The organism is Paenibacillus sp. BT-177, from assembly GCF_025846815.2.
Lineage (GTDB): Bacteria > Bacillota > Bacilli > Paenibacillales > Paenibacillaceae > Paenibacillus > Paenibacillus polymyxa_C.
The window spans coordinates 1-85,964 of sequence record NZ_JAOYTP010000015.1; the positions used below are offsets into that span (position 1 = coordinate 1).

An 85,964-nucleotide genomic window follows, 5' to 3' on the forward strand; every position below is an offset into this window, starting at 1 on the left:
GATAGCGGAGGGGTTCCACACGTACCCATCCCGAACACGACCGTTAAGCCCTCCAGCGCCGATGGTACTTGGACCGCAGGGTCCTGGGAGAGTAGGACGTTGCCAAGCACAAAAAAAGAGCACAGCCTTAATGGCTGTGTTCTTTTTGTATATCCGATTCATTTATCATTCATATGAAAGGCTCATGGCATGCCCTTAGTTAAAAGCACTACAATATTCTGGTTGTTCCTTGTATAGTGCTGCTGCTGGAGGACACTTAAGGCTTGAAGTTTACGGTAATCTCCTTTTGCCACTTTGTATCTCCGACTTGTACGGCAAGATTAGAAGATCCAAATTCGGTTTTGTTTTAGAAAAAATCATGTTAAACTTTTCTCATAAAATAAACAGACTTTCAGAGGTGAGTTGTAGTGCTGGAACGATCTATGGAGAATACAAGGGATTTAAACAACGGAAAGGGAGTGATTTAAAGAAGAAAAGGAGACGATGAAGATGAGCACTTATCAAACAGTTATTAGTGATGGATTTGAGCTGAAATATACTATAAGAGGTAACGGAAAGCCGATATTGGTGATCGGCAGTAGTGTATATTATCCTCGCTTATTTTCAGACCATTTATATAAAAAGTTTCAGTTTATTTTCTTAGATCATAGAGGGTTTGCAAAACCGACTCGTGCTTTAAAACCAGAAGACTATACTTTGGATAAAGTCATTAATGATATAGAAACAGCAAGACAATGCCTCTATATAGATACATTTATTATATTAGGACATTCCGGGCATGCTTTTATGGCTTTGGAATATGCTAAACAATTCCCAGGCTATGTTGAAAAAGTGGTGCTATTAAATTCAGCACCTACGAACAGCCAAGAAAGACAGCGGCAAAGCTTTTCATTCTTTTATGAAACGGCCAGTCCAGAAAGAAAGGACCGTTTTGAAAAGGAAATTGCTTTATTAGAGAATGATATCAAAAGAGAGCCCGATAGAAGATTTGTTCACATGTGTATACGTATGGGAGCCCAAAGCTTTTATGATTATACCTATGATGCAGCTTATATGTGGAATGATGTACACACGAACATGCCTATCATAGATTATTTATGGGGAGAAGCCTTCGGAAAGATGAATTTGATACAGTCTTTGGAGGATGTCGATAAGCCCGTGTTTATTGGTCTTGGGAGATCTGATTACTTAGTCGCGCCTGTTTCATTATGGGATCGGGTCGATGATAGCTATACGAACGTAAAAAAGGTGGTTTTTGAACATAGTGGGCATAATCCGATGTTTGAAGAACCTCATTATTTTGATCAAACATTAACCGAATGGATTAATGAAAATCACTAGGATTTTAAAACGGTCGATTCCTATTATAAGGAGTCGACTTTTTTGATATTTGGAGCACAATAGCAAGGATCAGCAAGTTTAATTCAATTATGGCGTGTTCCATGACTTGACGAATCAATGAGGTTCTGTATAATTACCGGGAGATCATACTGTATTGATAGTCTATTTCCGTTTTTCTATATCCTATTTGGGACAAGTCTATAGTTCATGGAACTTAACCATATAGCAAAGTTATGACATGGAGGTTGGGGGTCGTTATGAAATACGAAATTATTTTATTTGATGTTGACGATACGCTGTTTGATTTTAAAATGGCAGAGAGTCATGCGCTACATAATACGTTTGCCCAATTTGGATTGCCGCAAGGGGCCACTGAGTATAAATCTAGCTATGATGAGATCAACAGCTCGTTGTGGCGAGAGGCAGAGGAAGGACTTATTACCTCGGCACAGCTGCGGGTGGAAAGATTTAAACGATTGTTTACTGTTCATAAGCTAGACTTCAATCCAGACGACTTTAGTGCTGCTTATTTACGTTATTTGGGTGAAGGAGCTTTTTTGATGGACGGAGCTGTTGAATTATGTGACGTACTATCTGAGTGTCGATTGGCGATCATTACGAATGGAATAAAAGAGGTCCAAACCTCCAGAATTCAGCTTTCCCCGTTGCGTCATGTGTTTGAGCAGATAATTATTTCAGAAGAAGTGGGTTACCAAAAGCCGCAGGCCGAAATTTTTGATTACGCATTTACCAAGCTAGCTATTTCAGATAAAAGTAAGGTCCTTATGGTGGGCGATTCTTTAACCTCTGATATTCAAGGAGGGAATAAGTACGGAATTGATACCTGCTGGTTCAACCCTGCGAGAAAAACAAATACATCCGGCATTCAACCCACTTATGAAATAGCAAGTTTGATGGAACTACCGAGTAGTGTACTTTCATTGCCTCCCGTACTGAACCATACATCTTTAGAATACTAGATAATAAGAAATTGAAGTCAGACTCTAGCAGGTTAAAATTGCATAGTATGATATGGAAAAGGAAAATCAAGGACTGTTATGAACTGAGATGTCTGAATAAAGAGAAACGGATTCGTTGTAGAACGAATCCGTTTTTCCTTTTATTTCCTATTGCGATATTGAAGCAAATCCCTTCATTTTGATTAGCAGGAGATCGCTTTAAGGCGGAAGGTAGAACTGGCAAAATCCCCAGTAAGATCCGAGACAACAAGCCCAATTTTCATTAAGCGGTCACCTCCAAAAATTTCGCCGTCAAACGCTACACGGAAAGGGGAAACGCCATCTTCAGCCGAGGTATTAATAGGATCTGAAGTATTGCCGGTCGCACCGGTTTCGATTATATACTTTTTGGCTGGGTCAAGTCCTTTTAGAGTTAGTCGCCGGATAGGTCCATTTGGCTCAGCCAGCACACGGAAGTAAGCGACAAAAGCTTCGGACTGGTCCTCGCTAACAAACATCCAGGCAGTATCGCCTCGGCCTTCAAACGGACTAAGAAGTCGATACATATCTCCCTGCTGTACAAGGGAACGGATTTCTTTATACTGGGCAATTTGTCTGGCAGCGAGCTCTTTTTCTTCATTTGTAAATGCAGTAAGGTCAAGTTCGTAGCCAAAATTCCCGCTCATTGCCACGTCGCCACGTATGGCGAGGGAAGTGTTTCGTCCCACCTGGTGGTTCGGCACGTTCGATACGTGGGCCCCCATAGTACTGGTCGGATACACGATGCTGGTGCCGTACTGGATCGCCAATCTTTCAATAGCATCAGTGTCATCACTGGTCCATGTCTGCGGCATATAGTAGAGCATCCCTGGATCGAATCGTCCGCCTCCGCCGGAACAGCTTTCAAACAAGATATCCGGGAACCGTGAGGTCAGGCGTTCCAGCAGATCATATAGTCCGAGCATATAACGGTGCGCAGTTTCCTTTTGACGTTCGCTAGTAGCGGTAGCCGAAGCGATCTCCGTCATATTACGATTCATGTCCCACTTGACATAAGTAATTGGAGCGATCGAGAATACTGAGCTAAGCGTCTCGTACAAGTAATCGCATACTTCTTTGCGGGAGAGATCAAGCACCAATTGGGATCGACCTTCCGTCCGCCGCCGACCTTCTGCATGCAGGCACCAGTCGGGATGGGTGCGGTACAGTTCACTATCAGGTGATACCATTTCCGGCTCAACCCATAAGCCAAACTGTAATCCTTGTTCATTAACTCGTTTGGCCAAGTCGGTAAGACCACCAGGTAGCTTGCGGCGGTCTTCGAACCAGTCTCCAAGCGAACTGTTATCGTTGTCACGATTGCCAAACCAACCGTCATCAAGGACAAATAGCTCAATTCCAAGAGGTCCCGCTTCTTTGGCAATCGCCTCAATTTTATCGGCGTCGAAGTCAAAATATGTGGCTTCCCAATTGTTCACGAGAATCGGGCGTTCCTTGTCGCGATAAGTTCCCCGGCACAGACGTGTGCGGTAGAGTCGGTGATAGGTGCGCGACATGCCCCCAAGACCTTCTTCGGAAAAGACCAGCACGGCTTCAGGGGTCTGGAATAACTGACCCGGTTCAAGCCGCCAGGAGAAGTCAAAAGGATTGATTCCGATACTTACACGAGTCTGATTAAATTGCTCTACTTCCGCCTGTGCGACGAAGTTGCTGCTGTAAATTAGACTGAAGCCGTACACATCCCCACGATCTTCAGTTGCATCAGGACGAAGCAGTGCCAGAAAAGGATTCATTTGGTGACTGCTGGAGCCCCGTCGGCTTTCCAAGCGAATGGCGCCGGGCCCAAGATCGCGGCGCTGGATATGTCTCTCCCGAACCCAGGCACCAGATAAATAGAGAGCTTGGTAATTGGAATCGGCGAAGTCGACAGAGGCGCTCATCGCATGCTCAATATTCATGACAGCGCTTCCCTTATGTTCAAAAAGAGTAGACCTAGCAATTGCGCTGTGGTTCGCAAACACAGTATAAAGCAGTGTAGTCTTAAGGCCTGAATGTTGATCCTCGAGGAACAACAAGAGAGTTGTTGCTTCATCATCCGATTCGGTATAAACGGAAGGAAGTCCTTCGAGCTTGGGTTTACCCGGTTCAATACGGTAACCACTATATTTTAGCTCCGTAGTCCGAGTTCCATCCGCAAGCGTAACTTGATAAGCCGGCTGACGGAAGTCGCTTGTTCCATACTGTGGATATTCCTGTGGAAGCGTATCCAAAGAAAGCGTACGACTGGAAGAATCGGGAGTGGGGGAGAAGGAACAGCGCTCTCTAAGCTCCAATATACTTGCAAGACTTTGGTCATGATGAAGTTGAGCTCCCCAATAGACATGTGCAGGATATCCTTCTGCAAGTTGGATAATATAGCTGCAATCCTTGGACTGCAGGTGAAACAAACCAAGCGCCTCGTTAACATGAATGTTCATGATATTCACTCCTTAGGGGTTATCATCTCGATTGTTTTACGTAAGGATACTTATCAATGACAAATGACTCTTAAGAATTGATTTTACTGTTTAAGCATGAGCTTTCCCGTATGACAAGCTTAGTCCCGATCACGTTGTACGCAGGTGGTTCACGTCCCTCAAACCGTTCAGAGAGCAGCTGCACAGCAGCCTTTCCCATCTGTTCGGGATAGGCACGCACTGTAGTTAGCGGAGGCTGAACGAAGGCCGCCATCTCAATGTCGTCAAAGCCGACAACAGCCATATCTTCTGGTACCTTGACTCCATGTCCATGAAGGGCGCGGAGAGCACCGATGGCGAGCGGATCACTTGCAGCGAAGCAGGCTGTTGGTCGTTCCTGCTCGGCTAGGAGCTCATTCATCATGAGATATCCATCCGCTGTACTCCAGGCACCTACCCGGACGAATTGAGGATTGTACAATCCTCGTTCCCGCATGAATCGTTCAAAATAATGCGCCCTTCGCTCTCCATCGCTCTTGCCGCCGATAAATCCGATTTGTCGGTGGCCAAGGTCGAGCAGATGTCCGAGTGCCTGATCAACCGCTTGCCGGAAATGGAGTCGTACGGAATCGTATTCCAGCTGCTCATGGTACTGGTCAACAAGGACAATGGTGTTCTTGTCCGGATACAGCTTGGACACCTCTTCAGGATCAACGCCTCCTACGACAATCAGACCGTCCGCCTTCTGCAAGGTGCCCAGAGATGAGCGGCCTCTCAGCGTCTGCCCCAATGTCAGGCCAAGCTCTTCACAGCGCAGTTCGATTCCACGGCGGATTGAGGCGTAATACGGATCGTCCCTTTCCTCCTCAATGGAACACCACAGCAGGAGGGCGACCGTTTTCCCGGCACGTTCCGTATTCCGCTTTAACTGCCTCAGCCGGGAAGGCTTATACCCAAGCTGTTCAGCAATTAAAAAAACTCTGTTTTTGGTGTCTGGACTCACGGACAGTGACAGATCGTTATTTAAAACCCTTGAAACGGTTGCGGCAGACACACCCGCTTCGCGGGCAATGTCTTTAATGGTTGCCAAAGAGCTCACACCTTTTTAGTTAATAATTTTACTAAAAATCGACTTTATCCTAACATATCCTTTTGCCACTTTCAAGATGGAGCGTTGAATTTTTTTAACATTATTTTAGTTCTACTACTGTTCAGATTAGTTGTGTTAACATGATGAATATTCTTTGATGACGGAGGGGGTTTATTTGAATATTCTGTCCCTAGCTCGTAAGTGGTTTGGTCGCCTTCGCTTTAAAAGCAAGGTTATAGCGGTATTTCTCCCGCTAATCATTATTTCTCTGCTCATTCTTGGACTTGTGTCCAATCAACTTTTCAGCCGTTCATTGATAGAGCAAACTACCAGCAACGTAGTGGACGAATCGCAGCTTATCCTGTCCCGGACCGACTACATATTCAGTAGTGTGGAAACAGCGGCCAATATTATGGTCACGAATATTAACCGCATGTATGATTCATACGGCGCTAGACCTGATACTGCTATGGATCGTGTTCAATTTGGAAACCTGATGCAAAGCCGCCTATCTATTGACTTGTCTATCTTTCGCGAGGTGGATGCGGCGGTATTTATTGATACTGAAGGAACAATTTTCGCTTCTTATACCGAAAGTGGGGATGATAGCAAAGTCGATAGCATGCTCAAACGGGTAAGGGAATCTGAAAGTTATGGACAGGCACTTTGGTTTGATATGGAGAAAAGAGATTTCCTAACACCAGATCCAAACTCTCCGGTTTTGACGCTGGGAAAGATGGTCATTAATATAGACACCGGCGACCCCTATGGAACGCTTTTTCTTTTGGTAAAGGAAGAAGGTTTGTCTGATTATTTTCGTTCCAGCGATCCCGATACGAACAAATCTTATTATTTTTTAGATAACGAGATGCGTGTGGCTGTGGCAGAAGACAATGGGATGCTGATGAAGCCAGTGAGTTCACAGTTGGCGGAGGCCATCCAAGGTTGTGGATCTAATGTGTCCCCAAAAACATGCTCATTTGAGGACGGCGGCAATCTCGTAACGGTCAATGATTATAACCGAATGGGTTGGAAGCTAGTCAATATTGTTTCTCTTAGCCTGCTTACAGCTGATGTCCGGCAAAATGTAAGGCTTTCACTCTTAATCGGCGTATTCTGTCTTGCTTTTTCCTGGCTCGGTGCTAGCTTTCTGTCCAAAATGGTCGTTAGCCCGCTCGAACAACTGACTAGAGCCATGCGAAAAGTAGTAACCGGCGATTTACAATCGGTTGCGACAGTCCGAACAGAAGATGAAATCGGTACCATTGCTGAAGCTTTTAACTTTATGATAAGACGGATTAGGGAGTTACTGGATGAAGTTAGGCAGGAACAAAACCGCAAGCGTGAATATGAACTTGCACTGATGTCCGCTCAAATAAAACCGCATTTTCTGTACAACACTTTAGATACCATTTATGCACTGAATGAGTTGGATCGTAATGATGAGGCTAGAGATACTACGAAGGCGCTGGCAGATTTTTATCGAATGGTGCTGAATAAGGGACGGGAACTCATTATTTTAGAGAAGGAAGCTCAGATTACGGATGATTACCTGACAATTCTGCAAATCCGTTATCCCGATGTGTTCCGCTATGAAGTGGATATCCCTTCAGAGCTTGCGGGTACACCGATTCCGAAACTCTCGCTCCAACCACTTGTCGAGAATTCGATTTACCATGGTCTTAAAAAGAAAGGAACCAAAGGTTTTATCCGTATTTTCGCTTTTAAACAGAACGATAGGGTGATCGTCCGGGTAGAGGACAACGGTGTGGGAATGAACGAAGTTCAAGTTCAGAACATTATGTCCAGACATTTACCGAAAGAAGGAATACGATCAATCGGTACCTACAGTGTTCAGCAACGGCTGAGCCTGTATTTTGGCGAGGAGTACGGGATATCCGTGCAGAGTGTTCTCGGAGAGGGAACCATTGTTGACCTGTCGCTACCAACGCTGCCAAAGGGGAGTGAACACCAAGATGTATAAAGTGATGATTGTTGATGATGAGCCGCTGTTCCGAGACTTTCTGCGAATTAAGATAGACTGGGAAAGTCACGGCTTTCGAGTTTGCTGCGAAGCAAGGAACGGGCGGGAAGCGCTTCAGGAAGCCGAGCGGCATCAGCCGCATCTTGCCCTCGTTGATATCAATATGCCATTTATTGACGGAATTGAATTAGCCCAGAGATTGAAAGTCAAGTTCGAACGAATCGTAATTGTATTCATATCCGGGCATAACGAGTTTGAGTATCTACAGAAGGCCGTTCGAACTGGAGTGCAGGATTATTTGCTGAAACCGTTCAATGCCGAAGAAATGCTTTCAATGTTGGAGCGTATTAAGCCGAAATTACCAGTGCTTCCACAGGAGAGCGAAAGCGCAGAGTTAAGGGGACAGGGCGGCGAAGCGTTGCATAGCAGAGCAGGTATGCCTGATTTGGGCCATCTACGCGATGCGGTTGTGCTTGACCTCCGAATGAAAGACAGTGAAACGCTAGAGGAGGTCCGCAAGGCAATCCGTCAGCTTAGTAAATATAACTGGGGAGACGAATATGCAGATGCGATGCTTATGGGAATCGTATCTTTAGCCCTTTCCTTTGCCAGTGAACGAGGCATTCCTTATGACCAGCTATGGGAAAACGGAGGAGACAATTCTCCTTACGAACGGCTGCGGGAGTTAGATTCCTGGGAGGCTGCTGAAGGTTGGATGCTCACCCTATACCGCAAGCTGATCCAACTGATGGAGAATATGCGTCCGACGAAGGCTTCCAATTTATTTGCGGCGGCGATCAACTATATTGAGGAACATTATGCAGACTCAGAGCTGTCTGCTGAGCAGGTTTCGTGCGGAGTATTCGTCGATCCCAGCTACCTGCGCCGCGTATTTCGCAAGGAGTCTGGCTTTTCCATAGTGGATCATATTACACACATCCGAATGAAGAAGGCTAAGGAGCTTTTGCTGAAAGGAAATCGGAAGCTGTCAGAAATCGCCGAAAGTGTAGGATACAGTGACCCTAATTATTTCAGCAAATGTTTCAAGAAACGCTTTGGTATGACACCCACAGAATATGAACAACTCAAAAAGAGGTAGCATCTGCCTTGTGAGGCAGAACACATCGATTTAAGCCTGGCGGTTTTCCTATATGGAGGACCGCTGCTCTATTTGTCCCGTTTTTTACTGATAATACCCGTTTTATTCCTTAAAGAAGAAAAGAGGCAGCGGTATACTGTAGTCAAGCAAATGAAAGCGTAATCATCAAAGACTCTTCATGAGGGGGAAAAACAAATGAAAAAAAATCTCAGAATTTGGAGTGCAGCCTTGCTAGTGCTCACCATGTCCGTCGGATTGGTCGCTTGTGGTGAAGACAACTCAGCCTCTTCCAATAACGGATCAGGGGACGGAACGATTAAATTGAAGGTGTATGCGCAGCATTTCGATGACGATACCATAAAGCCGTTCGATTATGCGGTGGAAGAGCTCAAGAAGAAGATGCCAGACGTAGAAATTGAACTAGATCCTGCCGTGCAGGACGGGGGACAGAAGCTTAAAACTTATGCAGCAACGGGCAACATGCCAGATATCTATTTAGCGGATTGGCCTGTCCTGCAAACTTTTGCAAAATCGAAAAATGTCGAGGTGCTGGACAACTATGACACAACTGCCGAATTCAAAAAGAATCTTAACCCAGGTGTGGAATCGCGTTTGGTAGCTCCTGATAATCATGTGTATGCTTATCCCGAGACTGGTATTGAATTCCAAATGATCTATTACAACAAGTCAATTTTTGAGAAGGTAGGAATCAAGACACCACTTAAGACGATTGACCAGATGGCCGATGCAGCTAAGAAGTTGAAAGCTGCTGGTTATGTACCGATGTCAATCTTTGCTAAAGAAAAATGGATTACGACCGCTTTTTATAATGGGCTGGTTACAAGAGAGCAACCACGTGGATTCGGAGCACTTGAGGAGAAGGGTGTAAAAGCATTGCCAGAAGCATTCGTAACAGCGGCACAGCAGATGAAGCAACTGCAAAGAGCCGGATTGTTCGATGCCAACGCCACGAACACCAATTATGATCAGGCATCGTCCCTATTTTATCAGGGCAAAGCTGCCATGTTCGTAAATGGACAATGGGAAATCTACAGCTCCCAGGAAAAGCTGGGCGATCAAGTCGACTGGATGTACTGGCCTGCAAAGGATGAAGCAACCTACGAGAATTCCAAATATTTTATTGACGGCTCAGGTTCTCCACAAGGTTACGCAGTATCAGCGAATAGCAAAAATAAGGAAACAGCCGTAAAGGTAGCGGCATTCCTTGCCTCAAAATCAGCAGAGTACAGATACTCCCAGCTTGGAAGTCCAATTGTTCCAGTGAAAGTTGATAAACCAATGGCCTCCAATGTTCCAGCAATGATGCAGCGAGTTGTTAAAGAGTTGTTACCAAATGCGCAGGAATATGCTCAACTTCTGAGTAATACAAAAATTCAGAACACGATTAATGACAATACTCAGAATATGATGGTAGACAACTTTTCAGAAAACGATTTTGTAAGCAATCTGAATAACACATTGAATAAAGAAAACTGAGAATTCAGGGAATGGCAACCCTTGGCGCATAAGGCGCTGGGGGGGCTGTTTCAAAGATAAGGGGTGGAAGCAAGACATGAATAAATATTTGGGGAACAAATCAGCGCTCGCACTGTTTCTCCTCCCTGCTTTGATACTGTATAGCGTGATACTGATATATCCCGTTCTGCAAACCGTTCTTCGCAGCTTTTATGATTGGGATGGCCTGAGTACGTTGACTTTTTCAGGATTGAATAATTACCGGGAGTTGTTCTCTGATCCTCTACTTGCTACTTCGCTTAAGAACGGATTGATCTTTGCAATTGTACTGGCAGTCTTTCAAATCGGACTGGGAACGATATTGGCACTAATCTGTGCGGACCCACGTACACGCGGGCGGAAAATACTGAAAACCGCTTATTTTATCCCAGTTGTCCTATCGGTAACCGTGGTATGCCAGCTGTGGATTGCAATTTATGATCCAACCAACGGATTAATCAACCGACTGTTTGATCTCTTGAACATTCCGTATCAGCAAAATTGGTTGAGCTCCCCAACAACATCCATTATTGCCATCGCCTTTGTTAATGCTTGGCAGTTTATGGGATACCAATTCTCGTTGTTATATGCGGGAGTTAAGTCAATACCCGAAGACTACTTTGAGGCTGCCACGATTGACGGTTGCAGCAAATGGAAAGCGCATCTGCATGTTACGCTTCCTTTAATGAGAGAAACGTACAAATTTTGCTTCATTATCGCGATAACCTCTGGAATAGGGGCGTTTGTGCAGATGCTGATTATGACAAATGGTGGGCCCGGTACTACAAACTATACACTGACATTCATGATTTATCGCTATGCTTTTATGGAGAGCAACTATGGTTATGCGTGTGCTGTATCCGTGCTACTTGTATTAATCTCGCTCTTGGCAACTGTAGTTATCAATAAGCTGTTCGACCGCGGACAAACCGCCTGATAAGGCGTGTATTGAAAAGGAGAACGAAATGAGTAAAACCGCTTTGAGCAAGTTCAGACATGCTGCCCTGCAGATACCACTGTGGTTGTATCTAATTGTTTCGGTCTACCCGTTGTTTTGGATGGTATCCTATTCGTTAAAGAACAACGATGAGATCTTCGTCTCTAACCCATTTGGACTGCCAACGCATTTTCGATACGAAAATTACATCAATGCCTGGACACAATTTAATATTCCCCGTTACTTTCTAAACAGTCTGGTCGTATCAACGATTTCGACTCTATTTATCCTTTTACTGGCTCTGATGTTTGCCTTTGCAGTGGCTCGTATGAGGTGGAGATTTCGTTCTACCGTTCGGACTTATATGACCATAGGAATGTTTATGCCACTTCAGGTTATCATGATACCGCTGGCGATTCTGGTTCGCGATTTTAATCTAACGAATACGTATGGAGCTCTTATTCTTCCTTATATCGCAATTGGCCTTCCTTTCTCGTCCATGATTTTCTATGGGTTCCTTACGGGAATCCCTAAGGAGATTGAAGAGGCTGCATGCATGGATGGAGCTAATATTTATAGACTGTTCCTGAAAATCATTGTACCCCTTGCATTACCTGCAATTGCGACTGTAGCCATTTTTCAGTTTTTGAACAACTGGAATGAATTCACTTTGGCCTATATTCTCATTTCTGATGAAAATATGAAGACATTGCCGCTAGGCTTGCTTTTCTTCCAAGGCTCTTATAGTACAGATTGGGGAGCGATGGGTGCTGTTATGACTATTGCCTCCTTACCGATGGTACTCGTCTATCTGTTCTTGAGTGAACAAGTAGAGCGGGCGATGACGGTAGGTTCCGCTGTAAAAGGATAAAAATAGACTTTCAAGCAAACTGCCTGGGTTAAGGATCACCAACAGATCCTCTAACCCAGGCTGTTTGTTCGATAACGACATCAAACAATAAAATCGATATTTTCCACTATAATAGATAATAATATCCCCTTTTTTTGGGTGGTTTTTCTTTATAATGAAGGCGCACCCATAACAATTAAAGGAGCTGATATGTTTTGACTCGTAACCAACGCTTAAGAAAATGGTCCACGATCCTGTTAACGGTGCCTATGCTCACGATGTTCACCTCAGGTGCAATGGCCGAGCAGGATATGAACGGGCATAAGCCTCCGAATTCTGCTGGAAGCGGCGTGTTTTACGAAATTTATATTAATTCTTTTTATGATTCGAATGGGGACGGACATGGTGATTTAAAGGGTATTACACAGAAGCTAGATTACTTAAACGATGGCAATCCCCGTTCGGGCAAGGATTTGCAGGTCAGCGGTCTCTGGCTCATGCCACTGAATCCGTCTCCAAGCTACCATAAATATGATGTAACTGATTACTATCAGGTGGACCCGCAGTACGGGAATCTGAATGATTTCCGCACCTTGACGAAAGAAGCGAAAAGAAAGGGTGTCAAGGTGATCATCGACCTTGTTATCAATCATTCGAGCAGCGAGCACCCTTGGTTCAAGGAGGCCAGCGCCAACCCGCAAAGCAAATACCATGACTATTACGTATGGGCAGATGAGAATACAAATCTGGATGAGAAGGGATCATGGGGCCAGCAGGTATGGCATAAAAATCCGAATGGCGAAGGATATTTCTACGGTACCTTCTGGTCGGGGATGCCGGATCTGAACTTTGACAATCCCGAAGTCCGCAAGGAAATGATCAAAGTCGGCAAGTATTGGCTACAGCAGGGTGCAGACGGATTCCGGCTTGATGCGGCGATGCATATTTTTAAAGGGCAAACGAAGGATGGCGCAGATAAAAACATTGCGTGGTGGAATGAGTTCCGTTCCGAGATGGAAAAGATAAATCCAAATGTATATCTGGCAGGAGAAGTATGGGATAAACCGGAGACAATAGCTCCTTATTACGAATCGCTCCACTCTCTGTTTAATTTTGATCTGGGCGGAACGATTTTGAACTCCGTGAAAAACGGCCAGGATCAGGGTATCGCAACATTCGCAGAGAAAACGCTGAAGCTGTACAAATCATACAATAAGGTGGCACTCGATGCTCCGTTCCTAAGCAATCATGACCAGACCCGTGTTATGAGCGAGCTGGGCGGGGATGTGCAAAAAGCCAAACTGGCTGCATCCATTCTTTTGACGCTGCCGGGTCAGCCATTTCTCTATTACGGGGAGGAGATCGGCATGAAGGGAGAGAAGCCCGATGAGTTTCTTCGGGAGCCTATGCGCTGGTACAAGGGAGAAGGTCTCGGTCAAACGAAGTGGGAGGAGCCCAAATACAACAAAGGCGAAGTATCGGTGGAAGCGCAGTTGCGGGACAATGATTCCCTGCTGGCAAGCTACCGTACGCTTATCCACCTGAGGGAAGAACATGAGGCTCTTCGCAGCGACAATCTAGAACCGTTCCAAGCAGGTTCTGCCAACGTGGCAGCATACAAACGTTCCTCAGGCAAAGAAACATTGTATGTATATCATAACCTGTCAGGAGAGTCGGTTACCCTCCAGATGAAAGATCGGGATAAGCAGAAGAGGAAAGTAGTCTTCTCCAGCTCAAAGGATTTGAAAGTAAAGAAAGATACGGTGAAGATTCCCGCCTACAGCTCTTTGATTACCAAAGAAGATAGAAAGAGCTGAGCTACGCAAACTTACAGCCACAATAAGGATGGACATTTATTGGTAAACCCATGTGGGGGTGTGAAAAACACCCCTCGTAAGGAGGAAGCAACATTCAAAAAACGAATTACTGATTCATGATTTCAAATTAAAGTCTTCGGGAGACATTTTCGAACTGCCATAATATCTTTGAAGGATCAAGAGTCATATGAGGAAGCTTGTGAAAAGCAAAATTTGCAGCAAGGATGGCCGGTTCCATGCGAGACAACTTAATAAATATGCTCTAAGAAATAGGATTGCAGATTTTTTGAAGGTGTCGCATGTACGTAATTAATTGATTCAGACTGCTCGTTGTTACATACAACTTCTTTAAACCACCTAGATCATAATAACCCCTTTTTTTGGGGAAAGATTTCCTTTATAATGAAAGCGTATGCAATAACATCTTACGGATAGTTGCTTGGCAATAACCTATTTACAATTGAATTCGATCCGTGAGCAACCGTTTGATAGGTGGTGGCTCAATTTAGGAGTGGAAGGAAAATGAAAATGGACAATCGGAAATACAATGTAGTTATTATTGGTTATGGAGGTATGGGAAGCTACCATGTTCAATTAATTGAACCTATTGAGCAGCTTGCCATTGGCGGTGTATATGATATTGTTGATTATCGGATGGAATTGGCTGCAGCAGCCAGCTATAAAACATATGCCAGTCTAGAGGCTGTTCTCGGCGATCAGGACGTAGATATTGTATTAATAGCAACGCCTAATGACGTTCATAAAGAAATCGCGATCCAAGCACTGCAAGCTGGCAAACATGTCATTTGTGAAAAGCCAGTTACGATAACAAGCGCAGATTTCTTAGATATTGTCGAGGTGGCCAAGCAAGAAAATCGTCTGTTTACAGTACATCAGAATCGCAGATGGGATGAAGACTTCCGGATTGTCAAAGATATAATCAGCAAGAAGACCGTTGGCGATCTTTTCCACCTGGAATCGCGGGTTCAGGGAGCTAACGGCATTCCAGGAGACTGGCGGCAATTAAAGGCGTATGGTGGAGGAATGCTGTTGGATTGGGGAGTGCATCTGTTGGACCAGCTTCTTCAGATTACGGACAGCCAAATCGAAAGCGTGACTGCTACCTTAAGTTATATTCTGGGGACAGAAGTGGATGACGGCTTTACCAGCTTGATTGAGTTCAAGGACGGTCTTACAGCGGTCATTGAAGTAGGTACAACGAATTACGTAAAGTTGCCGCGTTGGTATATTAAAGGAACTGAAGGAACCGCAGTGATCAAGGATTGGGATTTGAGCGGAGAGATTGTCACCCGAAATCCAGATGTCGCTCACGTGGAACCCAAACCGATTCAAGCAGGTCAAGGGTTGACGAAAACGATGGCACCGCCATCTGAGGAATCTACCCTTAAGTTCCCGATTGAGAAAATACCTGCTGCAGCAGAAAGCTTTTACGAAAATTTTGTCTCCACCATCGAAGGAAAAGCCGAGCTTGCGATCAAAAGCGAAGAAGTGCACCGTGTACTGGTGCTGATCGAAACCATTTTTGAAGCAGCAGCGACCAAAAGCGTGATTCGAAGATCGATTTAAAAGAAACGCAGAGTCTTTCACAGATTCTGGAATGAAATAATTTGAGAGCATGGGCAGGCGGATATGGCTCGTGAAAGAACCCCCTTTATCCTCATAGTGAGGACAAAGGGGGTTCTTGTTTAATCTACCCTGAATATAGTCAGCAGAAATTTTAGTCTGTTTTACACTTCAACAGCTTCGGGTCTTTTCACTTGGAGAGGAGGTGGAATTAACCATCCTTTTTCTTTAGACATTTGAAGAATCTTAACGCCTAAAGCAGTGTTGGTAGCATGATATTTTGCAAACAAAGCCCCTATATCCTCTCTGATGGATTGACCCATCACTTGACTACAAGCCACCAGTCCCAATGATGTATCAGACGCAATTTTAGCGGCGATCTCCGGGTCAGTAAACCGCGCACCAACAGGAATATCTTCAAGTTTCACTGGAGGTCTTTCTGGTAAGGCTGGCGCTGGGGCAATCCCATTGTCAGTAAGGAGCATATCACACTCCTTAATTTCAAGTTTTGCTTGATCAATGAGTGCGTCCAATATTTTTTTCAAATCCTTATCACCTGCATGATTCAGGAACGCTTGGTAGAAAGACAGAGCTCCTTTCGCGGCCAATGAAAATTGCCAAACACCGGAAATTTCACCATAGTGCATAGGTTCATCTTTTGGATTCCCACTTAATATTCCCATCATAACCGCTCCTTTAATATTTTTTACACCAATCTTATAGTTCCAATTAATGATTAAAAGTATCCAAATAAATTTGTAAATACACAATAGAATAAGGAGCGGATTTTTGGAGAAATTATATGCATCACACTTTCAGGGAGGATTCCTTTTTATGAAGAAACAAATAGTCACAGCGGTAACTTCCATTTGCTTGTTTGCAGCTTTAGCCACCCCTTCTTTAGCACAAAGTCCAAATGTAAATGCAGCCAATGACCCAGCTCAAAACCCTTATCAAAGTAACAATTCAACTTATAACGCTAACAATGTACGAGCAAACGCCGTAGATAATGACAACGATATAGATTGGGGTTGGCTTGGCTTGCTTGGTTTGATAGGACTGGCTGGAATGCGCAGAAAAGTATCTGACCATAAATAATTTGCAAATTAAAATCAATTTCAAAACAAAACACCTTCAGAAAATGCATTCCTAAGCATGGAAGCTGATTTGAAAGGTGTTTTTGTGTTGTTTTGACCATTTCCAGTAACCCTGATAGAATTAATTATTCCCTATGGTGACTCCTATAATGTGTGTAATTTATACTTCAGAATAGAACGGATGAGTCGAAATGCATAACAACAATACTATCGAACTTTTAAATATTTGGCTGTCCCTTACTAAACTCCAATCGAACATAAACGATGAATTGGAACGTGCACTTCAAGAAAACTATAGTTTATCCTTAAATGAATTTTTGGTTCTGTATTTCTTATCTCAAACTGAGGAAAAGAAATTGAGATTGCAGCATTTACAAGAGATGGTTGGGTTAAGCCAAAGTGCATTATCTAGACTGGTAGTCAGAATGGAAGCAAAAAGCTGCGGAGCTTTGCAAAGACATATATGCGAAGATGATCGTCGGGGAATCTATACAAGCATGACCGATTTTGGTGAAAAGAAATTTGATAGAGCGCTCGAAACCTTCAACCAGATTCTGGAGTCAGTCCTTTCAAAAGATGAGTTGAAGCAAAAATTACAATCACTTATTGAAAAAATATAATCCTTTCATATAAATTAAAACTTAATACGAAAGTTAATGCTTGAATAGAGCAAGATTTAATCCTAGGTCTAGAGAATACAATCTCTGGGCCTTTATTACGTAAACGCATAGTTTAAACGATAGTTGACAAATAAAAAATGCATGCTATATTATATGCATGTGCATGCATTTAATATAGTGTTCACTATAAAACCTAGAAAGGGGTCTTTCTTAATGAAAGATTTATTTAGTGCTTATAAATTTAAAGGCTTGGAATTAAAGAACCGGGTCGTCATGCCTCCAATGTGTCAATATTCTGTTGAAAAAAAAGATGGTATAGCTACCGATTGGCATTTCATGCACTACGTAAGTCGTGCAATTGGTGGAACTGGATTTATTATAATTGAAATGACTGATGTAGAACCGGATGGACGGATTTCTGATTTCGACCTGGGATTGTGGTCTGATGAGCAAATTCCTGCATTGAAAAGAATTGTAGATGCCTGCCATAGTTATGGAGCAAAAGTAGGTATCCAAATTGCTCATGCTGGACGTAAAGCAGAAGATGCTGAGGTGCCTGTTGCTCCGTCCGCTATTCCATTTGATGAGAAATCTAAATTACCTAGAGCTCTTTCAACACAAGAAGTTAAAGAAATGGTGGAGAAGTTCCGCGGTGCTGTAGCACGTGCTGTGAAGGCCGGAGTTGATGCCATTGAATTACATGGAGCTCACGGATACTTAATCCATCAATTTCACTCTCCTCTGACAAACCAAAGAGATGATGAATACGGGAAAGATCTCACAAAATTTGGTCGGGAAATTATTCAGGCAGCCAAGGCAGAGATGCCGGAAGACATGCCGCTTATCATGCGCATTTCCGCTAAAGAATACGTAGAAGGAGGATACGACATTCAAGAAAGCATTTCTTTTGCCAAAGAATATCAACAAGCAGGAGTAGATATTTTTGATATTTCTTCAGGCGGGGAAGGACCTATCGCTGCGTGGGGTAGACCAGGCAGTCACGCAGCATACCAAGTGACACTTGCTCGAGAAATCAGACAAGCACTCGAGGTTCCAGTCATTGCAGTCGGAAGACTCGATGATCCGATCCTGGCAAACGCTATAGTAGGAAATGAGGACGCAGATCTTGTGGCTGTCGGGAGAGGAATGTTAAGAAACCCTTATTGGGCTCTTGAGGCGGCAACAAACTTGAAAAAAGAAACAACGATCCCGAAACAGTATACTACAGGTTTTTAGATACAGTTTCTGCTGGTAGAAATATAGGAAACTGCAATTATCGAAATAAAAATGACTCAAAAGCAACCGATATATCGGTTGCTTTTTTATTTATTGTGGTCAAACATTTAGTAAGCATATGTTAACAAAATTCACTATACTGGAATGGTTATAGAGCTTGAATAATGTAAGTAAATAAAGGAGGTCTATATGTATGAAGAAGACTCATACCTCTGACCATATTAAAATTCCGCCAGGATTTTGGACGGGATTACACGAATTGGGAATTTCTGCTCACGACGTAGCTCATAAAGCACGGCTGCCGCTTAACATTATGACAGAACCAGTAGTCACCCCAGCCCAATATTTCGCGATCTGGCAGGCTTATTCCGATCTCATTGGTGACACTGCCAAAGGAATCATCAAGCTTGCAACCGTCTTTGAAACAGCGAAGTACCCACCGACCGTCTTAGCGACTTACCACGCTCGTAACTATCGCGATGCTCTAAACCGAATGGCTCGGTACAAACAATTATGCCCCCCCGAAATCTTACGTATCACCGAGGAGAGCGAGCACTGTACAATCGAACTGGAATGGTTGTACACCGAGCAGCCTGGTCCACCGATGCTGATCGGTATTACGCTCGCATGTCTTCTAGAGCTTGGGCGCCGGGGCACTGGTCAACCTTTGACGGCACAGCTTGTGGAATTTTCGCAATCAATGGGCGATGTACAAGCTCTTGAAGCTTACTTCGGTTGCCGTATTCGGATTGATGCAAAATGTAATCGAATGACGCTACATCGAAGAGATCTGGACCTCCCTTTTGTTTCGTACAACGAAGAATTGCTGGAGATTCTCACTCCCGTCCTAGACCGATCTCTGGCTGAACAGCAGCGCAACTGCTCCATTACCGAAATGGTCAAATGGATTATAAAACGGAGCCTCACAGGAGGACGCCCTGATATTGAGGCTATCGCGAAGGAACTTAACATGAGCGATCGCACGTTGCAGCGCCGGCTCACTGACCAAAACACGAACTTTAAGCATCTGCTGACACAAGCTAGACATGAGCAGGCACGAAAGTACTTGGCAGACCCATCGCTTGATATTAAAGAAGTGGCTTTCTTGATTGGATATGAAGACCAGAACTCATTCTATCGGGCTTTCCGCCTTTGGGAAGGTGACACTCCTTTAAATTGGCGTACTAAACATTTAGCTGCAAACTCAATATCAGAAGGACAGCTCGGAAGACCGTCTATTCATTAATAGATTCCAGACTAGCCAATTGTTCAGAGAGCTAGTTTTATTGAGTTTTATCAATTGGCGTGTGAAACAAGAATTTTGGCGCAATATGCTAGTTACTGAACAATCCTGGCAAGGTAATATAATCAGGACTCTTTAAAAGGCTGATCTTAACATAGTTTGGAAGTAGAGAAAAAGGAGAAATGTATGATGGATATGGGTTTAAACAATAAAACTGCTTTAATTACAGGATCAACGAAAGGTATAGGTAAAGCAATAGCGATTGAACTTGCCAAAGAAGGTGTGAATGTACTAATTAATGGACGGAATTATGATGAGGTAGAACAAACAGTAAATGAAATAAAGTCAAAGTTCCCAACTACCTCTCCCCAAAATGCTACGGCCGATATTGTGGATAAAGAGCAAAGAAAAGCATTATTTGAAAAATACCCCGAAGTTGATATTTTGGTTAACAATATGGGTATTTACGAAATTATGCAGTATGAGGACGTTGACGATGAAGTGTGGGAAAAATACTTCCGTACTAATGTTCTTGCTGCAAATGGATTAGCTAAATTTTACTTATCTAAAATGTTGAAAAACGATTATGGACGCATTGTTTTCATTGCGAGTGAAGAAGCAATTATGCCTTCAGGACAAATGCCTCAATATTGTATGACCAAATCCATGCTGCTATCATTGTCAAAAAGCTTGTCTAAATTAACAAGAGATACAGAAGTTACCGTTAATACGATCATGCCTGGACCAACACTTTCTGAAAAAGTACATCAAATCATTGAGGGGATTTACACCAATGAAAATATGACTTTTTCAGAAAAAGAGAAACAATTTATGGCCGCAAACCTGCCTCAATCCGAAATACAGCGATTTATTAGACCTATTGAAATTGGTAGATTAGCCGCATTTGTATGTAGCCCATATGCGTCTGCATTTAAGGGTTCTCCAATCCGTATGGATGGGGGAGTGGTGCCAACTATTTTTTAATATTTTTACTACGAACAGGGCTTCGCTGCGTTTTACCATAATGCATCAAGCACACCATCGAGCACAAATGACTATCCTGATGAGACAAGCTAATTTACCTTTGCATAAAGGGATTTGAGAGCTGGATTAGGGCTGTGAACTGGAATTATTGTCACCTACCAATCGCTACCAAAAACAGCCGATTGCTCGGCTGTTTTTTAACTAAATTCCTTTCTCTTTCATTGAAAAATTAACGTTAAATAAAGAGTAGAGGGGTTTATTTGAAGAAACGGTGAACCTATGACTCTCGCAATTGTCCTGAATCCAGGCGTCGCCGACTCATGAATACCAAAGTCAATGCAATTACAGTAAGGACAATCCCAAGCACTTGAAATCCCTCGAAGCTGAACTTACCTCCCATTACGATACCTATCAACAATGAAGAGGAAATGGTTCCCAGATATCTTGATGTATTAAATAATCCGGATGCTACACCGATTATTTCTTTTGGAGAACTTTGGAACAAGGCTGCTTGCATACCTACATTGTTCAGTCCGTTGCTAATACCGAATGCAGCCAAAGCCAAACACACGCTGATCACCGGAGAAGTTGGATTTAATGTTACAAGCCACACAGATCCCAATGTCATCAGGATTGCCGATACCAGTAATGCCGGTCTGGGTCCTGATTTATCAATCCATCGTCCTGCTATTGGAGAAGCAGCTAGCGAGCACAAGCCTAAGCTTAGCATGAGAATCCCTGTTTGGAACTCGCTTACATGCCTTACCACTTGCAAGTAGGACGGAAGCCCGAAAAAAAGCGAGTAATAGAGTACGTTAACAAACATGAATTCGACATTAACCCAAGTCAACGCAGGATATTTGGCGAACGTGCGTAAAGGAATAAAGGGTGACGTCGCTTTTAACTCATATCGTACGAATGCCCCCAGCGCAACGAGGCCTATTAACCCGACAATGACGTTTTCTAACGAGATATGCCCCGATGATTTTGCCGAGAGTAATCCGACGAGCAGGGCAACCAGCCCTAATGTGAAGAGTAGGATCCCTCTTGCATCAATTAAATCAAACCATTTACGAAAGGACATGTTGCGTGCAACAGATGTTGGCGATTCGTCCTTAGGAATAGTCCTCCAAGCCAATAGAAAGCTGGCTACCACAAACGGAATATTGATGAAAAAGATGGCAGGCCAATTCCACCAATGAACCAAAACCCCGCCAATAAAGGGTCCAATTGCTGCCGCTCCTGATAGGAAAATGGACAAAACAGACAGCGCAGTCGCTTGTTTCTCTGTAATATGAATTCGAACAATGGCCATTCCAACCCCAACCATCATACTTGTTCCGATGGATTGTACAATGCGGAACACGATGAGCCATCCAAAGGTTGGTGACAACGGAGCTAATAATGATGCAATGAAGGCTACAACAAGTCCAATAAGAAACATCTTCCTACGGCCGAATAAATCGCTGGCCTTTCCCATGATAGGTTGAGCTATGCTACTTGCAATGTAGAAAGAAAAAATAATCCAGGAAACACCTGTAAAGTCAAGTTGGAACACATTTTGCAGACTTGGAATTGCAACAGAAACCATCGAAGAATTTAATGGGTTCAATAATATCCCTAGACCAACTGAAATCATTAACCACCAGCTGCGAACACTCATTTCTGGCCCCCCCATAGCGAATTAATGTCATCGTACTTGAAATCGATTATTTATTCCAATGCATTTGATGATATAATCTCATTGATTTGAGGGAATGAATGGGGGATGCGAAATGGAACTTCTTCAACTGCAATATTTTCTCACGGTAGCTCGTTTGGAACATGTAACCGAAGCTGCACGAAGTCTGCACGTTACTCAATCGTCGCTCAGCAAAACGATTCAACGCTTGGAGGAAGATTTGGGAGTCCCTTTATTCGATCGAACAGGGAGGAAACTGCGATTGAATGAGTTCGGAAGCAGATTCCTTTACCGTGCAGAAAGGGCTTTATTTGAATTAGAACAGGGGAAGCAGGAGCTTAGCGACTTATCCAGCCCAGAACACGGAACTCTCGAATTGGCAGTGACCACCGCAAGCACATTACCAGGTATTCTTCGAGAGTTTCGGAGAAAACGGCCCTATATTCAATTTCATGTACAAATGCTGACCACACAGGAAATGGTTACACTTCTTCATAGAGGAGAAGTTGATTTTTGCTTGTCTTCACCTCCTGTTGAAGGGGATGACATCGAATGTAAAATCGTATGTATCGACCCCATTCTTGTAGCTGTTCCAAAGGGGCATCGGCTTGCGGATCGAAATAGCGTATCCTTGACAGAGCTAAGGGAAGAATGGTTTGTCGGCGTAAAAAGAGGCTATGGTACTCGTGATTTAGTGGACTCTGTATGCATGTCGGAAGGATTTGTGCCTAACTATGTGTACGAGGGGGATGAACCTGCAAGGCTTAGTACTCTTGTGGAAGCCGAAATTGGGATAGCTTTCATACCGAGCACGGCACGAAATTCGCAGGAACATCTCAAATATCTCCAGGTAGAGAATCACGAATTGATACGTGAGATTGCTTTATTATGGAACAGGAATCGGTATATTTCGCGGGCTGCTCAGGAATTCCGCGAGATAGTTGTAGAATATTTTGCGACGAATTCCAAATAGACAACTTAACTCCATATATGTTTTTGATGATCTACCATTGAAAATAAATAAGTAGGAGATTGCGTTAATAAGATAGCGCAGAGGCTAAACATTGTTATCCAACGAGCAGGAACTAACCGTTTTTGCTTTACCTCGTCATGAAATGATTATCGTCAAAAATAACAGGTGATATTTTTATTATTTTAATGATAATATGGTTAGGTAATTGCAATTAAACAGATTTTTACTTTTATTTTGTGGAGGCGTTAGAATGAAGTACATAGTGAAAAGAAGGGCACAAATTAAAGGGGATAACGCATCACTGGCCCTATAAACTGCGTAATCCCTGGCATTTTTAAGGGGTTTGCATAATGGAAAAATCGATTGAGAAACGTATTCCTAAATCTTTGATTTGGCTGTGCGTGCTTGCATTTTTCAGCGTATTGAATGAGACGGTGTTCAACGTATCGTTGCCCGACATTGCCGCTCAATTTGGGATTAAGCCATCCGCTGCAAATTATGTTAATTCCAGCTTCATTCTTTCTTTTGCCGTAGGAACGGCCGTTTACGGAAAAATATCGGACATTTACAGCGTAAAAAAACTGGTTCTCATCAGTATGATGATATATAGCGGGGGATCGCTGTTTGGCTTGCTTTTTCATGCCTGGTTTCCGATTTTGCTTACCGCACGATTTATCCAAGGAGCGGGTGCTTCTGCCGTTCCCGGACTGATTATGGTCATCGTTACCAAAAGTATCGAAAAGCAGCATCAAGGAAAAGCTTTTGGAATGATTGGATCGACCGTTGCTCTGGGAGAAGGTTTTGGTCCTATACTTGGAGGCTGGATCGCGGACTATGTACATTGGTCCTATCTGTTTTTCCTGCCAATGATGACGCTAGTCACACTACCTTTTTTCTTACGGACGCTGCCTGACGAACCTATGAAAAAAGGTGGGCTTGATGTTCTGGGAGGCCTGCTCTTTGTTCTTGGAATTGTTTCGTTCACTTTATTTACGACACATTACGAGTGGTGGTATTTGACCAACAGTGTCATTCTTTTCATAGGATTTGTGCTGAGAATTCGAAGAGCTAAGGAACCTTTCGTAGAACCAGCTTTATTCAAGAGGAGAAGGTTTATTGTCGGCGTATTTGTAGGGGGAATACTTCTAGGGACCGTTGCAGGATTTATGTCTATGATCCCTTACATGATGAGAGAAGTACACCAGATGCCGACAAGCCTTATTGGAGGCGGTGTTCTGTTTCCAGGAACGCTTAGCGTGATTCTTTTTGGGATCGTTGGCGGTTCTGTGGTCGATAGGCAGGGAGCTCGTTTTGTCATGGTTGCAGGGTTATTGCTTCTCGTGATGGGGCTTTTCATTGTTTCACTTTTTGCCGATCGTAGCCTCTGGATCATATCAGGAGCATTGGTTTTGATTTTTGGTGGGCTATCCTTTGTCAAAACGGTCATCTCAACCATTGTGGCAGGCTCGCTAAGTGCTGACGAATCAGGCTCAGGTATGGGTTTTTTAAATTTTTCCTGCTTTTTGGCGGAAGGGATTGGTATCGCAATTGTAGGCGGGCTACTTACACAGCTTAGGTGCAACTTTCCTATTCTCCCGATCGTTACTGACGTTGCAGCGTATTTGTACAGCAATTTGACGTTACTACTTCTAGCTGTAGTAATTACAGACGGTGCCATTTTTATGATCGTATTTAAGGGAGAAAAGGCTTCCTTGGATCATTAATAGAAAATAATAATTTTATAGAGCTGACATTGATATGTAATGATGTCAGCTTTTTTGTACAAAAAACTAAACTTTTTAAAGGGTGCATACATTGATTATTTGGACATCAACTAGATGTTTTTTGGTATTACTAAACGTTTCCTATGAGGCTGAGCATCGCGTATAATATATAGTAAATTGTTATGTACCGAGTGTGAGATTCGTTTATTTTGGTTTGGGGTGAGTGTAGTGGCATCTATTCATGAGGTGGCGAAACAAGCAGGGGTATCGGTGGCAACGGTATCCAAAGTGATTAATAATTATTCTGATGTCAGCAGCAAAACGAGGAATAAGGTGAACAAGGCGATTGAATTGCTGAACTACCAGCCGAATGTGGTTGCCCGAAGCCTCGTGAAAAAGCGTTCCTGGACGGTCGGGATGTTCCTGCTGGATTTCTTCACGAATCCTTTTATTTCGGAGCTTCTTGATGGGTTAAGAAAGTCCCTTGAAGATAGCGGTTATGACCTGCTCTTTCTATCACCGAATCTTAGCAATCCCGATTATACCTTCACTAAGCATTGCATCAGCCGCAATGTAGATGGAGTTGTCATGTTTGGTGTCGATCGAACTAATCAAAATTTTTTGGATCTACTTCAGGCTGAGATGCCGACGATGATGATCGATACCGATCTGCTGGGACCTAGAACCGGATATGTAACAGCCGACAATCGCAGAGGTGCTTACTTAGGTGTTCAGCATTTGGTGGAACTCGGACATAAACGCATCGCTTTTATTTCAGGGGATTTGGGATGTCTGGTTGGTCAAACGAGATTTTCCGGGTATCAGGAGGGGCTGCGCTCGAACGATCTTCCTTACTACGACCAATATGTGGAGGTAGAGAAATACAGCATTGAAGGTGGATATAAGGCGATGAAGCGCCTGCTACAGCTTCCGGAAGCACCGTCCGGCGTAATCTGCTCTTCAGACTATATGGCGACCGGTGCGATCGAAGCAATTCGCGAAATCGGAATGCGAGTACCTGATCATATTTCCGTTGTTGGGTTTGACAACACATTCTATGCGGAACTGTCCATGCCCAAGCTTACAACAATCAATCAGAACATTACGCTAATGGGAATGAAAGCAGGAGAGCATCTCATCCGAATGATTGAGAATCCCGATTATTCACCGCCAACGGAGATTGTCCCGGCAAATCTGATTGTACGAGACTCGACAGGAGAGTATAAGGAATAGTTTTTTAAGAATTGACAAACACAAAAACAAATTGTATTTTAATTATGGTGTAAGCGCTTAACATAAGGTCCCTTGAATCACTTCTGCTCGTTCTTGTTTCATTCCCGAGTTATGGACAAAAGTGAAAGCCTCATATTGCGTCAGAGGGGAGGAGACTGGAATAGATATGATTTTAAAAGAAGGTGGTGACCCGGAAGACGTAGGGCGATATGTTGTTAACCTGAGGAAAGCGTGGAGATGTTAATGGTTGAATCTAATTGAATCTATTGGAACAGGAGGTTTAACTAAAATTTTTATTTCATTTTCGAAAACGTTTTCGAGGATAAGTCTGAATGCTGTCACTGTTCTTGAATCCAGCCGATATGCAGATGAATATCGGGGCTACTTACCGAAATTAATCATGCCATATTAAAGGGAGAAGAGAATTATGAAAATGTCGTTCAATTCATTCACTAAGCCATTAATCTTGATCCTACTGTTCAGTTTATTAACGCTACTTTTTCAAGCGGCCATACCTGCAACGCCCGCTTCTGCAGCTGCCTGCGCAAACCCTGTAAGTTATTTCGGTGAAATGAAAGCAAGTGGAAACAAGATTAACGGCTCCAAAGCGAGTCGGCCTATGATGGTCAAAGGGTCGAGCTTCTTCTGGAGCAACTGGTCCGGTCCATTTTGGAATACCGCCACGGTGAATCGGATGGTGGATGAATTCCAAGTAGAGATCGTAAGAGCGGCATATGGCGTGGACCCCAGCGGAAATCCGTATAACACGGCCGATGAATCCAAAGTTCGTGACGTGGTCAATGCGGCAATTGCAAAGGGGATCTATGTTATTATCGATTGGCACTCACATGACGCACACAACAACGTTAACGCCGCCAAAAGTTTCTTCAGCCGCATGGCGCAGGAATACGGAAGCTATGATAACGTCATTTTCGAGATCTATAACGAACCTACGCAAGTCTCGTGGGGGACAATCAAAAGTTACGCTGAGCAAGTTATTCCAGCCATTCGTCAACATTCTGACAATCTAATTGTCGTTGGTACGCCATTCTGGTCTCAGAATGTAGACCAGGCAGCGAACGATCCCATTACATCCTCTAGTAATATCGCCTATACATTGCACTTTTACGCTGGAACTCATTTTCAGTCGCTCCGGGACAAAGCCAACTACGCAATGAGTAAGGGCATCCCGCTATTTGTTACCGAGATGGGCTTTGTTAACGCGGATGGCGACGGCGGCATTAATTACGATTCCACGAACCAATGGCTTGACTGGATGAACCAGAATAACCTGTCATGGGCCAACTGGGCGATTAATGACAAGACAGAAGGCGCCAGTATTTTCAATACGAACGGGAGTCTCACAGCAGGAGGTAACTATCTGAAAAGCATTCTAGCCGGGCACGCTCCGTATGCCGAGTGGAGGCAGAATGCGGCTTGCGGTGGCAGTAGCACAAACACATTATATGACTTCGAGGGTAGTACGCAGGGCTGGACCGGTTCGAATATATCCGATGGTCCATGGAGCGTAAACGAGTGGTCATCCAAGGGCAGTAATTCTCTTAAAGCGGATATCATCATGTCTGCTAATTCCCAGCACTACCTGCTTCTCTCACAAAGCCGCAACCTTAGTGGTAAGGCAACGCTAAGCGCGACCGTCAAACATGCATCTTGGGACTCTACAGGTGACGGACTCAATGCCAAGATTTATGCCAAGACAGGATCAGGTTGGGCTTGGTATGCTGGCAAAGCCGTCAAGATTAATTCTTCTGGAGGTACGACGCTGTCGTTCAACCTTGCATCTGTACCCAATCTTGACGATGTTAGGGAAATCGGCGTACAATTTCTTGCCTCGGCGAACAGCAGCGGTAAGTCAGCCGTTTACGTTGACAACGTTACACTTCAATAATACATTCCTAACCTTTCCTGCTAAGGGACTTCATCGCTATATTGTGAGATTGTCCTTTCGACCAAGTTATTTGCGAATAGTGGAGAAATGATGCTAGTGATAGTTGATTGATCCATAAAACAGTGTCAAATTAAAGAGGCAAGAGGCAAGAGGCAAGAGGCAAGAGGAAAGACGCAAGATAAAGCTCTTGCCCAAACCAAGTGACAAGAGCTTTATCGCATTACCGATTGTGTCAATAATATGATCTCATTACTCATGGTCTTCATGAAGTACCTGTGTTTTGTAGTTGGGAAATACAAAGATTACAAAAGCTGGTACATATACCGAATTACAAACCAAACACCTCAGTAATTAAATAAAATCAATAAGCCTCTTTTTAAGTACAACCTTATCTTAGTCTTCGGACTGGAGGAAGGTTGTTTTTCTTTGTTATAAAATAGGCATCCTTTGTTGTGTCACACAATTATTCCCTAACTAATCATTCACATTATGATATCGCGGATTTACGAGAGAAGACGGGGATTATGATGAATAAAGCAAAATTCTCATTATTGAAGATTTAGTAGCTGTCCTATTATCAAATAACATTATGACATGTACTTTTATCACAGTGACATTCCAATACATAAGAATTGTTAGATATACTTGAGCTGCCTAAGGTTAGGTCCTCAACTTTATGACATGTCTTGAGGGAGGCGTGAAATGAGAAATAAGAAGAGGGCACGTCAGAGGCCAGTATTTTGCTAGGAATGAGAAAGGATGAAATCAGGTGACTTATATTGCACAAGAGAATCGATACGAACAAATGAAATATCGGCGGATTGGACGGAGCGGTGTCAGGCTCCCGGCCATTTCGCTCGGCTTGTGGCAAAATTTCGGCGGGGACAAACCGTTTGAGGATAGTCGTGCAATGATATTACGTGCCTTCGATCTTGGTGTCTCGCACTTTGATTTGGCAAACAATTACGGACCACCTCCCGGATCGGCCGAGGAAACCTTTGGACACGTTTTAAAAAAGGACCTCGCACCTTATCGGGATGAGCTGTTTATTTCAACAAAAGCTGGCTACTATATGTGGCCTGGCCCTTACGGTGAGTGGGGATCGAGAAAAAACCTGCTTGCAAGCCTGGATCGCAGCCTTCAGCGAATGGGACTCGACTATGTCGATGTCTTTTACCATCATCGTCCCGATGGTGATACCCCCTTAGAGGAATCGATGGGAGCGCTTGCTCATGCTGTGAAAACAGGCAAAGCACTGTATGTCGGTTTATCCAATTACGGACCGGAGGAGACGAAGCAAGCAGCTGTGATCCTTAAAAACCTCGGTACACCGCTGCTCGTCCACCAGCCTATGTATTCGATGCTGAACCGGTGGATTGAGAACGGACTGCAGGACGTACTGGCTGACGTGGGAGCTGGCTCAGTGGCTTTCTGCCCGCTTGGTCGCGGACAGTTGACGGGAAAATACATCGATAAGCTGGAAGCTGAGTTTAAAACAGGCCTGCGCACGTTGAAACCAGAGGCCATATCTCAGGAGCGGATTAACAAATTCCGTGCGCTGGAGGCGATCGCGAAGCGCCGCGGTCAAACGTTGCCGCAAATGGCGTTGACATGGGCGCTGCGCGAGGGCGGTGTGGATTCGGTGCTAATCGGTGCAAGCCGTGTAGGTCAAATCGAGGAAAACGTGCAAGCAGTACACGCGGAACCGCTATCGGCAGCGGATCTTCAAGAGATCGACCAAGTTATGCATAATATCGGGGATGTCCCCTGGTAATGTCATGGCAACAACACGATTCATTAAACGAAACAAATCAGTCGAGGCTTGAAAGACCCATTGAGCTGTCTCTTTTAAGCCTTGCGCGAAAGTATGATGGAGAAAGTCCTTTCACTTTTTTAAACATTTTGGAGAACAGTAGCGGGTCGCTATAACCAACAGAATAGGAGACTTCCGTGATGGACAGCTGCGAATTGTCCAGCAGATCGCCTGCTTTGTCCATCCGGAGGTTCAACAGGTATTGTTGTGGGGAAACATTAAGAATCTCCTTGAAAAGGACGGATAGATAGACACGATCAATCCCAACTATGTGTGCGACCTCGGAAATGGAAACTCTTTGGTTATAGTTCATTCGAATAAACTCGACCGCTTTACGAATGTAGGCGTCTTTGGGCCGTACCTCGGGCAGTAGTTGACTCGTAGCAACCAACATATCAATCCAATCGGCGAGTGACCTGAACAAAATGCTCTGTCTTCGTAGTTCACTGGTGCTGTGGTTCACGTCGCAGGCAGAAAATTCATCCAAATAAGAATCAAACCAAAACAATGGGGAGTACCTGAATACGGGATGAAGGGGAGAAATGTGCGCCTGCTCGAATAGAGGTATAACCCCGTTACCCGAAAAGGCTATCCAAGAATAAATCCAAGGATCAGTTGGGTCCGCTTCCATGTAACAAAGAATGTTGTCGTATACGATAAAGCCTTCGCCTTGCTGAAGATGAAAGGTCTTTCCGTCAATCTGGTAAACGCCTCTACCCGCATGGATAAACATGATTTTGTATTGTCCTTTGATGCCGGGCCCCCAAGAATAGCTGGGTTCACAAACTTGTTTGCCGTGATAACAGTAACAAATATCCATCTGGTTGCTTTCCTCCTATAATAGTACATCATGACATATAAGATCCTGAAAGTCACTTGCGAAATGAGTTCACTTATAAAGAGTATAATGCTTGATCAGTTCCTTACGGACTATACGAATCGTCAAACAGATGAATACGGTGGATCTATTGAAAACCGGATACCAGTTATTGCGAATGGCCAGCTTGATAATCCTGATAAGGCTGCCACAATCATTGGGCAAGGGTTTGCTGACGTAATTGCGTTGGAGAAAGGCGTACTTGCAAATTATGATTGGATAAAGAAGGCTAGAAATGGTAAACCGTTATCTGAGCTGGATCAAAATAAAGTTTTAAGACCGGATGCAACCATTAAGGATTTCGAGATTAGTCAATAAGATGATCATTGCGTAACCAACCATTTGGAGGTACGGATATGATGAGGACGTAGCTGGGATAAAATCGGAAGAACCATCGAAGGATGAAAAGTCCAGAGCGGTGGTTCTTTTTTTCTTTTGTTACCTATGCCATCATTATAGATGGAGGGCGATGAACAATGTTCCAAGATTTTAAGCTCGTTGGTGACCGTCCGGTCGCGATACAAGTAAAAGAATATATTAAACGTTTAATTATAAAAGGGACGTTTCATAAGGATCAGAAGCTACCCTCCACACGAGAAATGAGCAGTGTGCTCAAGGTGAGTCGCAATACAGTTATTACAGCCTATGAAGGCCTGGAGGACGATGGATTTACGTATACAATACCGAGTAGAGGCAGCTATGTGGCCGCTATGGTGGACCTTTTGGTTGCGGATAACGGAGGGGCTGACGCCTCCTTCGCCTGGCAGATTGATTGGAAGACAAGAATGAGCAAGTACGCTGTAACGGCTGCAGAGCTTGATATGATGAAGCAGGGCATTCGCGCCCCAAGAGGAATCATCTCGTTTACAAGCATCGCACCGGATGAGCAGCTGTTTGATCTGGGAGATGTAAGGCGAGCCTTTATGGATCGGATGGCAATCGAAGGGCAGGTGCTGCTCAACTACGGCTATGCCAAGGGTTACAAACCACTGATCGATTACCTGATGAGATATATGGAGAATAAGGGCGTCGATATAAGCGGCAAGGATCTACTGATTACAAGCGGTTTTACAGAAGGCTTCGATATTGTGCTGTCGGCACTTCGCCCTTCAGCGCGCCGCGGTACAGTAATTTGTGAAAATCCGACCCATCACACAGCGATCAAAAATTTAAAGCTACAAGGCTTTGAGATTACCGGCATTCCAATGGAGCGGGATGGTATTAATGTGGAGCAGCTTGAAGCGGTATTGCAGAAGCAGACAAATAGCTTCGATCTCGCCTATTTGACTCCTTCCTATCACAATCCTACAGGCATTGTCATGTCGCCGGCAAAGCGCAGCGCTGTAATGAATTTAATGATGCGCTATCAGATTCCGGTGATTGAAGATGGTTTTAATGAGGAGCTGCGCTATTCAGGAGCGCATATTGCGCCACTAATAGCAACAGCAGGGCGAGGGAACGGAGTCATCTATATTGGCAGCTTCTCCAAGGTGCTGTTTCCTGGCTTGCGAGTAGGCTGGGTGCTTGGAGATCGAGCGCTGATTGACACTCTGGAAAGCATTAAGCGTGCGCGCACCATTCATACCTCAACAATCGACCAATCGATATTATATCAATATTTGCTCAATGGAAATTTTGAGAAATATGTAAAAAGAGCACGTATGGAATATAAGCGCAAATACGAGCTTACGAAGGCATGCTGTGAGACCCATCTCTCTGAGGCGCAACTATCTGGCGATGGGGGCTTGCATGTGTTTCTTACCTTCCCGGCAGGTGTAAATACGCGCCAGTTGCTTGAAGCATGCATAGATCAAGGTGTTATATATACACCTGGAGACAAGTTTTTTATACATGAAGGTGAAGGGACGAATACTTTGCGGCTTGGCTTTTCCCGAGTAACGGATGAACAGATCGAGCGGGGTATTCAGATTATAGGCCAACAGGTGCGTAACTTTCATAAGGCATGTGGTCATAAGAACAATCCGTAACTGCACTATGATTTTTTAAGAAAATGGGGTGTCATGATGAAGATTGGCGTTACTATGGGGGGTACTTCCACTGAGCGTGAGGTTTCTCTGCAGACAGGTCAAGAGATGCTGAATCATTTGGATCGCAGCCGCTATGAGGTGGTTCCAATTGTGATCGATCAGCCAGCAGATTTAATCGCACAGGTTCAGAACACAGGCATCGATTTTGCGTTGTTGGCGCTGCATGGTCAATATGGCGAAGACGGCACGGTGCAGGGAGCGCTGGAGACACTGGGCATTCCCTATACAGGGAGTGGTGTTCTGGCAAGCAGCCTGTGCATGAATAAGCAGCTGTCCAAGATGCTGCTGAAGTCGGCAGGGGTGCTTACGCCTGCAGGCCTCTGCTGGCAGGGAATGGGCGATTATGATCAGCAAGCGGTAGAGCAGTTGGGTTATCCCGTTATTGTGAAGCCGAATATGGGAGGATCCAGCATCGGCATCCAGCTTGTGCATAATGGGAAGGAGCTTCACTCGGCTATTCAGAAGGCTTGTGCTTTGGATCAGACGATTTTGGTTGAGCCTTTTATTCAAGGGACGGAGCTTACCTGCTCAATTGTGGATGGCGAGGTATTACCGATTATCAGGATTCGCTCTGCCCATTCTGAATGGTTCGACTATAAAGCGAAATATGAGACCGGCGGTGCTGAGGAGAAGGTGATCCAGCTTCCTCCCGTTATTGAGCAGCGTGTGCGCGAGACGGCGCTTGCCAGCTATCGGCTGCTGCAGTGCAAGGTGTATGCAAGGATCGATATGATTTTGTGCCAGGATGTACCTTACGTTTTGGAGGTAAACACCTTACCCGGAATGACCGCTAACAGCCTACTTCCGAAGAGTGCAGCTGCAGTAGGCATAACCTTTACGCAGCTGCTGGACCGTATTATTACTAGCTCACTTCATGAGCGAAAACGGGAATGGGAGAAGGTTTAACATGTTTGATGGATTAGACCAGCTAGAATACCTTGATACGGAAGCTTTCATCTGAGAGAACATCGGAAGACTTTTTGTTCATCCTAAAGAGAATTTAATGGTCTATAAAGTAAAGGGATTAGACAGAAAATGGCGAAATATTGTTATAATGGTTAGAACGGAACAGCGTTAAACTGATGTAGATTTGAAGGATGTTGCAGCATTAATGCAACTTGATTTTGCTTCAAGATGGGGAGGTGTTCACATCTCTATTCGCACCTTATAAAACTGTAGGAGAACGAATACGAAAATGAATATTTTAATCAGAGAAGTGAAGGCTGAGGACGGTGAGTGTAGCACTAACATTGATGGTAGATTTATCGTGGATTCTACCCTTGTTTTGCAATTAACGGGACAGCAAATCGAATATACGGTGAAGGAGAGGCCTATTAGTAAAAAAAGCTACGATGATGATCAGTTTGAGGAAGACACAGTTGAGGATTATTCGAATTATATCGACAATCCCGATCAGATCATATATTTAGCGCTCGTAAATAATCAAGTCGTAGGTCAAATTGTTCTGAAAAGGAATTGGAATAAGTATGCATATGTGGAAGATATCAAAGTCGACAAGCTATATAGAAGCTTCGGTATCGGTAAGGAACTAATCGAACAGGCTAAACGCTGGGGGAAGGATGGCGGAATGCCAGGAATCATGCTGGAGACACAAAGTAATAATGTTCGCGCTTGTAAATTCTATGAAAGTTGCGGTTTTGTGATCGGTGGATTCGACTCCTACGTCTACAGAGGCCTAGATAAAGAAAGTGACGAGATCGCGATCTATTGGTATCTGATGTTTGATTAGAACGACAAATTTATTTGAATAAAGGAGGACAAAAAGATGACTAAAAAGAGAATGGAATGGGAGGAAGGGAATTGGATCAATTCACCTCTATATGCCCGGAAAGAAGGAGATTTCCTTAAGGTTGCGCCTGAAAAGGGAAGAGATTTTTGGAAAAAGACATTATATGGTTTTGAATTTGAAGATGGGTCCGCTTTATTATCGGATTGGAATAACAACACGGCGGTGGAAGTATCGTTTCAACTCGCCTCCTTTACGGAGCTTTATGATCAGGCAGGTATTTTGTTATACCATGGCCCCGAGCAATGGATTAAAGCGGGGATAGAAATCAATGATGGCATTCCTCAGCTTTCCACAGTCGTAACCGCTGGGTATTCTGACTGGTCGCTTGCGGCTGTGCCGGAGTGGGTTGGTGAAGAAGTCACCCTCCGCGCTTCCATAATCAAGGATGCTGTGGTCATTCGCGCACGGACGGAGAATCATGGATGGCGAACGATTCGTGTGGCGCGTTTTCCCTACACCACTGGAAATCAGGCAGGTCCATATACCTGTTCGCCAACCCGTGAGGGCTTTGAGGTTACCTTTACTCGCTGGCACTTTACAGAGCGGGACCAAGACCTTCATAGTGATCCTCCTGTAGAACATCATTGAAGAACGAATGCACAGCTGAGCACAGCAATATGAGATACGATAAACTAGCTTATATGCACATAAAATAATGATTAAGAGTAAGTGTCTCATAATAAAATATATTGTAATGGACCCAAAAGGGAAGATGTGTATTTTGGTGTGAAATCCGGGACTGATAAGGAAGACCAAAGCGGAAAACTACTACTTGACACAATAAAATACATACTCTAAAAACTCCGATTTTGTCTTTCCTAAGTTCAGTTTTTTACGCAACAGACATGAGGTTGAAAAATATTTGATGTAAAGCACGCCCCATAGAGTACACACAGGGTAGTCTAAATGACATACTCTACTGTGTATTCTATGGGGCATAATTATATCTCTTCTCATCCATTTTAAAGATCAGCGGTTTAATATATTTATAGAGGAGTTATGCCTACCAGCATCTTACGGTCCTTCTCTTGGCAGATAACTATTCCCCGAATGGCAAGCTCTCTTTAAGCGCCCACAGGTCATCATAGCTGGAAATACGGTGATCTGCCTTGGATAAATCCTGCTGGCCCGAGCCTGGGTTGTGTAAACCAATGCAGCGCATACCAGCACTCTTGGCTGCATGAACACCATTTCGTGAATCCTCAATAACAATACAATGGTCCGGGGCTATGCCAAGTAGTTCGGCGGCATATAGGAAGATGTCTGGTGCCGGTTTACCCTGGGATACCTCTTCTCCAGTGATTCGAATATCAAAGTAACGGCCAAGTCCCGTTTTTTCCATAATGAGATCAATCAGCGACCGCGGAGAGGAAGAGGCTACTGCAATCGGAATTCCTTTTTCCTGTAGCCAGTCCAGCCACCGTTCCAATCCGTCGATCGCCATCAGGCCCTCATATGCTGTTATGGTCTGCATCACATTTTTTCGGTGATAGGCAAGTGCCTCTTCCAATGTATTAGTAAGTTGATGCCTGTCCAGCACTTGACGCCACATGGATTCGAGTGTCACTCCAACATAGGTGTGATGCTCTTCTTCCGTCATGGGTGCACCGAAATGGGCAAAGGAGCTGCGTTCAACCTCAAAATAAATCGGTTCGCTGTCTACCAACACCCCATCCATGTCGAAAATGACCGCTTTGACCGGAACGGACGCTGATAGGTCTCCTGTGCATTCATGATTCGTCGGTGTAACATGATGAATGCTCGTCATGTCCATTCTCCCCCTTGTTAGTAGCTAATTTAGTTGCCGGAGCCATTCGATTGCAGCACAATCTTGATCGCCTGAGACGAAGGCTGAAGGGTCCGCTCGCTGATATTACATCCAAGTGTCTTAAAGGCTTCATGGTAATCATCAAGCGGATACGAGTGGGTAATGATTTTTTTTGCGGGAATGATTTGCTGCTCAATTAGATAATGCGCCGTGGAGAACGTGCCCAGAGAATCAATCGAGCCGATGATTTTAAGGCTACGGTCAACGACCTCCTTCGGATTAAACGAGCTTATCCCATCTCTCAGCCCCACCAGCATCAAATACCCGCCGCTCGCAAGCTGGCTTAATACCTCAGTGCCGACCACGCCTGTGGTATCCACAATCATGTCCACCTGATTCTTTAACGGTGCTAGCTCATGAATGGCCGACTCCAGTGTGGCGTGCGCGGACCATCGCTCAGGGGCAATGGAATCCGCTATGGCGAGCCGCTCCTCCGAGATGTCAACGAGGCAACCAGTTACTCCTTTCGAAGCAAGAGCATAGCTGTACAGAATCCCGATTGGACCTGCGCCTATAATAACAGTGGTGAAGTTCGGCAGCAGGTTAATCTGGTTGATCCCGGTTAGCATACAGCTCAGCGGTTCGGTCAGCGTCGCTTCTTCGTAGCTGATATGATCCTTCAGCTTGTACAAAAAACGGTCCTCAGTCACATAATAATCGGTGAACGTACCGTCGGCGCTGACTCCGGTCTCTGTTACGGCTTTATGTGTGCAATGATTCTGTCTTCCTGTCCGGCACATTTCGCATTGACCGCAGTAATATGTTGGATCAATCACCACACGGTCCCCAGGCTGCAGTGAACTGACGGCTGATCCTACAGCGATCACATCCCCCGCTGATTCGTGGCCCAAGATCGTGGACGGCACGGCATGATATTTGCCGCTAATGATACCTAGATCCGTACCGCATACGCCTGTCGCCCGAATCCGGACAAGTACATCGTTATCTTTTTTAATCTCCGGGATAGGTCTTTCTTCAAGTGCGACATCCCAAGCTGATTTGTATACCAGTGCAAGCATGAATAATTCCTCCTTTTGTCTATTGGGCAGATCGTTAGTGAAGGGTAGCAAGAACGGTGTCAAGCCGTTTAACAATTTCGACAATCTCATCTTCTGTAGCCGTGAGGGAAGGTCTCACTTTGACCACGTTGCCATAACCGTAACGGGAACCTCTGAGAATTAATTGCTGTTCCTCAAATGCACGATCGATAATTCCATTGCTTTTCACTGCATCCGGGGCATCGTCCTCGTCTACAATTTCCAGTCCCCACATCAGTCCGACACCGCGAGCCTCACCAATGCAATCATGCTTGTCGGCCATCTCGGTCAGCAGGGATCCGAGCAGGCTACCTTTGGACCGGACGGCTTCCAGAAAACCGGGTTCGGTTACAACCTCCAGCGTGGATTTGGCCGCCGTGACCGAGATCAGATTGCTACCCGAGGTAAAGGAATGCTCGTGCTTCTCCAGGACATCGAGACGAGACTGCATCAAAACCGCCGCAACCGGGACACCAATACCGCCCAGACCCTTGGCGAGAGTAATAATATCCGGCTGGATGTCAAAAAGTTCACTTGCGAACATGTAGCCTGTCCGCCCAATACCAGTCTGCACTTCGTCAGCAATCAGAATCATCCCGTGCTCGTCGCATAACTGACGGAGGCGCTTGAAATACCCTGCAGGCGGGATGATATTACCTCCGTTGCCCAGAATGGGTTCAATAATCATGCAGGCCACAGAGCCTGAGCTTGCATATTCAATCGCGTCCGATATGGCTTCAATACAATGATGACCACACTTGTCTGGTGAAGAATTAAAGGGACAACGATAGCAGTAGGGGGCAGGTACATGCAGAGAATATGCCGCAGTTGAATTGGGAAAATTCTTGCGGCGAAAGGCGTTACCGGAAATGCCTGTTGCGAACTGGGTCTGTCCATGATGTGACAGATGCAAGCTGATGATATCAGTTGCTCCGGTATATTTCTGGGCCAGTTTCACAGCACATTCATTCGCCGTGGAGCCGGTAATATCTCTCATCCATCCGGCGTCGATGCCGTTCGGGGCATATTGGATTAGATGGTCTAGGACTTCTTCGACGTAAGGCTCGGTAAAGGATGAAGACATGTGGGCAAGATTGGCGACTTGCTCCTGTACTTTGGTAACGACATGAGGGTGATTATAACCGAGCGACAGATTGAAGGTGCCAGATACGCCATCCAAATACTCCTTACCTGAATCGTCAATCAAAGTAATGCCTTTTCCGTATCTGAAACGTTCTTTGGTCAAGGTATGCACGATATTTCCCCTCCATATCAGAATATACATTTCATTAAGTCATCCTTAAAAAGAGTAACGCCCTATTACAGCATAACGAGGCTGAACTCACCTCCTACAAATAAGAAATTCACCTTCCTTATCCTAATGGACAAAGAAGCTACAATTTGACTGTTCCTGCGATTTCACAGATATGAGAGATAATCGCAACAACAGAATCTGCCCGAAAAGCAAAAACGCGATAGGCCTCACCTCCCCTAAGAACTAAAACAATATCATCCTTCCTTGCCCTGATGGACAAGCGAGTCAATTACTCGGCTGCCCCGATTATTCCACAGATGCGTGAGTATAAGTGCCAGCAGCAAAATCAGAGTAAATCCTCCTAAAATCCAGAGGCTAGCCGCCACTGGCCATTCGCTCATGCTCCAGCCTATTACATATTGAAGCACTGATCCGCCAATTCCGCCCGACGCAATCAGAATGCTGGTTGTTCGCTCGGTCATTCCCGGAATGAGTACGTTGGCGTAGACAAGCGCGATACAGAAGAGACCAGACATGAATATCCCTGCGCAAAAAATGAGAAGGTATGTAGCCCATTGGCTGGATATAAACACCATAGCGACTAAGAAACAGAAAGTTCCAATTGCACTCCATAGCAGATAAGGAATATATCCTGCTGATTCTGCAATCCTTCCTGAGAACATACGACCAATGATCATTGCAATCCAAAGAACGCTGACACCTAGCGAGGCAACAGATCCCTGAAGTTGTAGCGTTTCTGTCAGAATAGAAGGTAGGAAGTTCATGAGCCCCAGTTCAAGACCCATATAAACAAAGAAGAAAATAATGAAGATTCCTAGCAATACACGGTGCTGTCCTGAGTAATGGGCTTGTTCAACTGAACGCTCAGTAGTTCGGATGTCTGCTTGGGTGAGGTGAGTGGAGGCGGAAACAGGCATGGTAAGCCAAAATAGCAATAGGATAAAAGTGAGAAGGGAGATGGTGTAAAAGGTTAGATTCCATATTCCAAACCAGATATACAGGCTAACGATCGCAGGCATAAGCAGTGCACCAAGTGCAAAATAGACATCCAGCTTGGACATGGCTACGGCTTTTTGTTCTTCCGTGAACTCAATTGTAAACGCTCCGATAGATGATTCAATAATGCCTGAGCCGAAGCCAATCCAGATGGCCATTGCGATGACCCAATTCCATGAGGGCAGTACACCCAAGATAGTACATGCGATGACAATACTCCCCAAGGCAATAGCAAGCATGGACTTGCGGCCCATATGTAGAGCCATGAAGGGAGTGAGCAGAACGCCGACAAGAAAGCCGAAAAACTGCAAGAACAGCAGTAATCCACCATCGCTGTACCCCCGTCCATAGTGAGGCAGCAAAGTCGGCAGTAATGCCCCCAGCACAACGCTGGTGACACCGATTAACAGATAGAAAGCACAACTTAAAGCGAAAAGTCTCTTCAAGGCCTGTCCCTCCATAAGGTCATATTTTTTTATATGAGCATTGTTTTTACTAGAATATACCATTACTCTGGAAAAGTATATATACAATTCCACAGAAATTGTAAAAATAAATCGATAGACTCTTAATAATATGCGTCATGCTCCTTATCAACGTGATACACATCAGTTTTATCTTGAAGGCACTATATACTTTCGTACAATTGACTTTGATTTAGAAGTTGATCCATCCTTCAAATGAACGGTTGATTAAAAACATTAAAAGGATCTTTCATGCGTTTGGGAGGAAAAGTTGCGGTCGTTATAAGAATTACAAATCCCCCTGACCAAAGTTTCGTGGCAGGGGGATTGCTTTAATATAAGTTCTAGTTCACATACTTCTCTATCGTACTTCGGACTGCTCCGGGACCTGCCAGCATTTCATGAAACATGGCTTCAATCTTGTCGCCCAGACCAATCTCATATAATCGGACGCCGAACAGTTTTTCATCCTCAAGGAGGCAGCGAACCTTGGAGGTCTGATCGCCTAGCTTCGTATTCTGTAAATATCCCTGCAATGTATTCAGTAACGGGTCGGGACTGAGTGTGAAGGGTGCTCCTTGATCATCCAGCCCCAGCAAATAGCGACACCAAATCGCAATGGTCAGGGGGATGGCAGTCAAGTTCGCAGGATCAAGACCTGCTGTGCTAACATAAGACTTTATGGTTTCACCAAAACGGATGCTCATCTTTTGAGAGGTATCTGTTGCAATCCGCTGTGGTGCATCCGGAATATAGGGATTGGCGAAGCGTTCCTGCAATACCTCGTCAATGAATGCTTTCGGTTGGATAATTCCGGGATCAACCACAACAGGCAAGCCTTCCTTGTAGCCGATGGTTTCCACCAGACGACGCAAGGTGTGATCCTTCATTTCATCTGCAATGAGTTGATACCCGAGTAGACACCCGGAGAGGGCCAGCGCTGTATGTAGCGGATTGAGACAGGTAGTCACTTTCATCTTCTCCACTTTGTCCACCGTATCCCGATCCGTGAAGATGATGCCAGCTTCCTCCAGGGCAGGTCTCCCGTTTGTAAACTTGTCTTCAATGACCAAATACTCGCTAACCTCAGCATTGACAAAGGGAGCCGTATACGTATGTCTGGTGGTAACGATCATCTCCATGTCGGCCAACCCCAGCTCCCGAAGAGCAGACTGTACCTGTAAGGAAGGGCGGGGGGTGATTTTATCAATCATAGTCAGCGGGAAGGTTATTTTCTCCTCATTCTGCAGATAGTCTACAAACCCTTTCTCAACTAGACCTCTGTGATTCCACTCCTTGGCGATAGTAAACATACTATCCTTTAACAGATCGCCGTTATGGGAGCAATTATCCATGCTTACAAAGGTCATTGGAAGCTGCCCCTTCAGATAACGCTGATAGACAAGCGAAGTAGCTATGCTCATCACATGCACCGGCTGTTCAGGACCATTCGCTAAATCCCTCTCTACAACAGCCAGATACTTACCGTCGGGCCCGGTGAGGACGTATCCTTTTTCCGTGACAGTAAAGCTGGCCATCTGCAGAGTCGGATTTTCAAATATTTCAATCAGACGGAGGTAGTCGACCGGACGATTCTTTTCTGCTACGAGGCTCTCAACGACGCTTGCGATCATACTTTTGTGAAATTTTCCGTCTGCACTCATCAACACCAGTAAGGTTAGACTGTCGTAAGGCTTATAAGCTTTGTCGATCATTTCAAAATCAAAGGCTTCGGCCGCAATTATACCTGTATCCGCTTTCAAACTATTCAGCAGCTGTTGCTGTGCATTGGCTACGAACCCCCGAAAAATATTGCCTGCGCCAAAATGCACCCATTGCGGTCTAACTCGGGTATTATGGGCTACAAGCTCCAAATCATATTTTGGCAGTTCAATACCTGCTGCTTCCCAGACCGTCCTGTCTAAAAGGCTTTTCCGGTTAAGCTGGAGCATCTATTTCACTCCCTTGTTGTTTTGAGCCAGACTATCCCAGACACCAAGCAAGTACATAACTCCCAGTGCACGGTCATACAAACCGTAGCCTGGCCGACAATTCTTTTCTTCTCCCCATAGATGTCTGCCATGGTCTGGGCGCACATATCCCTGATAGCCGTTCTCGTGATAAGCTCTAACTACTTCCGGTACATCGACGCTTCCGTCCTTTCCACGGTGTGACACTTCAATAAAGTCGCCATTTTCGAACACCTTAACATTACGAATATGCGCAAAATGAATACGATCATGGAACTCCCGAATCATAGCTGGCAAATCATTCTCAAGATTAGTCCCCAGTGAGCCTGTGCAGAAGGTTAGACCGTTATAAGAACTGTTCACTGCATTTAAGATACGCCGGATGGTCTCACGACTCCGAACAATTCTCGGTAACCCGAAGATGGGCCATGCCGGATCATCAGGATGAATGGCCATCTTGATGTCAACCTCCTCGCAGACGGGGATAATGCGCTCAAGAAAATACTTTAGATTGTCAAACAGCTTGTCTTCAGTGACTTCCGCATAAGCAGCAAACAGTTCATCCAGTCTCGCCAACCGCTCCGGTTCCCAGCCTGGCATCGTGAACTTCCCTGCTCCCTTGAGAATCCGATCCACCATTTGGCGGGGATTATCGGTAATGGCAGCCTTTTCATAAAACAGAGCGTTAGATCCATCAGGTAGTTCTTTATACAACTCTGTTCTGGTCCAGTCAAAGATAGGCATAAAGTTATAGCAAATCACCTTGACTCCCACCTTGGCTAATTTGCGAATGGTGTCAATATAAATGTCAATGTATTGATCGCGGGATGGGAGGCCGATTTTGATATCATCGTGGACATTTACACTTTCTACGACCGCCGTACTAAAGCCCTTGCTTGTAATCTGCTCAGCTACCTTCTCAATTCGTTCCATTTCCCATACTTCACCCGCTACCTTATCATGTAAAGACCAGACAATACCCATAACTCCCGGAATTTGCCGGATATGATCCAGTGTAATATTGTCGTTGCCTTCTCCATACCATCTCCAGGTCATGTTCATAAAGATACCCTCCCTGATTTTATTGGCAATCTTGTATACAAGATCGGTTTGATCATAAAGTACAAAGTTTGCTCTTGTCAATGACAATTTTAGAGGGGTTCAACACATCAAAATGTTTTATAATAAGTCTAGATTTATAAAGTGAAGGCAGGAATGATATGTTTACAAAGGAAGAAATCAAGCAGCTTTTGAAAAATGATATTTTGTCGATGACTTTAAAGCCTGGTACTCTGCTCAGCGAGACGACCTTGTCAGAACGCTTCCAGTTGTCCAGAACTCCGCTGCGCGATGTATTGAAGCAGCTTGCACTGGAATCTTATATTGATATTTATCCCAAGAAGGGGAACATTGTCTCTTATATCGATCTGGAGTCCGTAGAACAAATGAGCTACTTGAGAAGCGCAGTGGAAAAAGAGATTATGAAGGAGCTTTCTACGCAATTTGCATTAAGCGATATACAGAAGCTGAGCGAAATTCTGGACAGACAGAGGGCTGTCATTGATGAAGATCATGCTACGGATCAATTTCTCATTTTGGACGATCGGTTCCACCAAACTATGTTCCAATTGGTAGGCCGAGAATTTCTTTGGCAGCTAATTCAGCAATCAAATGTTCACTATATCAGATATCGCAAGCTGCATATGCTGCAAGCAGGGAAGCTGATGGAAATCTGGCATGAGCACCAAACCATGCTTGAATATATGTTGAATCAGGAAACGAGCAAAATGGATGATCTGGTTCACCATCATCTCAGAAAGGATATACATTCTCTCGAATTTCTCCGGCAGTTCGCTGACTATATCAAGAAATAATGCTGGTGTGCGTTATTCATATTTTGCTAATGAGTTTAGTTGTTTGCCGTCAAGTGGTGGTTGGAATTAAAGGATTTTGATAGGAATTCGAGATCTTGTATACAAGATAGGGCGTTGTTGACACACTAAGCCTCTTGCCGCTTCGCAATTGTAAAATAGAAGGGCAAGGGCTGGAAAATGAAGATTCTACACCCCCGAATAGGCCATGAAACCACCATCGATAGGAATGACTGCACCTGTCACAAAACCGGAAGCGGTTTCATCGACCAGCCAAAGTAGCGTTCCGAGGAGGTCTTCAGGTTCACCGAAACGGCGCATTGGGGTGTGGGCAATAATCTTGGCCGAGCGCTCGGTAAGCGAGCCGTCCTCGTTGGTGAGCAATTGTCGGTTCTGCTCTGTCAGGAAAAATCCGGGGGCAATGGCATTCACCCGAATGCCGGATTCGGCTAGATGTACGGCCAGCCACTGGGTGAAGTTGTTGATGGCGGCTTTGGCAGCGCTGTAGGCGGGAACCTTGGTCATCGGGCTGGGAGCGCTCATGGAGGATATGTTAAGGACCACAGCGCCAGGTCGCCCGATCATGCTTTTGGAAAAAATCTGTGTTGGGATTAAAGTCCCGATAAAATTTAAATCAAGTACATTGCGGAAGCCAGGCACACTGAGATCGAAAAAGGTAGTGATTCCAGGCTGGTTCAGATCTTCAGGATGAAACGTCTCCAGACTCGTATTCGCACTGGGGTGGTTGCCACCTGCCCCATTGATTAGAATATCGCACGGACCGAGCAGGCGGCGGACCGTCTCCTCAGCCTGCTTCACGCTTTCGACATCGGTCACATCGCAGGCAACCGCGATGGATTCTCCGCCGCTTACACAAATTTCCTTTGCTATCAATTCGCCCTTATCAGCAGTACGGTTCAAAATGGCGACCTTGGCACCCTGACGGGCAAGCTCCTTGGCCATGGAGCTGCACAACACGCCGGAACCGCCGGTTACCACAACTGTTTTTCCGGACAAAGCCGGATGCAGGGGAAGACTAGTCAATTTACATTCCTCTTTTCGTTGGAAGATAAGCCCGTATTACGCTTATTCGCGTCCCACAAGCTGTCATGAATTTTAGTCTAAAACGATAACAGATGATCTTATCTAGCTTTCTTTCTAAATTCGCTAGGTGTCATGAATATCGTTTGTTTAAAGATCTTACAAAAATACATGGACGAGTTGAAGCCACATTCGTTACCAATCTCGAGTATCGTTAACTTTGTATTGATCAGTAAGTTGCAAGCATGTTGAATCTTAATATTATTTAAATATTGAATAACCGTAAGTCCCGTGACTTCTTTAAAACGATGACACAAATAATATTTGGACATGTAAAACGACTTTGCGATTTCTTCGATTTTGGTGATTTTGTTATAGTTTTGGTTGATATACGACAGAATAGGTCCAAAGTTAGCGTACTTGGAAGACTGCTGCTCCACGGTTTGGGAATCCTTATTATTATTTAATAGAGATAACAGTTCAGCTAAAAGTATAAAAATACGATCACTCTCACCCGAGACGTTTTCTTTCTCCAGGGAATTCAATAGCCTTTTCACTTTCGCAACCACTTCTTGGTTCAAAGAGATGATGATTTCTGTATCAAAGCAGCCTAATAAAGATTTTATCGCCCGCTCCGTAAAATATAATCGCAAGAAACGCTCCGTAAAATAGACACATGTTCTGGCACAGCCTTGATTTTGGTAGCTTCTATGGAACAAATTTGGTTTGAACAGTGCAACATCATGCAGCTCAATGTCATAGATGGAGTCCTGGATCAAAATCTGATGGTACCCTTGTTCTAGAAAATAAAGTTCATATGCATCGTGATAATGAAAATTGGTCATGTTGTGGTCTGCATCATGGACGACATACTCGATTGAAAATAGGGGATGTATACGACTTACATCAGCAATCATCGCTCAACCTCCATCCTATAGCAATATAATATAACAAATCGATAATTCGGCAACATATTAAAAGATTATTGCTTGGTATTCAGGTATAGTTTAGCTACCAGATTTTCTTCCGAATGGACCACATGAGGAGGTTAGACACTTGAAATCACACCAAGGAACCCAGAATGAATTTGAACTGTTGAAAAGAAATCACACGGTGCCTGTTTTTGTTTCCGAAACGGAAAACAGCGCGGTGCATCTTTCCTTTTGCAATCTTATGCGAGATATTGATTGGGTTTGCGGTTGTAAGCTATTGCGAGCAAAAGAAATGGATCAAAGCAGCATCGTGATCGGCACGATCACAGACAATGAGCCGTTACTCGCTTATCTGCAAGAAAAAGGGGTATCGCTGAAAAAACTAGCGCTGGAGGATGGCTCGTATCGGTGGGAAGCGTTTCTTCAGGAAGTCATTGACGGTGTCTTATATATCATAGGAACCGACAGGCGCGGTACCATCTTCGGAATCTATGACTTGTGCGAGGCAATGGGTGTGTCTCCGTGGTATTACTGGGCGGATGTACCGGTGAAAACCTACGATGTATTTTGTCTGCCTTTGGACTACTCCAAAGCAGATTGGCCAGCGGTTCAGTACCGGGGGATTTTCCTGAATGATGAGGAAGAGCATGATGACTGGGCCAAGATTCATACGCAAGATGGCACGATCGGGCCTGCCGCGTATCAATCCATTTTCGAACTTTTACTTCGACTGAAGGCCAATTTCATCTGGCCTGCCATGCATGTGAATTATTTTAATGAGAATCCCGAAAATGGAGCACTCGCTGAAAAAATGGGGATTGTTGTAGGCACGTCGCATTGCGATATGTTGCTTCGCAGCAACCAGAATGAATGGGAGCCATGGCTTGCAGCCAAGGGTTATGACGACGCCTCATACGATTATTCCATCGAAGGCCGAAATCGCGAGATTCTACAGGAGTATTGGCGGGAAAGTGTCGAGAAGAATAAAAATTACGAAGTGTGTTATACGGTTGGCATGCGTGGAATCCATGATTCGGGATTTCATACGCAGGCCATTGATGAGGACAATTCCATGACTAAGGAAGAACGGGCAGAAGCCAAGTGTTCTCTGCTAGGAAAGGTCATACAAGATCAAAAGCAAATTCTCAAGGACGTGATCGGCGAATCAAAAGAAAATGCTTCATTACAGACATTTATCCCGTACAAAGAAGTACTAGAGCTATATGACCGAGGTCTTGATATACCTGAAGGTGTGACTCTCATTTGGGCAAACGACAACTTTGGGCATATGCGCCGATACCCGAATGAGAAGGAACGGCAACGCAGTGGAGGCAACGGTTTGTATTATCACAACTCTTACTGGGCAGCTCCAGGAACGGCGATGAGCTATCTCTTTATCAATTCAATTCCATTGGCCCATACAGGGAATGAATTGAAAAAATCTTATGAATCCGGAATCCGAAAATTGTGGATTCTGAATGTTGGTGGGTTGAAGCCCCTTGAACAGGATATGGAATTCTTTTTGCGATCTGGCTGGGAAGCCGGCAAAGAGGTAGGAATGACCAAGAATGCATCCCAATTCGTCGAATCTTGGATAAACGCCAATTTTTCCGGCAACCACGGACCTGAAGCTGCGGAATTATATGAAACATTTGCACAGGTCACTAATGTACGAAAGATCGAACATATGCAATCCAATGTGTTTTCACAAACTGTATTAGGTGATGAAGCAGGGCGCAGATTAATGCGGCTGGAGGATATTTTTCGTCGAGGCAATGCCATAATGTACAGCCTTCCGGTCCAGGAGCGGGCTGCATTTTTCCAGATGTTTCTCATGAAAATTCACACGTCATATTATACCAACCATGAGTTTTATTTTGCCGACAGAAGCACGCTTTCTTACGAGCGCGGAAACATGCAGGCTGCTGACCGATATGTGGAGCTTTCGATAAAAATGGCGGACTACAAGCGAAGAATGCTTCATTTCTATAATGCAAAAATGAGTGAAGGCAAGTGGAATGGAATCCTCACACCGGAAAACTTTCCACCACCGCCTACCGCCTTGTATCCTGCGCGAAAGCCCGCATTGAAAATTGCTCAGGGTGGAATGAGAATCGACTTTTGGAATGAAGAAACAACACTGCGCTTTTCCATCCATGGTCAAAAACAAAAATGGTTTGAGATTGGTAACCAGGGGAACGGGACTATTCCATTCACGATTGAGATAATGGAAGGCGAAGATTGGATCATTCTTTCCGAAAGTGAAGGATTGATCCAAACGGAGAAAAGAATTCTTGTCTCGGTCATTGATCCGCATCAGCATGCTGGAAAGACTGGACAACTGACCGTCCGAAACCATAAAGATATGACTTCTGTTCTAATAAAGGTGCAAGTTGAGGAAGGTGTAAATGTTCCTGAAACGTTTTACGGACATATAGAGGCAGACGGGTATGTGTCTATCCCAGCAGCCTCCTACGACCATAATGTTCCCGGTGCAGATTCGACCGATAAGTCTGGTTGGGTAGTCATACCGGGGATGGGAAGATATGAGGGAGCCGCGATGATGGCCTGGAACGGTGAACTACGACCCCTTGGAGGAGAGTTTAAGAATCATCCATATTTAGGATACGATATTTTTTTGAAAGAGGCTGGGCAGTTTACCTTAGAGATTCACCGTTTTCTTACTTTAAATTCGACAGGCAACATTCGTTTCGGTATCGGAGTCGATGATACAGCACCTATTCTGGTAGAATCAGAGACTCGTGACGAGTGGCTGGGCACCTGGCAGGAATCCGTTTTTAATAACGGTGAGAAGATAAGAGTGGAGCTGCCCTACCTAGCTTCCGGTATACATGCCTTAAGAATTTATATGGTAGATCCTTATGTCACTATCAACAAGTTCGTGATATATACGAAAGAGCAAAAAACGAGCAATTTAGGACCGATTTCCAGTGAGCATCATCATAGGCTGGTAGCCGATCATGGACTGGAAAGTCCTACTGTGAATTGGAATGAAGTCGAACAATTATGTAATCAATTTTACGAAGCGGGAGAGCATGAAGTACCTCTTCCCGTCGTCCTTTATGCCACAAGAGATTTTTACGCCACCATCGATGAAATCTTCTTGAAATGTTTTGATGTTCCGCAGACCACGTTAGGGGATAAACGCTATGTAGACATTTGTGATGCTGATGGTACAAAGGATGTTATAAAAGTATTTGGTGCGGGTATGTTTATCGAATCGAACGGCATCGTTGCAATCGAAGCCGAATATGCGTTGGAAAACTCCGAAAATGCATATCTCACCTCCAGTAAAGACGGTACTGCTATTCATTGGAGCCACTTACAAGCAGAAACCAATGGAAGGACAGGTTTCGCCATGCATGTTTCTGAGCCTGGAAGACAGTGGGAGAACCCGGAGATTGCTCCAGCCATGCATTACAAAATAAATATCACAAATCCAGGTATTTACCATATTTGGATTTTGGTTCGACATCATAACGACCAATCCGATTCATGCTACTTATCGCTGGACGGCGTAGTAAGACCTTTATCCGAACAACAGGGAAAGGGTACACTGCATACGTATAACACCGCTCAAGTGTACTATTGGTGTTTACTGTCGGATTTGGAATTGCCCCGTGGTGATCATCTGTTTTCGATCTTAGCTCGAAAGTCGCAACTCAGAGTCGACCGGATATATATGACACAAGGGAGCGAATTACCGCCTGTGGATGCTCTCTGGACGGATTCGATAAGAAAACAGTCCTAAGCTAAAGCAGCGTCTCCATGCTGAAAGAGCGGAATTTAGATACATGTTGAGGTTCCGCTCTTTTTTAATAAATAGTAAAAGAAACAATTCAGTCCTGAAGATTGTTTAATATGAGTTTCAAGTATTCTCTAGCTGATGGATTCAATGGTTGTAAGGGCAAAGGAAGGTTGGGACTTGAGATCAAGCCACTTATTTCTGCTGCTGCTGAAACAACACGAAGGCTACCATACTGATGAAATAACGTCCAAATAGGTTCAAGTAGCGCCGAGATCCGTTCTGCTTCGTCAGCAACACCGTCCTGGGCCAATCGGGTTATTTTTAGACACGTCTTTGGAAACAAACCGCCGAGAACGGAGTACCATGCTTCACAACCTGCATTCAAGCCAGTGACTGCAAATGAATCTCCACTTACTCCTATAGTTACATGGGGAGGAATCGACTCTCGTAGTTTTTTGATGCGTGTCTTGGCTGCTTCGGGATCAGTAGGTACTCCGGGAATCTTAATAGAACCAACATGAGGTAACTCAGCAATTCGGCCGTGCAATTCGTCACTGAAATGAAAATGGGAGGTACCTGGATTATCATAGACACAAAGTGGAATGGAGAGTGAACGGGTTACCTGTTCATAGAGTGAAAATACTTCTTCATTCGTTAGTGTTTGATAGGAGATAGGGGCTAGTAGAACTGCACTTGCTCCTGCTCTTTGTGCATCTTCCGCTAATCGAAGTACTTCTAAGGTACGAATCGCACTTATACTTGTCATCACGGGAATCCCCTCGGCTGAGTGGACAGCAAGTTGAAGAACACGTAAACGTTCTTCTCGATTAAGATATGCATAATTTCCAGTTGAACCTAATGCACCAATTGAGTCTACACCAGCTGCAACTAATCGTTGAATCAGCGTCACAAATGCTTTTTCGTCAATGCCTGTCTCATTAACCGGTGTGAGTGGAAAAGCAGATAATCCGTGGAACATAAAGTTACACTCCTTTATGAATTGACCTTCAAAATACAAACACATTATAAAAATGAATAAGACACAATTAAAGTACCAATTAAGAGACAAATAACTGTACCAATTCTTCTAGAGAAACTTAAAATTGAAAATAAAGATTCTATATCGAAATTAATGTAATGATATTACGTCTTCAGATCAGGTTAGTTGAATTAGAAAGACAAAAAGCATTCTATATTGAATGCTTTTTGTCTTTATCATGATTTGGTGATGTACCAGAGTGTGTTAAGATGCGATCTAATACTTTTCCAGTGAGGGGCATGAAATAATTGAGTATTAACCCTCCTAGACAAACAGTTAACAAAGTTCCGATGCCAATGGGTCCATTTAAAATGAACGCTATGACCAAGAATATGAGGTAAATGAATGTTCTTGAAAAAAATAGATTTGTTCTAGTTAATTCCTGTACGATTATTGTTAATCGGTCAACTGGAATGGGCGCAAAGTTTGTCTGTAAATAGGTTGCAGTTCCTAATCCAACAACAATTAAACCAATTCCAAAACAAACAACTTTGCTGTACCATAGTTCAGGCGTTAACACATCCTGCAATAAAAAAAGCCACATATCAATACCAATCCCCGTTATAAATGCTGTTAACAACCCCAAAACTTCTGGTCTTTGTCTATTTAAAAGTGAATTACAACAGATCAAAATCAAAGCCATTATGATTTCCCAACTTCCTACAGTAAGCCCCACATTTGTGGATAGTCCTACCAAAAGCGCATCAAAAGGTGATGTCCCAAGGTCTGATTGTATAGTGAAAGAAATACCAAGGGATAATATAAAAATACCTATTACAAAAAAAACATATTTCACTTTACTCGACCTCTTTAATATAATTTTATATTGCAAATGCAACAAAGTTAGGGTAGATTAAATATATACCATGTTTATTGCATTTGCAACAAAATAGGGGCAAAGGAGTTCATTATGAAGGAAGTACTTCGTGAAATTGGGATGATAGCCAGAGCATTAGATTCGATAAGTAATATTGAATTTAAAGAATATGACCTTACAAAAGGACAGTATTTATACCTTGTACGAATATGTGAAAACCCAGGAATCATTCAAGAAAAGTTAGCTGAGATGATAAAAGTAGATCGAACAACCGCATCTCGTGCTATCCAAAAACTTGTAATTAATGGGTTTATTGAAAAGAAAGAGGATCAGCATAACAAAAAAATTAATAAACTCTTTCCAACAGAAAAGGGAAATAATGTCTATCCTTTCATAAAAAGAGAACATGATTATTCGGATAATGTTGCCTTAGCGGGATTTTCGGAAAGTGAAGTAAACACCATTTTTAATCTACTTCAAAGAGTAAGAAAAAATATAAGCGATGAATGGGAATTTGTGAAAAAAGGGAACAAAAGAAATTACTAATTGATTTATATGAAGGAGCATAAATTTATAATGAATGCGAAAATTATCAAATGCAGCCGTGCAGATTTACAAACACTCCAAGAAATAAGCATTGAAACATTCAACGATACTTTTAAAGAACAAAATTCACCTGAAAATATGCAAGCCTATCTGGAAAGAGCATTTAACTCGAAACAGTTAGAGAAGGAATTGTCCAATGTCTCTTCAGAATTCTTTTTCGTTTATTTTAATGAAGAACTTGCTGGATTTTTAAAAGTAAATATAAATGATGCCCAATCCGAAAAAATGGGTGATGAGTCACTCGAAGTTGAGAGGATTTATATCAAAAACAAATTTCAAAAACATGGGCTTGGTAAATATCTGTTAAATAAAGCTATGGAAATTGCACTGGGACATAATAAAAAGAAGGTCTGGCTCGGGGTATGGGAAAAAAATGAAAATGCCATTGCTTTTTATAAGAAAATGGGGTTTGTTCAAACGGGTGCACACTCTTTTTATATGGGGGATGAAGAACAAATTGATTTCATAATGACCAAATCAATGATACTATAATTGAATTTAAAAATGTTTTCTAGGGTTCCGCGATGTCATATCGGCTGGTCCGAGAGAAAACTCACAGTCGTTGTACTGTGTCACGGAGGGATAAAAGCCTGGGAGAAAAACTGCTGTATGCAGTATGATCTCGGGCTTTTTTTAATTGCTGCTTTGATCCATATTACATTTGCAGCGTTATCAAAAAGGAGGAAGTACAAAATGAACAAGACATGGTTATCTGTTGTAATTGCGGCATTATTTGAAGTTGCATGGGTTATCGGGCTGAAACATGCCAGTGGATGGTTAGAGTGGGGAGGGACTTTGGTTGCTATTTTTGTAAGTTTCATACTCATGATTATGGCTTCCCGCACGCTTCCGGTTGGAACCGTATATGCAGTGTTTGTCGGTTTGGGAACAGCCGGAACTGTATTGGCAGAAATATTGTTGTTTGGTGCTGAGGTGCAGGGATCTAAATTCATGCTGATTGGGTTGCTTCTGCTCGGAGTTGTAGGACTCAAAAAACAGAATAAAGAGAAGAAACAAGGAAAAGAGGTGCACTAACGGATGAACTGGGTATTTCTGATTTTGGCAGGCGTATTTGAAATGATTGGAGTTCTCATGATTAATAAGCTTCATAAGGACCGGAATTTCTTTTCCATTTTCTGCTTGCTTGGAGGCTTTGGATTGAGTTTTTTCTTTTTAAACCTGGCCATGGAAGCACTACCCATGGGAACAGCCTATGCCGTCTGGACTGGTATTGGAGCTTCGGGTGGGGCCATACTGGGTATGATCTTTTATGGTGAACCGCGTAATACCACGAGAATTTTGTTTATTGTGATGGTACTCAGCTCAGCGGTTGGACTAAAGCTTGTAGGCTGAACAATGATGGGATTTGAAGACAAACTCCCTATACTGGGAAAGCAGCTAGGGAGTTTGCTAATTTATGTTCTATGATGTCCTTCGTCATTGGGGTAATGTGACAGATTTGATTTGAGCAGAGGTATTTCCGTAAATATCCTTTGCAAGCACAAGAATATGCAGTGTATCGGCTTGGGAGGCACCACTCTGTTTGTATATCGTAGTTGGAAGTGTTGCTGACCAATTAGCTTTATTTTCTGTAATAGCGACACGCATGCCATTGACATAAACTTTGAGCTGAGCGATTTCACTTTGATCTGTGACTGAACCTTTCAAAGCGAGAATATCGCCCTTGAGCAAAGCATTCAACTTAAGTGCAGGAGCTTCTGTTTCCTTGCGTTTAGAGGGTGGGAGAGCAGTTTGCGGGTTATAGGAAAAGGTTTCATCCTCAAGCGCTGGCGTGCGTGTTGCAATAGGACGGTTTTTGGTTGCCTGCTCATAGGAATAAGCGTATCGAAGCAGGTCATTATCGCTATATGCGGCACCTGCCATCGTCAGATTGACGGGCATACCGGTATCCTTCATAGCGCCCATACTCACAGAGACACTCGGGATTCCGTACTCGCGTAGAAGGAAATTCGTATTGGAGAAATAGTTGCCATTCTCCCAAGCCTCCTCATAGGATGTTTCATTCACATCGGAGTCCGCTTTGCCGATATTCGAATTGGCCGGGAAAACTATAAAATCAAGGTTATTTTGCTTCATCCAATTTTCAAAATCAATCTTTCGTACATTTTCAAGCCCCCGTAGCCCTTCTTGAAACTGAGGAATTTGTTCGTAAGGGGTGACGCCTTTCTTTATGGTGTCAATGAATACGTCATAGTGACCAAGGTCTCTGCCACGTTTGGCATCAACCGAACCGGGCGGATTTGGAAAGACGGTTGCAGGGTCGATATTAGCCCATGACGGGAAATTCGGATCGCCCACATTTTTAAGGAATTCCTCAGCTGCATAGGGATTAAGCAGTCCGAATTCCTTTTCAGCCCATTTTGCTGGCATCAACCCACGCTTTTCAGGTGTTTTCGCTGTTGGCCGATCCTTCTCGCTGTTTATCTGCAAGGGGAAGTCAACTTCCACAACCTCAGCTCCAAGAGCAGTTAAATCTTTTACGGCTTTTTCCCATAATGCCTGTATTGAAGGTCTGAATTTAATCGGAGTTGTGGTTTCAGGGTCCTTACCGATATAGATTTTTGGAACACCAATACGTTTGCCTTTCAAAGCTTGAGTATCTCGCAACTCCAGATAGGAATTGGGACGGACACTGTTGACAGAAGGGAGCCGAACGGCTTTCTGTTCTCGCCAGAAATCACCCTTGGTGATTTTGTCTTCTACAACGATCACGTCAAGCAAACGGAGCATGTCCTCGACAGTCCTCGTATGTGGGACGACGACATCCCGTATAGGGAAGAGCGGCCAATTCCCCCGAATGGAGATTAGGCCCCGAGATGGGGTGTAGGCAATTAAACCATTGTTCGAAGCTGGTGATCTTCCAGAGGATACCGTTTCTTCCCCCATACCGAAGGCAGCGAGGTTGGCGGCTGTTGACACGCCAGATCCGTTAGAGGAGCCAGAGTACCAGGCTGCAGCCAAATAATCTGGATTGTACGGACTTTCGGCACGACCATAAACGCCTCTTTGCATTCCACCGGCTGCCATTGGCGGCATATTGGTTTTACCAATGAGCACCCCACCGGATTTGCGTATCTTCTCTACTGTAAAGGCATCATCTTTTGCCATCAGGTTTTTGAAAGCCGGAGATCCAGAAGCAACAGTGAGTCCCTTAACCTTGTAACTGTCTTTAACCGTGTAGGGGATGCCTTGCAGAGGCCCGGTATTAATCCCCTGAGCCCTTTGCTGATCAGCCTGAGCGGCTTCTTTTAGTACGTCAGGATTCAGAACAGGGATGGAATTCAGCCGAATGCCACTAGAATCATAGGCATATACCCGGTTAAGGTACATGGCTGTGAGCTCGACACTCGATAGTGCTCCTGACTTCATCGCGTCCTGCATCTGAGCAATCGTAGCCTCTTGCAACTGAAATGTAACCAGGGAGGAGGTAGGTTCACTAGTTTTACTTGAGGATGAGAGTGAGGGTGAAGGAGCGGCGGATGCAAGCGAGCATCCCGTGAGAGTTACAATCATACCAGCTGCGATCCATTTGTAATAGCTACCGATTACATTCCTTGTACTCGCTTTTAACGTTCGTGCGCGCATAGCATTTTCACTCCTTAAAATAAGATAGGTAGGATCAAGAATTTGAATAGAGGGGAATGAGGTAGGGTCTCTTTTTTGTATAAATCTTTCTATTTATACTACTTATTTTCATTGGAAATGTCAATTTTTGTAATGTTGAAAGCAAGAAGTACAGCTAATGAGTTGCATTACAATCCTTGATACGTAAAGATACTTTCATGACTGATATATTTTGGTTCCAATCAAGTAATCTATGAGAACAAATTAATATGAAGAATAAACAACTCAGTAATCAGATTTCTACAGGAGGCGGGTTAGTATATTAAATAAAAGATACATTGATAGAAATCCACTATGAAGCATTAAAAGAAAAAAGACAACTTAATTACGCCACTTTTTCTTTTTAATCAGCGTAGGGGAGTATATAGGATCGAGCTTTTTGGAATGATTTACAATTTAAGTTTTCCTCTATTTACGTTTCTTTAACTGTAATATAAGGCAAAAAAGAAAATCCAAGCCCACTCATAACGGTTTGTGTAATCGCCTCTACACTCCATAACTCCATGGTTTGAAAATGAAACTGGAGCCGATAAACATAATAGCGCAGAAAAAACAGGTATATATACCAACTCAAAGGAGAATTACATAAAGGGATCGAGGATAAAATAGCGGAGGATTTATTTTAAACACACTAATAAGGGGAATGTAAATGTTGAAAAGAATACTATTAGTATCCATTATTTTTTGCCTAGTAATAAGTACGTTTGAATTCACTGAGAAAACATTGCCTAAAGCTGCAGCATCCACTGGATTTGCTCATCCTGGCCTATTACATACGAAAGAAGATTTTGACCGAATTAAGCAAATGATTAATGAAGGCAGACAACCCTATTTGGATGGTTGGAATCAATTGCTGTCCAGTCCACTATCACAGGCTGGATGGAAACCACGCGCTACTTCTACCATTATCCGGGGAGGAAGTGGGCAAAATGTAGCTGTGTTTTACAATGATATAGCTCGTGATATTTTGAATGCCTGGTCCTCTAATCTTAAAACGATTTCCGGCAATGCTGATCGCTACTTAGCGGCGGGAATTTATGGATATGAGTTGGCTAATGCAGCAGAACTTATGAGAGATTATCCGGGGTTTAATGTGGAACAAATGCAGAACATGCTTCTTACCGTATTTTACAAACCATTGAACGAGAGATTCCTTATTGGCAATGAATATGGCAATAGTCATAATGATTCATATATACAGAATTACTGGGCGAACTGGGATCTAAGCAATATGGCTGCCACCATTGCAATCGGAATATTCTGTGACCGCCGGGATATTTATGATATCGGTGTTGAATATTTTAAAAATGGTGCAGGAAACGGGTCCATTTATAATGCGATCCCATTCCTTCATCCTGATGGTCTTGCCCAATGGCAAGAGTCTGGAAGGGACCAAGCGCATACTCAATTAGGTATTGGTTTAATGGCCACAATTGCTGAAATGGCGTGGAATCAGGGAGATGACCTTTATGGATGGGCGGACAATCGTTTCCTGCGTGCTGCTGAATATGTTGCCAAGTACAACAATGGCGAGGATGTGCCATTTACAACTTATGAATGGGGATCAGGTAGAAACGGCGCGATAAATAGTCAATCCGGAATATCGCCTGCCAGTCGTAATGAAATGCGGCCCATCTGGGCAATGATTTATAACCACTATGTCAATCGAAAAGGTCTGTCTGCACCCAATATTGCTGCCCGGATGGCCCTGGAAGGTACCGAAGGTGGTCCGAATTTGAAATATCCATCAACGTTTGACCAACTTGGTTTCGGAACTCTTCTCTACACCCGGCCTGCTGGCAGCGGAGATAAAGTAAGCATTCCTGATGGAAATGTTTCTAATGGTATTTATCGTTTCAACGTGGGTTTGGACGGCAAGGTCATGGAAGCCGATAATACGATAGAAGGTGCAAATGTAATTAAATCAACCTATGCAGGTAAAGAAAATCAGCAATGGAGTGTTACGCATCTAGGTGGCGGTCAATACAGTATCAAGAATGTGCAGAGTGGACGTTCACTCGAGGTAACAAATGGCTCTCTGGATCATGGTGCTAAATTCCAACTGGCTGCTAGTACTGACCAAGATCAACAAAAATTTGCTTTTATCTCTACAGGAGATGGTTACTATCGCATCACTCCTGTAATTTCCAATAAGCCAGCTGATGTCACAGGCCTATCAACTGCAGAGGGAGTTCCTATCCAGCAATGGCGGTATACATCCAATTATAATCAACAATGGAAGCTTGAATCTATTGAATAGCACTGATCAGTAATTTGCCTAAAAGCATCAATCTAACATCGTTTATTCAATCGGTTGAATCTCATTCAGCATTTCCTTAGTCAAGCCACTGTATTGGGAAAAGCTGTGCGGCAAAAACTGGTGTCGATATTCCGTCGGCGCCAGTTTTTTATTTTGGTACTTGAAAGATATATTACTCCAAGACAATAGTCCGTCTGGTCATAAGCGCCTCCTCTTTAACCAACCTCTTTATTGTAAACAACATAAGTTGTATAGTTGATTTTGAATGAAACTCGAGTATTATTTAATCGGCAATAATGCTCCATTTTTGCCTAGACAACATGTATAAAAAATTGTTGAAAATAAGGAGAGCAGCCTATCGCGTCTTCTTGCCACTTTGTTGCTTGTTGAACTACCAATAGATCTTCAAATTTTTAACTAAAAGGAGGATTTAAAAGTGTTTGAGACTGAATTGACGCGTACTCTAAAAATTCGATACCCGATTTTTCAAGCGCCGATGGCAGGTGGCGTTTCGACGTCTGAATTAGTAGCGGCTGTTTCAAACGCTGGTGGGCTAGGTAACCTAGGAGGCGGATACTTAACGCCGGAACAACTCCGCAGGGAGATCCAAAAAATCAAGCAACAAACGGATCAGCCATTCGGAGTAAACTTGTTTGTGCCTGAGCAATCTGAAGAGTCGGAAGAAGCTATCTACCGGATGACAGATTATCTCAATAAATATCGCATCAAACTTGGCACTGCTCAAAACCCATTGATTTTGAGGTCTGCAGAATCGTTTGAGGAACAGGTACAGGTATTATTGGAGGAACGTGTGCCCATATTTAGTTTCACGTTTGGCATACCATCTCCAAACGTGATTCAAACCACGAAACAGCATGGAATATTCGTCATTGGAACTGCAACAACCGTTGATGAAGCCAAGCAATTGGAAGCAGGGGGTGTAGATGCTATTGTGGCTCAAGGGAGTGAAGCAGGAGGGCATAGAGGGACCTTTCTGAAAGACGCCTCCCATGATGCTTTGATAGGCACCATGGCTATTGTTCCGCAGATCGTTGACCATGTGTCGATCCCGGTCATCGCAGCGGGGGGAATCATGGATGGGCGGGGACTTGCAGCAAGCCTTTTATTAGGAGCTTCTGCAGTACAGATGGGCACTGCGTTTTTAGCCTGTCCTGAGAGCGGTGCCCACGAAAAGTACAAGCAGAAAATCCTCTCGACAAATGAAGACTCCACTCAAATTACACGTGCTTACTCCGGCAAAGCTGCAAGAGGCATTCAAACAAAATTTATGATTGACATGCATCAGTACTCCAGTACAATCCCTGCTTACCCTATTCAAAACGCGATGACCCGGGACATTCGTCAGGCGGCTGCAAAAGCAAACAACCCTGAGTATATGTCACTTTGGGCTGGCCAGGGGCTTCGGTTAGCCAACGACCAACCTGCTGCTTCAATTGTAAAACAAACCATTGATGAAGCCAGTATTCTTGTCCAAAGACTTTTGGTGTCGAGATAATTTTAGATACCAGCATACTTGAGAAAATAAATGCGTGAAGACAAAGTCTATGGACTTCTGGAGAGAGAAGCAAAATAGAATTATTTACTCTCCCATGAGTACGAAATAGATGGTACCTAGTCACTTGGCTGGGTATTTTTTTATTGAATAATAGAAAAAACATTCTAGATAATGAAAGGATAAACATACCAGCAAACTATTTGAACTGTTTGGTGGAAATCATAACCTGATTTTGATACACTTCTAATCGTAAAGATTACTATTTAAGGGGGCAGGTAAAGACCGTGAACAATAAAAACAAAAGCAATGCTGCTGTGCGGCTCCCGCGTGCCAAAGGCATTGATATGGCGACCATATATACACCAAAGGAGTGCGCCCGCAAGGTCAAACGAATCGTACTAGCCGAGAAAAACCAGACAATTGTGGATGAGTTTATTACGATTTTGGGAATGAAAGAAAAGTTTGAGGAGCAGGATGTGCCCATGCCTAACAAGATCGTAATGTTTGGTCCACCAGGAACTGGAAAAACACTAACGGCTTTTTATTTGGCGCAGCGCTTGGATCTGCCGCTTATATTAGTGAGGCTTGACGCGATTATCCATAGTCATTTGGGGGAAACAGCGAGCAATGTGCGCAAGATCTTTGACTATGCAAATGGGACACCTTGTGTTCTGTTTCTTGATGAATTTGATGCCCTGGGGCGTATGAGGGATTCAAATGATGAGGTGAAAGAGATGGCACGAGTGGTGAACACGCTGCTACAATGTCTAGACGAGTTCGGCGGAGAGAGTGTTTTTGTCGCAGCCACCAACCTTGAGGAAGAACTGGATACAGCGATATGGCGCCGTTTTGACACGAAAATGACGTATACATTGCCAACGCATGCGGATCGGATTCAATACATTGAACTGCTGATCGGGGAGAGCCTTGCTGGACAGGCTGCAGATTTGCTTGCCGGATGCAGCTTTGCTGATATTGAGCAGATTGTGTTAAAAGCAAAACGAAAAGCGATTATAGAGAACCGAGCACTTAATTTTGAAAACATAGAAAATGCACTGTCGGAGTATAATCCTCGCATGAAGGTATAGAAAGAGAAAAATTCAAAAATACCCAGACGCCTATTAGCTGATTTGGGTACTCACTGGGTATTGTCATTATGGAGCCAATTTTTGATTGGGTCTCATATGTATTTATGTATATGCTATGTGAAACAAATGTGGGAAGTAGATTTATAAACGACATGTTGTATTGACATGTGGACAAAACAGGATTATAGTTTTTGTTAATCGTAATTATTACTATTTAAATCATCCTACAATCATGCAGGGTGAATACAATGATGTAAAAAAGGTTCATGAGAAACGACACCCCATATCTTGATCTATGAAACCTATTCTAGAAGGAGTGCATGAAGTGATTTTATCTGACCGCACGCTGCGAACCCTGATCAGGCAAAAAAGGATGACCGTATCTCCGCTGACAGAGGAACAGATTCAGCCTGCTTCCATTGATAGTGAAGAGATCTTGATTCCACCGTTATCCTTTATGCTCGCAACCACGATTGAAACAATTCGGCTGCCGGGTTATATTACGGCTTTTGTCGAAGGGCGGATTTCAATTGGACGTATGGGCTTATTTATGAAGCGTTCCGATCCGACATGCATTTAATCTAATCACTAAAAGGAGCTAGAAAAATCAATGGCCAAAAAATCAAAAGTAGTACGTGAGAAGAAACGTCAGGAGACCGTAGCCAAATATGCAGAGCTGCGCCGTCAGCTGAAAGAAAGAGGGGACTATGAAGCATTGCAGAAGTTACCACGTAATGCATCCCCTACTAGACTGAAAAACCGTTGTGAACTGACGGGGCGCCCGAGAGGATATTTGCGTAAGTTTAAAGTATCACGGATTGTTTTCCGTGAACTGGCTCATAAAGGACAAATTCCTGGTGTTACCAAGTCGAGTTGGTGAACAGAACAGAAGTCCAAGATGAAGCAATTGCTATTTTGATCGCATGTCTTGTTGCATTACCTACCGTGCATAAGGAAATGGCGAACATTCGCCGCACAGCTCACGAGCAGACAACTGCTAACCTCTGTGGGGGAGATTTTTCATGGCCTGCTTCATAGAAGATGTATAAAAAATCTGCATTGAAGGGTTTTATCCGGTGAGGGGTATTTTTGCTTTTTATTAATCGTAACTGTTACGGACGAAGAAGAACCGTTCGAGAAACGGCATCAATAGGACAAGTTGGATATTGCGCGATTTCACTGGGGAGAGAATCCATGGAATATTTTATGCCAGAGACGAGCAGTGAAGGGGTTTGAGCATGGAATAAACATGTGAAAAGTTTGATTGGGAGTTTGCAAGGAATGTACAGTTTAGAATTAGGACCTTAAGGGGGGGACTTACATGGAAACGGAACAAGATCCACGCATTCCGGTAACGATAATTACAGGATTTTTGGGAGCTGGTAAAACGACGCTGCTTAATCATATATTGAGGGCAGATCATGGTTATAAAATTGCTGTTATTGTGAATGAATTTGGAGAAGTGGGCATCGATAATGAACTAATTGTGGAATCTGGCGAAGAAATTATTGAAATGAACAATGGCTGCATCTGCTGCACAGTACGAAGTGATCTGGTGGATATTATGAAAAATTTGTTGCATCGCAAATTTGCAGAGACTCCAACACCTGTCGAATATGATCGGGTCGTTGTCGAAACTACGGGTTTGGCTGATCCGGGACCGGTCATTCAGACTTTTCTTGCGGAGCCACTGATTTCAAACTTTTTCAAAATTGATGCTGTTATAACCGTAGTAGACGCTAAACATGCTGAACATCATCTTGATAACGGACATGAGGCAAAGGAACAAGTCGCTTTTGCCGATGTCATATTATTAAACAAAATAGATCTTGTCGAAAAGGAAGATATTGCTCGTTTGGAATCCCGGTTGAAAAAGATGAACTCACATGCCCGATTGACGCGTACACATCAATCCTTAATTAATTTGGATCAGATTCTTGGAGTTAATACATTTGATCTTGATCACAAACTCGAAGTCGATCCACATTTTCTGGAAGAACATCATCACCATCACCATCATCATGATGACGATGTTTTCTCCATTGTTCTCACTGAAACGAGACCTTTGGATCTGGATAAAGTGAATAAGTTTATAAACGATTGGTTGGTGGAGCATTCAGCTGATACGTATCGATACAAAGGAATTCTTAATGTACAGAAAACAAATAAAAGGGTCGTATTTCAGGGAGTTCACATGATATTTGGGGTGGATACTGATAGGGAATGGAATGTGGATGAAGACAGAACAAGCCGCATCGTTGTAATTGGAAAAGATTTGGATGAGGACTGGTTCAGAGCACGATTTAGCGAATGTGCGGTTGCCGAAGCAAGCGTCTGACAAGGAGCAGGATAACATGAGTAAGAGTACCCATAACAGGTTTATTCGGGTTAAACCATTCATTGGCTTCGATTACTGTGACATGGGAGGCAGGTAAGTCTCCTATTATTAAAGTAGGTCTAAATATACAGATTACAACGTTATGTCCTTGTTCTAAAGAAATAAGTGAATATAGTGCACACAATCAGCGTGGCATGCTACGAATTCAGGTACAGGGCAACCCTGGAGAATTATTGCCAAGTGATTGGAAGGAAAATCTGTTGGATGCCGCTGAATCCAATGCAAGCAGTTGCCTTCATCCCGTATTAAAAAGGCCTGACGAGAAACAGGTTACAGAACGTGCGTACGAGAATCCTCGATTTGTTGAAGACGTAGTGCGGTTGGTGGCTGCTGATTTGTATGAAAAGCATTGGGTAAGTAAATTCAAGGTGGACTGCAGTAATGAAGAGTCCATTCATCAGCATGATGCGATTGCACGCATTGTGTATGATAAGTCCAGAGGGCATGAATGTGCTGATGATTACTTTACTTTAATCTAGATCATCAGAAGATGATAAACATCAGAGTGAACTGCACCCCAATTTTTAGACGCGATCTAACTTTGGAGGTGCAGTTTTTTGTGTCAAGTTGCAATGAAGTATTCCTCTTCGCATTCAGGTCGTGAGTGGTCATGAAACTTCAACCATTACATATTTTCCCGAATTGACTTTATGTCCGGATATCATTATTATCTTACAGTATAAGATAAATGCAGAAGGTGGTACTGCCAATGGACTATAAAGCGTCAGCAACAGAACTATTCGAGTGTATCGTCAAATCGCGCAAACCGGTGTTAGAGGAACGAGCGCATTTCTCTCGTGGTGAAATGGGGATTCTCATCGCTTTGAGTCATCAGGATGGGGTTACTTCGGGCCATTTGAGCGAATACTTGTCCGTCAGTACGGGACGGATCGCAACGGCACTGAAAAGTTTGGAGAAGAAAGGGTTGGTTGTACGACGTACGGATGCTAACGACAAACGTAAGGTGATTGTATTCATTACGGATTCAGGCAAGCAATTTATGATGGACAGGTATAACGAAGGAGTCGCATGGAGCGAGAAAATTCTTCGAAAGCTGGACGAACAGGATGCCAAAGAGTTTATCCGACTCATCAAGCTTATTGTCTCTAAAAGCTGAATTCCTATGTAGAGGACGTATGCAGGATACGTTAATTGCACCAAACACCTAAGATTTTCAGATAAAGGAGAAGAACAGAATGCTGAAGATATTCAAATATCTCAAGAAAAATGAATGGATGTTCGTGCTTTGCAGCTTGGCCTTCATCGTTGTGCAAGTGTGGCTGGATTTGAAGCTGCCTGATTATATGGCCGAGATTACAACCAAGCTGCAAACCGTAGGAACGCCGATGTCGGAACTGCTGATTCCCGGTATTTATATGCTGTTATGTGCTGTCGGCAGTATGATTGCATCTATTATTGTCGGCTATTTTGCGGCAAAGGTCGCGGCAGGGCTGGCCATGCGTCTGCGTGCGATGGTCTTTGACAAGGCCTTATCTTTTTCCATGGAAGAGATGAACAGCTTTTCAACAGCCAGCCTTATCACCCGCTCCACGAACGATGTTACCCAAATTCAAACGGTGGTTGCGCTGGGGCTGCAGGTGATCATCAAGGCGCCGATTCTGGCCGTGTGGGCCATTGCAAAGATTGCGGATAAAAACTGGCAGTGGACCGCCTCTACAGGAGTGGCTGTGGCTGTCCTGATCCTGATGCTGAGTGTCATTGTTATTTTCGCTCTTCCGAGTTTCCAAAAAATCCAACGTCTCACCGATAATCTGAACAGGGTAACACGTGAGCATCTGACCGGGCTTCGGGTGGTGCGCGCTTATAATGCAGATCAGTATCAGGAGGAGAAGTTTGGACAGGCCAATGCAGAATTGACAAATACAAACCTGTTTGCGAACCGGTTAATGGCAATGGTTGGTCCGGGGATGACCTTTATTATGTCGGGTCTGAGTGTCTCGATCTATTGGATTGGCACATACCTGATTAACGGAGCGGCCGTGCCGGACCGCATTACGCTATTCTCTAATATGGTCGTATTCTCCTCATATGCGGTGCAGGTGGTCATGGCCTTTATGATGGTAAGTATGATATTCTTCCTGATGCCTCGAGCTTCGATTTCTGCCAAACGGATTATGGAGGTATTGAATACCGAATCTCGCATCATCGACGGACATGAGACAGCTGGAGAAGAGGGCGTTATGGGTCAGGTGGAATTTCGTAATGTCAGCTTCAAATATCCGGATGCCGAGGAGCCTGTGCTTCGCAACATTAGCTTCACGGCAAAACAGGGCGAGACGGTTGCCTTTATTGGTGCAACAGGCAGCGGCAAAACCAGTGTGATCAATCTGATTTCCCGTTTCTACGATGTGACTGAGGGTGAGGTACTTGTGGATGGCGTGAATGTCAGAAACTATAAGCAGCAGACACTCCATAACAAAATCGGGTATGTCCCACAGAGAGCCGTACTTTTCAGCGGTACAGTGGCTTCCAACGTTTCGTATGGCGATAACGGAAGAGGAGAAGTTTCGGAGAAACTCGTCAAAGCCGCTGTGGAGATTGCTCAGGGTACGGAGTTTGTCGAAAAAATGGACGGTCAATATCAAGGACGGATTTCACAAGGTGGAGCGAACGTGTCGGGTGGTCAAAAGCAGCGTCTGTCCATTGCGCGTGCCATCTACCGTCAGCCAGAGATTTACATCTTCGATGATTCCTTCTCGGCACTCGACTACAGAACAGACCGGGTCCTGCGCTCTGCGCTTAAACAAGAAACCGGCCATGCTACGACACTCATTGTGGCTCAGCGCATAGGCACCATTAAGGACGCTGACCGGATTATTGTTCTCGACCAGGGCGAGATTGTAGGGAACGGCACACATGAAGAGCTGATGGCGAATTGCAGCACCTATCAGGAAATCGCTTATTCGCAGCTTTCGAAGGAGGAACTCGTACATGGACAAGAATGAACAAACCGTCGGCAGTAAGCATATCAAAATGAAACAGCAAGGTCCCATGGGTAGAGGTCCTACGAAGGGGATGGGGACTGGTAAAAAAGCGAATGATTTTAGAAAAAACTTACGCCAGCTCTTATCCTACATCAAGGCCTATGCGCCTATGATTATCCTCTCTATGGTGCTGGCACTGGCCGGTTCCGTCTTCAATGTGATTGGTCCGGATAAGCTCAGCGATATTGCCAACCTGATCCAGGAAGGAATTGTAACAGGGATTGATATAAATGCTATTCAGAAGATTGTTCTTGTACTGGTAGTTTTGTATGGTCTCGGCCTTATCTTTAATTATTTCCAAGGATTCATTACGGTAACCGTGTCACAGCGCCTTACAAAGAAGATGCGGACAGAACTGTCCCAAAAAATCAATCATATGCCTTTGAAGTATTTTGATGCTACGAGCTATGGTAATGTGCTCAGCCGTGTGACTAACGATGTCGATACCATCGGACAAACGTTAAACAACAGTCTCGGCACACTTGTCAGCGCACTGGCAACCTTTGTGGGTGCATTGATTATGATGCTGTATACGAACTGGATCATGACCATTACCGGGATTGTAGCTACCCTGATTGGTTTTTCACTGATGACCGTAATTATGAAGCATTCACAAAAATATTTTGTAGCACAGCAAGCGGAGCTTGGCCAGATCAACGGTCATATTGAAGAAACCTATGCTGGTCATAACGTAGTCAAGGTATATAACGGAGAAAAAGCAGCCAAGGAAGTGTTCCATGGCATTAATGGCCGATTGTATACAAATGCATGGAAATCCCAGTTCATGTCTGGCCTGATGATGCCGGTTATGATGTTCATCGGGAATTTCGGTTATGTAGCGGTCTGTATCGTGGGCGCTTTGCTGGTGAACCAACATGTTATAACGATCGGAACTATTGTGGCCTTTATGGTGTATATTCGTCTATTTACACAGCCCTTGTCACAGTTGGCGCAGGCTGCAACCAATTTGCAATCGGCGGCTGCTGCCAGTGAACGTGTATTCGAATTTTTGGGTGAAGAAGAATTGGCGGATGAAAGTGACAAGACTATGAAGCTGGATAACGCCAAAGGGGATGTTGAATTCAAACATGTTCGTTTCGGTTATAACGAAGACCATATGATTATCAAAGACTTCTCTATGAAAGCTGAAGCTGGTCAGAAAGTCGCCATTGTTGGCCCGACAGGTGCTGGTAAGACGACGCTCGTGAATTTGCTCATGCGGTTCTATGAGCTGAACGGAGGGGGAATTTATATTGATGGAACTCCGATCAGCCAATTAACACGTGAGAATGTTCATAAATTATTCTGTATGGTACTGCAGGATACATGGCTGTTTGAAGGAACGATTCGTGAGAATATCGTCTTTTCCCAAGACCATGTTACCGATGAACAGGTAGAAGCCGCATGTAGAGCAGTGGGTCTGCACAGCTTCCTTAAAACTCTGCCGCAGGGCTATGATACAGTACTAGACGACAAAGCCAATCTCTCTGCTGGCCAAAAGCAATTGATTACCATTGCAAGAGCCATGATTGAAGATGCGCCTATGCTCATACTGGACGAGGCCACAAGTTCGGTCGATACGCGTACGGAGTTGCTGATTCAACAAGCGATGGACCGACTTACTGTAGGGAAAACCTCTTTTGTGATTGCCCACCGTCTCTCAACGATTAAGAACGCCGATCTGATTCTGGTCATGAAGGACGGTAACATTATCGAAACGGGTAATCATGAGGAATTGCTGGGTAAAGGCGGATTCTATGCCGATTTATATAACAGCCAGTTTGAACATGCATCCTGAAAAATACAATTTTAGGGGAAAAACGATAGGAACACATGAAACTGGACAAATGTCTAGGGACAAGAACGTTGAAGCAAAAAAAGTCGCTACTAGCGGCTTTTTTGTTTATTGAACAAGCTTTTGTGTCGTGTCAAGGACAAATGCTTGTTCCAATTATGAAGTTTATAAACATCTATGCAGATGAGGCGACTATTGATAATCTATAACGAAAATTCTCTTAATCGAGACCTTGTAGACTTCTTTCCATACCGAAGCAAAGCCAGTAACAAAAAAAGACATGGAGCTTATGCTGAAAACTTATTTGCCTCAACTCAAAAGGGACGTTTTATCAGGGGGAAAAAAATATTTTTCAGAAGATCATACGGATTCCCATCATTACGAAGTTCCTACACAACTTCAATGATTTTAAATTAGAAGAAGACGACCCAAAACTACATCTGAGCCTAAAAGGGATTATTTATTACATGGAAACCTGGCGATGATGCTCATGAGTAACCAAACTGATGAATATAAGATACTTCAAAAGTCGGTGAGGCATATATAAAAAATTGATTCGCATCAAAAGAACAATGTTCTTGTCCTGTACAGTTGAAAGCACTTAAATAAGATTTACTAGTATCCCGGTAGAGAAAGAAATCAATTAGGCAGCCTATCGGTAAACAATGTAACGGTAATGTCCCCTGGTATTTTATTATTCAATTTTTTAATTGAATAATAAAATGTGCTTGTTTATACTAAAATAAGTTCGAAAACTGAATCTCAGGGGATAAAGAGGTGAAATATATGAAAGCAATTCAAGTTCCTGCTAAAGGTGAACCGATGAAATTAGTTGAAATCCCTATACCTGTTCCAGCCCAAGGGCAAGTACTTCTTCGGATTGAAGCATGCGGGGTGTGTAGTGGGGACGCAAGCACGATTAGTGGAGCTGCCCCAGAGTATCCAAGAATACCCGGTCATGAAGTAATTGGAATAGTTGAACAACTAGGAGATGAATTCACAAAATGGGAGATCGGGCAACGTGTAGGAATGGGATATCATAGTGGAGACGATCATGTAACGGGCTTGACTATGGATGGTGGTTACGCGGAGTATATGGTCGCTTTTGAAGAAGCCCTGATTCTTATTCCCGATGAAGTTTCTTCTGAAGAAGCAGCACCTTTAATGTGTGCTGGTGAAACAACATTTAGTGCGCTGCGAAACAGCTCTGCACGTCCAGGCGACTTGGTTGCCATTTCCGGCATTGGTGGATTGGGCCATCTTGCTGTGCAATACGCCAAGAAAGCTGGATATCAGACAGTTGCTATATCCCGAGGAGTGCATAAAGAAAATCTAGCAAAAGAACTCGGGGCACATTTTTACATCGATTCCGAAAAAGAGGATCCTGCTAAAGCTTTGAAAGCATTAGGTGGAGCTAAAGTCATTCTTGCCACAGCGCCAAACGCCGGAGTGATATCTTCTTTGGTTAATGGACTAGCGACAGAAGGTGAGCTTATTATCGTAGCTGGATCCAGAGAACGTTTAGAATTGTCAGCTATGGATTTCTTGAAAGGTCCCCATACAGTGAAGGGATCATTTACTGGGAAAGCCAAAGAAATTGAAGCTGCGGTCCGGTTTAGCGTCTTGACTGATGTCCGACCTATAATTGAAGTTTTTCCTTTAGAACGGGCAAGCGAAGCGTATGAAAAAATGATGGCAGCAAAAACACGGTTTCGGGCAGTTTTAAGTATGTCTGCTGAAAACAAAGCCAAATAAAAGCTCGCCAAGGAAAAATGAACTTGAATCTTTACTTGACAGTAATTATTGTTCAATTTATAATTCAATTATTCAATTGAACAATTTATTGGTTGGAATATATTGGAGGTAATCCTTATGAGTGCAACTGCATTAACTAATCAGACTTTCAACAACCAAATTCAGTCTGGAATAACCCTGGTTGATTTTTGGGCACCTTGGTGTGGTCCTTGTCAAATTCAACTTCCTATCATTCATCAATTGGCCGATGATCTGAAGGGAAAAGCGACTATTGCTACTATTAATGTGGATGAACAGACGGAGTTAGCCACGCGTTTTGGAATTAGAAGCATTCCGGCGTTGCTTTTGTTCCAAGATGGTAAACTGATGGATACAATGATTGGGATTAACCAAAGAGATGTTCTCGAGGCAAAAATTCTTAAACTTATGAATTAACGAATCAGATAATCGGTAACAACTCTAAACATGTTGCCGATTATTTTTAAACGATGTAGAAAAATCAATATTTTTGTCAATCAACTACCAACTAGTAGGTAAAAAAACAAGGAGATGTTAAAATGAAATTTGAAAACAAAACAGTGATTGTAACTGGCGGAGGAACAGGAATTGGAAAGACTACAGCACAACGCTTTTATGAAGAAGGAGCGAACGTAGTCATAAATGGCCGTCGAGAGGATGTATTAAAGAAGACCGCTTTGGAAATTGACCCATCCGGTAAAAAAGTGATTGTTGTATCAGGTGATATTAGTTTGCCAGAAACGTCGAAAAAACTGGTCCAAGCTGCTGTAGAAGCGTTTGGTGGAGTAGATATACTGGTGAATAACACAGGAAAATTCAATCCAACCCCTTTCATGGACCACACTGCGGATGATCTGCAATCATATCTGGATACCATCGTTAAAGGGACGTTTTATCCTTCGCAAGCTGTGATTCCGGAAATGAAAAAAAGAGGCGGGGGAGCGATCGTGAATACCGGGTCAATGTGGGCGATTCAAGCGGTTGAATCGACGCCATCGTCTGCATATTCAGCAGCCATGGCAGGAAGACACGCACTGACTAGAAATTTAGCTGTGGAATTGGCTGGGGATCACATTCGAGTGAATGCAGTGGCTCCCGCTGTCGTCGAAACTCCGATTTACAATACATTTATGAGTGAAGAACAAGTGGCAGAAGTACTACCAAGTTTTAATGCCTTTCACCCCATCGGACGAAATGGCACAACGAAGGATGTCGCAGAAGCGATCTTGTTTTTGGCTAGTGATTCGGCATCTTGGATTACTGGTGTAGTCATGCCTTTGGATGGCGGTGTTACTGCACGTCTTCGATAATTCTTTGGGGCCGGCCTTAATTAGGTTAGCCTTTCTCTCATTCACTATTAGGGTTAGACCTTCGAAAGAAGAACTTTTATCTATCTAAAGGAGCAAAGTATGGAAACTCAATTGAATAGGGATGCCCCTGTAATAATAGTTGGTGCAGGTTTATGTGGACTTCGTGCAGCTACCTTGCTCAATACACAGGGAATAAAATACATCGTCTTGGAAGCACGAAATCGTATTGGAGGAAGAGGCTTGAGTGTAGAGATTGAGGGTAAGCCTGAGCTTGGGAAATTCGATCTTGGGCCAACGTGGTACTGGCCTCGTTATGAGATAGCAATGAACCAACTAGTCGAGGAACTCAGCTTGCAGACGTTTGAGCAGTATAATGGAGGAAGAATGCTAGTAGAACGATCCAGAAACACACCACCGCAACAGCATGATTTGCCCGCAGAAGCGATGGAATATTCACTTCGGTTTATAGGCGGAGTTCAGTCTGTAATTGATGCACTGGCTGCCCAAATACCATCAGAAGCAATCTATCTGAATACCAAAGTAACTTCTATTCATCAGGAGGACGATAGCAGGGTGAAGATTCAAACTGATGCAGGGAACTTTCATGCAAGTTCGGTTATAGTTGCTCTACCCCCACGGATCGTTGAACGAAATATTATGTTCTTCCCCAAACTTTCTGCTGAACTAAAATCGAATTTAATGAATAAGCCAACTTGGATGGCCAGTCAAGCTAAGGTTATTGCTGTTTATGACACCCCCTTCTGGCGTGACCAAGGTCTCTCTGGATTCGTATCGAGTTGGGTTGGACCTTTGAGGGAAATTCATGATGCCTCGCCTTCTACAGGTTCTGGCGCACTTTTTGGTTTCTTTGGTCTTCCTGCAAAAACTCGTTTGAATATGGGTAAAGAACAATTACTTGAGCTTGTGTTGGAACAATTGACACGCCTTTTCGGCCCAGCAGCAAAACATGTAAAAGGGACTTTATTTAAAGATTGGTCCTTTGATGAGTATACAGCTGTAGAGGAAGATACAGATCCACTTCTTGATTATCCGAGTTACGGACCTATCATCGACGGAAAGGGCTCAGTGCAAAATATTTATTTTGCTGGAACTGAAACAGCTTATAGGCAAGGCGGTCATCTTGAAGGTGCCCTTCGATCAGCCGAAAGAGTTGTCAATGAAGTCATCAAACAATTATCATAAGAAAAATATTCGATTGAAAGGGGTTATAAATTGAATTTTATTGAAAAAAGGGTTTGGTATAAAAGAACAACCTGAAAGGATAATTTAATAAATGAATAAAGAATTATTATCAATAGAAGAGATAGATGCTTTTATTCAAAACAACCAACTAAGTATGTTGTATTTTTCTCAGGAGAATTGCAATGTATGTCACTCTGTTTATCCCAAATTAAAAGATTTGCTTACTAAATTTCCTTCTATAAAACTTGCTCATGTTGACACAAGTAATGTAGAAGAGGTTGTAGGCAAATTTTTAATCTTCTCAGTACCTACAATAATTATGTTCATTGATCAAAGAGAGTCGTTCCGTGAAGGTAGATTTGTTCAGTTGGGACCTCTTGCAGCTCGTTTACAACAATTAAACGATTTTTGGTTGAAGAGCAACTCGGGGTTGTAATAGGGAGAGGAACAGGGAGTGGAAAGACTAGCGCATAACGTTTTTTGAAAAAGGAGCGAACGTAGTCATACATGACCGTCGAGGTGATTCTTTGAGGGGAGGAGGATACCTTGACAGTATACTTACTGAATGGTAGATTTCATTTATGAATATCAAGAAAAACACTGTACAAGAAATTATGGACATAGGCCTCACCTTGGTTCAAGAGCGAGGATACAATGGCTTTAGCTATGCTGACATTGCTGAAGCGATAGGCATTCGGAAAGCAAGTATACATTACCACTTTCCGTCTAAACAGGATCTGGTGCAAGCTGTTCTGAATCGATACCGTCGAGAGTTCATGGACAAGCTTCAACAAATTAACGATCAACCTCTGAGTTGGCGACAAAAGATACAATCTTTTTTTTTGTTATATCGTGAACCTTTGGACAAAAATACCAAGCTTTGTTTATGTTCAATGATGGCTGCTGAGTTGAACTCTTTTCCAATTGAAATTCGAGATGAGTTAAACTTATTTTTTGACGCCAACACACTATGGGTTGAGAATGTGCTTGATCAAGGCAAATCGGCTGGCGAATTTACATTTTCTAACGCTGCTTTGGAACAAGCGAAGATCCTAATTGCATTTGTACAAGGTGCCCAGTTGTTATCCAGAACTTCAAGTGAAAAAGGATATTTTGATTCGCTTGTCTTAAACTACATGGCGACTTTGACTCAATAAAAAAGTTTAAGATGTGAATCTACCGTTGCAAAACCACTTATTCATTAAAAGATGGATAGGTGGTTTTTGCTATGTTGAATATCTTTATGACAAGGTATTGTATTCAAAACCGTTCCATCTATTTTGCTCATAAAAAAAGATCTCAAGCCAAGTGATGGCTTGGAGATCTATAGTTAAAACATAGGAAGCAGGATTAGTGGGTCAGAAAATGTCCTTGCCATTCATTGATCCCTTCATCCATGCGGTACGCTTTATAACCTTCTTGTTGCAATTTTTGAACTGCCAGTGCGGAGTATACACAAAGTGGTCCCTGACAGTAAGCGATGACTTCTGCATCTTTGGGGAGTTCTTGCATCAATGTATCAAGCTCGGTCATTGGCATTGAAATTGCTCCGGATATATGACCCATTTCAAAGTCTTCTTTAGAACGTAGATCCACCAATAGTATGGAATCGTTATTCACTTTCTCCATAACCTCATCCATAGTCAAGGTTTGAATGCCGTCAAGGTTGTTCAGAAAATCCTCTTTCAATTTTGCGATATCAGGAAGTTGTTTTTCGCTTATGCGCCAAAGGGATGCCATGAAATCAATAATCTCCGGATCTGCTAGTGAGTAAATGGCATAAGTCCCTCTTTTAGCGAATTTAACAAGTTTTGCATCAAGTAAAATTTGAAGATGACGTGATACATTGGCCATATTCATACCTGTACATGCCGCCAATTTCTCTACAGTTTTTGGACTTTGGGACAATACATTTAAAATCTCCAGTCGCTTGTCACTCGACAGACATTTTCCGATTCTTGCAAGTTGTTTATACAGATCTTCTTTTAATACATTTGCTGAACTCAATGGTTCTTTCATGATGGTCAACCTCTATTCTGAGCTTTTTTAGCGTTATCATACGACTACAACTATCTTCAATCATTTATTACAAAAATGAATCAATTAAATACTCAAATTGTATCATGTTCTTAAATGTAATCAAAGTCTAGGTAGGGAATGTATACTTGACGAAAGAAATAAGCATGACATATAATTCAATTAATTGATTGATTGATTGATTATTTGATTTATTAATAATCGATACATTAATTAATGGAGGTTCGAAATCATGGCAAAGGCATATCTTCAAATCACATTAAAAATCAATGCACCAGAACGCGAGGCGGCTACAAAGGTTTATACAGCATATAAGGAGCCTTTTCTTTCAGGCATCTCTGGTGCTGTATCTAAAGAATTGTTAGTGCGTGACGAGGATGTTCAGGTTCTGCATGGCTTTACTAGCGAGGCAGATGCTAAGGCCTACCTAGAAAGTGATCTTTCACGAATGACGTTGTTGTTGGACTCAAAGACTTGCTTCAAGCTGAACCGGAAATCCGCATTTATAGTACATTCTAGAAACCCTGTTGTGCGAACTAACTCTTTTGAAGAAATAAAAGCTAATACTTAAAAATTGTAAACCGACATTGCAGTCTCGCTATCTCGGTTTATTTTAATCAATCATCAGATTAAAACTGTTCAGATCAAGTGATCAGTTTACTATGTTGAGGAGTAGCATATATAAACTTAAAGGAGAACATCAATATGGCAAATCAAAAACTTAGTTTGAATACAGTTTGGTACGGAAATGCAAAAGGCAATGGCATCATTAAAAGCGAAAATTTCCAAACTCAAATTGCTATCCCAGTCTCAAAAGGAGGAAGTGGGGAAGGTGTTGAACCTAAAAAGCTTCTTATGTCTTCTGCAGCAGCCTGTTATCTAATGACTTTGACATATATGTTGGAACAAAATCGTATTCCCGTATCAGGATTATCCATGGATACAGAAGGAAACACTGCTCCAAATGGTCAATTGAGCATTACTCATCGTCCACATATTGTTTTAAAGAAATCAGAAGCAACCAATCAAGATGTTAGCATGGCAGAAACCCTAATGCGAAACGCCGAAGAAAATTGCCAAATTGACCAACTTCTAGTAAAAGCAGATGTTCAAATAACAATTGAAGGTCATGTTTCCTTCGAAGCTGAATAGGGTTTCAACTGTATACAAAGTGGCTTTTCGTAATTTAGGAAAAAATAATGGTAGAAACGATTCCAGAAAACAAGCAAACATCTGTACAAATTCCACTGAAGCAACGTCAGTGCATGCCAGAACAATGAAAGTTGTAGTTGCTTCACAAATTTGCGGTGGAGCTGGCCTAGCTGCAGGCATCCCGTAGGTCGTTGCTTGCACAAGATATGCTAGGGATTGACAGTTTCTCGGGAGTTCCCACAGGCCTTTTTACATTAGGTTCTGCTGGTGCAGCGCTCATGGTAGGACGACTGTCGCAACGATTGGGGAGGCGGACTGGACTTGCTGCCGGATTCTTAACAGGAGATTTTGGGGCTATTGGTGTTGTCCTCGCAGCATTAATCAACAGCATTCCTTTGCTCTTTATTTCAATGTTGGTTTATGGAGCGGGTACGGCAACCAATTTGCAGGCACGCTACGCAGGTACGGATCTTGCTTTACCCACGCAACGTGCAAAAACAATGAGTATGGCAATGGTATTCACAACCTTTGGTACTGTTGCAGACCCTAATCTTGTAGAGCTCACCGGGAAACTAGCTATTTCACTTGGTGCTCCTGCATTAAAAGGCCCCTTCATACTTGCTTCTATAGCATATATTTTAGCTGGCGTTATACTTCTTGTTTTCTTGAAACCAGGTCCTTTGATTGTGGCCAAGGCTAAGGAGCAAGCAGTAGCAATTCAAATGAAGAAGGAACCAGTATTCAAAAAAAGGAATTATGATCGGTGCCTCAGTTATGGTGCTAACACAAATTGTTATATTGCGATCATGACAATGGCTCCCGTTCATATGCAACATCATGGTCATGATTTAAGTGAAATCGGCCTTGTTATTGGAATCCACGTGGCTTCTATGTATTTACAGTCTGTAATCACAGGAGTACTCGTTGATAAATTTGGATACATTTTTATGGCTTATGCTTCTGGCTTTACCTTGATGTTGTCTGGTTTGTTGGCTGCCTTCGTACTGGTGATTCGATGGGTTTATTTACTCTTGCGCTGGCTCTTGTGGGATGAGGTTGGAACTTTGGTTTGATTAGTGGGACTGCGGCGATTGTCGAGGCAACCCCATCCAATGTTCGTGCAAAAACTCAAGGAACAGTGGATGTACTGATTGCATTATCAAGAGCATCTGGAGGAGCACTATCTGGTATGGTTGTGGCACACTCCAGTTATCATATACTGTCTTTAATTGGATCAGTTTTGTCACTGTTCCTTATTCCTGTTGTGGTTTGATTTCGTAACAAGCAATCTTTCACATAATATTCAGTAATACAATCAACAAAAACCGTTCTTCTAGTTCATAGTGTGGCTCGCTACGAACTAGAAGAACGGTTTCTTAGCACCACGGGAGTACGAACGAGCTGGATATTTTATCAAACACGATGATTTGGAAGAGGAAGGATATTGGGTTTTCAATTTTGCTAGATTTATTGCTGGCATAGCCGATATCATACTTACCTCGCTAATCAAACTACTTGGTTTGCACTGGCGGCTAGTCGTTATAGAGAATGCTTGCATTCTTACTGTGAAATATGTGAATGAAAAAGCGGTAACACAACCCCAACACCATCTTCTTCTACGAAATCACATATGAGATTCATTCCACTACGGTAGTTTCACATATTAGTCCATATAAAATAAGAAAATTTTCGGGCTGTATACACTTAAATAGATATTTACAACCTCATACATGCTAGATTACTTCGAATTAGTTATATGAATATAACTAATTGAAACCCTAATCTCAATGTGAAGGAGTATAGATTAGCGAGAGTCGGCTTTGTGTAGTGGGAAAGGATAGTGGTATCTACCATATTAAACGGTTTCTATATAGGACCGTATTTTATACATTTTGTTTAAAAGAGAAATTTTTTTAATTTCTTGTGAACCAAATCAAATCCTTGATGATCTAATTTATAGCTAAACTTTAAAAGGAAAGGGGGAACCATTGCATGGATTTAACAGAGAAAGCAGAGCTTGCAACACAAGGAGACAAGGAAGCTTTTGTGGATGTTATACGAGCTGTCCAACAAAGCCTATATGTAATAGCAAGATCAATCGTTAAAAACGAAGAAGATTGTGCAGATGCTATACAGGAGACCATTGCCAAAGCTTTTTCAAATGTACATAGACTGAAAGAGCCTGCTTATTTTAAAACATGGATCATTCGGATTTTGATCAACGAGTGTAATCGGAGTATCAGGAAAAAGAAGAGAGTATCCCCTGTCCCTTATGATATAAGAAAGTCATCATATAAGGGTGATTATGAACAAATCGAGCTGTTTGAGGTAATTGATGGACTGGATGAACAACTTCAAACTACGGTGACGCTTTTTTATATTGAGGATTTATCGGTCAAAGAGATATCCAAAGTGCTTAATGTATCCGAAGGGACAGTAAAATCACGCTTATTTAGGGCCAGACAGCAATTATCCGAGTTAGCCCTTGGGGAGGGAGAAGCCAAGTATGAACTATCATGATCCGGTTGACCCTATGCTTAAACAATTTCTAAAGTCCAGAGCACAAGACCTGGTCATTCCTAATACAGTAGAGAACGCGTTGGGATACGCCCTTTCATCACTTTCTGATCAGAATATGAAAAAGAGATCCTTCCTTAAAAGATGGAGATGGGCAGCAGCGGCCGTTGCTTTCTTTTTCGTTCTGGGTGCAGTTTCTATCTTTACCGTTCCTACATTTGCCGAAGTATTCAGGTCTTTATTTGCCAAGGACAACCCGGATATCGGACTTATGCGTGCACAGGAATTGGGATTGGTGATTAATCCTCATATTAAGGTGAAGGACAAAGGTTACACGTTGGTGATTAATGAAGCTGTTGCTGATCCTACCCGAGTGACCATTGCACTTCAACTTTTTGATGAAAATGGAAAGCATGATCGCCACAAACTGGCCATTGGCGAAGCGAATAAAATTACGATCAAAGATGATAAAGGAAACGTAGTGGGCAGTATGTACGATATGGGGTACACGAGTGATTTTTATTATATGGTTGATTTCTTTAGTGAACCGCTGAAAACAGACAAGATTACGATAGAAGGGAGTATTGGATCGCTTGGACAAAGGAGCGAAACCTTAATAAAAGGAAATTGGGACTTTAGCTTTGACATTGATATGAAAAAGGCAAACAAGCAGAACAAAATAGAGGAGCTGGAAGGTAGTTACACAACGTCGCACGGAATGACGGTTACATTAAAAAGAATAACGAGAATGGTGCAAGGAGTACGTTTCGAACTGGAGACCGAACTTGATGATGCGGCAATGACAAGATCCCCCGGTGATTTATGGAAAAAGCAGATGTTGAGCTTTCATTTCGAAACTACGGATGGGCAAGAGATTCACTCGGTGAATCCAAGAAAAAAGAATTACAGGGACAGCTTAATGACATCTGATAGTAGAGTTATTGGAAACGGAAAAATGCATTGGAGTTATACCTTCAAGTACCTGCCTGAGGATAAACCATACCGCTTTGTTCTGGATGCATATTCGGTTGCAGAAATGGACGGAAATAAGATTTCCTTTAGACCATCGGAGCTGACTAAGCCCAAAACTTTTAAAATAATGAATGATAGACTGGAGTTGGTTAGGGCTTCACTTGAGAAATCGCAAGTCAACAAAGGCGCATATGAAACTGTCATCTCATTCTACGGGAAGATGGATAATGAAATAATGCATGAGGAGTGGAGAGTATATGATTCAGCAGGTAAGCAGTATGACGTAAGTGCGGTGGGGGGATCATCGTTTGAAAATACGCTGACTGATCATTGGAGAGAGGGATATATCAGTATGGGGGATCGTAGGGCAAAGCAGCCTTACGAATTCCGGATTATGAAGCTAGATCCAATTCCAGAGGAGCTTACCCTGGTAAGGGAAGTAGTGGATAAACGATACAATGACCCTAACTGGTCATTATTGCTAGGAAAATAGAATAAACGAACTACTTAAATCTTCAATACCCTATGGATCCAAGTCTTCCATATTCCTCATCATGGGTGTCTCCATTAATTCCTTCCCAGAGAGGGTATATAATTATTTGCTAATCCCATATAGCGATTGTTCTGATCAATATAAGGGCTTCGGGGGTTGTGAACAAGACTGCTTTTTCATGAAAATCTGTGCACTTAACTTTAAGAAAAAAAGGACATTTGGACGTTGATGTAACTTTCTAAAATTTATCATGCACTAAAATTTTTATCAAAATGTCTTCTTCACCAATATAGTCAATCTTTTGGACCGCATCCTTATCCATTATGATAATGTGGTCTTTTTTTAGTTCGATTTTTCATTATTAATATACTGGGAACACAGCTGCCTGTATACATATAGTTAATTTCCACAAAATCATGCGTATGCAGGTTTTATCCCTTCTGATCACAGCGCAGAAGGTTTACTCGGTCGTGATGCGCTCATCACAAAAACGATTCGATTTGTATAAAGTAATCATCACAACGACAAATATGTTCAGTACTTTTGCTGTGTCAATCTTCACTTCATTATTAAAGGATTAACTCGTCAAAACTTAAAAAATAGCAAGTTTCTTGCCACATGGAGACTTGCTATTTTATGTTTTTGGGTCAATAAGTTTCACAAAAGAAATGGTCCAAAAGTTATAAATTTTCTGAAAATCTAAACTTTTAATGAAAAATCCAAACGTTTCTATTAATAAAAAAATAGAGTTTATAGCTCAAATGAGAGAATATTTAACCTAAACCGAAATTCTGAGAGAAATTTAAAGAAAATTTTGCTCGGTAATTAGTTCAAAAGATCTAAAAAAATCACTATCTATTTAAAAAGTGAAGAGTTATTAATTTTGAATTAATTCAGCTTGAGTAAATAAATCCCATGATTTAGGTAGTTAAAGAATATTGCTGAAAAAGTTGAGATTTGTCGAATGGTGTCATGATCGGCTTGTTATATTTGTGTTAATGATATGTAACGTAAAATGTGTTTTGGTACAAGGGTTTTGGACTTCATGCAAGCACACAGCATTTTTATTTTATCGATTATAAAATCAAAAAATTTGTTCTAAATCACATTAACTTGTCGTAGTTAGTATTCAATTTAATAAAAAAGTGGAATTCTTGCATTTAAATATATAAAAATAATAGAATAATATGGGCTGTTTATTAATTTTATGAAATCTATCAAATTAGAACTTATGTCCCATGTTAATCGGTTTTAAAGTTTGTATATTTAAAATAGCTAGAAAGTATTGGGAGAAAAGAAGATATATAAGGATTTATTGTTATATTGTGGACGGAAAGAGGATGTGAGAAATTTGTATGGCAACTCGGTCGTCTCTTGTTTGGTTTTTAAAAATTTCCGGTAAATCCGTCCACGTCTTCCGTATTCCAAAGACAACTCCAATTTTATTCAGATTAATCTTTCACCAAAGAGCTTCGTTTGATGCAGAGAACACCGGAAGAAGTACTGTAATTCATCCATGTACAAAATCAGGAAGTCATAAGCGCAGTCGTGAGTATTTTTAGCTCCTTTCAGCCTAGAATTACGCTCCTAATCACGCTGCAGCAGTTCATGCGTCTCGTAGCATCGATACCCTCAAGCCAAGATTCAGACAGCACACATCACGACATACTACGTTGTTAACATTGCGGCAACCATTCTACAACCCACCACCAAGATGCACTCACAGCATAATTCGAAAATGTTCCCATTCCATGCACATATTCATACATCCAGAGTCAGAGTTTTTTCACCATGACCGCCCAACTAAAAAAAGCTTGCACTGCGAAAGTGTGAGCGATGAAAAAGAAGATGTGCTTATTTCGATTAAAATCAGCTCTTCGAAGCTCCGGGGGGCTGAAGGAAACCAGCTTTCAGATAGGAGAAGGAGAAACGGTAACGATTGTCGTCGCGTGCCGTGGCGGCAAAAGCACGATCATCAAACTGCTACAACAAGTATGCGAACTCAGATCTCAATGGTATATCAGGAGTGGTCGCTTTTGCCGACTTCCATTGGTAATTCAATGCCGGAAAAAAGGATCGCATGACCGTTTCTTGCCAAGGGCGGTCATTTTAGCAGAGTTACTTTTACACATATCTATTTTGCGAGGAGAGGTACGTATGACTCAGCACGATGTTCAATTGTTTGCATTAAGCCAGCCACAGCAACGTATTTGGTACACGGAGCTTGTGTATCCCAATCGCAACACGTCTACGATTATTACTACTGTTAAAATCAAGGGAACGGTTCGCATAGATGCATTGCAGCAGGCAATGAACCGGGTTATTGCACGAAATGATTCTTTTCGTATCAAAATCACGGTTCGGGACGGCATTCCCTATCAATATGTTGAGCCGTTTGCTACTCAAAGCATAGAAACCCTTCAGGTAACCCAGGAGGAAGCTGAGCTATGGGTGAGCCATCATAACGCACAGCCGTTCCCCTTACTGGATTCGCAGCTGTATCGGTTTGTTATTTTGCAGCTGGGGGCAGAAGATACCTGGTTTAGTTTCAAGATGCATCATATTATTTCTGACGGCGTTACCATGGAGCAGGCCATTAATGAAATTACGGGAAATTATATGAATATTGTGCATGGTACAGGTTCAGATGCGCCGGTCCCAGCGAACTCATATCTCGATTTTATTCAGACAGAGCAAAGCTATGAGCAATCAGAACGCTATCAAAAGGATAAGATGCACTGGACGGAGAAATTTGCCAATTTGCCGGAGGTTACAGGTTTAAAATCGTACAATCCGCTCACAGTAAGCACGGCTGCACGCCGGGAGACCTATACACTGGAGCACGAATTATATCGTGGTGTCACGGCTTTTTGCGAGGCGCACAACATCAGTATTTTTACATTTTTTCTGGCTGCTCTGTATATTTATTTACATAAAACGACAGGTGAACAAGATTTAACGGTTGGTACATTGTATGCTAACCGTACGTTGAAGAAGGAAAAAAATACAATGGGCATGTTCGTTAGCACTGTGGCTACACGTTTGCAAGTTGAGCCGGAATCCGAGCTGCTTACTTTCCTACAGGGTGTTGGCAAGGAGCAGTCGTCCATTTTGCGGCATCAGCGTTATCCGTATAACAAAATCATACAGGATTTGCGTGAACAACAAAGCGGCACGGATATTGGCCGCCTGTTTGGCGTTACCATTCAGTACCGTACGCTGAGCTTCTCTCGTTTTGATGAAGCTGTTCAGCAGGTGCATACCGATTTCTGCGGAGATACGGTGAGTGACTTTGATATTGCCATGATTGACATGCTGGATGACGATAAACTTGTATTGCAACTGGATTATCGGACCGAGCTGTTCAGCGAGCAGGAAATCGCCCGAATGATTCACCAATTTTTGAGTGTGGTAGAGCATATGGTGAAAGGGCCACAGCAGCGGATTCAGGAGTTGTCACTGATGAGTGACAAAGAGCGGGCACAAATTATGAATGTATTTAATGCGACCACAGTTCCCTTTCCAGACGATGTGGGGATTCATGAGCTATTCGAGAAACAGGCAGAATGTACACCAGATCAGACAGCGGTTATGTTTGGAAGTCAGAGTCTGACTTATCGGGAACTGAATGAACGGTCGAATTCATTGGCCCGAATGCTTCAAGCACAGGGAGTAGGACCTGACAAGCTGGTCGGCCTGATGATGCAGCGCTCAGTGGAAATGATCGTAGGCCTGCTGGCTGTTCTAAAAGCAGGCGGTGCTTATGTGCCGATTGATCCCGAATTTCCGTCATCTCGTATTGAATACATGCTGGAAGACAGCAAGGCTGCAGTGCTTCTGACCAGTCGTGATTTGGCAGAAGAGCACCATTGTCAGGCCAATACCATGTTTCTTGAGGATGCAGAATTGTATCAGGGAGACAGCTGCAACCTGGAGGTGATTTCTCACCCAGAGCATTTGGCTTACGTCATCTATACCTCTGGATCGACTGGTAATCCGAAAGGAGTTATGCTCCAGCATCGTTCGGTACTCAACTTTATTACCGGGATGCGTGAAATCATTGACTTTGAAGCTGGTAAAACCATTTTGTCACTCACGACCATTTCATTCGATATTTTCGTCTTGGAAACTATCTTACCGCTATTGGCTGGAATGACGGTTGTGCTTGGCGATCACCAGCATCAAGTGGATCCTCAGGCGCTTGGTGAGTTGATTACCCATCATTCTATTGAGATGTTGCAAATGACACCATCCCGGCTGCAGATGCTGCTGGATCATGAAGCTGGTTCCCGCGCGCTGCGGGGCGTAAAGGAAATCATGGTGGGAGGTGAAGCCCTTCCTTCCAAGCTGCTCGCAGCACTGCAAGAAATAAATGGTCCCCGTATTTATAACATGTATGGACCTACAGAAACGACGGTTTGGTCGACCGTACAGGAACTGACTCATGCTCAAGAAATTAATATCGGACGTCCTATTGCGAATACCCAAATATTTATCATGAATGCGAATGGGGAATTACAGCCAATTGGTATGCCAGGTGAGTTATGTATTGCAGGGGAAGGTTTGGCCCGTGGGTATTGGAATCGCGAAGATCTGACGGCAGAGAAATTTGTGAAAAATCCGTTTGCCGGAGATAAAGCAGGTTATGAACGGATGTACCGTACAGGCGATTTGGCGAGATGGACACTGGACGGCAATATTGAATATTTGGGACGGATGGATCACCAGGTGAAAATTCGGGGCTACCGGATCGAACTGGGCGAGATCGAATCGCAGCTAATGCAGGTGGAGTCGGTACGAGAAGCGGCCGTCGTGGCTCGTGTGGACGAAACAACGGGCCAAAAACAAATGGTGGCATACTATGTGGCCAGTCAAGCAATGGAAGCCAGTGAACTGAGAAATGAGCTGGGGCGGGAGCTACCAAGCTATATGGTGCCGTCGTATTTCATTCAGTTGGAGCAGATGCCGTTGACACCGAACGGTAAAATCGACCGCAAGTCCCTGCCAGCACCGGAAGGCAGTCAGCAAAGCGGATCGGATTATGAAGCGCCCCATACTGCGCGGGAACAGGCACTCGTAACGATCTGGCAGTCCGTCCTGGGCGTGCCAACCGTCGGTATTTTGGACAATTTCTTTGACCTGGGCGGCGATTCGATCAAGGCGATTCAAATCGTATCCCGTGCGTTCCAGGCAGGCTACAAGCTGGATATGAAGGATCTGCTTCGGTGTCCAACCATCGCAGCATTGGCACCACTTATGACAAGTCGTATGGCAGATCAGGGAGAAGTGAGCGGGGAAACGGCATTGCTTCCGATCCATCATTGGTTCTTTGAACAGGAGCAAGTGGACGCGCATCATTTTAATCAGGCGGTTATGCTGCACCGGGAGCAGGGCTTTGACGAAGCTGCTTTGCATCAAGCGCTAATCCAGTTGACGGAGCACCACGATGCACTGCGGATGGTGTTCAGGAAGACCGAGCAAGGCTACCAAGCGTGGAATCGCGGAATACAGGAAGGCGAGCCGTATCATCTGGACGTGCTGGACTTTAGGGATTTGACGGATGAAGTCACCCTGAGCACGAAGATTGAAACGAAAGCAACTGAAATTCAAAACAACATAAACTTGTCTGAAGGACCGCTGGTAAAGCTCGCTCTGTTCCGTTGTACTGATGGAGACCATTTGTTGGTGACAATCCACCATTTGGTGGTCGACAGCGTATCATGGCGTATTTTGCTGGAGGATCTGGCATCCGGCTATGAGCAGGCTTTACGGGACGAGTCTGTCCGCTTGCCGAATAAGACGGATTCCTTCCGCCTGTGGGCAGATCAACTGGCAGCTTATGCGAACAGCACCGCGTTGGAGAAGGAACGTGCGTATTGGGAGCAGGTGGAGCGAGCTGGTGCTGCTCAAGAGGCATTGCCTAAGGATTACACTCGTAAATCTCAGGCCAAGCCACAGCTTCGTGATGATCGAACACTGACCGTAGCGTGGACGGTCGAAGAAACGGAACAATTCTTGAAACAAGCTCATCGGGCCTACAGTACAGAAGCAAACGACCTACTGCTGACAGCTTTGGGCATCGCCATTCAGGAGTGGGCAGGCATCCGTCAGGTGCTTGTAAACTTGGAGGGTCACGGACGGGAAGCCATTTTGCTGGATATGGATATTACGCGCACGGTCGGTTGGTTTACCAGCCAATTCCCAGTTGTCCTGGATATGGGCGAGGACCGGAATGTGGGACAGCGTGTCAAGAACGTCAAGGAAGGACTACGCC

General features: G+C 43.5%; 73 protein-coding genes, 1 rRNA gene, 1 pseudogene and 1 riboswitch. Of the genes and pseudogenes, 56 read left to right on the top strand and 19 right to left on the bottom strand.

Going from position 1 to position 85,964, the window contains the following annotated elements:
* The 3 genes from rrf to OIU26_RS24260 all read left to right on the top strand — a co-directional run.
* Positions 1–108 (top strand): 5S ribosomal RNA (gene rrf, locus OIU26_RS24250); the annotation flags it as partial.
* 381 nt (positions 109–489) lie between these two features.
* Positions 490–1,341, top strand: a complete 852-nt coding sequence (locus OIU26_RS24255; RefSeq protein WP_264218279.1) for an alpha/beta fold hydrolase — start codon at positions 490–492, stop codon at positions 1,339–1,341.
* 257 nt (positions 1,342–1,598) lie between these two features.
* Complete coding sequence (locus tag OIU26_RS24260) at positions 1,599–2,321, top strand: YjjG family noncanonical pyrimidine nucleotidase (protein WP_264218280.1); 723 nt, start codon at positions 1,599–1,601, stop codon at positions 2,319–2,321.
* 182 nt (positions 2,322–2,503) lie between these two features.
* On the opposite strand, the gene OIU26_RS24265 is transcribed toward OIU26_RS24260, so the two are convergent.
* Together OIU26_RS24265 and OIU26_RS24270 are read right to left on the bottom strand one after the other, a co-directional pair.
* Complete coding sequence (locus tag OIU26_RS24265) at positions 2,504–4,777, bottom strand: alpha-galactosidase (protein WP_264218281.1); 2,274 nt, start codon at positions 4,775–4,777, stop codon at positions 2,504–2,506.
* A gap of 70 nt (positions 4,778–4,847) precedes the next feature.
* Positions 4,848–5,846 (bottom strand): LacI family DNA-binding transcriptional regulator, encoded by a 999-nt coding sequence (locus tag OIU26_RS24270; RefSeq protein ID WP_090739222.1) that lies wholly within the window; start codon positions 5,844–5,846, stop codon positions 4,848–4,850.
* Between the two features lie 175 nt (positions 5,847–6,021).
* On the opposite strand from OIU26_RS24270, the gene OIU26_RS24275 reads away from it, so the two are divergent.
* From OIU26_RS24275 to OIU26_RS24305, 7 genes are all read left to right on the top strand, one after another.
* Positions 6,022–7,830 carry a sensor histidine kinase gene (locus OIU26_RS24275; RefSeq protein ID WP_025678396.1) on the top strand — a complete coding sequence of 603 codons (1,809 nt, stop codon included), beginning with the start codon at positions 6,022–6,024 and terminating at the stop codon, positions 7,828–7,830.
* Positions 7,823–8,929 (top strand): response regulator transcription factor, encoded by a 1,107-nt coding sequence (locus OIU26_RS24280; protein ID WP_025678391.1) that lies wholly within the window; start codon positions 7,823–7,825, stop codon positions 8,927–8,929. The genes OIU26_RS24275 and OIU26_RS24280 overlap by 8 nt, the downstream gene beginning before the upstream one ends.
* Positions 8,930–9,124: 195 nt before the next feature.
* Positions 9,125–10,426 carry an ABC transporter substrate-binding protein gene (locus tag OIU26_RS24285; protein WP_025678389.1) on the top strand — a complete coding sequence of 434 codons (1,302 nt, stop codon included), beginning with the start codon at positions 9,125–9,127 and terminating at the stop codon, positions 10,424–10,426.
* A gap of 76 nt (positions 10,427–10,502) precedes the next feature.
* Positions 10,503–11,381 carry a carbohydrate ABC transporter permease gene (locus OIU26_RS24290; protein WP_025678388.1) on the top strand — a complete coding sequence of 293 codons (879 nt, stop codon included), beginning with the start codon at positions 10,503–10,505 and terminating at the stop codon, positions 11,379–11,381.
* A gap of 28 nt (positions 11,382–11,409) precedes the next feature.
* Positions 11,410–12,252: a carbohydrate ABC transporter permease gene (locus tag OIU26_RS24295; RefSeq protein ID WP_013371135.1), complete on the top strand. Its 843-nt coding sequence runs from the start codon at positions 11,410–11,412 to the stop codon at positions 12,250–12,252.
* A gap of 194 nt (positions 12,253–12,446) precedes the next feature.
* Positions 12,447–14,048 carry an alpha-amylase family glycosyl hydrolase gene (locus OIU26_RS24300; RefSeq protein ID WP_264218282.1) on the top strand — a complete coding sequence of 534 codons (1,602 nt, stop codon included), beginning with the start codon at positions 12,447–12,449 and terminating at the stop codon, positions 14,046–14,048.
* Between the two features lie 522 nt (positions 14,049–14,570).
* The gene (locus OIU26_RS24305) at positions 14,571–15,635 is read left to right on the top strand and encodes a Gfo/Idh/MocA family protein (RefSeq protein ID WP_264218283.1); all 1,065 of its coding nucleotides are present in this window, start codon (positions 14,571–14,573) and stop codon (positions 15,633–15,635) included.
* Between the two features lie 161 nt (positions 15,636–15,796).
* On the opposite strand, the gene OIU26_RS24310 is transcribed toward OIU26_RS24305, so the two are convergent.
* Entirely contained in the window at positions 15,797–16,315 is a 519-nt protein-coding gene (locus tag OIU26_RS24310; protein ID WP_264218328.1) for a DUF3231 family protein, read from the bottom strand.
* Positions 16,316–16,466: 151 nt separating this feature from the next.
* Between OIU26_RS24310 and OIU26_RS24315 the strand changes: the two genes are divergently transcribed.
* From OIU26_RS24315 to OIU26_RS24340, 6 genes are all read left to right on the top strand, one after another.
* Positions 16,467–16,730 carry a WGxxGxxG family protein gene (locus OIU26_RS24315; RefSeq protein ID WP_264218284.1) on the top strand — a complete coding sequence of 88 codons (264 nt, stop codon included), beginning with the start codon at positions 16,467–16,469 and terminating at the stop codon, positions 16,728–16,730.
* 190 nt (positions 16,731–16,920) lie between these two features.
* Positions 16,921–17,349, top strand: a complete 429-nt coding sequence (locus OIU26_RS24320; RefSeq protein WP_025678381.1) for a MarR family winged helix-turn-helix transcriptional regulator — start codon at positions 16,921–16,923, stop codon at positions 17,347–17,349.
* A 213-nt stretch (positions 17,350–17,562) separates the two neighbouring features.
* Positions 17,563–18,585 carry an NADH:flavin oxidoreductase/NADH oxidase gene (locus tag OIU26_RS24325; protein ID WP_264218285.1) on the top strand — a complete coding sequence of 341 codons (1,023 nt, stop codon included), beginning with the start codon at positions 17,563–17,565 and terminating at the stop codon, positions 18,583–18,585.
* A 193-nt stretch (positions 18,586–18,778) separates the two neighbouring features.
* Positions 18,779–19,831 carry an AraC family transcriptional regulator gene (locus tag OIU26_RS24330; RefSeq protein WP_264218286.1) on the top strand — a complete coding sequence of 351 codons (1,053 nt, stop codon included), beginning with the start codon at positions 18,779–18,781 and terminating at the stop codon, positions 19,829–19,831.
* A gap of 186 nt (positions 19,832–20,017) precedes the next feature.
* Entirely contained in the window at positions 20,018–20,812 is a 795-nt protein-coding gene (locus OIU26_RS24335; RefSeq protein ID WP_264218329.1) for an SDR family oxidoreductase, read from the top strand.
* The gene (locus OIU26_RS24340; RefSeq protein WP_264218287.1) at positions 20,784–20,930 is read left to right on the top strand and encodes a DinB family protein; all 147 of its coding nucleotides are present in this window, start codon (positions 20,784–20,786) and stop codon (positions 20,928–20,930) included. Before OIU26_RS24335 ends, OIU26_RS24340 begins: the two co-directional genes overlap by 29 nt.
* 159 nt (positions 20,931–21,089) lie before the next feature.
* Here OIU26_RS24340 and OIU26_RS24345 read toward each other — a convergent pair whose 3' ends face one another.
* Positions 21,090–22,475, bottom strand: a complete 1,386-nt coding sequence (locus OIU26_RS24345; RefSeq protein ID WP_264218288.1) for an MFS transporter — start codon at positions 22,473–22,475, stop codon at positions 21,090–21,092.
* A 112-nt stretch (positions 22,476–22,587) separates the two neighbouring features.
* Between OIU26_RS24345 and OIU26_RS24350 the strand changes: the two genes are divergently transcribed.
* The 5 genes from OIU26_RS24350 (at position 22,588) to OIU26_RS24370 (ending at position 30,106) form a co-directional block, all read left to right on the top strand.
* Complete coding sequence (locus OIU26_RS24350; RefSeq protein ID WP_025678371.1) at positions 22,588–23,466, top strand: LysR family transcriptional regulator; 879 nt, start codon at positions 22,588–22,590, stop codon at positions 23,464–23,466.
* A 350-nt stretch (positions 23,467–23,816) separates the two neighbouring features.
* Positions 23,817–25,190, top strand: a complete 1,374-nt coding sequence (locus OIU26_RS24355) for an MFS transporter (RefSeq protein ID WP_264218289.1) — start codon at positions 23,817–23,819, stop codon at positions 25,188–25,190.
* 228 nt (positions 25,191–25,418) lie between these two features.
* Positions 25,419–26,423 carry a LacI family DNA-binding transcriptional regulator gene (locus OIU26_RS24360; RefSeq protein ID WP_264218290.1) on the top strand — a complete coding sequence of 335 codons (1,005 nt, stop codon included), beginning with the start codon at positions 25,419–25,421 and terminating at the stop codon, positions 26,421–26,423.
* 466 nt (positions 26,424–26,889) lie between these two features.
* Positions 26,890–28,332 carry a glycoside hydrolase family 5 protein gene (locus OIU26_RS24365; protein ID WP_264218291.1) on the top strand — a complete coding sequence of 481 codons (1,443 nt, stop codon included), beginning with the start codon at positions 26,890–26,892 and terminating at the stop codon, positions 28,330–28,332.
* A gap of 769 nt (positions 28,333–29,101) precedes the next feature.
* A complete protein-coding gene (locus OIU26_RS24370) occupies positions 29,102–30,106 on the top strand; it encodes an aldo/keto reductase (RefSeq protein WP_264218292.1) in 1,005 nt (334 codons plus the stop codon).
* A 37-nt stretch (positions 30,107–30,143) separates the two neighbouring features.
* Here OIU26_RS24370 and OIU26_RS24375 read toward each other — a convergent pair whose 3' ends face one another.
* Positions 30,144–30,965 carry a helix-turn-helix domain-containing protein gene (locus OIU26_RS24375; RefSeq protein ID WP_058831418.1) on the bottom strand — a complete coding sequence of 274 codons (822 nt, stop codon included), beginning with the start codon at positions 30,963–30,965 and terminating at the stop codon, positions 30,144–30,146.
* 87 nt (positions 30,966–31,052) lie between these two features.
* Between OIU26_RS24375 and OIU26_RS24380 the strand changes: the two genes are divergently transcribed.
* The 5 genes from OIU26_RS24380 (at position 31,053) to OIU26_RS24400 (ending at position 35,468) form a co-directional block, all read left to right on the top strand.
* Positions 31,053–31,340, top strand: a complete 288-nt coding sequence (locus tag OIU26_RS24380) for a xenobiotic reductase b (protein WP_264218293.1) — start codon at positions 31,053–31,055, stop codon at positions 31,338–31,340.
* Positions 31,341–31,498: 158 nt separating this feature from the next.
* Entirely contained in the window at positions 31,499–33,010 is a 1,512-nt protein-coding gene (locus OIU26_RS24385; RefSeq protein WP_264218294.1) for a PLP-dependent aminotransferase family protein, read from the top strand.
* 36 nt (positions 33,011–33,046) lie between these two features.
* Positions 33,047–33,976, top strand: a complete 930-nt coding sequence (locus OIU26_RS24390; protein WP_264218330.1) for a D-alanine--D-alanine ligase — start codon at positions 33,047–33,049, stop codon at positions 33,974–33,976.
* 289 nt (positions 33,977–34,265) lie between these two features.
* Positions 34,266–34,820 (top strand): GNAT family N-acetyltransferase, encoded by a 555-nt coding sequence (locus OIU26_RS24395; RefSeq protein ID WP_264218295.1) that lies wholly within the window; start codon positions 34,266–34,268, stop codon positions 34,818–34,820.
* 36 nt (positions 34,821–34,856) lie between these two features.
* Positions 34,857–35,468 carry a DUF1349 domain-containing protein gene (locus OIU26_RS24400; RefSeq protein WP_013371156.1) on the top strand — a complete coding sequence of 204 codons (612 nt, stop codon included), beginning with the start codon at positions 34,857–34,859 and terminating at the stop codon, positions 35,466–35,468.
* Between the two features lie 451 nt (positions 35,469–35,919).
* Here OIU26_RS24400 and OIU26_RS24405 read toward each other — a convergent pair whose 3' ends face one another.
* The 6 genes from OIU26_RS24405 to uxuA form a co-directional block, all read right to left on the bottom strand.
* The gene (locus tag OIU26_RS24405) at positions 35,920–36,648 is read right to left on the bottom strand and encodes an HAD family hydrolase (RefSeq protein ID WP_165084025.1); all 729 of its coding nucleotides are present in this window, start codon (positions 36,646–36,648) and stop codon (positions 35,920–35,922) included.
* 29 nt (positions 36,649–36,677) lie between these two features.
* Positions 36,678–37,727 (bottom strand): 2-amino-2-deoxy-D-mannitol dehydrogenase GutB1, encoded by a 1,050-nt coding sequence (gene gutB1 / locus OIU26_RS24410; RefSeq protein ID WP_058831424.1) that lies wholly within the window; start codon positions 37,725–37,727, stop codon positions 36,678–36,680.
* A 34-nt stretch (positions 37,728–37,761) separates the two neighbouring features.
* Complete coding sequence (locus OIU26_RS24415) at positions 37,762–39,030, bottom strand: aspartate aminotransferase family protein (RefSeq protein WP_436449212.1); 1,269 nt, start codon at positions 39,028–39,030, stop codon at positions 37,762–37,764.
* A gap of 224 nt (positions 39,031–39,254) precedes the next feature.
* On the bottom strand, positions 39,255–40,463 hold the full coding sequence (locus OIU26_RS24420) for an MFS transporter (RefSeq protein ID WP_264218297.1): 1,209 nt from the start codon (positions 40,461–40,463) through the stop codon (positions 39,255–39,257).
* Between the two features lie 362 nt (positions 40,464–40,825).
* The gene (locus OIU26_RS24425) at positions 40,826–42,433 is read right to left on the bottom strand and encodes a mannitol dehydrogenase family protein (protein ID WP_264218298.1); all 1,608 of its coding nucleotides are present in this window, start codon (positions 42,431–42,433) and stop codon (positions 40,826–40,828) included.
* Entirely contained in the window at positions 42,434–43,513 is a 1,080-nt protein-coding gene (gene uxuA, locus OIU26_RS24430; protein ID WP_264218299.1) for a mannonate dehydratase, read from the bottom strand. It abuts the gene before it with no gap.
* Between the two features lie 158 nt (positions 43,514–43,671).
* Between uxuA and OIU26_RS24435 the strand changes: the two genes are divergently transcribed.
* Positions 43,672–44,325 (top strand): GntR family transcriptional regulator, encoded by a 654-nt coding sequence (locus OIU26_RS24435; RefSeq protein ID WP_264218300.1) that lies wholly within the window; start codon positions 43,672–43,674, stop codon positions 44,323–44,325.
* A gap of 186 nt (positions 44,326–44,511) precedes the next feature.
* Here OIU26_RS24435 and OIU26_RS24440 read toward each other — a convergent pair whose 3' ends face one another.
* Complete coding sequence (locus OIU26_RS24440) at positions 44,512–45,366, bottom strand: SDR family oxidoreductase (RefSeq protein WP_264218301.1); 855 nt, start codon at positions 45,364–45,366, stop codon at positions 44,512–44,514.
* 98 nt (positions 45,367–45,464) lie between these two features.
* Positions 45,465–46,280 carry an AraC family transcriptional regulator gene (locus tag OIU26_RS24445; RefSeq protein WP_264218302.1) on the bottom strand — a complete coding sequence of 272 codons (816 nt, stop codon included), beginning with the start codon at positions 46,278–46,280 and terminating at the stop codon, positions 45,465–45,467.
* Positions 46,281–46,419: 139 nt separating this feature from the next.
* Here OIU26_RS24445 and OIU26_RS24450 point away from each other — a divergent pair, with 139 nt between their 5' ends.
* On the top strand, positions 46,420–50,067 hold the full coding sequence (locus OIU26_RS24450) for a glycosyl hydrolase 115 family protein (protein WP_264218303.1): 3,648 nt from the start codon (positions 46,420–46,422) through the stop codon (positions 50,065–50,067).
* A gap of 88 nt (positions 50,068–50,155) precedes the next feature.
* Here OIU26_RS24450 and OIU26_RS24455 read toward each other — a convergent pair whose 3' ends face one another.
* Both OIU26_RS24455 and OIU26_RS24460 read right to left on the bottom strand, forming a co-directional pair.
* Entirely contained in the window at positions 50,156–51,043 is an 888-nt protein-coding gene (locus OIU26_RS24455) for a dihydrodipicolinate synthase family protein (RefSeq protein ID WP_264218304.1), read from the bottom strand.
* A gap of 211 nt (positions 51,044–51,254) precedes the next feature.
* Positions 51,255–51,899, bottom strand: a complete 645-nt coding sequence (locus tag OIU26_RS24460) for a YczE/YyaS/YitT family protein (RefSeq protein ID WP_264218305.1) — start codon at positions 51,897–51,899, stop codon at positions 51,255–51,257.
* A gap of 114 nt (positions 51,900–52,013) precedes the next feature.
* On the opposite strand from OIU26_RS24460, the gene OIU26_RS24465 reads away from it, so the two are divergent.
* The 4 genes from OIU26_RS24465 to OIU26_RS24480 all read left to right on the top strand — a co-directional run bounded on the left by OIU26_RS24465 (position 52,014) and on the right by OIU26_RS24480 (position 53,879).
* A complete protein-coding gene (locus OIU26_RS24465) occupies positions 52,014–52,466 on the top strand; it encodes a MarR family winged helix-turn-helix transcriptional regulator (RefSeq protein ID WP_058831435.1) in 453 nt (150 codons plus the stop codon).
* A 30-nt stretch (positions 52,467–52,496) separates the two neighbouring features.
* On the top strand, positions 52,497–53,018 hold the full coding sequence (locus OIU26_RS24470; RefSeq protein WP_102163756.1) for a GNAT family N-acetyltransferase: 522 nt from the start codon (positions 52,497–52,499) through the stop codon (positions 53,016–53,018).
* Positions 53,019–53,026: 8 nt separating this feature from the next.
* Positions 53,027–53,125: riboswitch (guanidine-I (ykkC/yxkD leader) on the top strand.
* A 94-nt stretch (positions 53,126–53,219) separates the two neighbouring features.
* Positions 53,220–53,561: an SMR family transporter gene (locus tag OIU26_RS24475; RefSeq protein ID WP_264218306.1), complete on the top strand. Its 342-nt coding sequence runs from the start codon at positions 53,220–53,222 to the stop codon at positions 53,559–53,561.
* Positions 53,562–53,564: 3 nt separating this feature from the next.
* On the top strand, positions 53,565–53,879 hold the full coding sequence (locus OIU26_RS24480; protein WP_264218307.1) for a DMT family transporter: 315 nt from the start codon (positions 53,565–53,567) through the stop codon (positions 53,877–53,879).
* An 84-nt stretch (positions 53,880–53,963) separates the two neighbouring features.
* On the opposite strand, the gene OIU26_RS24485 is transcribed toward OIU26_RS24480, so the two are convergent.
* Together OIU26_RS24485 and OIU26_RS24490 are read right to left on the bottom strand one after the other, a co-directional pair.
* Positions 53,964–56,132 (bottom strand): amidase, encoded by a 2,169-nt coding sequence (locus tag OIU26_RS24485; RefSeq protein WP_264218308.1) that lies wholly within the window; start codon positions 56,130–56,132, stop codon positions 53,964–53,966.
* A gap of 360 nt (positions 56,133–56,492) precedes the next feature.
* A pseudogene (locus OIU26_RS24490) lies at positions 56,493–56,685 on the bottom strand (LysR family transcriptional regulator); the annotation flags it as partial.
* A gap of 135 nt (positions 56,686–56,820) precedes the next feature.
* On the opposite strand from OIU26_RS24490, the gene OIU26_RS24495 reads away from it, so the two are divergent.
* Complete coding sequence (locus OIU26_RS24495) at positions 56,821–58,431, top strand: RICIN domain-containing protein (RefSeq protein ID WP_264218309.1); 1,611 nt, start codon at positions 56,821–56,823, stop codon at positions 58,429–58,431.
* A 42-nt stretch (positions 58,432–58,473) separates the two neighbouring features.
* Here OIU26_RS24495 and OIU26_RS24500 read toward each other — a convergent pair whose 3' ends face one another.
* Positions 58,474–58,617, bottom strand: coding sequence for a hypothetical protein (locus OIU26_RS24500; protein WP_013371184.1), 144 nt, complete (start codon positions 58,615–58,617; stop codon positions 58,474–58,476).
* Between the two features lie 250 nt (positions 58,618–58,867).
* On the opposite strand from OIU26_RS24500, the gene OIU26_RS24505 reads away from it, so the two are divergent.
* The 16 genes from OIU26_RS24505 (at position 58,868) to OIU26_RS24580 (ending at position 73,676) form a co-directional block, all read left to right on the top strand.
* Complete coding sequence (locus OIU26_RS24505) at positions 58,868–59,947, top strand: nitronate monooxygenase (RefSeq protein ID WP_264218310.1); 1,080 nt, start codon at positions 58,868–58,870, stop codon at positions 59,945–59,947.
* Positions 59,948–60,231: 284 nt separating this feature from the next.
* Positions 60,232–61,035: an AAA family ATPase gene (locus OIU26_RS24510; protein WP_090739200.1), complete on the top strand. Its 804-nt coding sequence runs from the start codon at positions 60,232–60,234 to the stop codon at positions 61,033–61,035.
* 295 nt (positions 61,036–61,330) lie between these two features.
* Positions 61,331–61,615 carry a dCTP deaminase domain-containing protein gene (locus OIU26_RS24515; RefSeq protein WP_264218311.1) on the top strand — a complete coding sequence of 95 codons (285 nt, stop codon included), beginning with the start codon at positions 61,331–61,333 and terminating at the stop codon, positions 61,613–61,615.
* 30 nt (positions 61,616–61,645) lie between these two features.
* Entirely contained in the window at positions 61,646–61,915 is a 270-nt protein-coding gene (gene rpsN, locus OIU26_RS24520) for a 30S ribosomal protein S14 (protein ID WP_025678316.1), read from the top strand.
* A complete protein-coding gene (locus OIU26_RS24525; protein ID WP_264218312.1) occupies positions 61,912–62,073 on the top strand; it encodes a hypothetical protein in 162 nt (53 codons plus the stop codon). Before rpsN ends, OIU26_RS24525 begins: the two co-directional genes overlap by 4 nt.
* 283 nt (positions 62,074–62,356) lie before the next feature.
* On the top strand, positions 62,357–63,373 hold the full coding sequence (locus OIU26_RS24530; protein ID WP_264218313.1) for a CobW family GTP-binding protein: 1,017 nt from the start codon (positions 62,357–62,359) through the stop codon (positions 63,371–63,373).
* A gap of 32 nt (positions 63,374–63,405) precedes the next feature.
* Positions 63,406–63,912, top strand: a complete 507-nt coding sequence (locus OIU26_RS24535; RefSeq protein WP_436449213.1) for a GTP cyclohydrolase, FolE2/MptA family — start codon at positions 63,406–63,408, stop codon at positions 63,910–63,912.
* A gap of 230 nt (positions 63,913–64,142) precedes the next feature.
* Positions 64,143–64,550, top strand: coding sequence for a MarR family winged helix-turn-helix transcriptional regulator (locus OIU26_RS24540; RefSeq protein ID WP_013371190.1), 408 nt, complete (start codon positions 64,143–64,145; stop codon positions 64,548–64,550).
* 79 nt (positions 64,551–64,629) lie between these two features.
* Positions 64,630–66,399 (top strand): ABC transporter ATP-binding protein, encoded by a 1,770-nt coding sequence (locus OIU26_RS24545; protein ID WP_264218314.1) that lies wholly within the window; start codon positions 64,630–64,632, stop codon positions 66,397–66,399.
* On the top strand, positions 66,386–68,236 hold the full coding sequence (locus tag OIU26_RS24550; RefSeq protein ID WP_264218315.1) for an ABC transporter ATP-binding protein: 1,851 nt from the start codon (positions 66,386–66,388) through the stop codon (positions 68,234–68,236). The genes OIU26_RS24545 and OIU26_RS24550 overlap by 14 nt, the downstream gene beginning before the upstream one ends.
* Before the next feature lie 783 nt (positions 68,237–69,019).
* Entirely contained in the window at positions 69,020–69,988 is a 969-nt protein-coding gene (locus OIU26_RS24555) for a zinc-binding dehydrogenase (protein WP_264218316.1), read from the top strand.
* A gap of 117 nt (positions 69,989–70,105) precedes the next feature.
* On the top strand, positions 70,106–70,423 hold the full coding sequence (gene trxA / locus OIU26_RS24560) for a thioredoxin (RefSeq protein ID WP_058831444.1): 318 nt from the start codon (positions 70,106–70,108) through the stop codon (positions 70,421–70,423).
* A 122-nt stretch (positions 70,424–70,545) separates the two neighbouring features.
* Positions 70,546–71,316: a glucose 1-dehydrogenase gene (locus OIU26_RS24565; RefSeq protein ID WP_264218317.1), complete on the top strand. Its 771-nt coding sequence runs from the start codon at positions 70,546–70,548 to the stop codon at positions 71,314–71,316.
* Positions 71,317–71,415: 99 nt separating this feature from the next.
* Positions 71,416–72,519 (top strand): FAD-dependent oxidoreductase, encoded by a 1,104-nt coding sequence (locus OIU26_RS24570; RefSeq protein WP_264218318.1) that lies wholly within the window; start codon positions 71,416–71,418, stop codon positions 72,517–72,519.
* A gap of 91 nt (positions 72,520–72,610) precedes the next feature.
* Positions 72,611–72,955, top strand: a complete 345-nt coding sequence (locus OIU26_RS24575; RefSeq protein WP_264218319.1) for a thioredoxin family protein — start codon at positions 72,611–72,613, stop codon at positions 72,953–72,955.
* 145 nt (positions 72,956–73,100) lie between these two features.
* The gene (locus OIU26_RS24580; RefSeq protein ID WP_264218320.1) at positions 73,101–73,676 is read left to right on the top strand and encodes a TetR/AcrR family transcriptional regulator; all 576 of its coding nucleotides are present in this window, start codon (positions 73,101–73,103) and stop codon (positions 73,674–73,676) included.
* Between the two features lie 193 nt (positions 73,677–73,869).
* Here the strand turns inward: OIU26_RS24580 and OIU26_RS24585 are convergent, their stop codons facing one another.
* Entirely contained in the window at positions 73,870–74,538 is a 669-nt protein-coding gene (locus OIU26_RS24585; protein WP_040101328.1) for an ArsR/SmtB family transcription factor, read from the bottom strand.
* Between the two features lie 250 nt (positions 74,539–74,788).
* On the opposite strand from OIU26_RS24585, the gene OIU26_RS24590 reads away from it, so the two are divergent.
* From OIU26_RS24590 to OIU26_RS24620, 7 genes are all read left to right on the top strand, one after another.
* Complete coding sequence (locus tag OIU26_RS24590; RefSeq protein ID WP_264218321.1) at positions 74,789–75,127, top strand: hypothetical protein; 339 nt, start codon at positions 74,789–74,791, stop codon at positions 75,125–75,127.
* 134 nt (positions 75,128–75,261) lie between these two features.
* A complete protein-coding gene (locus OIU26_RS24595; RefSeq protein WP_264218322.1) occupies positions 75,262–75,708 on the top strand; it encodes an OsmC family protein in 447 nt (148 codons plus the stop codon).
* A 191-nt stretch (positions 75,709–75,899) separates the two neighbouring features.
* Positions 75,900–76,781: an MFS transporter gene (locus tag OIU26_RS24600; RefSeq protein WP_264218323.1), complete on the top strand. Its 882-nt coding sequence runs from the start codon at positions 75,900–75,902 to the stop codon at positions 76,779–76,781.
* Positions 76,778–76,981, top strand: coding sequence for a hypothetical protein (locus OIU26_RS24605; RefSeq protein ID WP_264218324.1), 204 nt, complete (start codon positions 76,778–76,780; stop codon positions 76,979–76,981). The genes OIU26_RS24600 and OIU26_RS24605 overlap by 4 nt, the downstream gene beginning before the upstream one ends.
* A gap of 719 nt (positions 76,982–77,700) precedes the next feature.
* Positions 77,701–78,228 (top strand): sigma-70 family RNA polymerase sigma factor, encoded by a 528-nt coding sequence (locus OIU26_RS24610; RefSeq protein WP_264218325.1) that lies wholly within the window; start codon positions 77,701–77,703, stop codon positions 78,226–78,228.
* Positions 78,215–79,690, top strand: coding sequence for a DUF4179 domain-containing protein (locus tag OIU26_RS24615; protein WP_264218326.1), 1,476 nt, complete (start codon positions 78,215–78,217; stop codon positions 79,688–79,690). The genes OIU26_RS24610 and OIU26_RS24615 overlap by 14 nt, the downstream gene beginning before the upstream one ends.
* 2,157 nt (positions 79,691–81,847) lie before the next feature.
* On the top strand, positions 81,848–85,964 hold a 4,117-nt coding region (locus OIU26_RS24620), incomplete at its 3' end, for an amino acid adenylation domain-containing protein (RefSeq protein WP_264218327.1).

Bases quoted from the DNA above. Each gene is read 5' to 3' on its own strand.
- OIU26_RS24315 (WP_264218284.1), top strand. From the start codon at position 16,467: ATGAAGAAACAAATAGTCACAGCGGTAACTTCCATTTGCTTGTTTGCA.
- OIU26_RS24485 (WP_264218308.1), bottom strand. From the start codon at position 56,132: ATGCGCGCACGAACGTTAAAAGCGAGTACAAGGAATGTAATCGGTAGC.
- OIU26_RS24280 (WP_025678391.1), top strand. From the start codon at position 7,823: ATGTATAAAGTGATGATTGTTGATGATGAGCCGCTGTTCCGAGACTTT.
- trxA (WP_058831444.1), top strand. From the start codon at position 70,106: ATGAGTGCAACTGCATTAACTAATCAGACTTTCAACAACCAAATTCAG.
- OIU26_RS24395 (WP_264218295.1), top strand. From the start codon at position 34,266: ATGAATATTTTAATCAGAGAAGTGAAGGCTGAGGACGGTGAGTGTAGC.
- OIU26_RS24340 (WP_264218287.1), top strand. From the start codon at position 20,784: ATGGGGGAGTGGTGCCAACTATTTTTTAATATTTTTACTACGAACAGG.
- OIU26_RS24325 (WP_264218285.1), top strand. From the start codon at position 17,563: ATGAAAGATTTATTTAGTGCTTATAAATTTAAAGGCTTGGAATTAAAG.
- OIU26_RS24265 (WP_264218281.1), bottom strand. From the start codon at position 4,777: ATGAACATTCATGTTAACGAGGCGCTTGGTTTGTTTCACCTGCAGTCC.
- OIU26_RS24435 (WP_264218300.1), top strand. From the start codon at position 43,672: ATGTTTACAAAGGAAGAAATCAAGCAGCTTTTGAAAAATGATATTTTG.
- OIU26_RS24580 (WP_264218320.1), top strand. From the start codon at position 73,101: ATGAATATCAAGAAAAACACTGTACAAGAAATTATGGACATAGGCCTC.
- OIU26_RS24400 (WP_013371156.1), top strand. From the start codon at position 34,857: ATGACTAAAAAGAGAATGGAATGGGAGGAAGGGAATTGGATCAATTCA.
- OIU26_RS24555 (WP_264218316.1), top strand. From the start codon at position 69,020: ATGAAAGCAATTCAAGTTCCTGCTAAAGGTGAACCGATGAAATTAGTT.
- OIU26_RS24540 (WP_013371190.1), top strand. From the start codon at position 64,143: ATGGACTATAAAGCGTCAGCAACAGAACTATTCGAGTGTATCGTCAAA.
- OIU26_RS24320 (WP_025678381.1), top strand. From the start codon at position 16,921: ATGCATAACAACAATACTATCGAACTTTTAAATATTTGGCTGTCCCTT.
- OIU26_RS24375 (WP_058831418.1), bottom strand. From the start codon at position 30,965: ATGGATATTTGTTACTGTTATCACGGCAAACAAGTTTGTGAACCCAGC.
- OIU26_RS24470 (WP_102163756.1), top strand. From the start codon at position 52,497: ATGAATGCGAAAATTATCAAATGCAGCCGTGCAGATTTACAAACACTC.
- OIU26_RS24390 (WP_264218330.1), top strand. From the start codon at position 33,047: ATGAAGATTGGCGTTACTATGGGGGGTACTTCCACTGAGCGTGAGGTT.
- OIU26_RS24550 (WP_264218315.1), top strand. From the start codon at position 66,386: ATGGACAAGAATGAACAAACCGTCGGCAGTAAGCATATCAAAATGAAA.
- OIU26_RS24425 (WP_264218298.1), bottom strand. From the start codon at position 42,433: ATGCTCCAGCTTAACCGGAAAAGCCTTTTAGACAGGACGGTCTGGGAA.
- OIU26_RS24480 (WP_264218307.1), top strand. From the start codon at position 53,565: ATGAACTGGGTATTTCTGATTTTGGCAGGCGTATTTGAAATGATTGGA.
- OIU26_RS24585 (WP_040101328.1), bottom strand. From the start codon at position 74,538: ATGAAAGAACCATTGAGTTCAGCAAATGTATTAAAAGAAGATCTGTAT.
- OIU26_RS24465 (WP_058831435.1), top strand. From the start codon at position 52,014: ATGAAGGAAGTACTTCGTGAAATTGGGATGATAGCCAGAGCATTAGAT.
- OIU26_RS24405 (WP_165084025.1), bottom strand. From the start codon at position 36,648: ATGACGAGCATTCATCATGTTACACCGACGAATCATGAATGCACAGGA.
- OIU26_RS24330 (WP_264218286.1), top strand. From the start codon at position 18,779: ATGAAGAAGACTCATACCTCTGACCATATTAAAATTCCGCCAGGATTT.
- OIU26_RS24380 (WP_264218293.1), top strand. From the start codon at position 31,053: ATGCTTGATCAGTTCCTTACGGACTATACGAATCGTCAAACAGATGAA.
- OIU26_RS24475 (WP_264218306.1), top strand. From the start codon at position 53,220: ATGAACAAGACATGGTTATCTGTTGTAATTGCGGCATTATTTGAAGTT.
- OIU26_RS24530 (WP_264218313.1), top strand. From the start codon at position 62,357: ATGGAAACGGAACAAGATCCACGCATTCCGGTAACGATAATTACAGGA.
- rpsN (WP_025678316.1), top strand. From the start codon at position 61,646: ATGGCCAAAAAATCAAAAGTAGTACGTGAGAAGAAACGTCAGGAGACC.
- OIU26_RS24285 (WP_025678389.1), top strand. From the start codon at position 9,125: ATGAAAAAAAATCTCAGAATTTGGAGTGCAGCCTTGCTAGTGCTCACC.
- OIU26_RS24345 (WP_264218288.1), bottom strand. From the start codon at position 22,475: ATGAGTGTTCGCAGCTGGTGGTTAATGATTTCAGTTGGTCTAGGGATA.
- OIU26_RS24515 (WP_264218311.1), top strand. From the start codon at position 61,331: ATGAAACCTATTCTAGAAGGAGTGCATGAAGTGATTTTATCTGACCGC.
- OIU26_RS24455 (WP_264218304.1), bottom strand. From the start codon at position 51,043: ATGTTCCACGGATTATCTGCTTTTCCACTCACACCGGTTAATGAGACA.
- OIU26_RS24495 (WP_264218309.1), top strand. From the start codon at position 56,821: ATGTTGAAAAGAATACTATTAGTATCCATTATTTTTTGCCTAGTAATA.
- OIU26_RS24445 (WP_264218302.1), bottom strand. From the start codon at position 46,280: ATGATTGCTGATGTAAGTCGTATACATCCCCTATTTTCAATCGAGTAT.
- OIU26_RS24335 (WP_264218329.1), top strand. From the start codon at position 20,018: ATGGATATGGGTTTAAACAATAAAACTGCTTTAATTACAGGATCAACG.
- OIU26_RS24260 (WP_264218280.1), top strand. From the start codon at position 1,599: ATGAAATACGAAATTATTTTATTTGATGTTGACGATACGCTGTTTGAT.
- OIU26_RS24565 (WP_264218317.1), top strand. From the start codon at position 70,546: ATGAAATTTGAAAACAAAACAGTGATTGTAACTGGCGGAGGAACAGGA.
- OIU26_RS24570 (WP_264218318.1), top strand. From the start codon at position 71,416: ATGGAAACTCAATTGAATAGGGATGCCCCTGTAATAATAGTTGGTGCA.
- OIU26_RS24590 (WP_264218321.1), top strand. From the start codon at position 74,789: ATGGCAAAGGCATATCTTCAAATCACATTAAAAATCAATGCACCAGAA.
- OIU26_RS24615 (WP_264218326.1), top strand. From the start codon at position 78,215: ATGAACTATCATGATCCGGTTGACCCTATGCTTAAACAATTTCTAAAG.
- gutB1 (WP_058831424.1), bottom strand. From the start codon at position 37,727: ATGCTTGCACTGGTATACAAATCAGCTTGGGATGTCGCACTTGAAGAA.
- OIU26_RS24310 (WP_264218328.1), bottom strand. From the start codon at position 16,315: ATGGGAATATTAAGTGGGAATCCAAAAGATGAACCTATGCACTATGGT.
- uxuA (WP_264218299.1), bottom strand. From the start codon at position 43,513: ATGAACATGACCTGGAGATGGTATGGAGAAGGCAACGACAATATTACA.
- OIU26_RS24595 (WP_264218322.1), top strand. From the start codon at position 75,262: ATGGCAAATCAAAAACTTAGTTTGAATACAGTTTGGTACGGAAATGCA.
- OIU26_RS24295 (WP_013371135.1), top strand. From the start codon at position 11,410: ATGAGTAAAACCGCTTTGAGCAAGTTCAGACATGCTGCCCTGCAGATA.
- OIU26_RS24305 (WP_264218283.1), top strand. From the start codon at position 14,571: ATGAAAATGGACAATCGGAAATACAATGTAGTTATTATTGGTTATGGA.
- OIU26_RS24350 (WP_025678371.1), top strand. From the start codon at position 22,588: ATGGAACTTCTTCAACTGCAATATTTTCTCACGGTAGCTCGTTTGGAA.
- OIU26_RS24385 (WP_264218294.1), top strand. From the start codon at position 31,499: ATGTTCCAAGATTTTAAGCTCGTTGGTGACCGTCCGGTCGCGATACAA.
- OIU26_RS24290 (WP_025678388.1), top strand. From the start codon at position 10,503: ATGAATAAATATTTGGGGAACAAATCAGCGCTCGCACTGTTTCTCCTC.
- OIU26_RS24355 (WP_264218289.1), top strand. From the start codon at position 23,817: ATGGAAAAATCGATTGAGAAACGTATTCCTAAATCTTTGATTTGGCTG.
- OIU26_RS24610 (WP_264218325.1), top strand. From the start codon at position 77,701: ATGGATTTAACAGAGAAAGCAGAGCTTGCAACACAAGGAGACAAGGAA.
- OIU26_RS24575 (WP_264218319.1), top strand. From the start codon at position 72,611: ATGAATAAAGAATTATTATCAATAGAAGAGATAGATGCTTTTATTCAA.
- OIU26_RS24415 (WP_436449212.1), bottom strand. From the start codon at position 39,030: ATGTATATTCTGATATGGAGGGGAAATATCGTGCATACCTTGACCAAA.
- OIU26_RS24255 (WP_264218279.1), top strand. From the start codon at position 490: ATGAGCACTTATCAAACAGTTATTAGTGATGGATTTGAGCTGAAATAT.
- OIU26_RS24545 (WP_264218314.1), top strand. From the start codon at position 64,630: ATGCTGAAGATATTCAAATATCTCAAGAAAAATGAATGGATGTTCGTG.